Here is a 115,343-nt window from a genome sequence, read left to right as displayed (position 1 = left end):
GCAGACTCAGGTCAGCACCGTGCTCGGCTACTTCGACCGTTTTATGGCCGCGCTGCCGACGGTAAAAGACCTGGCCGAAGCGCCGGAAGACGAAGTGCTGCACCTGTGGACGGGCCTGGGCTACTACACCCGCGCGCGCAACCTGCAAAAAACCGCGCAGATAGTGATGACCGAACATGGCGGCGAATTCCCCCGCGATGTCGACCGGCTCACCGAACTTCCCGGCATCGGCCAGTCCACCGCCGGGGCCATCGCCAGCCTCAGCATGGGCCTGCGCGCACCGATACTCGACGGCAACGTCAAGCGCGTGCTGGCCCGCTACGTGGCCCAGGAAGGCTATCCGGGCGAGCCCAAGGTGGCCAGGCAGCTGTGGGACGTGGCCGAACGCTTTACCCCCCACACCCGGGTCAACCACTACACCCAGGCGATGATGGACCTGGGAGCCACCCTGTGCACCCGCAGCAAGCCCAGCTGCCTGCTCTGCCCGCTCAAAAGCGGCTGCCAGGCGCGCCTGCTCGGCCTGGAGATCCGCTACCCGATCGCCAAGCCGCGCAAGGCCCTGCCGCAGAAACGCACCCTGATGCCGATCCTGGCCAGCCACGCCGGCGAAGTGCTGCTCTACCGCCGCCCCTCCAGCGGCCTCTGGGGCGGCCTCTGGAGCCTGCCGGAGCTGGACGACCTGCACGGCCTCGAAACCCTGGCCAGCCGCCACGGCCTGCAACTGGGTGCACGCCAGGCGCAAGCCGAGCTGACCCACACCTTCAGCCACTTCCAGCTGGCCATCGAACCCTGGCTGATACGGGTCGAAGCCGCGCCCAGCGCCGTGGCCGAGGCCGACTGGCTCTGGTATAACCTCGCCACCCCGCCGCGCCTGGGCCTCGCCGCCCCAGTCAAGAAACTGCTCAAGCGCGCCGCCGATAGTCTGCTTACAGGAGAGCCCGCATGACCCGCACCGTAATGTGCCGCAAACACAAACAGGAACTCCCCGGCCTGGACCGCCCGCCCTACCCCGGGGCCAAAGGCGAGGACATCTACAACAACGTGTCCAGGCAGGCCTGGGAAGAATGGCAGAAACACCAGACCCTGCTGATCAACGAACGTCGCCTGAACATGATGAACGCCGAAGACCGCAAGTTCCTCCAGGCCGAGATGGACAAGTTCCTCTCCGGCGAGGAATACGCCCAGGCCGAAGGCTACGTGCCACCCAGCGAGTAACAGCAACACCTTCCCCTGAGCCCGGATGCAAGACGGGAAAGAGTCGCCCCAGAACTGCATCCGAACTCCCCTGCGCCACACTCACCTGTAGGAGCGGGCTTGCCCGCGATCAGCTCGCCCCACCAGCCCCAACCCCCAGCGAAGCCCCTGCCGAACCTAAGCGCCCGTAATAATTAAATATTTTTCAAACTCACGCTTGACACCTACCCCTCAAATCCGTCTAATAGCGCCCCGTTAGCCCGGGTAGCTCAGTCGGTAGAGCAGGGGATTGAAAATCCCCGTGTCGGCGGTTCGATTCCGTCCCCGGGCACCATTAATACCGAGAAACCCCAAGCGAAGATGATTCCTTGGGGTTTTTTATTGCCTGCGATTTCATGCCCGCCGGAACATTGCCGCCCCCATGCGTCGTCGCCCCGCACAGGCTCGTGCCAGAACAGCGCCCCTCCACGCAGCAGAAAATGTGCGATGAACAATACGCACCGCGAGCAATATTGCGTTCGCGCGACAGCCAACTGCAGCCAGGCGACACCCGTGACCCAAGCGGCCCCAGGCGGCCGGTAAACGGCTTGGCGGTCAGCGAAACGCTATGCTAGCTTGACGCCATGCCAGGGAGGCCAGACATCCGCCGGAGAGCCTGTCTCGGCTCTCGCGAGCTAGAGCAAAACAAGGCGAGAACGGCTGAGGAAGCGCAGTTTACGAGCTGTAAATGAGCATCCGAAGCCGTTTTCAACGCAGTTTGGCCGACGCGCAGCAGATCCGAGGCAGGTTCTGAGCGCATTCGAACAATAAGAGGACCCCAAATGGCCGAGGCCACGCCCGCGCTGGAAATTCGCGATCTGCATAAACGCTATGGCGACCTCGAGGTGCTCAAGGGCATCTCCCTGACTGCCCGCGACGGCGATGTCATCTCCATCCTCGGCTCATCCGGCTCCGGCAAGTCGACCTTTCTGCGCTGCATCAACCTGCTGGAAAACCCGCACAAGGGTCAGATCATCGTTGCCGGCGAAGAGCTCAAACTCAAGCCCGCGAAGAACGGCGACCTGGTCGCCGCCGACGGCAAGCAGATCAACCGCCTGCGCAGCGAAATCGGCTTCGTGTTCCAGAATTTCAATCTGTGGCCGCATATGAGCGTGCTCGACAACATCATCGAGGCCCCGCGTCGGGTGCTCGGCCTGAGCAAGGCCGAGGCCACCGAGCGGGCCGAGGCGCTGCTGGCCAAGGTCGGCATCGGCGACAAGCGCCACGTCTACCCCAACCAGCTTTCCGGCGGCCAGCAGCAGCGCGCGGCGATTGCCCGCACCCTGTGCATGGAGCCCAAGGTAATCCTGTTCGATGAGCCAACTTCGGCCCTCGACCCGGAAATGGTACAAGAAGTGCTTAATGTGATCCGCGCGCTCGCCGAAGAGGGCCGCACTATGCTGCTGGTAACCCACGAGATGGGCTTTGCCCGTCAGGTGTCCAGCGAAGTGGTGTTCCTGCATCAGGGCCTGGTTGAAGAACAGGGCCCACCGGCGCAGGTGTTCGACAACCCCAACTCGGCGCGCTGTAAACAATTCATGTCCAGCAATCACTAAACACGGAGCTACTACGCATGCAGAACTACAAGAAAATCCTGCTGGCCGCTGCCGCTACCCTGGCATTCGCCGGCAGCGCCATGGCTGCTGAAAAACTCAAGATGGGCACCGAAGGCGCTTACCCACCGTTCAACCTGATCGACGCCAGCGGCCAGGTCGGCGGCTTCGACGTGGAAATCGGCCAGGCCCTGTGCGCCAAGATGAAGGTCGATTGCGAAGTGGTCACCTCCGACTGGGACGGCATTATCCCGGCCCTCAACGCGAAGAAATTCGACTTCCTGATCGCCTCCATGTCGATCACCGAAGAGCGCCAGGCCGCGGTCGACTTCACCGACCCCTACTACACCAACAAGCTGCAGTTCATCGCCCCCAAGGGCTCGGACTTCAAGACCGACGAAGCCAGCCTCAAAGGCAAGGTGATCGGTGCCCAGCGCGCCACCATCGCCGGCACCTGGCTGGAAGACAACCTGGACAAGGTGGTCGACATCAAGCTCTACGACACCCAGGAAAACGCCTACCTCGACCTGTCCTCGGGCCGCCTCGATGGCGTGCTGGCCGACAGCTTCGTCAACTGGGAATGGCTCAAGAGCGATGCCGGCAAGGACTTCGAATTCAAGGGCGACCCGGTGTTCGACAACGACAAGATCGGCATTGCCGTGCGCAAGGGCGATGCCCTGCGCGAGCGCCTGAATGCCGCGCTGAAAGAAATCGTCGAAGACGGCACCTACAAGCAGATCAACGACAAGTACTTCCCCTTCAGCATCTACTAAGTAGCCGACCCTGTGCCGCCGTCACGGCGGCGCAGGGCTTCTGAGCGCCCCCATGAATTTCGATCTCTACGGATTCGGCCCGGCCTTGCTTGCTGGCACCTGGATGACCATCAAGCTGGCGCTTAGCGCACTCAGCCTGGGGTTGGTGCTCGGCCTGCTCGGCGCATTGGCCAAGACTTCGCCATACAAGCCACTGCAATGGCTTGGCGGCACCTACTCGACCATAGTGCGCGGCATTCCCGAGCTGCTCTGGGTGTTGCTGATCTATTTCGGCACCGTGCAGCTGATGCGCAACCTCGCCGACCTGCTCGGCATCGAAAGCCTGGAGTTGAGCGCGTTCGCCGCCGGCACCATCGCCCTGGGCATCTGCTTCGGCGCTTACGCCACCGAGGTGTTCCGCGGTGCCATCCTGGCCATCCCCAAGGGCCATCGCGAAGCCGGTCAGGCCCTGGGCCTGTCCAAGCCGCGAATCTTCTGGCGGCTGATCCTGCCACAGATGTGGCGCATCGCCCTGCCCGGCCTGGGCAACCTGTTTATGATCCTGATGAAGGACACCGCCCTGGTTTCGGTGATCGGCCTGGAAGAAATCATGCGCCGTTCGCAGATCGCGGTGACCTCGAGCAAAGAACCCTTTACCTTTTTCCTGGTGGCGGCCTTTATCTACCTGGGCCTCACCATACTTGCCATGATCGGCCTGCACTTCCTTGAGAAGCGCTCCAGCCGCGGCTTTATCAGGAGCGCGGGATGAACTGGGAAGTAATCATCAAGTGGCTGCCGCGCCTGTCTGAAGGTGCCCTGCTGACCCTGGAGCTGGTGGCCATCGCCGTCGTCGCCGGGCTGATCCTGGCCATCCCCATGGGCATCGCCCGCGCCTCCCGGCACTGGTACGTACGCGCCCTGCCCTACGGCTATATCTTCTTCTTCCGCGGCACACCGCTGCTGGTGCAGCTGTTCCTGGTCTACTACGGCCTGGCCCAGTTCGACGCCATCCGCCAGGGCCCGCTGTGGCCCTACCTGCGCTCACCCTACTGGTGCGCGATCCTGACCATGACCCTGCACACCGCGGCCTATATCGCCGAGATCCTCCGCGGCGCGATCCAGGCCGTGCCCCAGGGCGAGATCGAGGCGGCGCGGGCGCTGGGCATGTCCCGGGCGCAGACCATGTTCTATATCATCCTGCCGCGCGCCGCGCGCATCGGCCTGCCGGCCTACAGCAACGAAGTGATCCTGATGCTCAAGGCCAGCTCCCTGGCCAGCACCGTGACCCTGCTGGAACTGACCGGCATGGCCCGCACCATCATCGCCCGCACCTACCTGCCGGTGGAGATCTTCTTCGCCGCCGGCATGTTCTACCTGCTGATCGCCTTTATCCTGGTGCGCGGCTTCCGCGTGCTGGAGCGCTGGCTGCGGGTCGACGCCTGCCAGGGTCGCTAAGCCGGGGGCGGTTGCCGCCCCCGCGCAATCGACGCCACTATGCCCCATGAACGATCATCCCCTTAGCGGCCCCGCGCTGCTGCAACGCTTCCACGCCCTGGACAGCTTCCTTGTCGAGCACCAGGCCCTGTGGCGACCGCGGCCCTTTACCCACCACCCGGCCCTGCCCTGGGAAGCCAGCCACCCGCAACTGGCGGCCTGGCTCGGCGCGCGCAGCCTGGAGCAGGCCGAAGCCGCACACAACCAGCCCCATCTGCTCCCCGCCCCCGCGCCCTTTCCCCAGCTGGCCGCGCAGGCCCATGCCCTCAGCCAGCTTGGCGATCTGCCGCAGCAGCCCCAGGCTGCAGCCCCCGCACGCCTGAGCGTCGACGTACCCGGGCGCAAATGGCAGCAGATAGAGGCCTTCGCCAGCTGCCTGCAATTTGCCCAACCCGCCCAGCACTGGCTCGACTGGTGCGCCGGCAAAGGCCACCTGGGGCGTCGACTGCTCCATCGAGGCGGTTCGCTGAGCTGCCTGGAATACGACCCCGCGCTGGTCCACAGCGGCCAGCGCCTCAGCGACAAACTCGGCGTGGCGGCGCAGCATATCGAGCAGGACGTGCTGGCCGCCGATGCCCACCACCAACTCGCCGCCAGCCACACCCCGGTGGCCCTGCACGCCTGCGGCGATCTGCATATGCGCCTGCTGCAACTGGCCAGCCAGACCGGCTGCCGACAACTGGCGGTCGCGCCCTGCTGCTACAACCGCATCGCCGCGCCGAACTACCAGGCACTCTCGGCCAGCGCCAAGGCATCGTCCCTGCAACTGTCGCGGGACGACCTGGGCCTGCCGCTGAGCGAAACGGTCACCGCCGGGGCCCGGGTGCGTCGCCAGCGCGACCAGTCCATGGCCTGGCGCCTGGCCTTCGATCTGCTGCAACGCCAGCTTCGCGACAGCGACAGTTACCTGGCCACCCCGTCCCTGGCCAGCGCCTGGCTGCACAAGGACTTTGCCAGCTACTGCACCGACCTGGCCGCCCTCAAGCAATTGCCAACACCCGGAACGCAAGACTGGCCGCGCCTGGAGCAACAGGGCTGGCAACGCCTGGCCCGAGTGCGCAACCTGGAACTGCTACGCGGCCTGTTCCGCCGCCCCCTGGAACTCTGGCTGCTGCTGGATCGCGCCCTCTACCTGGAGGAACAGGGCTACACCGTACGGCTCGGCCACTTCTGCTCCAGCCAACTGACTCCGCGCAACCTGTTATTACTGGCCGAACGCCACTGACTTGCCCACAACATCTGTGGATAACTCTGTTGATAGATTCTGGGCAGATCCCTGAAAAGCCCACCCCTGGAACGCTCGGACGCGCTGTCTATTTTTTGCTCTAAAAATAAATTCAATAAAAACATACAGTTAAGCAATAACGTGAAACAGCGCACAAAACCCCACTGACCTCGCCGACCACCATTCGGATTTGTGCATAAAGATTTTCCTGCTGATAACGAAGACTGCACAGCACTCGCCGCAGACGGCTTTACTCGGCCGCGCGAATGGATATAATGGCGACCCTCAAATGCCGGTATAGCTCAGCTGGTAGAGCAACTGACTTGTAATCAGTAGGTCCCGGGTTCGACTCCTGGTGCCGGCACCATACACAACAACGACTTAGGCTCACCGCAAGGTGGGCCTTTTTCGTTTTTGCTCAACACTTCTTTCAGGCTACGTGCCCACTCAACACATTTCTTCGCGCGAGGCCAAAGCCTTGCCGCTAGCGCAAAGCCCGCCACGCACTTTCGCGGCCGTGCATTCCTCACTCAGAAGCTATTGCCGCTGCTGCAAGACGGGGTCGTATCCTGAGCATATCGTCCGGGTTCGTGCGTCTTGCCCGGCCGGGCTACAGCGTTTACGCGGCAGTGAAGGCTGCGCTCGAAGTGATGACCCGTTACATGGCCATAGAGCTTGGTTCGCGCCAGATCCGCGTGAATGCAATTGCCCCTGCTGCCATCGCGACCGACTTCAGCGGTGGCGTGGTGCGCGATAACCAGGATGTAAACGCTTATGTGGCACAGGGCATCGCGCTGGGTCGTGTCGGTCAGCCGGACGATATCGGCAGCGCGGTAGCCGCTATTCTGTCCGATGACATGGCCTGGACGAACGGGACGACATTTGACATCTCGGGCGGTCAGTTGCTCTGAGGCTTTGCAGGTCAGCACGCGGCCCTCTGACAGTATTTCGAGAGGCCGCTATGCCAGCCTTCCACCTGGCACTTATCCGCAATCCGCCTTGCTCATTCGCTCAACTCGCGGCGATTCAGTACCCACCACTCAGTAAAGATCTCGAACCAGGGACAGCGTGCCGAGTTCTGGACCCAGGCTATTCAACACCCGAGGCCTGCAACCCCATGGGCGTAGGCCCGACGGTACTGCATACATGGGTAGAGCAAGAGCTAATACGGGCGCGCCCAGCTTGTTTGGCCTGGTAGAGTTGCCGGTCTGCTTCTGCCACCAAGGCTGCAGAACTCGTTTCGTTATTCGGCACTGCAGTCGCGACCCCAAGCGAAACCGTCAGTATCTGCTCCACTGCAGAGTCGAGGTGCTCAATCTTGAGCGCCCGCACACAGACCTGCATTCGCTCAGCAATCTGTACGGCCTCAGCCAGCCCGGTATTAGGCAAAACACACGCAAACTCTTCACCGCCATAACGCGCGAGTAAATCGTATGGACGCTTGATCACGCCACTAAGAGCCTTGGCCACCGCCTGTAAACCCGTATCACCTCGCAGGTGCCCGTAGCGATCATTGAACCGCTTGAAGTGATCGACATCGATCATGATCAGCGACAACGCCGAGTGCTCTCGCAGGCTGCGCCGCCAGTTAAGCTCAAGTTCTTCATCGAACTTACGTCGGTTGGCCACGCCCGTCAGGCCATCCAGCAGAGCAAAGGAACGCAAGATGTCACTCTGCTGTTTAAGCGTCAGGTGGGTATTGACCCGCGCTTTGACAATGACTGGGTTGATCGGCTTGACGATGAAATCCACCGCACCCAGCTCAAGACCCAGCACCTCGTCCTGCTCGGCCCCCTGGGCTGTGACAAAGATGATGGGGATATCGCGGGTATCCGGGGCGGCTTTTAAACGGCGACACACCTCGTGACCGTCGAGCCCCTCCATATGCACATCAAGCAGTATCAGATCCGGCAATACCGATCGGCACACCTGCAATGCTTGCTCACCGCCCGTGGCCATGAAGACTTCGCACTCTTCCCGAAACAACTCATGGAGTGCCAGGATATTGACCCGCTGATCATCAACCAGAAGCAGTTTGGGTTTCTGGCACGAAATTTTTTGCCAAGCCTGCATCAATAATTCCTCAAACCGAATTCAGCAATTCACGCCCAGCCAGTAGCGATGCAGCAAAGTCTAGGGATTGCACCAACTGCAAAAGCTTGTCGAATTGTGGCCGCACCGTTTGTGGCGTCTGTGCCAACAATGCCTCGCCTTGTGCTATTGCCTGCATATTGCCTGCCTCTAGCAACTGCAGAATATCCAGCAAGGCCTCACGCCATTGCTCCATAGGCAGGCAGGCATGGCCTGCATCTGCAGCCGTAAACTCATTTTCTGGCAGCTCAAGCGCCGCTCTCAATCCCTGGTCACTGGCACTCAGCAACTCGTACAGCGCTTCAACAAAGCTACCATCGGCTAACAAATGCGCCTTGGCGGCCTCATCCTCTTGCAGCAATCGCTGCTCCAGCTCACCGGCCAGTTGTGACATGGCCCAAGCCCCCATGGTGCCGCTGCTGCCTTTTATGGCATGTAACACAGCAGCCGCACCGGCGGCATTACGCTGCTCGACTTGCTCCTGCAGGCGCACGAGTTGCTTCGTCTGCTCTGGCGCGAAGCTGCTCAATACGTAGCGAATCAACTCTTGATTACCGCCAAAACGCCGCTTGATCGCGCTGGAAGACTCCACCACGGAGTCGTGCGCGTCGGGCTGCCATTGCACCTCAGGCTCTGCGCTTGTATCCCCTGAATGGCGTCGTAATGTAGCGACCATTTTTTCCAGATCAATTGGCTTGCCGAGATGATCATCCATTCCCGCCGCCCTACATGCTTGCTCATCGGCACTGGACGCATTGGCTGTCATGGCAATGATCGTTAACCCCTGGCACCGTGCATCCGCACGAATCCGCCGGGTAGCTTCCAGTCCATCGATGTCCGGCATCTGAATATCCATCAACACCACATCTAAGTTTTCCGCGCACTCTGTGGCCAGCCGCACGCCTTCAAGCCCCCCCTCGGCAAGAATCACCTGAGCTCCCTCGCCTTGTAATAGCTCAAAGGCGACCTGGCGGTTGAGCATATTGTCCTCCACCAGCAGCAAGTGCATCCCGCTCAAGCGCTTTGGCTGCGCTGCGCGCATGCTGGCAACGGATGGGGTAGGAGTGCTCTCACCTGCGGAGACCCGCTGGATCGTATCGGCCAACTGCTGGGGCGTTATCGGTTTACTGAGGAAACCCGCAAAAGGCGCGTCACCTTCCTGCTGAGCATCAGACAATATCTCGCGCCCATACGCAGTGATCATGATGACCATAGGCGCAGACTGCCCCTTGCTCTGTTGTCGGATCAAGCGTGCTGCACTCAACCCGTCCATATCGGGCATACGCCAATCCATCAGAATGACGTCATAGGCTTTACCATCGTCCTGCATCTGCTGCACACGCGCGACAGCCTGCAGACCATCAGTGACAAGGTCCACCTGCCACCCCAATGCCTCCACCGTGCGCACCAGCAGATAACCGGCCACCTCGTTATCATCCGCCACCAGTAGGCGCATCGGTCGGTCGACACCTGGGCAGAGCGCCCGCAATGGCAGGGCTTGGGAAATGCCCAGCTCGATATCAAACCAGAAGCGGCTGCCTACGCCCACTTCACTGCTGACTTGCAGTTCTGCGCCCATCAAGTTGATCAGACGCCTGGAAATCACCAGGCCTAAGCCCGTCCCGCCGAAGCGTCGCGTCGTCGACGATTCCGCCTGGGTGAAACCATCGAAAATACGCGCCAGCTGATCCGCGCTGATACCAATCCCGGTGTCAGCGACTTCAATTCGAACACGCACCGCCTCGCCCAACCTCTGCAGCTCTTCTACCCGAACCACCACGTGGCCGTGCTGAGTGAATTTGAGCGCATTACCCGCCAGATTGATCAGCACCTGCTGCAAACGCAGACTATCGCCCAGCAGTGCACTGGGTAACTGCGGATCCAGATCGAACATCACCTCCACGTCACTGCGGCCCTGATTACCCGACAGGACAACCGCCAGATCACTCATCAGGGCTTCCACTTCAAACGTGTGTACATCCAGCTGCAACTTGCCGGCGTCTATCTTGGAGTAATCGAGAATATCGTTGAGCAGCCCCAGCAGTGATTTCGCCGCCGTTTCGGCCTTGTTCACATAGTCCAGCTGGCGAGTATTCAGCTCCGTGTTCTGCACCAGGTGCAGCATGCCGAGCACCGCATTCATCGGCGTGCGGATTTCATGGCTCATATTGGCCAGAAATGAAGACTTGGCTGCGCTGGCGGCATCGGCCTGCTCCTTGGCATCCAGCAAGCGTGACTCGAGTTCACGCTGCGCCGTGATATCACGATTGATGCCCGTAACGCGCAGCGCCACGCCCCTGGCATCCCGCTCGACCTGGGCTCCGGCCTGAACAATGCACACCTCGCCATCCGGTCGCACTACACGGAATATCGGGTCATATACGCCTACGCCCTCCACCGCCTGGCGCAGCTTGCTCTCGGCGGTAGCCACATCGTCCGGGTGAACGCGTGAATACCAGTGCTCGTAGTTCAAGCCCGTCTCGCGCAGACTCAGCGGCTGACCATAAAGCTCGAACATACGGTCGTTCCAGCTCAAGGCGTTGTCGGCCAGGGTCCAGGACCAGATACCCAGTTCGGCCACATCGGCAGCCATTAGCAACTGATCACGCGCCGAGGCAAACGCATACTCGGACGCCTTGCGGGCAGTCAGGTCCACGGCAATAGTGAGATAGCCGTTGATCGTCTCATGCTCATCGCGCATGGCCGTCACGGCGAGGGAAACGGGAACACGCGAGCCGTTCTTGCGCACATAGGTCCACTCGCGCGTCTCCGCACCGTCCCGTTCGGCCTTGTGCACAAATACCCGAAAGCCTTCAACCGGCTGGCCATACTCCGCACTCAACTCCCGTGAGCGCGCAGCCATCTCGTCATTCAGATGGAAACTGGTGGGTGTGCTTTTATCGATCAACTCAGCCGCCGCATAGCCCAGCATGCGCTCCGCGCCGGTGTTGAATACGCGAATGACGCCCTCCCGATCAGTGGCAATGATCGCCACCTCGGAGGCCGAACGCAGCACATTGCCCAGCAACAGATTGAGCTGACGGAGTTCGGATGTACGCTGGACAACCTGAGCTTCCAGGCTGCTGTTCAGCTCATGAATCTTGGTTTCGGCGGCCACTTGTTCGGAAATATCCCGAACGGTTTTCGAGGCCCCTACTACTTGACCAGCGGAGTTGCGAATCGGCGACACGGTGATGGAAACGGGAATCAGCTGACCGTTTTTATGTTGCCGCTGAGTGTTAAAGCTGGTTACGGACCGTCCATCTTTAATGCTGGCAAGAATTTCTTCTTCTTCCACCTCAAAACCCGCGGGCACCACTAACTCAGCAATGCGTTGCCCTATGGCCTCCTGAGCACTGAAACCCAACAGCTTTTCCGCGCCTTTATTCCAACTGCTCACCTTGCCATCAAGGTCTTTGCCGATGATTCCGTCGACCGAGCTTTCAACAATGGCCGCCAGTTTTGCCTGCTCGGCGATGATCTGCACTTTACGTGTGCGACTGATGCTCAGCACACCGACCAAGCTGGCCAACAGCACCGAGAGGAGTAGCCCTACTGCCAGCACCAGTAATGGGGACAGCAGGTGCAGTTGGCTGATGAACAACGGGTGTATCCCGAACTGCAATTGCCAGCGTCGGCCATAGACGTCACGTTCGATCGTGTGGGACAACACAATTTCCTGAGCGCGGTCATCATCAGATTTATAAAACACGACAGGCTGTGCGGGGTCAGTGACGTCAAGTAATTCAAGGCTGACCGACTGCTCGGACGGCCGTATCCCCTTGAGCACCTCTTCAATCAGCAGCGGTGCATAACTCCAGCCAAAGGCTCGCGCCTCGCGCGCCTCAACCGTGTCCGGAATCACCCCGCCACGGTACACCGGCATAAGAATCAGAAAAGACTGCAGTGGATTACCCGTGGCCTGCACAAGCGTAATAGGCCCTGTCAGCCTCACCTCGCCACTGCGCATGGCGGAAAGCGCCGCGTGCCGGCGATTAGCTTCGGAGGCAATGTCCAGACCAACTGCCACTTTATTGCGCTCGACCGGGTCGATGTACTGAATGACATAACGCTCGTCATCGTGCGGAGTCAGCTGACGGATGCTGAAGTCGGGCCAGCCGTCAGCCCGGGCCAGGGCTAAAAACCCAGCCTCATCTTGTCGGGCGACACGGCGAATAAAACCGAAACCACGGGCCCCTGGAAACTCTTCATCGACATTGCGAGTCCGGCTGTAGCGGTCAAAGTTCTCCCGTGTGATGGCATCCTCCGCCATGGTTTGAATCGAGCCACGGGCACCGCGCAAGCCGTACTGGTAGAGGCTCAGCCGGCTCACCACCGCATCCGCCGCTTGCTCTGCAGCGACAAGGGCAGTCTCATCAGCTTGCTGATGGTTATGTTGGGCAACCCCCAAGGCGACAGCCGTGCTGACGATCAAGCCGACTATCAGGCTAATAAAGGCCCACTGATTGGCGGCAACAACGGCGTACTTCTTTCTTATCGACATGACACCCCAATAACAATTTCAGAGCGATGAGCAGTGATATTCATCCGCAGCAAAACCCCACTGCGCAACAGTAGAGTCCCCAGCGGTAAAGCAACGAGCGTAATACGGGTTATATCTAAGCGGTTAGCGGACGCTGAATTTCCCTGAATCGAGCAGCGCACAGAACTGAATAAACGGCACTGGCCGAGAGTACAGATACCCCTGCATGACCTGGCAACCAAAGCTTTGCAAAGCTGCAGACTGCTCCTGGGTTTCCACGCCTTCGGCTACTAATTCAAGCCCGAGCGCCTGCGCCAATTTGACAATGGCCTCGATAATCGCCGCATCGCTCTTGTCGGCAAGCATGTCACGGACAAAGCTCTGGTCGATTTTCAACACGTCAACCGGGAAGCGCTTGAGATAGGTCAGGCTTGAGTAACCCGTACCAAAATCATCCAGGGCGATACGCACGCCCATGCCTCGCAAGGCCGACAACACCTGCTGAGTATTGGCTACATCCTTGGCCAGTACCCCTTCGGTTATTTCCAGCTCAAGGAACTCTGGCGCGAGTTTCGAGGCATGCAGGGTGTCCTGCACCATCTGTAGAAATGCTTCTTCGCGAAACTGCACCGCAGAAATATTCACACTGACCACAACCTGCATGCCCTGCGCGACCAGCATCTGGGCATCCTTACAGGCTTGTTCGAGCACGTACTTACCAATCGGAATAATCAGCCCGGTCTCTTCGGCCAGCGGAATGAACTCAGCCGGCGAGATAAGATTGCCCTCTTTATTGCGCCAGCGCACCAGCGCCTCCATACCCACCACCAGATCTTCGCTGGCTATGACCTTGGCCTGATAGAAGACTTCAAATACCCCCGTCTCCAGCGCGCTGCGCATATGTTGTTCGAGCATGTGCCGGCCGCGGGAGCTGTGTTCGATATCGGCAGAAAAGAAGCGATAACGGTTACGCCCATCCAGTTTGGCTTGGTACATGGCCGAGTCCGCATGGCGGTAAAGCGATTCAGTATCCTCACTGTCGTCAGGAAACAGGCTGATGCCGATACTCGCACTCAGGTCATGGCGATTGCCCTTAAGGATGAAGGGCGCACTGATTGTGCTTAGCAGCCTCGCGGCAAAATCCCCCACGACATCAAAGCCGCTGACCTCTGGCAGCAGAATGATGAACTCATCCCCCCCTTGCCGGCTGACCGTATCCAAAGCCCTCGATGCCTGCGCTAACCGCTCCGCGACCTCCTTGAGCAAGGCATCGCCAATTGAATGCCCAAGCGAATCATTAATGCCTTTGAAGTTGTCCAGATCGAGCAACAACATGGCCACGCGCGCTTCGCTGCGACGCGCCTTCTGCAAGGCTTGCTCGGTACGGTCCTGAAGCAGCGCGCGGTTTGGCAACCCCGTCAGCGCATCATGGTTGGCGAGTTTCTTCGCCTCGTTACGCAAGGCCAGATGGGCCTTGATGTGCGCCCTGGCCACCTGTGCGTTGAGCGGTTTATGAATAAAATCGATACCGCCATATTCGAGTGCACGCAGTTCGTTGTCGGTCTGCACATGCGAAGTGACAAAAATGACGGCGGCATCGCACAGTTTCGGGTCGGCCTTCAGCGCCTTGCAAACCGCAAAGCCACTCATGCCCGACATTTCGATATCCAGCAGCACGAGGTCCGGCTTGCACTGCCGGGCCATCATCAAAGCTGAAGGGCCATCGCTGGCCAGATACACATCGCCAAGATCACGTACGGTTTCGTGCAGCACGAGCGCATCCGTGGCTTGGTCTTCGACGATCAGAATGACCGACTCGACATTAATCCCTTTACTACGCATGTGCGGCTCCAGATCGTTCCCCTGCATTCCATAACCAGTCAGCCTAGAACAGTTTGCACGTGCACGTAGCCCTCTGCTCACTCACCGAAGCGGCGCAGCAAACCCCTACTGGCGCAATCCACAACGCCGAACGCCGCGCGGCCCCTTGCAGCGGACTTGCCCGCTTATTGCATAAGAGCCACGCTAGCATGTCCCGAGCCCGAGTATCACCATGTCCATGTCACAGCCTCACCCTCATCGTCCGCGCTGGCGCAGCCTGATTCTGCTGACCCTGCTGCTGGCCCCGCTGCTGTGGCCCCTGCAGCAGTTGGCCGAGCGCTATTACAGCGGCGTGCTGATCGAGCAGAACCGCCAGACCCTCGACCTCTATGTGGCCAACCTGCTCGGCACCCTGCGCCGCTACGAAGTGCTGCCGGCGATTCTCGGCGACCTGCCGGACCTGCGCCTGGCCCTGCAGCAACCGCAGGATGGCGGCCTGCAGGACAGCGCCAATCGCCTGCTGGAGCAGATGCGCGGGCAGACCGGAGCCGATGTGATCTACCTGATGACCCCCGCCGGCGATACCCTGGCCGCCTCCAACTGGGGCCAGGAAGACTCCTTCGTCGGCCGCAATTTCGCCTTCCGCCCCTATTTCCGTGAAGCCATGGCCGGCCGCCCGGGGCGCTTCTTCGGCCTGGGTACCACCTCGGGCAAGCGCGGCTACTTCTTCGCCGCCGCGGTGCAGGACGGCGCACAGCCGCTCGGCGTGCTGGTGGTCAAGGTCGATCTGGACTTCACCGAAACCCTGTGGGGCAACACGCCGGAACAGCTGCTGGTAACCGACGCCAACGGCGTGGTGATTCTCACCTCCAACAGCGCCTGGCGCTTTACCGCCAGCCGCCCGCTGGACGCCGCCGAGCGCGCCGCCATCGCCGCCAACCTGCCCTACCCGACCCAGTCCCCTCCCCCTCTGCAACTCGATGCGCAGAACTGGATCAGGCAGGACCGCGAGATGGCGGAAACCCACTGGACGGTGAGTATTCTGGCCCCACGCAGCCTGCTCGACCGCCCGGTGCGCACCGCCCTGGTCGCCGGGGGCGGCCTGCTGTTGCTGCTGCTGTTGCTGCTCGGCCTGCTGATGCAACGCCGCCGCCACTACCTCGAACGCATCGCTTTGGATGCCCGCGCCCGCCAGCAGCTGGAGCAACGGGTACTGGAACGCACCCATGATCTGGAACTGCTCAACAGCCGCCTCAAGCAGGAGGTGCTGGAACGTGAACAGGCCCAGCAGGAGCTGGTCCAGGCCCAGGACGAACTGGTTCAGGCCAGCAAGCTGTCGGCCCTGGGCACCATGAGCGCGAGCATCAGCCACGAGCTCAACCAGCCCCTGGCGGCGATTCGCAGCTATGCCGACAACGCCGGCGTACTGCTCGACCACCAGCGCAGCGAAGACGCCCGCGCCAATCTCAAGCTGATCAGCCAGCTGACCGAGCGTATGGCCTCGATCATTTCCCACCTGCGCGCCTTCGCCCGCCGCGACCGTCACGCCCCGGAAAGCGTGGCCCTGCAGCCGGCCATCGACGATGCCCTGGCGCTGCTGGCCAAGCGCCGACGGAGCATGGAAGTGGAGCTGATCCGCGACCTGCCGGACGCCACCCTGTGGGTCCAGGCCGGGGAAACCCGCCTGCGCCAGGTGCTCGGCAACCTGCTGGCCAATGCCCTCGATGCCTTGAGCGAAGTGCCCCAGCCGCGGCGCATCTGGCTGAGCGCCGAGCGCCATGCCGCGGGCATCGATCTGCACCTGCGCGACAACGGCCCCGGCTTTTCCGCCGATGCCCTGCAACGCGCCCGCGAGCCCTTCTTCACCACCAAGACCAGCGCCCAGGGCCTGGGGCTTGGCCTGGCCATTTGCGATACCCTGATGCGTGCCCTCGGCGGCGAACTGCTGTTCGCCAACCATGCCGAGGGCGGAGCCGTGCTGACCCTGCGTCTGCGCGCCGCCGCCCAGGGTTTCAACACCCAGTCGCCCGAGGACCTTGCGCTATGACCCGCCTAGACCCACGCACCCAGGTGCTGCTGATTGACGACGATCCGCACCTGCGCCAGGCCCTGAGCCAGACCCTCGACCTGGCCGGCCTGCAGGTCACCAGCCTGGGCGATGCCCGTGGCGTCGCCGGGGGCATCGAACGCGACTGGCCGGGGGTGGTGGTCAGCGATATCCGCATGCCCGGGATCGACGGCCTGCAACTGCTGCAACAGCTGCAGCAGCAGGACCCGGAGCTGCCGGTGCTGCTGATCACCGGCCACGGCGACGTGCCCCTGGCGGTGCAGGCGATGCGCGCCGGGGCCTATGACTTTCTCGAGAAACCCTTCGCCAGCGACGACCTGCTCGACAGCGTGCGCCGCGCCCTGGCCCTGCGCCGCCTGGTGCTGGACAACCGCAGCCTGCGTCTGGCCCTGACCGACCGCAACACCCTGTCCGCGCGCCTGGTCGGCCAGTCGCCGGCCATGCTGCGTCTGCGCGAGCAGATCGGGGCCCTGGCCGGGATCAACAGCGACGTGCTGATCCTCGGCGAGACCGGGGCCGGCAAGGAGGTGGTGGCGCGCGCCCTGCACGACCTGTCGAGCCGCCGCGACGGGCCCTTCGTCGCCATCAACGCCGGGGCCCTGGCCGAGTCGGTGGTGGAAAGCGAACTGTTCGGCCACGAGCCCGGGGCCTTTACCGGGGCGCAGAAGCGCCGCATCGGCAAGTTCGAATTCGCCAACGGCGGCACCCTGTTTCTCGACGAGATCGAGAGCATGAGCCTGGAGGTGCAGGTCAAGCTGCTGCGCCTGCTGCAGGAACGGGTGGTCGAACGCCTCGGCGGCAACCAGTTGATCCCCCTGGATATCCGCGTGATCGCCGCGACCAAGGAGGACCTGCGCCAGGCCGCCGACCAGGGCCGCTTCCGCGCCGACCTGTATTACCGCCTGAATGTCGCGCCGCTGCGCATCCCGCCACTGCGCGAGCGCGGCGAAGATGCCCTGCTGCTGTTCCAGCACTTCGCCGCCGCCGCCAGCAGCCGCCACGGCCTGCCCGAGCGCAACCTGCAGGCCGTGCAAAGCGCCGCCCTGCTGCGCCACCCCTGGCCGGGCAATGTGCGCGAACTGCAGAACGCCGCCGAACGCTTTGCCCTGGGCCTGGATCTGGACCTGGATGTCGAACTGCAGGCCCAGGGCGAATCGTCAGCCACGGCGGAGGAGCTGGCCGGCAACCTCAGCGCCCAGGTGGAAGCCTTCGAACGCAGCCTGATCTGCGCCGAATTGAACCGCTCGCACGGCTCCCTGCGCAGCCTGGCCGAGGCCCTCGGCGTGCCGCGCAAGACCCTGCACGACAAACTGCGCAAGCACGGCCTGAGCTTCGCCGAAACTGGCGGAAGCTCGCCAGAGCACAGCCGCTAGCTGGCGGCTTTCCGCCAGAAGCCCCGAATATCGCGCCGCCTGCGGGCGGCCGCACGCCCCAGCCCGTGCCGCCGCCATCCAGGCCAATATGGCCAAGGCCCGCCCCAGAGCCGCGCAGCGCACACCTGCACAAGCAATTTCGCCACGCCGACACAGGCTGGCATGGCGGTTGCTCTAGCCTCTTGCAGGCGATCCAACAAATACAAGTTCAGGCAATCGCTGCCAAGGCCCGTCATTTTTCGACAGGCCGCCTAGACTTGTTCTTGTTCGCTCGTTCTACAGCGTTGCGGCGCATCACGCGCCAACCAAAACAAAATAAGCAAAACAAGAGGAAGCATTCCATGTTCAAACTGACTGCCAAGGCGCTGGCTTGCGCCCTGTCGCTGAGCATCGCCGGCATGGCCCAGGCCGCCGACCCGATCGTGATCAAGTTCTCCCACGTTGTCGCCGACCACACCCCTAAAGGCCAGGGCGCAGTGCTGTTCAAGAAGCTCGCCGAAGAGCGTCTAGGCAACAAGGTCCGGGTCGAGGTCTACCCGAACTCCTCGCTGTTCGGCGACGGCAAGGAAATGGAAGCGCTGTTGCTCGGTGACGTGCAGCTGATCGCGCCGTCCCTGGCCAAGTTCGAGCAGTACACCAAGCAGATCCAGGTATTCGACCTGCCGTTCCTGTTCCAGGACATGGCCGCCGTCGACCGCTTCCAGCAGAGCCCTGAAGGTCAGTCCCTGCTGAAATCCATGGAAGACAAGAACATCACCGGCCTGGCCTACTGGCACAACGGCCTCAAGCAGCTGTCGGCCAACAAGGCCCTGCGCGAGCCGAAAGACGCCCGCGGCCTGAAGTTCCGCGTACAGGCGTCCGCCGTACTGGAAGAGCAGTTCAAGGCCGTCAAAGCCAACCCGCGCAAAATGAGCTTCGCCGAGGTTTACCAGGGCCTGCAGACCGGCGTTGTAAACGGTGCCGAGAACCCCTACTCGAACATCTACAGCCAGAAAATGCATGAAGTGCAGAAGTTCATCACCGAGTCCAACCACGGTGTCCTGGACTACATGCTGATCACCAACACCACGTTCTGGAACGGCCTGCCTGCCGATGTACGCAGCGAGCTGGACAAGATCGTCGTGGAAGTGACCGCCGAAGTGAACAAGCAGGCCGGTGCCCTCAACGAAGGCGACAAACAGCGCATCATCGACGCCAAGACCAGCGAAATCATCACCCTGACCCCAGAGCAGCGCGGCATGTGGCGCGATGCCATGAAGCCGGTGTGGAGCAAGTTCGAAGGCGAAATCGGTGCCGACCTGATCAAGGCGGCCGACGCCGCCAACCAGTAGGAGCGGTTGAGCGCGGCGATACCCATCAGCCCAACGCGATGGGTATCGTCGCCAGCGCCTCACCCCAGCCTACCCACTGCGGACGCAAGTCCGCAGTGACACCGCACCGTCCACTCCACACTGGAGACTCTATCGATGAACGCCTTGCGGCGCGTCTGGGACCACTTCGAGGAAGGCTTTATTGCCTTTCTGCTGGCCACCATGACGCTGGTGACCTTCGTCTACGTGATCCTCAACAACCTCTACACGCTGTTCTATAACCTGGCCGATCGCTGGGAAGGCGGCAGTGAGATGTTATTCGCCATTGGCGACAGCATTCTGGGCATGGCCCAGGCAATGACCTGGAGCATTGCCCTGACCAAGGCGCTCTTCGCCTGGTTGATCTTCTTCGGCCTGGCCTACGGCGTGCGCACTGCCGGGCATATCGGCGTCGACGCCCTGGTCAAACTGGCGAGCAAACCGGTGCAACGGATTATCGGCCTGATCGCCTGCCTGTGCTGCCTGGGTTACGCCGGTTTGATCAGCGTGGCCAGCTTCGACTGGATGAGTACCCTGTTCAGCGCCGGTATCGGGGCCGAAGACCTCGGCCACTACGGCATCATGCAATGGCATATCACCCTGATCGTGCCGTTCGGCTACGCCATGGTGTTTATCCGCTTCCTGGAAGTCTTCATTCGCATTCTGCGCAATCAGCAAACCGGCCTGGGCCTGGCCGATGAAGCGGCCGAAGCGATGAAACTGACCGAACACGAGGAGCACAAGCCATGACCATCCTGTTCCTCTTCGCCCTGCTGTTCCTGATGATGTTTATCGGCGTGCCGATTGCCGTTTCCCTCGGCCTGGCCGGCTCGGTGACCATCATGCTGTTCAGCCCGGACTCGGTCCGTTCGCTGGCGATCAAACTGTTCGAAACCAGCGAGCACTACACCTTGCTGGCGATCCCGTTCTTCCTCCTGTCCGGTGCCTTTATGACCACCGGCGGCGTGGCCCAGCGCCTGATCGACTTCGCCAACGCCTGCGTCGGCCATATCCGTGGCGGCCTGGCGATCTCGGCGGTGATGGCCTGCATGCTGTTTGCTGCGCTGTCCGGCTCCTCGCCAGCCACCGTGGCTGCGGTGGGCTCGATCGCCATCGCCGGCATGGTGCGCTCCGGTTATCCGCAGGCCTTCGGTGCCGGCATCGTCTGCAACGCCGGCACCCTGGGCATTCTGATTCCGCCATCGATCGTCATGGTGGTGTATGCCGCGGCGACCGAGCAATCGGTCGGCAAGCTGTTTATGGCCGGCGTGGTACCGGGCCTGCTGCTGGGCGTGGCGCTGATGGTGGCGATCTATATCGTCGCGCGGAAGATGAACCTGCCAGCCATGCCACGGGCCAGCCTGCGTCAGTTGCTGAGCACCGCGCGCAAGGCGATCTGGGGCCTGTTGCTGATGGTGATCATCCTCGGCGGCATCTACTCGGGCATGTTCACCCCCACCGAAGCGGCCGCGGTAGCGGCGGTGTATGCCGGTTTCGTCGCCCTGTTCGTGTACAAGGACATGACGCTGCGCGAGTGCCCCAAGGTGCTGCTGGAGTCCGGCAAGCTGACCATCATGCTGATGTTCATCATCGCCAACGCCATGCTCTTCGCCCACGTGCTGACCACCGAGCAGATCCCCCAGACCATCACCGCCATTGTGATCGAGATGGGTCTGCAGCCCTGGCAGTTCCTGCTGGTGGTGAATATCGTGCTGCTGGTGGCCGGTGCCTTTATGGAGCCCTCGGCGATCATCCTGATCCTCGCGCCGATCCTGTTCCCGATCGCCGTGCAGCTGGGCATCGACCCGATTCACCTGGGCATCATCATGGTGGTGAACATGGAGATCGGTCTGATCACGCCGCCGGTGGGACTCAACCTGTTCGTCACCTCGGCGGTCACCGGCATGCCGCTGACCTCGGTGATCAAGGCCGCCTGGCCGTGGCTGATGCTGCTGCTCAGCTTCCTGATGATCATCACCTATATCCCGGCCGTATCCATGGCCCTGCCGACCTGGCTCGGGATGAACTGATCCAACTCCGTGTGTAGCAACGCACACCCTCAGCCCGGCCTTAGCGCCGGGTTTTTTTTGCTTCAGCGCAATGCCCCACGCGCAGGGTGTACTCGCGCGGCAATACGCCGCCGCCCGGCAAACGGCGGACTGTTCGCTGCGCTCCTGAGTCCGCCCTACGCCACCTTGCCGTTGACCGCGATGGCCTTGGCCTGCTCGCGCAGGACAAACTTCTGCACCTTGCCGGTACTGGTTTTCGGCAGCGCGGTGAAGACCACGCAGCCCGGCACCTTGAAACGCGCCATGCGCTGCTGGCAGAAGGCGATCACCTCCTGCTCGGTCAGCTCGACGCCCGGCTTGGGGGTAACGAAGGCGCAGGGGGTTTCGCCCCATTTGTCGTGGGCCATGGCCACCACCGCCGCCTCGAGAATCTGCGGATGGCGATACAGCACATCTTCCACCTCGATCGAGGAGATGTTCTCGCCGCCGGAGATGATGATGTCCTTGCTGCGGTCCTTGATCTCCACATAACCGTCGGCATGCCACACCGCCAGGTCGCCGGAGTGGAACCAGCCGCCGGCGAAGGCCTCGCTGGTGGCCGTGGGGTTCTTCAGGTAACCCTTCATCACCACGTTGCCGCGCATCATGATCTCGCCGATGCTCTGGCCGTCCTTGGGTACCGGTTGCAGGGTATCCGGGTCGGCCACCATCAGGCCGTCGAGCAGCGGCGCACGCACGCCCTGGCGGGACTTGAGGCGGGCGCGCTGCTCGGGCGTTTCACTGTCCCACTCGCTCTTCCACTCGCACGCCACGCTGGGGCCATAGGTTTCGGTCAGGCCATAGACATGGGTCACGCGAAATTCCAGGGCCTCCATGGCTTCGATCACCGCCGCGGGCGGCGCGGCACCGGCGGTCAGCACCTTGACCGGTTGGGTCTTCAGCGCCTTCAACTCGTCGGCGGCGTTGGCCAGCATGTTCAGCACGATGGGCGCGCCGCAGAAGTGGTCGACGCCGTGCTCGGCAATCGCCGGGTAGATGGCTTCGGCGCGTACATGGCGCAGGCACACGTTGACCCCGACATAGGCGGCCAGGGCCCAGGGGAAGCACCAGCCGTTGCAGTGGAACATCGGCAGGGTCCAGAGGTACACCGGGAAGCGGCTCATGTCCCAGCACATGGCATTGGACAGGGCGTTGAGGTGCGCGCCGCGGTGGTGGTAGACCACGCCCTTGGGGTTGCCGGTGGTGCCGGAGGTGTAGTTGAGCGAGATGGCCTGCCATTCGTCGGCCGGCATCTGCCAGGCATAGTCGGCATCGCCTTCGGCGAGCAGGGTTTCGTAGTCGAACTGGCCGATCAGCTGACCGTCCTGATATTCCGGGTCGTCGATGCCGATGATCAGCGGGCGATTGGGCAGATGGCTGATGGCGCGCTGCACCAGTTCGCCGAACTCCTTGTCCACCAGCAGCACCTTGGCTTCGCCGTGCTGCAGGATAAAGGCGATGGCTTCGGCATCCAGGCGGGTGTTGATGGCATTCAGCACCGCGCCACACATGGGCACGCCGAAGTGCGCCTCGAACATCGCCGGGCCGTTGGGGGCGATCACCGCCACCGTATCGCCCAGGCCGATGCCGCGCTTGGCCAGGGCCGACGCCAGGCGAATGCAGCGGCTGTAGGTGTCGCCCCAGGTCTGCCGCAGGCTGCCGTTGACCAGTGCCAGGCGCTGTGGGTAGACGCTGGCGGCGCGCTCGAGAAAGCTCAAGGGGCTGAGCGCCTGGAAATTCGCCGCGTCACGCGGCATGCCGTACTCATAGGGATTGACGCTGTGCATTATTGTTCTCCGGCGAAAGGCTGGAGAAACCATAGCAGTCGTGCGGTTTTACCGAAGCCCTACCTTGGTCGAAACCGTGACTCACAGGTCAGAAATCACGTCAGCATAGGCACCCAAGGAACCATGCCGCGCGCTATTTGCGGCACCTTTCCTGCACAGACACCACCACGACAAGCCTTTATCGCGTTATCTGCGCTTGTCCGGCGACATCTTCAGAAGGAGTTTTCGAGTGACCTCACGTCTACCTGTGATCGTTGGTTTTGGTGGCTACAACGCGGCCGGGCGCAGCTCCTTTCACCATGGTTTCCGCCGCACCGTGATCGAATCGATGGACAGCGCCGCGCGCCAGCAGACCCTGGCCGGCCTGGCGGTGATGATGAAGCTGGTCCAGGTGGTCGACGGTGTCTATCGCGATGACCAGGGCAATGCCCTGAGCCCGGCCGAGATCGACCGCCGCTTCGCCGAGCAGATCCTCGTCTCGACCCTGGTGCGGCGCATCGAGAAACAGCACCTGGACGTGGATGCCGCGCACTGGCAGAAGACCATCGACATCAGCGCCACCGCCGGTCACCCGCTGAGCTTTATCACCCTGCGCAAGCACCTGCCCGACCCGCTGCCCAGCGACTGGACGGTGGACGAGCTGAACGCCAGCGAAGTGCTGGTGACCCTGCACGACAACTGCGAATTCAAGGTCGACAGCTACCGCGCCCTGCCGGTGAAGTCTGCCGGCCAGCTGCCCAGCGGCTTCGAGCCGAGCGAGCTGTACAACGCGCGTTTCCACCCGCGCGGCCTGGCCATGACCATAGTCGGCGTGACCGACGCCCTGCGCGCCACCGGCATCGACTGGCAGGCCATCATGCAGCGCGTGGCCCCGGATGAAGTGGCGGTATTCGCCAGCTGCATCATGAGCCAGCTCGACGAAAACGGCTTCGGCGGTCTGATGCAGTCGCGCCTCAAGGGCGGCCGGGTCACGGCCAAGCAGCTGGCCCTGGGCCTCAACACCATGCCGGCGGACTTTATCAACGCCTATGTGCTGGGCAGCGTCGGCAGCACCGGGGCCATCACCGGGGCCTGCGCCACCTTCCTCTACAACCTGCAGAAGGGCATCGAGCAGATCGCCTCGGGCAAGGCGCGGGTGGTCATAGTCGGCAGCAGCGAGGCACCGATCAACCAGGAGTGCATCGAGGGCTACGGGGCCATGGGGGCCCTGGCCACCGAAGACGGTTTGCGCCAGATCGAAGACAAGACCGACAGGGCCCAGGACGAGGTCGATTTCCGTCGCGCCAGCCGCCCATTCGGCGACAACTGCGGTTTTACCCTGGCCGAGGCCTGCCAGTTCGTGGTGCTGATGGACGACGCCCTGGCCCTGGAGCTGGGCGCGGATATCCATGGCGCGGTGCCGGATGTGTTTATCAATGCCGACGGCTTCAAGAAGTCCATTTCCGCCCCCGGCCCGGGCAACTACCTGACCGTGGCCAAGGCCGTGGCCAGCGCCGTGCAGCTGCTGGGGATCGATGCGGTGCGTGAGCGCAGTTTCGTCCACGCCCACGGTTCCAGCACCCCGGCCAACCGGGTGACCGAATCGGAAATCCTCGACCGCATCGCCAGCACCTTCGCCATAGAGCAGTGGCCGGTCACCGCGGTCAAGGCCTTTGTCGGCCACTCCCTGGCCACCGCCAGCGGCGACCAGGTGATCTCCGCCCTGGGCAGCTTCAAGTACGGCATCATCCCGGGGATCAAGACCATCGATGAAGTGGCGGACGATGTGCACCAGCAGCACCTCAGCTTCGCTACCGCCGACCGTACGCGCGCCCCGGAGCAGCTGGACCTGTGCTTTATCAACTCCAAGGGTTTTGGCGGCAACAACGCCAGCGCCCTGCTGCTGGCCCCCCATGTGGTCGAGAAGATGCTGCGCAAGCGCCATGGCGAAACGGCGTATGCCGCCTACCTGCAGCGCCGCGAGGCCACCCGCGCCGCCGCCCAGGCCTACGACGCCCAGGCGCTGCTGGGCGATCTGGGGATCATCTACAACTTCGGCAACGACCTGATCGACGACCAGCAGATCGAGATCAGCCGCGAGCAGATCAAGGTGCCGGGCTTCGCCCAGCCGCTGGTGTTCAAGAAGGACGAGCGCTACGGCGATATGCTCGAGTAAGCCAAGCCGGAGCTGCATCTGTAGGAGCGGGCTTGCCCGCGATCAGGCCTATCGCGGCCATGAGCCGTACAGATCGTGAGCGACGCAGGATGGGTTGAGCGCAGCGATACCCATCAACATGCTGCGATGGGTAACGCCGCTACGCGGCTAACCCATCCTACGGTTCTGCGCCGCTGGTTTAATCCAGCGCGCGGGCCAGCTGGATCAGCTCGGCGCGCCATTCGGCGGCGGCGGGCAGGGCCAGAAAGGATGGGTTGAGCAGGGATTCGCGTGCTTCATAGGTCAGCACCTCGCCCTTGAGATCGAGCACCTCGCCCCCCGCACCTTCCAGTACACCCTGGGCGGCGGCGGTGTCCCACTGCGAGGTCGGGGCCAGGCGCGGGTAGCAATCGGCATTGCCTTCGGCCAGCAGGCAGAATTTCAGCGAGCTGCCGACGCTGGCCAGTTGCAGGTCGCCGAAGCGCTCGCTCAAGCCTGCCAGCAAGGCCTCCTGGGCCGGGCTGGAGTGCCGCCGGCTGGCCACCAGGGTGAAGGCGTCTTCCGGGGCCAGGCGCACGCTGATCGCCGCGCTGACACCCGCCGCATCGGCGCGCCAAGCACCCAGGCCGGCACCGCCGTAGTAACAGCGGCCATTGGCCGGAATGCCGACCACGCCGAACACCACCCGCCCCTCTTCGATCAACGCCACGTTGACGGTGAACTCCTCGCTGCCGGCGATAAATTCCTTGGTGCCATCCAGCGGATCGACCAGCCACCAGCGGCTCCACCGGGCGCGCTCGCTCAGGGCGATGTCCGCGGCCTCCTCGGACAGCACCGGGATGCTCGGGTCGAGGGCGATCAGGCCGGCGTCGAGAATATGATGGGCGGCCATATCGGCGGCGGTTACCGGCGAGGCGTCGGCCTTTTCGTTCACTACAACGTCGTTGCGCCAGTGCGGCAGGATGGCGGCACCGGCCTGACGTACCAGTTCGATAACGGCGGGAATCAGCGGATGGCTCACAGGCTGAAGGCTCCACGCTGGATCAACAGGTCGCGGGCCAGGTAGAGCGCCGCCAGGGCGCGGCCTTCGCTGAACTGCGGATGCTGGATCAGGCTCGACAGCTCGCGCAGGTTGACCTTGTCGACGCGCATCGGCTCGGGTTCATCGCCCGGCAGGCGCTCCTCGAACAGGTCCCAGGCCAGCACCACCTGGATCTTCTGGCTCATATAGCCGGGGGACAGGCTCAGCTCGCTCAGGTGTTCCAGCTGCCGCGCACCGAAACCGGCTTCCTCCTTGAGTTCGCGGTTGGCCGCTACCAGGGCGTCCTCGCCCGGCTCGATCAGGCCTTTGGGCAGCGACAGTTGGTAGTCGTCGGTGCCGCCGCAGTATTCCTCCACCAGCAAGGCATGCTCGGCATCGGCCATGGCCACCACCATCACCGCACCATAGCCCACACCCTTGCCCACCAGCCGCTCGTAGGTGCGCTCCACGCCGTTGCTGAACCGCAACTGCAGTTCCTCGACACGGAACAGGCGACTGCTGGCGACTATCTCGCGAGCGAGTACGGTGGGCTTCTGACGCATGGGGCGGCTCCTTGGCGTGACCTGGCGGGTTATCATAACGCGGCTTTTCCGATTATCTGCGGCCGAGATTGCGCAATAACGACGATAACCGGACCAAGCGCGACAGCCTGCACAATCTGCCATCAAGAAGCCGCCATGCCCTCATTACCCTGGAACGCCATCGACACCGTCCTGCTGGATATGGACGGCACTCTGCTCGACCTGCATTTCGACAACCACTTCTGGCTGCAGCATCTGCCGCAGCGCTATGCCGAGCACCACGGTATCAGCCGGGCGCTGGCCGAGGCCGAACTGCTGCCGCTGTTCCGCGAACATGCCGGCACCCTCAACTGGTACTGCACGGATTTCTGGAGCCGCGAGCTGAAGCTGTCGATCCGCGACCTGAAACGCGAGGTGGCGCACCTGATCGCCCTGCGCCCGGATGCCGACAGCTTTATCCAGGCCCTGCGCGCAGCCGGCAAACAGGTGGTGCTGATCACCAATGCCCACCGCGACTCGCTGTCGCTGAAGCTGGAACGCATCGAGCTGGCGGCGCATTTCGACCGGCTGATCAGCTCCCACGACTATGGCTTCCCCAAGGAAGACCAGCAGTTCTGGCACGCCCTGCAGCTGGATTGCCCATTCACCCCGGCACGCAGCCTGTTTATCGACGACAGCCTGCCGATTCTGCGCAGCGCCGGACGCTTTGGCGTCGGCCACCTGCTCGCCGTACGCCAGCCGGACAGCCAGGCCGGGCCGAAGGACACCGAGGAGTTTGCGGCGGTGGAGGATTATCGGGAGCTGCTGCTGGGGCTGTAGGGTGGAAAACCGCGAGGGGTTTCCACCTGTAGCTGCCGACGGCCGTTCTGGCGGATGTAAAAAGCGACATCCGCCCTACGGAATACGCAACACCTGACCCGGATAGATCTTGTCCGGGTGGCTGAGCATCGGCTGGTTGGCTTCGAAGATCTTCGGGTAGGCATTGGCGTTGCCGTATTCGGCCTTGGCAATCGCGCTCAAGGTGTCGCCCTTCTGCACCGTGACAAAGCGCGCCGCCGCTGCCGGCGTGGTCACGCTGATCTGATCTTCCACTTCGGCTACACCGGCCACGTTGCCCAGGGCCAGGAGGATTTTCTCCTTCTCTTCCTGACTGGCCACTTCGCCGCGGGCGATGACCTTCTCACCCTCGACGCTGACCTGAATATTCGGGTTACCCAAGCCCACTTTGGCCACATGCGCCGTCAGCGACTCGGCGGCCTGGGCCTCCTGACCAACCAGCGATTCCCAGAGTTTGACCCCGGCTTCTTTAACAAAGGCGAACATGCTCATGCAAAACCCTCTTCATTCCATGATTAGACCCAGGCGGCAGTCGCCTGGTCCGGAGAGTCTAGACAGTCTTTGCCACGGCATAGTTTCCGCTCGCCCAATGACGCGCGACCAATTCTGCGAAAAAACGCACATTTACACCAAGAGCCAGGGAATTTTCCGCCGATTGCCGCTCTAAGCACTCACAAATCCTGTTCCTGTTGTCGAGGTTTGCCCATGCGCACTCTTGTTTCTGCATTGACCCTCAGCGTGCTGCTGAGCCCCCTGGCCCAGGCCGGCGATACCGGCAAGGTCGCCATCGGCAGCGGCCTCGGCGGAGCCCTGGGCAATGTCATCGGCCAGCAGGTCGGCGGCAGCACCGGGGCCGCCATTGGGGCCGGCCTGGGCGGTGCAGCCGGCGGCGTGGTCACCGCCCGCGACGGCCGCAAGACCGAAGCCGCCCTGGGTGGCGGCCTGGGTGCAGCCGGCGGTTCGGTGCTCGGCGGCCAGGTCGGCGGCAGCACCGGTTCGACCATCGGCGCGGGCCTGGGCGGTGCCGCCGGTGGCGCGCTGGCCAATGAGTACGCCGGCGGCAGTGAGCGCGATAGCCGCCATGTCGTCCACCACCACTATCACGACAAGAAGCACAAGAAATACAAAAAGCACAAACACAAGCACCACTGAGTGCCGATGCAGAAAAAGCCGCTAATCGCGGCTTTTTCTTTGTGGAACAGGGTATACCCCCAAAAACTCCGCCTACGCAGCCGGCTCCATCAGCAGCGCCGTCAGCGCCGCCCGCAGGTTCTCGGGAATGCTCACCGGGCGGTTGCTGCCGCGGTCGACGAAGACGTGCACAAAACGCCCGGCTGCGCAGGCCTGCTCATCGCCGGACTTGAACACCGCCAGTTCGTACTGCACGGAACTGTTGCCCAGCTTGCCGACCCGCAGGCCGATCTCGATGCGCTCGGGAAAGGCGATGGAGGCGAAATAGTCGCAGCTGGAGCTGACCACGAAACCCACCACCTCGCCGTTATGGATATCCAGACCGCCGACCTCGATCAGGTAGCTGTTCACCGCACTGTCGAAGAAGCTGTAGTAGGTCACGTTGTTGACGTGGCCGTAGATATCGTTGTCATGCCAGCGCGTGGTGATCGCCTGGAAAGCGCGGTAATCGCTGCGCAGGTGTTGGGGTTGGCTCATCAGGATTCCTTTAAATGGGCAGAGAAACACAAGCCCCCCATGCTTTTGTAGGAGCGGCTGGGCGGCACTCCGGCTTGCCCGCGAATTTGCGCAACACCTTGACCGCCAATCGCGGCCAAGGACGCTCCTACAAGTCGAGAACGCTTACAGACACAAAACGGCCTCAATAGGCCACCTGGTAGATGGCCAGGGCGTGGGCTTCGGTCATTTCCCGTGGATTATTCACCAGCAGGCGTTGCTGCAGCATGGCGTCGCGGGCCAGGGTTGGCAGCATGTCCTGCGGCACACCGGCATCGCGCAGGCACGTCGGCAGGCCGCTGCGCGCACTGAAATCGGCCATAGCGCCGATAAACTGCTCGGTCTGCTGCATGGCAGTGCCTGCGCGCAGCCGCTCGCCCAGCACCAGCGGTGCCAGCTCGGCATACAGCGGTGCGACCACGCTGGCATTGAAGCCCAGCACATGGGGCAGCACCAGGGCATTGCTCAACCCATGGGGAATATGCAGATGCCCGCCCAGGGGATAGGCCAGGGCATGCACCGCCGCCACCGGTGCGTTGGCAAAGGCCTGGCCGGCCAGGCAGGAGCCCAGCAGCATGGCCTGACGCGCCTCGCGGTTAGCGCCGTTGTGCACCACCTCATCCAGATTGGCGGCCAGCAGGCGCAACGCCTCGCGGGCCAGCAGGTCGGACAGCGGGTTCTTCTTCAGCGCGCTGGTGTAGGCCTCGATGGCATGCACCATGGCGTCGATACCGGTGGCGGCGGTGACCGCCGGCGGCAGGCCGAGGGTCAGCTCGGCATCCAGCAGGGCCAGATCCGGCAGCAGCAGCGGCGAGACCACGCCCATCTTGCTGGTTGCACCTGTGGTGATAATGGAAATCTGGGTGACTTCCGAACCGGTGCCGGCGGTGGTCGGCACCAGGATCAGCGGCAAACGCTGACCCCGGGCATTGCCGACGCCATAGACCTGCGCCAGCTCCTGGCCGCAGTCGGGGTGGGCCAGCAGCGCCACCAGTTTGGCCACATCCATCGAACTGCCGCCGCCAAAGCCGACAATCAGCTGCGCCTTGAGCGCTCGTGCCTGCGCCACCGCCGCCAGCAGGATGGCCTCGGGCGGGTCGGCCACCACCTGATCGAACACCTCGACCGTCAGCTGCGTGCGGGCAAAGCCCGGTAGCACCTCGGCCAGCAGGCCGAGCTGGCTGATGCCCGGATCGGTGACGATCAGCACCCGCTGCGCGCCGCGCTCGTGGCACAGGTCGGCCAGACGCCGGGACGCGCCTATCTCGCAGAGAATCTGCGCGGTGGTGGCAAAGCTAAAGGGCAGCATGGGGTGATCCTCTTTTGGTTCGGCACAGTTCGATGCACACGGCGGCATGGGTAGCGCTGCGCTTGACCCATCCTACGCAGATCAGAAGGCGAAACTCGCCTCATCCATGGCCATCAGGCATGCCGCGCCGCCGAGCAGGGCTTCGCGGTGGGCGCTGGCCCGCGGCAACACCCGGCGCAGATAGAAGTCGGCACACTGCAGCTTGGCCTGGTAGAACGCCGCCTCGCCCGTGCCCGCCTCCAGGGCATCCTGGGCCCGCACCGCGCCCTGCAACCAGAAGCCGGCCAGCAACACATAGGCCGAATACTGGAGGAAATCCACCGACACCGCGCCGATTTCCTGCACATCGCGCTGGCTGGCGGCAATCACCTCGCAGCTTAGCTCGTGCCATTCGCCCAGGCGCGCCTGCACGCTTTTGGCTAACGCCGCCAGCGCCGGCCGACCGGCCTGGGCGTCGCACAGCGCACTGAACTCGGCCTGCAACGCCGACAGCTCGGCCCCGCCGTCGCCGAGCACCTTGCGGCGGATATAGTCCAGCGCCTGGATGCCGTTGGTGCCTTCATAGAGCTGGGTGATACGGCTGTCGCGCATCAGCTGCTCGATGCCCCATTCGCGGATAAAACCGTGACCGCCATACACCTGCACCGCATGGCTGGCGACTTCCTGGCCCATATCGGTGAAGAAGGCTTTGACGATCGGGATCAGCAGCGCCGCGCGCTTGCCGGCGGCCTTGCGCGCTGCGGCGTCCGGGTGAGCGTGTTCGAGATCGAGCTGACGCGCGCAGTAGGCCGCGAGCATGCGACTGCCTTCGACCAGACTCTTCTGGGTCAACAGCATGCGCCGCACATCGGGATGATGGATGATCGCATCGGCCGCCTTGCCCGGTTCGGCCGGCCCGCTCAGGGCGCGCGACTGCAGGCGCTCGCGGGCGTAGCTCAAGGCCCCCTGGAAGGCCGCCTCGCCAATCCCCAGGCCCTGCAAACCGACCTGAAAACGCGCATCGTTCATCATGGTGAACATGCAGGCCAGGCCCTGATTGGCCTCGCCGATCAGCCAGCCGGTGGCACCGTCGAAGTTCATCACGCAGGTGGACGCGCCCTTGATGCCCATCTTGTGCTCGATGGCCCCGCAGGACAGCGCGTTACGCTCGCCGGGCGTGCCGTCGGCCGCGGCGACAAATTTCGGCACCAGCAGCAGGGAAATGCCTTTGACCCCGGCCGGCGCATCCGGCAGCCGAGCGAGCACCAGGTGCACGATGTTCTCGGAGAGGTCCTGCTCGCCGCCGCTGATAAAGATCTTGCTGCCGCTGACCTTGAAGCTGCCGTCCGCCTGCGGCTCGGCCTTGCTGCGCAACAGGGCCAGATCGGTGCCGGCCTGGGGCTCGGTCAGGCACATGGTGCCGGCCCATTGGCCGCTGACCAGTTTGTGCAGGTAGGTGTTTTTCAGCGTTTCGCTGCCGTGCTTGTACAGCGCCAGCACCGCGCCCTCGGTCAGCCCGGAGTACACCCGGAACGACAGCGAAGCGCTCATCAGCATCTCGTGGAAATTGCACGCGAGCATCTGCGGCAGCGCCTGGCCGCCGTACTCGCCGGGCCCGGTCATGCTCGCCCAGCCGTTATCAACGTATTGCTGATAGGCCTCGGCGAAACCATCCGGGGTGCTCACCCGGCCGTCGCGCAACTGGCAACCCTGCTCGTCGCTGTTGCGGTTGAGCGGTGCCACCACTTCGGCGGCGTAACGCGCGCCCTCTTCCAGCACGCCGTCGATCAGCTCGCGGTCGAGGCCGTTGCCGAGCAACTCGCAGTGGCTGCTGATATCGAACAGTTCGTGCAGGACAAAACGCATATCGCGCAACGGGGCCTGGTAGCTCATACCCGGCCCTCCTGCACATCGGACACCCGCACGTCGGACACCCGCACGTCGGCAAAGCGCTGACCGCTGGCCGCCAGTTTTTCGATCAGTGCCGCCGGTCGCCAGTGCTTGCCGAAATGCGCCTGCAGGTCCTGCAAGCGCTTGAGGATCGCCGCCGCGCCCTGGCTGTCGGCCCAGGTCATCGGCCCGCCCTTGTCGGCCGGGAAGCCATAACCGTTGAGGTAGACCAGATCGATATCCTGGCTATTGGCGGCGATGTTTTCCTCGAGGATCTTCGCACCCTCGTTGACCAGCGCCAGCAGGCAACGCTCGAGAATTTCCGAGGGGTCGATATCGCGACGAACAAAGCCCAGCTGCTCGGACACCCGCAGCACCAGGGCATCGACCTCGGGATCATGCTCGGCCTGGCGGCTGCCTTCGGCGTAGCGGTAATAGCCCATGCGCACCTTCTGGCCGAAACGGCCGAGGCCGCAGAGGCGATTGTCCACCTGCACCGCCGGATCGTCCTGGCCCTTGCCAGCCAGCTCGCGGGCGCGCCACTCCAGGTCGATGCCGACCACGTCGTACATACGGAACGGGCCCATGGCGAAGCCGAAGCCCTGCAACGCGGCATCCACCTGGTGCGGATAGGCACCCTCGAGCAGCAGCATGCGCGCCTCGCGCACATAGGTGTGGAGCATGCGGTTGCCGATAAAACCGTCGCAGTTGCCGGCCACCACGCTGACCTTGCCGATGCGCCGGCCCAGTTCCAGCGCTGCGTCCAGCACCGCCGGGGCGGTCTGCGCGCCGCGGACGATTTCCAGCAGTTTCATGATGTGCGCCGGGCTGAAGAAGTGCAGGCCCAGCACCTGTTCGGGGCGCGCGGTAACGGCGGCAATCGCGTCGATATCCAGCGCCGAAGTGTTGCTGGCGAGAATCGCTCCCGGTTTCAGGGTGGCGTCGAGCGCGCGGAAGATCTTCTGCTTGAGTTCGAGGTTCTCGTACACCGCCTCGATCACCAGATCGGCGTCGGCCAGCGCGGCGTAATCGCCCACCGGGGTGACGCAGGCCAGGCGAGCGGCCGACTGCTCGGCGCTGATCCGCTCCAGCTTGAGGTTGTGCGCATTGGTCTCGGCCACCACCGTCATGGCCTGCTCGAGCATCTGCGGGTTGTTGTCCAGCCACAGCACCCGAATCCCGGCGTTGGCCAGGCTCATGACGATACCGCGGCCCATGGTGCCGGCACCGATCACGGCGACCTGCTGAATGCTCAATGCCTTGCTCATGCCCAATCCTCTTGTTGCGGCGAAAGGAAACGCGTGCTGCTGAAATAAATTCGTCTGCCACCATAGGCAAGGCGTTACTATTTTTGAAATTTAGTCTTGTGATAAGTCGTATTCAGACAGTGAATATCTCAACCTTCGATCTCAACCTGCTGCGGATCTTCGATGCGCTGATGCGCGAACAGAATGTCTCCCGCGCGGCCGAACGCCTGGCCTTGAGCCAGCCGGCGGTCAGCAATGCCCTCAAGCGCCTGCGCGAACTGCTCGACGACCCGCTGCTGGTGCGGGTTGGCCGCAGCATGCAGCCCACCCCCCGGGCGCAGGCGCTGGAAACCCCGATCCGCGCCGCCCTGCAGCAGATCGAGCAAAGCCTGAGTGCCGGCGAGGTATTCGATCCGGCCAGCAGCCGCCAGCACTTCAGCATCGCGGTTACCGACTACGTCGAGCTGATCTGCATGCCGCGCCTGCTCAAGCAGCTCAGCCTGCAGGCACCCGGCATGCACATCGACATCCGCCACCTGAGCCCCAGCCTGCCCGCCGAGGCGCTGGACAAGGGCGAGCTGGACCTGGTGCTGGGGCGCTTCGAGGAAATCCCCGCGCGCTTCGCCCGCCAGCACTGGATGAGCGAAACCCTGCAACTGGCCCTGCGCCGCGACCATCCCCTGGCCAACGCGCCGATGGACCTGCCGACCTTTCTGCAGCTGCGCCACCTGTGGGTGCACGGCGGCCAGACCCGCGGCATGGTCGACCAGTGGCTGGGCGAACAGGGCCTGTGCCGGGAGATTCTCTACACCACGCCCAACTACCTGCAGGCCGCGCATATAGTCGCCAGCAGCGAGCTGGCCGCGGTGCTGCCGACCCAGCTGGCGCGCCACTTCGCCCGCCTGCTGCCGCTGCAACTGTTCGAGCTGCCCTTCGCCCTCGGCCCGTTTCACCTGGAAATCGTCAGCCTGGCCCAGCGCCAGCGCGACCCGGCGCTGCACTGGCTGATCGCGCAGATCGCGACCATCGGCCAGGGCTAAGGGCAGCCCGCCCGTCGCGGCTTGCGCCGGCGACTGCCTATGTCGCCGAGCGCGCTTCGACCTGCCGATCGGCCTGGCGACCCAGACGCCAGCCGAGCAGCCCCCAGAGCGCCGCGCACAGCGCACCGACCAGGGCCACCAGCCAGGCACCCTGGCCGAGGGCATCGAGCCCGGCCTTGGCCCAGCCGCTCAGGGCGTCGCCGCCGCGGTAGACCACGGTGTCGATAAAGTTCTTCGCCTTGTACTTGCTCTCGGCATCCAGCGGGGCGAACAACATTTCCCGTCCCGGGCGGACGAAGGCGTACTCGCCGATACGCCGCACGATCATCAGCGCCGCCAACACGGCGAAGGTCGGCAGCAGCGCCAGGCCGACAAAACCCAGACAGACCAGCGCCGGCACCGCCGCCAGCAGCACCCGCACGCCCAGGCGCTGCGCCACCCGGCCAGTGACGAACAGCTGCGCGGCCAGGGCCCCGGCCTGCACCACGAAGTCGATCGCGCCGAACACCCGCACCTGGCTGGCGCGCGCGGGGAACAGCTCGGCGACCAGGCGCGCCTGCTCGAAGTAGAGAAAGGTGCTGACCGCGGTCAGCAGCATGACGAAGGCGGCGATGCCCAGCAGATAGGGCGAGGCCAGCACCCGGGTCAGGCCGCTGAAGGGATTGCCCGGCACCGGCCGACGCGGGTTCTCGCTCGGCGCGGCACCTGGCCGCCCGGCCCCGTGCCGCGCGCGCCAGGCCATCAGATAATGCTTGAGCGTCATGGCCAGGCCCAGCAAGGCGGCGGCCAGCAGCAGCAACCCGGCCTCGCCCACCCGGCCGATCAGCCCGGCGCTCAGCAGCGGCCCGCTCAAGCCGCCGACACTGGCCCCGGCGGCGACAAAGGCAAACAGGCGACGCGCCTGGGCACTGTCGAACACGTCGGCCATCAGGCTCCAGGCCACGGAAATCACGAACAGGTTGTAGACCGAGATCCATACATAGAACACCCGCGCCAGCCAGACGCTGTCGCGCTGCACCCAGAACAGCAGGACGAAGGTCAGCAGGTTGAGGCAGAAAAAGCCGTACACCCAGTCGATAAAGTGGAGACGCGGCACCTTCGAGTTGAGCCAGGCCAGCAGAGGCACCGCCAGCAGCATGGCGACAAAGGTGGCGCTGAACAGCCATTGCAGGTTCTCCACGCCGCCACTGATGCCCATGGCCTCGCGGACCGGGCGCAGCATGAAATAGCCGGCGAACAGGCAGAAGAACAGGGCGAAGCCGGCCAGCACCGCGGCCAGCTCCTGCGCCTCGGCATTGATCGCCCGGGCCAGACGCCGCCTGAGCCAGGGCATCTCAGGCGAACAGCTCGATGATCCGTTGCCGCTGCGCCGCATTCGGCAGGCGGCCATGGCCGGCCAGCAGGTTGTCGGCCATATTGCGCGGCCTGGAGGTGGCCGGGATCACCGCGGTCACCGCCGGATGGGCGAGGATGTACTTGAGCAGCAGCTGCGCCCAGGAACCGGCGTCCAGCTCCACCGTGGCCCAGTCCGGTAGCGCCTTGCCGCGCACCCGCTGGAACAGTGCCGCGCGCTGGAACGGCCGGTTGATCAGCACGGCGATGCCCTGGTCGGCGCAATACGGCAACAGACGCTGCTCGGCATTGCGCTCGCCGACCGAGTAGTTGAACTGGACGAAGTCCACCGGCTCCTGGTGCAGCACCTCGAGCAGCCGCTCATGGGCCGACTCCAGGTAGTGGGTGACGCCGATATAGCGGACCCGCCCCTGCTCCTTGAGCTCGCGCAACAGGCCGAGCTGGGTGGCGGTGTCCTGCAGGTTGTGCACCTGGATCAGGTCGATGCGGTCGGTCTGCAGGGCCCTGAAGCTGGCCTCGATCTGCCGCGCCCCGGCCTCGCGGCCGCTGGCCGACACCTTGCTGGCGAGAAACAGGCGTTCGCGCAGGCCGCTTCTCGCCGCCAGCGCGCCGCACACCGCCTCGGCGCGGCCGTAACTGGGCGCGGTGTCGATCAGGCTGGCCCCACCATTGACCAGGGTGCGCAGGACCTCGAGCAGGGGTTCGAGACTAGCCTCGTCGAGGGCCACATCGTGGGTGCGCGACGTGCCCAGGCCGATCACCGGCAGCCATTCGCCGCTGGAGCCGATCCTGCGCCGCAGCAGGCTGTTCGCGGCCAGAGCGGAGAGCGGCAACCCGGGTAACAGGGCGGCCAGTGCCGCGATGGCGGCGCTACGCTGAACGAAGTGGCGGCGACTGTGCATGGCGATGTCCTCCTCGCAAGATAGGAAAAGGCGACTCTGTTGTTATAGGCACAGATGCCCGACAACCCAAGCCGATACAACAGCGACCCGCCAGGTGCCGCTTCGTTCCACCCCGCGCGGTGTCGCGCCTGACCACGGCACCGCGCGGCGCACTATCCGCTAACGCAACGAAAAAAGGCCCCGGCCGGTTGTTAGACAACCGGCCGGGGCCTCGGGAAATCGCGGGAGGGTTTAGAGCATGCTTTCGCTGATCAGCATGCCATGCCTGACCTGGCAGGTCCTCTGACCGAATTGCAGCTTGAGGGGGTTGCGCGCGGCGATGACCCAGCCCTGGCCGAGCAGATGTTCGATATGCGCACGCAACGCCGGCAGTTGGCGTTGCTCCTCATGGCCAGCATCCTTTCTGCTCGCTGATAGCACGGTAGAGTCCTTTCTTCCTGGGGTGGCAAAAAATGCGCGGCGCAGGCCATTACCTGATCATCCGTGATGCTAGGGACAGGATAGTGGCCTTGTGCCGCATAGGAAAGTGGCACGCCGCCCGGACGCTGTAGCCGATAGCCGTCAAAACGCTATGGCGTTTGGCTTACATCAGCCCTTAGGCCACCGACGGCCGCGGCCTGAGGGTTGTTCTGAGGCGAGCTGAACTCCAGATAACCATCCTCGATCTTGCCGTAACGCAGCAGGGCCAGGTCGAGCAGGTAGTTCTGGTAGAGCTTCCAGGGCGCGCGGTCGCCCTGCTTGGGGATCTTGTCGGCGGCACGCTGGATATAGCCGCTGGCCAGGTCGAGAAAGGGCGCTTCCTTGACCTGACGCCGGGCATCGCGCGGGGTGAACTGGCGCATGCCGATGGCGTCCATGTGCTTGATCAGGCGGCAGAAGTATTCGCTGGAAAGATCGGCCTTGAGGGTCCAGCTGGCATTGGTGTAGCCCAGCACCACCGCGGCATTGGGCAAATCGCGCAGCATGATGCCGCGATAGCCCATGCTCTTGGCCGCATCGAAGGGCACGCCATCCACCGCCACCTGCATGCCGCCGAACAGCTGCAGCTCCAGGCCGGTGGCACTGACGATCACGTCGGCCGGCAGTACCTGGCCGGACTTCAGGCGAATACCCTTGGCGGTAAAACCGTCGATAGGCTCGGTGACCACCGAGGCCTTGCCCGTGCGCAACACCTTGAACAGATCGCCGTTGGGCACCGCGCAGACTCTTTCGTCCCAGGGTTTGTAGCGCGGGCTGAAGTGGCGCATGTCGAAATTCGCCCCCAGCTGACGCCGGGCCAGACCGAGGAGAACCTTGCGCACCAGGCCCGGCAAGGCCTTGGACAGTTTGTAGAAACCCAGCTGGATAGCCACGTTGCGCGTACGCGCCAGGCGATAGACCCAGGTTTCCGGGAGAAACCGGCGCAGCGCATTGGAGATCGGATCCTCCTGCGGCAGGCTCACCACATAGGTCGGCGAGCGCTGCAGCATGGTCACATGCCTGGCCTTGTCGGCCAGCGCCGGCACCAGGGTCACCGCCGTCGCACCGCTGCCGATCACCACCACGTTCTTGTCGCTGTAGTCGAAGTTCTCCGGCCACAGCTGCGGGTGGATAAACGCGCCCTGGAACTGCTCACGCCCCTTGAACTCCGGGGTATAGCCGGCGTCGTAGCGGTAATAGCCGGTGCACATCAGCAACTGGTTGCAGCTCAGGCTGAGCGGCGCAGACTCATCGCCGCGCTGCACCTGCAGGGTCCAGCGCGCGCTGGCGCTGCACCAGTCGGCCTGGAGCACCCGGTGCCGGTAGCGGATCTTGCCGTCGATGGCGTTTTCCCGCGCCGCCTCCTGGATATAGCCGAGGATCGACGGGCCGTCGGCAATCGCCAGCGGATTGCTCCAGGGCTTGAAGTTATAGCCGAGGGTGAACATGTCCGAGTCGGAGCGAATGCCCGGATAGCGGAACAGGTCCCAGGTGCCGCCCATGGCCGCACGCCCCTCGAGGATGGCGAAATCCTTGTCCGGGCAATGCTTCATCAGATGATAGGCCGCACCGACGCCGGACAACCCGGCCCCGATGATCAAGACGTCCAGATGCTCGGCAGACATGGCGCTTCCTCAGGCTTTCTCTTACTGAATGTGGGCCGACACCTGCCGGCCAGTAGTACTCGCCAGATTCACCCCCGACAGCGCTTTTGTCATCCAACCTTTAGTGGTGTGAGCAGCCGCCGACTGACCACAGTTATGCCTGAAGAGTGACCTGAACGCCCAGAAGTACGCCCGGCGATCAGAAGCTGTTGCGCAGCACCACCTCATTGAACGGCAGCTTGCCAATACGCGGCTTCGGCTCGATGGTCTTCTTGCCGACCGCGACCATCAGGGCGATCACATGGTTGGCTGGCAGCTTGATCAGCTTGGCCACGGCATCGAAATCGAAGCCGTCCATCGGGCAGGAATCCAGGCCCTTGCCGCGCGCGGCCAGCATCAGGGTCTGCGCCATCAGGCCGCAGCTGCGCATGGTTTCGTCGCGCTGCACCTGGGGCTTGTCGCGGTAATAGGTGTCGATGGCACCGGCCATATAGGCCTGCACTTCTTCTGGCGCGCCTTCCCAGGCGCGGCCGACGTTCTCCTGCCAGCTGTCGAGCTGGGCGCAGACCACCACCAGCATCGAGGCATCGGTCACCTGCGCCTGACCCCAGGCCACTTCACGCAGTTGCTCACGCTGCGCCGGATCGCTGACCTCGACCAGACGCACATGCTGCAGGTTGAACGCCGACGGCGCGAGCAGCGCCAGTTGCAGCAGTTCGTCCTTCTCGGCATCGCTCAGGGTAAATGCCGGGTCATAACCTTTGACGGCGCGGCGACTGCGGATGGCTTCATCGATATGCATGGGGGGCCTTGTATGCAGGGTGGGAAAGGCCGCAATCCTAGGCACTTGTCCGCGCCAATGCCAAACGCCTTTGGCGATATAAACTATCGACGAAGCCGATTTATCGATAGCGCCTGATACCATTCTCGCCCCACCCGATTGATGACAGCCATGACCCCAACCGCTATCGCCACCCTGCACCAGCACCTGCTAGCCGCCCTGAGTGCCGCACCCAGTGAAACCCGCCGCCTGTTTCACGGCCGCGGTCGCTGCTGGCCGGGGCTGGAACAGGTCACCGTGGACTGGCTGCAGGGCGTGTTGCTGGTGGCGCTGTTCAAACCCGTCGGCGATGCCGAACTGCAGGCGCTGCACAGGATGCTGCTGGACCTCAGCCAGAGCACGGCCTGGCTGCAAAGTGGTGCGCACAGCCTGTTGCTGCAACAGCGCTACCTGCCCGAAAGCCCCACACAATGGCTGCTTGGCGAGCCCGTGGAGCACTGGGATATCTGCGAACACGGCCTGCGCTACCGGCTCGACCTGGGCAGAAAGCAGAACAGCGGGCTGTTTCTCGATATGCGCCTGGGCCGCCAATGGGTGCAGGCGCAGGCGGCGGGCAAACGCGTGCTCAATCTGTTCGCCTACACCTGCGGCTTCTCGGTGGCGGCGCTGGCCGGTGGTGCACGCCAGGTGGTCAATCTGGACATGGCCAGGGCCGCCCTCAACCGCGGCCGCGACAACCACCGTCTGAACCAGCACGACCTGAGCCAGGTGGTGTTTCTCGGCCACGACCTGTTCAAGTCCTGGGGCAAGGTGGCCAAGTACGGCCCTTTCGATCTGATCATCGTCGACCCGCCCTCCTTTCAGCGCGGCAGCTTCGTGCTGGGCAAGGATTACCCGAGAGTCCTGCGCCGTCTGCCCGAGCTGCTCACTACCCAGGGCAGGGTGCTGGCCTGCAGCAATGACCCGGAAATCGGCCCCGACTACCTGATCCAGGCCATGGCCGACGCGGCCCCCGAACTGCGCTTCGTCGAGCGCCTGGACAACCCGCCGGAATTCCCCGACAGCCAGCCGGACAGTGCCCTGAAGGCCCTGGTATTTCGCCGCCCCTGAGCCGCTGCAGCCGCTATTGCAACGTGCACCGCAGCGCCTAGGCATGCCTCGCCGTGTGGGCGGGCACAAGCAAACCATGGCGAATGTCCTACACGGATTGGCGTCGTTTCGCCCTGTTATCCCAGGCCCTGCGCACCTAATCTACCCACATCCACTGAGTCGCAAGGAAGCACTCGGGATCAAGGACGATCGACCATAGCCAGGCTGGCTGCCAACAGGAGGTTGGAATGGTCAGGTAAAAAACCCGCCTCGGCGGGTTTTTTGTTGTCTGCGCGCAACGCGCTCACAGACGCCAGTCGCAGCAGGCCCACGCGACAAGGCCGACCCAGTAAAGACAGCTGCCGCAGCAGGGCCTCTCGCAAGCCGGACAGACCGCGAGCGGCGGAGCCGATGACCGGCTATTTAACCGATTGCAGCTGCACTTCTTCGACCGCATCGACCCGCTCGGGTACCTGCACCCCGGTCAACTCGCTGATCAGCTGCCACTGCTCGTCCAGCTCGTGACTCACCGCTTCCATCCGGGTGATCATCTTCGCCCCGGCATTGCGCACATCCGGCTCGTGGCTACGCAGCAAGTCGAATGACAGCGACGTCAGCGAGGCCGTCAGGTGGGTGATGCTGCGCGTGGTCAGCATCAACAGTTCGGTCAGTTGCTGTTCTTTCAACGTCATGAGTGGCCATCCTTGCCAGGCGAAATTAGAGTTGTGGAGGTGCCGCAAACCAGGTGGCGGTGTAGCAGAACAGCAACAGCGATGCGGCGGCGATAACGAGTTTATTGGTCATTGGCGAGATCCTTTCGCGAGAACACCCCCCTCTACAGAAACGGGGAAGACAAGATTTAACCCAAGCCACCTGCCAGGGCAAGCCCCATGCAACCATGCCCAGGCCGGTCGCGGCAGGACTGCTGGGGGCGCGATAGAAAGCCTGCGCCCCGCAGCGAACGGGCTACAGTCAACTGACCTCACCCGCGCAGGAAAGTGCCTCTATGTTTCTACGTCCTCTCACCATCGGTCTGGCTGCGGCATTACTGCTCGGCGGCTGCGCCAGCAACACCACCCAACCGGCGCAGTACTCGGGATTTCTCGGCGATTACTCGCAGCTACAACCGGCGCAGTCGGCCAGCGGTGCGCCGGTGATGCGCTGGGTCTCGCCAGAGCTGGACCTGCAACGCTACCGTTCGGTCGTCGTCGAGAAGCCGCTGTTCCACCCCGCACCGCAACCCAGCGCCCAGGTCAGCCAGCAGACCCTGGACGCCATCGCCGTCTATCTGCAGCAGGCCATGCAGCGCGAGCTGGCCGGACGCCTGCGCATCGTCAACCAGCCGGATCAGGACAGTCTGGTGCTGCGCTCGGCAATCAGTGCGGTGAATCTCTCGGTGGAGGGCCTCAAGGTCTACGAAGTGATACCCATCGCCCTGGTGGCGGCGGCGGCCAGTACCGCAGCCGGCACCCGTGACCTGAATACCGAGATCTATATCGAACTGGAGGCCATAGACGGCCGCACCAGTCAGCCCATGGCACGGGTGGTGCGCAAGGGCCATGGCCTGCAACTGGAAAACGACAGCACCCAACTGCGCCTGGCGGATATCAAGCCGGTGCTGGACAGCTGGGCCAAGGATGCGCGCACCTTCAACCCCTGAGCCCGGGCGGGCTCAGGCAAACACGAAGTACTTGCGCACGGTCTCGACCACTTCCCAGGTGCCCTTCATCCCCGGCTCGACGATAAAGATATCGCCGGCCCTGAGGTGAATCGGCTCCTGGCCTTCGGGGGTGATGATGCAGTAGCCCTCCTGGAAGTGGCAGTACTCCCACTTCTCGTAGGCCACCTGCCATTTGCCCGGGGTGCAGATCCAGGTGCCCATGATCTTGCTGCCGTCTTCCGAGGTGTAGGCATTGAGGTTGACGGTGTGTGGCTCGCCGGCAAGCCGGGTCCACTTGCAGGCATCGAGCAGGGGCAGCGGCTGGGTGTCGCGCAGTACGGTAATAGGACCCATGGTGACTCCGAAAAATGAGTGGAATGGCCCGCGCAAGTCTAGGCCGCCAGCACCATGCTCAGGGGTCTGGACTCGACTTCCAACTGCCTGGAAGCGCCAGCGCCTTGCCTCTCAAATGGCCCGCATCACGGCACGCTGGGCGCGCGCACGTCGGGAGGTTGACAGGCCGTTGAAAAGCGTAGGCGAGGCAGCCGAGACAAGGCAAAAACAGGCGAGGAAGCGGAGTTTACGAGTTGTAAATGAGCATTCCGAGCCTGTTTTTAACGCCGTATCGGCAACGTAGGTAGTTTTTCAACGGACTGTTAAGCTGTGGCCATGAGTACAGCTCCCTATATCTCGCCGCTCGACCCCAGCCGCACGGATGCGTCTTCTGGCCTGCGCATCGGCGGTGACTGGACGCTGGCCCATTACGCCCGCCTGGAGACCGAGGTACTGGCCCTGCGCGACAGTCTCGGCGGCGATGCCGAGATCGATCTGCAGGCCTTGGGCGCGCTGGATACCACCGGCGCGGCGCTGCTGGTGGAGCTGCTCGGCAGCCAGCGTCTGACCGAGCTGGCCACCCAGGCACCGGGCCTGGCCGCCGAACGCCGCGCCCTGCTGCAGACCGTGGGCAACGCCATCGCCGAGGCGGGCCAGCTGCTGCCGGCCAAGCGGGTAGCCACCTGGCGCGAGATGCTCGGCCATATCGGCCAGGCGGTGGATGACCTCTATCGGCAATGCGTGGCGCTGCTGGGCTTTATCGGCCTGACCCTGAGCACCATGCTGAAAATCCTCCTGCGCCCCGGACGCTGGCGCATGACCTCGCTGGTCGCCCACCTGGAGCAGAGCGGGCTGAACGCCGTGCCCATCGTCGCCCTGCTGACCTTTCTGGTCGGTGCGGTGGTGGCCTTTCTCGGGGCGACCATCCTCGCCGACTTCGGCGCGAGCATTTACACCGTCGACCTGGTGGCCTTCTCCTTTCTGCGCGAGTTCGGCGTGCTGCTCACCGCCATCCTGATGGCCGGACGCACGGCCAGCGCCTTTACCGCGCAGATCGGCTCGATGAAGGCCAACGAGGAGATCGACGCGATCCGCACCCTGGGCCTCGACCCGCTGGAGCTGCTGGTATTGCCGCGGGTGTTCGCCATGCTGATCGCCCTGCCGATCCTGACCTTTATCGCCATGCTCAGCGGCATCCTCGGCGGCGCGATGGTCTGCGCCCTGAGCCTGGACATCTCGCCGACCATGTACCTGGCCATGCTGCAGGAGAATATCGCCCTCAAGCACTTTCTGGTGGGCATGGCCAAGGCCCCGATATTTGCCTTTCTGATCGCCGTGATCGGTTGCCTGGAGGGCTTCAAGGTCACCGGCAGCGCCCAGTCGGTGGGCGAGCGCACCACCTCCAGCGTGGTCCAGTCGATCTTCGTGGTGATCCTGCTGGATGCGGTGGCGGCGCTGTTCCTGATGGAGATGGGCTGGTGAGCGGCGAGGCGATCATCGAGGTGCGCGAACTGGTCAACCGCTTCGGCGCGCAGACCGTGCACCAGGACCTGAATCTGGACCTGTACCGTGGCGAAGTGCTGGGCGTGGTCGGCGGCTCGGGCACCGGCAAGTCGGTGCTGCTGCGCAGTATTCTCGGCCTGCGCCGGGCCAACTCCGGCAGCGTGCAGGTGTTCGGCGAGACGCTGCTGGAGCTGCCCCCGCAGCAGCGCTCGCAACTGGAGCGGCGCTTCGGCGTGCTTTACCAGCGCGGTGCGCTGTTTTCCTCGCTGACGGTGACGGAGAACATCGCCCTGCCGCTGATCGAACACGCCGGGCTCAAGCGTGCCGCCGCCGAGCGCCTGGCCCTGGTCAAACTGGCCCTGGTCGGCCTGCCACGGGAGGCCGGCGACAAGTATCCCAGCGAACTGTCCGGCGGCATGATCAAGCGCGCCGCCCTGGGGCGCGCCCTGGCCCTGGAGCCGGAGATCCTGTTTCTCGATGAACCCACCGCCGGCCTCGACCCGATCGGCGCGGCGGCCTTCGACCAGTTGATCCTGACCCTGCGCGACGCCCTGGGCCTCAGCGTATTTCTGGTCACCCACGATCTGGACACCCTCTACACCATCTGCGACCGGGTCGCGGTGCTGGCGGAAAAACGCGTGCTGGTGGCCGACCGCCTGGACGTGGTGGCCGCCACCGACAACTCTTGGATTCACGACTACTTCAACGGCCCGCGTGGACGCGCCGCCGCACAGGCCGCCACCCGCGAGCCAGGGAGCGTTTAAATGGAGCCCCGTGCCCATCATGTGTTGATTGGCCTGTTTACCGTGCTGATGGTCGCTGCCGCCCTGGGCTTCGCCCTGTGGCTGGGCAAATCCAACTCGGACAAGGAATTCAAGCACTACGAGGTGATCTTCAACGAAGCGGTCAGCGGCCTGTCCCAGGGCAGTGCGGTGCAGTACAGCGGGATCAAGGTCGGCGATGTGATCAGCCTGACCCTGGACGTCAACGACCCGCGCAAGGTCCATGCGCATATCCGCGTCAACGCCAACACGCCGATCAAGGAGGACACCCGCGCACGCCTGTCGATCACCGGGATTACCGGCGCGGCACTGATCCAGCTGCACAGCGGCACCCCGGACAGCCCGCTGCTCAGAGGCAAGGGCGGGCAGCTGGCGCAGATCATCGCCGACCGCTCGCCGCTCTCAAGACTGATGGCCAACGGCGAGGACCTGGTGATCAGCGTCACCCGCCTGCTCAACCGCGCCAACCAGCTGTTCTCCCGGGACAACGTGAAAAGCATCGGGCGCACCCTGGAACATATCGAACAGACCAGCGCCAGCGTCGCCGAACAGCGCGACGAACTGCGCCAGGCCCTGCAGCAGATGAGCCTGGCCAGCCGCGAGGCCGCCGAGCTGATGCGCAACGCCAACCAGCTGATCAACGGCCAGGGCCGTGCAGCGGTCGATAACGCCAACCGCCTGATGGCCTCCCTGGAACGCAGCAGCGTCACGATCGAGAGCCTGCTGAGCGACAACCGCGAGGCCCTCGATGGCAGCCTGCAGGGCCTCGGCGAACTCGGCCCGACCATTATCGAGCTGCGCGAAACCCTCAGCGCCCTGCGCTCCTTTTCCCGCCGCCTGGAGGAAGATCCGGCCGGTTACCTGCTGCGCAGCGACAGCATCAAGGAGTTTCAACCATGAGTCGCCTTCGCCCCCTCGCCGTTCTGCTGCTGGCCGGTCTGCTCGGTGCCTGCTCGATCCTGCCGAAGAGCCCGGTGCTGAGCATCTACCGCCTGCCGGCCAGCGCCCTGCCCGAACAGAGCGCCGGCCCGCGCAGCGACTGGGCCCTGCGGGTGAACACGCCCTACAGCAGCCAGTTGCTCGACAGCACACGCATCGCCGTGCTGCCGCCGGGGGATCAGCTCAACGTCTACCAGGGCGTGCGCTGGAGCGACCGCGCACCGCTGCTGCTGCGCGACCGGCTGATCGCCGGCTTTATCGACGACGGTCGGATCGCCGCCATCAGCAGCGATGCAAACCGCCTGCACGCCGATCTGGAGCTGGACAGCGACCTGCGCGTGTTCCACAGCGAATACCAGGACGGTCGCCCAGTGGCGCGAATCCTGCTGGAGGTCCGCCTGGTGCAGAGCGGCAGCCTGCGCATCCTCGCCAGCCGCCGCTTCGACATCAGCCAGACGGCCAGCGACAGCTCGGTGGCGGCGGTGGTCAACGCCTTCGGCCAGGCCGGCGACCAGCTGACCCGCGAGCTGCTGGACTGGACCCTGGCGCGCGGCCAGGCCTCCCGCGCACCATAACGCCACAGACTTGACCAAACCGCACAAGGAGCAGCGAGCATGGACATATTTATGCAGGCCGCCATCGACGAAGCCCGCCAGGGCCTGGCCGCAGGCGGCATCCCGATCGGCTCGGTACTGGTGCACAAGGGCCAGATTATCGGTCGCGGCCACAACCGCCGGGTGCAACAGGGCAGCGCCATCCGCCATGGCGAGATGGACGCCCTGGAAAACGCCGGCCGGCAAAGCGCACAGACCTACCGCGAGTCGGTGCTCTACACCACCCTCTCGCCCTGCGCCATGTGCAGCGGGGCGATCCTGCTGTACGGCATCCCCAGGGTGATCATCGGCGAGAACCAGAGCTTCCTCGGCGAAGAAGCGCTGCTGCGCGAACGCGGCGTGCAACTCGACGTGCTGCACAACGGCGAATGCCTGCACCTGATGCAGGGCTTTATCGCCGCCCAGCCGACGCTGTGGAACGAGGACATCGGCGAGTAGACCCAACCAGGGCCGCGTGACGGCAGCGCCTGGCGTCTACAGCGAGCCATGCACCTGGCGCGAGTCGCTCGGTGCCTGTTCGCGCTCGTGCAGGCCATAGTCGCGCACCACCTCGGCCACCCGCAGCCGGTAGTCGGCGAACACCCCGCCACGCCCGGCCGCCTGAGCCTGGCGGTGCACCTCCAGGGTGCGCCAGCGCTTGACCGCCGCCTCGTCCCGCCAGAAGGATAACGACAGCAGCTTGCCCGGCTGGGAGAGGCTGGCAAAGCGCTCCACCGAGATAAAACCATCCACCTGTTCGAGTTGCTCGCGTAGCGCCGCCGCCGTGTCCAGGTACTCCGACTCCCGCCCTGCCCGGGGCTGCACCTCGAAGATCACCGCGATCATGCTGCAACCCCCGCGCAACCAGGCTGGAGGCCCAGGGTGCCTTCGACGCCCTCGACGAAGGAACGCTCCTCACGCAGGATAAAACGCATCTGCTGGGCCATGGCGAAGTTGGCGCGCCCCTCGGGATCATTCTTGAGCCGTGCGCGATAGGCCTCGTAGGCGGCCAGGCTGGCAAAGCCGATCAAGCCCCAGGCCACATGGTTGCTCCCCTCATACGGCAGGAAGTAGCCAAGCAGCTGGCCGCCGCAGCGTGGGATGATGCGCCCCCAGTTCTCGGCATACGCCTGGAAGGCGGCGCGCTGAAACGGATCGATTTCATAGCGGATTACACACGTGATTTGCATGGGGTCACTCCTGTGGCTGGTGGAGAGACCTTAGCCAATTGCCGCTGCCCTATGGTTCGACTAGGATCGAACCATGATCGAAGGCCCCAACATCACCCGTATCGCCGCCCTGCTCGGCGACAACGCCCGTGCCGCGGTGCTGTCCGCGCTGATGGCCGATCGCGCGCTGACCGCCACCGAGCTGGCCGATATCGCCGGCGTGACCAAACAGACCATCAGCTCGCACCTGGGCAAATTGCTCGACGCCGGCCTGCTCAGCGTCGACCAGCAGGGTCGGCATCGCTACTTCCGCCTGGCTGGCCGGGAAATCGCGCAACTGCTCGAGTCGATGATGGGCCTCGCCTTGCACGCCGGGCCGCCGCTGCCGCGCACCGGCCCCCGTGACCTGGCCTTGCGCCGCGCACGGGTCTGCTACGACCACCTGGCCGGGGAGCTGGGGGTGCTGGCCTACGAGGGGCTGCTGCGCCGCGAGCTGCTGCAACAGCTGGAAGCCGGGCCAGCGCTGACCCACAGCGGGCGACAGTGGTTTCGCCAGATCGGTATCGACCCCGATGCCCTGGCGCTGCAACGTCGTTCATTCTGCCGGGCCTGCCTGGACTGGAGCGAACGCCGCCATCATCTGGCCGGCGCGCTCGGTGCCGCGCTGTTTGTGCGTATCCAGGAACTTGGCTGGGCCAGGTGCGTGGACGACTCGCGCGTGGTGGCGTTCACCACGGTCGGGGAGCGGTCATTCCGCGCCTGGTTCCAAGCGTCGCCTGGCGAGCCGCTCAGCCGCCCCGCAGAGACTGCAACCACTGCGCCGGATGCACTCGCGCGCTAGCCGCTGCCGCACTCACCCCGCGGCTCAGACCTGCACCCTGAGCCACTCGCGCACCTCGGCATAGGGATACTCCTCAAGGGCGGCGAAACCGTTGAGCTGGCGGGCCTTGAGCCTGGTAAACAACGGCACGCTGATGCCGCAGAGAAAGCGCGTCAGGCATTCGGCGCTGGGCTCGCCGCCTTTAAGCTCCTGATATTTGCGCATAAAGCCGTCGCACAGGCTGTGCCGATCCTTGTTCGCCAGCGCCGGCAAGGTCGGCGGCGCTGGCAGATGGGCGACGTGCCCCAGGCACACCGAGCAATGGCCGCACTGCTGCGGCGCGTTGGCATCGCCGAAATAGGCGGCCAGGCGCTGGCTCAGGCACTGCTCGCTGGCGAACAGGGCGAGCATGGCGTGAATCCGGCGGATCTCGCTGGCCTCCTGCTGGCTGAAATATCCATGCAGTTCGGCGCTCAGGGCGAGCGGATCAAACCCCGGGTCGAGCAGCGCATAGACCTCGGTCATCTGCTTGCTTTCCAGCTCGACCCAGCCCTTTTCCTGAAAGTAGTCCAGGGCCTTGATCACCCGACTGCGCTCGGCCTGGTGCTGCTGGTAGAGCAGGTCGAAATCCACCGTGCACCAGGTGCGGGCGCGCTGCGAGGTGGCGATCAACGCCTCGACGAACTGCCGCCGCTCGCCGTCGAACCTGGCGACCAGCGCCTCGGACTCCAGCAGGTACTTGAAGCGATATTCGGCGAAATAGGCGTAACGCGGAGCGATGATGCCGCGTAATTCCAGCTGCACCAGCAGGGTCTTGAGCGGTAGCTGGCGGATATTGCTCTGTTCGGAAAGCTGGTTAAGCATCAGCTCCCATTCGCCGTTCTCACTCTCACTCAGCAGCTTATCCAGCACACAGCGAATGCCCTCCAGCTCCGGCGTATCGCCGTAGACGAAGTTCTCCAGCAGGCTGAGGCTGTCGCGGTTGGCCAGCACCAGGCAGTCGGACGGCTGCCCGTCACGGCCGGCGCGGCCGATTTCCTGGCTGTAGTTCTCGATGGACTTGGGCAGATCGAAATGCACCACATTGCGGATATCCGCCTTGTCGATGCCCATGCCGAAGGCGATGGTGGCGACGATGCAGTTAATCCGCCCCGCCATAAACTGGCGCTGGATCGCCTCGCGTGCCTCATGGGCCATGCCGGCATGATAGGCGCTGGCGGCGATGCCGCGCTGGCTCAGGCGTTCGGCCACCTGTTCGGCAGTCTTCTGCTGGGTCACATAGACGATGCTCGGCTGCCCGGCCTTGGCTCCCAGCCACTCGATCAGGCGGCGCTGCTTGTCGGCCCCGCCGACCGGCTCCACCAGCAGGTTCAGATTGCTCCGGTAGAAGCCGGTGGTGACCACATCAGCGGCGGCGATGGCGAATTTCTTCTGCATATCGGCAATCACCGGCGGCGTGGCCGTGGCGGTCAGCAGCAGCACCTGGGGAATGCGGAACTGGCGCTGGTAGTCCGGCAGCTTGAGGTAATCGGGGCGGAAGTTGTGCCCCCACTCGGAGATGCAGTGGGCCTCGTCGATCACCAGCAGGGAGATCGGCACCTGGGCGATAAAGTTGCGAAAGCGCTCGTTCTTCAGGCGCTCCACCGAGATCATCAGAATCTTCAGCTCGCCGGATTTCGCCCGGGCCATTACCGCACTGGCATCCTCGCGGCTCTGCGCCGAATCGATACTGGCCGCGCTGATGCCACGGGCATGCAGAAAGGCCAGCTGGTCCTGCATCAGCGCCAGCAGCGGCGACACCACCAGGCACAGGTGCGGCAAGTGCAGGGCCGGCAGCTGATAGCACAGCGACTTGCCCGAACCGGTGGGAAAGATCGCCGCCGCCGAACGTCCGGCCAGCACGGCCTCGACCACCCGCTGCTGGCCGGGGCGCAATTGCTGAAAGCCGAACACCGCGGCGAGACTCTGCTGGTACATAAGGCATTCCTTGGTTTGTACAGGTTCTGAAGCCGCATTGTAGGCGGCACGGCAACCCCTGGGGGGCAGCGCCGGAAAATCGCAATTGACACGTGCACACATATGCACATAACTTACCAACCATGGACAACCCGATACCCCGCAAACAGCAAGCCGTCGAAGCCGCCATCGCCACCTTCGACAGCACCTTCTTCAAGGCCCTCTGCGAGCCCTCTCGGATCGGCGTGCTCAAACGCGTGATGCTGCTGGGCCGCGCCGATATCAGCGAGATCGCCGCCGACCTGCCCCAGGAGCGCTCGGTGGTTTCACGCCACCTGCAGACCCTGCTGGATGCCGGCATTCTGCGCACCGCCAAGGAGGGTCGCCAGGTTTTCTACGAGGTCGACGGTCCGGCTATTGTCAGCCGCCTGGAAGCCATACTGCAGCAATGCAAGGCCATCGCCCCCTACTGCTGTCCCGGCGCACCCGATTAACAGGCTGTTGAAAAACTACCTGCGTTAACGCGGTCACGACCGCATTTTTTCTGGCCCGCCAGCCCTGGCGGCCAACCGCTGAGCCGTCGCTACGCGACGTTAAGAATTGCTTTCGGCAATTTTTTTAAACCCAAATACGTGCATAGGTGCGCATATATGAATACTTCCAGACAACACACGGTGATCGTCATAGGGGCCGGCCAGGCCGGATTGGCCATGGGCTGGCACCTGCAGCGCCAGGGCGTGGATTTTCTGATCGTCGAAGCCGGCGAACGCCCGGGCGGCAACTGGCGGCATTACTACGACAGCCTCAGGCTGTTCTCCCCGGCGGCCTACTCCGCCCTGCCGGGCCTGCCCTTCCCCACCAGCCCCGGGCACTACCCGCGGCGCGATGAGGTGGTGGACTACCTGGAACAGTACGCCGCGCACTTCCAGCTGCCGATCCGCTACAACAGCCGAATCGAGGGGGTCAGCCGCCAGGGCGCGGGCTTCAAGTTGCACGGCGCGGATGGCCTGGACTACCGCTGCGAGGCCCTGGTGGTGGCCTCCGGGGCCTTCAACCAGCCCCATATACCGGACTGCGCCGGACTCGCGGACTTCACCGGCACCCTGCTGCACAGCAGCGCCTACCGCACGCCCGAGGCCTTCGCCGGCCAGCGCGTGGTGGTGGTCGGCGCGGCCAACTCGGCGGTGCAGATCGCCCACGAACTGGCCGCGGTGGCCGAGGTGACCCTGGCTACCCGGGAAAAGGTGCGCTTCTTCCCCCAGCGCCTGCTCGGCATCGACTTTCATGCCTGGCTGCACTGGAGCGGGCTGGAGCGCACCCGCTGGCTCAGTGACCAGAGCACCCCGGTGCTGGACGACGGCAGCTATAAACGCGCCCTGCTGGCGGGCCGCTACCGACAGCGCACGCTGTTCCAGCGGGTCGAGTCCGATGCCGTGATCTGGGCAGACGGCAGCCGCGAACCAATCGATACGCTGCTCTTCGCCACCGGTTTCAGGCCCAATCTGGCCTTCCTTGCCGGCTTGCCCGTACAGGATCGACAGGGCCAGGTGCTGCAGCGCAACGGCCGCGCCAGCCAGGTGCAGGGGCTGTTCTTCGTCGGCCTGCCGAGGCAGCGCAACTTCGCCTCGGCCACCCTGCGCGGGGTCGGCCCCGACGCCGCACACCTGCTGCCCGCCGTGCTCACCCACCTGCGACGGACGCAGAGGCACGCACTGCAGGGTCTGGCGTGAACGCCGCGCTGGATCTGCTCGCCCTGGGCAGCGCCTGGCTGGTGATGTTCAGCCTGGCGCTCAACGCCCCCGCGACACTGACGCGCTCCGGCGGCTGGCTCGTCGCCACGCTGCTGGGCTATCTGTTGCCGGGGCTGGGTCTGCTCGCGCTGGCCGGGCTGGGGCTCGCACCGCCACACCTGCTGGGCCTGGCCCTGTGCATTGCGGCCGGCTTCGGCACGTCGGGTGCCGCCCTGCATCGCCTGGCCGGCGGCGATGCGCAGCAGGCCGCGCGGCTGGTGATTGGCAGCAGCCTGCTGGCAGTGCCGCTGATGTTCTTGCTGGTGGCCGTCACCCTGGGATCGGCGGCGCAGATGCCCCTGCTGGGCAAGGTCCTCCTGCTTGGCTTGCTGGGCCAGGCCCTGCCCTATGTCCTTGGCCGGGGCCTGCTACGCTGGCGGCCAGATCTCGGCCGCCGGCTGGCAGCGCCACTGGAACGGGTGGCCGGGGTGGCGGTCATCGGCCTGATTGCCCTGATCGCTCAACAGACCCTGCCGCGCCTCGTCGTCCAGGTCGAACTGCTGGTGGCCGCCAGCCTACTGGTCGGCCTGTTACTGGCGGCCAGCCTGGGCCGACAGCGGGTGCATGAAGGCAATCCGCAACTGCTCCTGCTGGTGCGCAACCTCGGCGGTGCCATTCTGCTGACCCGGGTGCTGCCGGAACCGGGTGAGGTGCTGCTGGCCATCACCGCCTTCGGCGTGCCGATGTACGCCGCAGCCCTGCTTGGCCTGCTGTGCTACCGCCACGGGCTGCGGCAGCCCATCGAGGATTAACTTCCTAGCAGCACGCCGGCTATTACCAATCCGACTAACAGACCCCGAGACACTGGAGTACATTAAATTCATTGCTGGCGACATAAGGAGATGAGTATGCAGCCATGCGGTTTCAACGGCAGCTTGCCGGTTACCCACTAGATCGCTCACTAGGCCAGATGGCCGCGCAGCAAAGACCCCGGTCTACCCCGGAGTAGCTGCCGCGAACAGCGGGCCGATAGATGATCGGTTTGGTCGTACTCAAGTTCGCCGTGAGCTGTGCCAAACACTAGACCTAACGCCGCCATACAACTCGAAAGCGCCAGCGGCCGCCCGTGACATATCGACAACTATCTGGCAGTAGCCAGCCATGCTGAAGTCGACAGTCGCCAAGGCAGAGGCACTGGAAATCGCCTGAGTTGCCAACCCGTTAAGTCTGTGGCCCGAGCCAGCCACACAGGCAACACCCGAGGCCGTGCTGAGCGGCCACCCGAGCTGGATTGCAATGCAACGCGAAAAACGTGCCCGATCTGTTCGCAGATACGCACCCAAAGCCGCCTCAGGGCGGCTTTTCCGTTTCTTACTGCACCACAGAGCATCGTGGGAGGGGCTTTAGCCGCGACAGCTCCTTAGAAGCCCGTCGCTAACAGGCCGTTGAAAAACGTAGGCGAGGCAGGCAAGACAAGGCAAAAGCGGCCAAGGAAGCGGAGTGTACGAGCTGTACATGAGCATTCCGAGGCCGCTTTTAACGCAGTATTGCCAACGCAGGTAGTTTTTCAACAGCCTGCTAAAGCGCCTCCCACAGGTTAGCGCGGTGATTTCCATGCATAAAAAAACCGCCAATTAAGGCGGTTTTTTCAACGCGACGGTTACAGCTTAGAGTTGCGGGCCGGCATCCTTGATGGCAGCGCTGACGTCGAACTTCTGGAAGTTGTCGATAAACAGCTTGGCCAGGGTCTTGGCGGCTTCGTCGTAGGCGTTCTGGTCTGCCCAGGTGTTGCGCGGGTTGAGCAGGTTGGTTTCCACGCCCGGTACCGACTTCGGCACGCTCAGGTTGATGATCGGCAGCTGCTCGGTCTCGGTGCCGATCAGCGCGCCGCTCTGGATCGCCGCGATCACGCCACGGGTGGTGGGGATGTTGAAGCGCTTGCCGACGCCGTAGCCACCGCCGGTCCAGCCGGTGTTGACCAGGTAGACCTTGGAGTTGAAGCCGCGGATGCGCTTGATCAGCAGCTCGGCGTACTCGCCAGCCGGACGCGGGAAGAACGGTGCGCCGAAGCAGGTGGAGAAGGTCGACTTGATGCCGCTGCCGCTGCCCATCTCGGTGGAACCGACCAGGGCGGTGTAGCCGGAGAGGAAGTGGTAGGCCGCCTGCTCTTCGTTGAGGATCGACACCGGTGGCAGCACGCCGGTCAGGTCGCAGGTAAGGAAGATCACCGCGTTGGGCTCGCCGCCGAGGTTCTTCTCGCTACGCTTCTCGACGAACTCCAGCGGGTAGGCGGCGCGGCTGTTCTGGGTCAGGCTGTCATCGGTGTAATCCGGTACGCGCTCCTCGTTGAGGACGACGTTTTCCAGCACGGTACCGAACTGGATGGCTTTCCAGATCACCGGCTCGTTCTTCTCGGACAGGTCGATGCACTTGGCATAGCAACCGCCTTCGATGTTGAACACCACGCCTTCGCCCCAGCCGTGCTCGTCATCGCCGATCAGGTAGCGCGACTCGTCGGCCGACAGGGTGGTCTTGCCGGTGCCGGACAGGCCGAAGAACAGGGTCACGTCGCCCTCTTCGCCGATGTTGGCGGCGCAGTGCATGGGCAGCACGTCTTTTTCCGGGAGCAGGAAGTTCTGCACCGAGAACATCGCCTTCTTCATTTCACCGGCGTAGCGCATGCCGGCCAGGAGAACCTTCTTGGCGGCGAAGTTGATGATCACGCAGCCGTCGGAGTTGGTGCCATCACGCTCAGGGGAGCACTCGAAGTTGGCCACGTTGAGCACTTGCCACTCGTCCTTGCCGGCCGGGTTGTAGGCCGGCGGGTTGATGAACAGCTGGCGGCCGAACAGGTTCTGCCAGGCCGTGGCGGTGGTCATCTTGACCGCCAGGTAGTGTTCTTCGGCGGAGCCTACATGGACGTGGGAAACGAAGCGGTCCTGATCCTGGCTGAATGCCTCGACGCGATCCCACAGGGCATCGAACTTGTCGGCGGGGAACGGACGGTTGATCGGGCCCCAGGCGATTTTCGCCTCGGTGCTCGGCTCTTGCACGATAAAGCGATCCGCCGGCGAACGACCAGTGCGGTGGCCGGTACGTACGACCAGGGCACCGCTGGCGGCCAGCTCGCCCTCACCGCGGCGGATGGCTTCTTCGACCAGTTGTGCTGCGCTGATGTCGGTGTACACGGCGTTGTTGGCTTGCGTCATGGGGGTCCCCGTCGGCCAGGCGGCCGAGTCTTCCGAACGTTTTGTAGTAGAAATGACAGCACTACTACAGCGAAAAAAGTGCGCCGGATTATGCCAGAAAAACTCGACTGCGGGTGCAGCCTCCGATCAGATCAATTCGGCGCGGCTTGTGACAATTTGCCTCAGTGGCGGGTATCCGAAGGTGCCTCCGTGCTGCCGTCGATAAACAGCTGCAGCACATCGGCGGCATCGAAAAGGTAGCGTTCGTTGCAGAACTCGCAGTCGATTTCCACCGTACCGCCGTGCTCCTGCACCAGGGCTTCGGCGTCGGCCTGGCCCAGGCTGATCAAGGCCCTGGCCGAGCGCTCCCGGGAACAGCTGCAGCGGAACTGCAGGGCCCGCGGATCGAACAGGCGCAGCGGCTCTTCGTGATAGAGGCGGTGCAGCAGGGTCTGGTTATCCAGGCCGAGCAGCTCTTCAGCCTGCAGGGTGTTGGCCAGGGCGATAGCGTGCTGCCAGCTGGCTTCGCGCTCCTCCGGCTCCTTCAGGCGATCGGCCGGTAGCTGCTGCAGCAGCAGGCCGCGGGCGCGCTGGCCATCGGCGCAAAGCCAGAAGCGGGTGGGCAGCTGTTCGGAGGTTTCGAAGTAATTGGTCAGGCAATCGGCCAGGGTTGTGCCCTGCAGGTCGACGATACCCTGGTAGCGCTGCCCGGACTCGGGGTCGACGGTGATGGCCAGCACGCCATCGGGCATCAGCTCGCCCAGCGCGGCGGCGGCACCGACCTGCTCGGCGTGATAGCGGGCAATACCGCGCAGCTCGCCGGCGCTGGAGCACTCGACCATCAACAGCGGCACGGCACCGGATGATCGCGCCTGGAGTATCAGCAGGCCTTCGAATTTCAGGGTGCCAATCAACAGCGAGGCGGCCGCCAGCAGCTCGCCGAGCAGCTGGGCCACCGGCTGTGGGTAGCTATGTTTGGCCAGCACGTGGTGGTAGCTGTCGCTCAGACCGACCAACTCGCCACGGATATCGCTGTCGTCGAATAAGAAGCGTTGGGAAAAATCAGACATGCCAACTTCACTGAATGTGACTCGGCCCGCGATTTTAGGCGCAAATGCCCGCCCGACCAAGGGCCTCTTATCTATCGGCGCGGCCAACACAGGCTATCGCCGCCGACGCCGGTCACAGTTGCCGACAAAAGGCAGGGGGAAACTTTGCAATCCGGGAGTCGAGCCCCTAGCATGCCGGCCGCCATATGCCCCTTATAAATGACAAGGACGCCACTGCATGAGCCCCCCCTTTATCAACCCTCACTGGCGCAGCCGCCCGCTGCTCGCCTGCCATATCGTCGCCCTGCTCCTGCTGGCCAGCTGGCTGTGGGCACCCAGCCGCGCGCTGTGGGACCAGTTCGACCTGCAACTGTTCGCCCTGCTCAACCAGCCGGTGCACGCCGCCGGCCTCTGGGCCAAGACCTGGGCCATCGGCAGCATGCGCCCGGTGGACATGGGCGTAGGCCTGCTGATGCTGGCGGTCATGTTCAAGGCCGATCTGGTGTTCAGCGGGCCGCAGGTGCGCAAGGCGCTGTTCGCCTTTCTCGCGGCCCTGTTGGTCATGCTGCTGTTTCGCGTCGGCTTCGCCGAGCTGGTCAAGCTGATGGACTGGCAGCGCCCCAGCGCCTCCCTGGCAGTGGAAGGCGCGGCGCGCCTGACCGAACTGTTCCCGGACTGGGAAGAGCGCTGGGACATGAAGGACAGCGCGACCCGCAGTTTCCCCGGCGATCACGCCTCGGTCTTGCTGTTATGGGCGATGTTTATGAGTTTCTTCGCGCGCACCTGGCGCTTGCTGCTGGTCTGGACCATGGCCATGGTCTTTATGCTGCCGCGCCTGGTGGCGGGCGCGCACTGGGGCTCGGACGCCCTGGTTGGCGGCGTGTTCCTCAGCCTGTTGGGCCTGGCCTGGGCCTGTTTCACCCCATTCGCCTACCAGGCCAGCGAATGGCTGGAGAAAGTCACCCTGCCCCTGACCCGCCAGCTGGCCAGGCTGCCGCTACTGGGCCGCCTGAGCATCATCAGCGGGCGCTAGGAGCTTCGCGGCGGCAGGCCTTGAGCCAGCCGCCGCGCCTTGGCACAGACGCTAGTCCTGATTGCCGTGAAACTGCTGAAACTGCCGGCGCTGCTTCTTGCTCGGCCGACCATCGGTCTGCACGCCCAGGGCACCGGCCTTGCGCTGCGCGGCAGCCTGCTCGCGGCGCTCGATGCTGGCCGCCGTTTCGGCGTACAGCGCCTGGGCCTCGGGCGCGCCGCGACGCACCGCCGACAGCGCCTGCACCACCACGCTGCGCTCATCGAAGCCGATGCGGATCACATATTCGTCGCCCACCCGGGGTTCCTTCCCCGGCTTGCAGCGCTCGCCCCGGCAATGCACCTTGCCGCCCTCTATCGCCGCCTTGGCCAGGGCGCGGGTCTTGAAGAAACGCGCCGCCCACAGCCATTTGTCCAGGCGGATCTTGCCGTCGTCTTTATCGTTCATGGGACTTCCAGTCGCTTCGGTCACTTAGCGGACATTTTGCCTGATGCAGTTGTCACAAGGGCCAACTAGAATGCCGGGAAATTTTGTGGGCTGCCCCTTTGAAGACTTTTGACCAACTTGGCGTGATCGGCCTGCGCGAATGGATCAACCTGCCGGATCTGGGCATGATCGGCCTGCGCGCCAAGATCGATACCGGGGCCAGCACCTCCTGCCTGCATGCCAGCGATATCCAGCCGTTCGACCGCGATGGCGAGCCCTGGGTGCGCTTTACCGCCCACCTCGGCACCCTGGTGCAGCGCCGCCACCGCTGCGAGGCGCAACTGGTGTCGGTGAAGACCATCAAAAGCTCCAACGGCCACAGCCAGTCGCGCTATGTGATCCGCACCAGCGTGACCCTGGGCGAGCGCCAATGGCCGGTAGAATTCACCCTGACCTGCCGCAAGACCATGCGCTACCGAGTGCTGCTCGGCTCCAAGGCCCTGATCGCCGGCCAGTTGCTGGTCAACCCGGCGCTGACCTATGTACAGAACAAACCCACCCTCGCTGACCCTCCTGGTGCCCAATGAAGATCGCCGTGCTGTCGCGCAATCCGCGCCTGTATTCCACCCGCCGCCTGGTCGAGGCCGGCCAGCAGCGGGGTCACGAAGTGGTGGTGATCGACACCCTGCGCGCCTATATGAACATCGCCAGCCACAAGCCGCAGATCCACTACCGTGGCCAGCCCCTGGAGGGTTTCGACGCGGTGATCCCGCGCATCGGTGCCTCGGTGACCTTCTACGGCTGCGCGGTACTGCGGCAGTTCGAGATGATGGGGGTGTTCCCGCTCAACGAATCGGTGGCCATCGCCCGCTCGCGGGACAAGCTGCGCTCGCTGCAACTGCTCTCAAGGCGCGGCATCGGCCTGCCGGTGACCGGCTTCGCCCACTCCCCCGACGATATCCCCGACCTGATCCATATGGTCAACGGCGCACCGCTGGTGATCAAGGTGCTGGAAGGCACCCAGGGCATCGGCGTGGTGCTGTGTGAAACCGAGAAGGCCGCCGAGTCGGTGATCGAGGCCTTTATGGGCCTCAAGCAGGACATCATGGTCCAGGAATACATCAAGGAAGCCGGCGGCGCGGATATCCGCTGCTTCGTGGTCGGCGACAAGGTGATCGCCGCAATGAAGCGCCAGGCCAAACCCGGCGAGTTCCGCTCCAACCTGCACCGCGGCGGCTCGGCCAGCCTGATCAAGATCACCCCGGAAGAACGCATGACCGCGATCCGCGCCGCCAAGGTCATGGGCCTGTCGGTGGCCGGGGTGGATATCCTGCGTTCCAACCACGGCCCGCTGGTGATGGAGGTCAATTCCTCGCCGGGCCTGGAAGGCATCGAAACCACCACCGGCAAGGATGTCGCCAGCCTGGTGATCCAGTACCTGGAGAAGAATGGCGGCCCGCATCTGACCCGCACCAAGGGCAAGGGCTAGCAGGCAACGGCGAACGCCCCGGTCAGGGCTACACACACTCGAGTCGCGCCCCATCACCACTACCGATCCAGGCCCTTACAGCGGCCGCAGCAGCGCCGACCTGTCGCGCTCCGCCCCCGCCTGCTCGGCCATCCAGTCGAGAAACTCGGCCTCACGCAGCGGCCGACTGAAGTGATAACCCTGACCCAACGAGCAGCCATGCTCGCGTAGGCAAGTGAACTGCGCCTCGCTCTCGATGCCTTCGGCGACGCATTCCAGGCCGAGGTTGCGGGCAATCACCAGAATGGTCTGCACCAGCATCAGGCCGCTGCCGTCTTCGCCGTGGATGTCCCAGGTAAAGCTGCGGTCGATTTTCAGGCGATCCAGCGGCAGGCGCTTGAGGTAGGTCAGGGAGGAGTAACCGGTGCCGAAATCGTCGATGGCAAAGCGCACGCCGAGCCTTTTCAGCTCGGTCATATTGGCGATGCAGCGCTCGACGTCTTCGAGCAAGACCCCTTCGGTGATTTCCAGTTCCAGCGCCGTGGCCGGCACCCGGTGACGCTGCAGACAGTCGCGCACCCGTTCGACGCACTTGGTCTGGCGCAGCTCGCGGGGGCTCAGGTTGACCGCCAGGACCATCTGCGGCCAGCGCGGCAGCCAGCGCGCCAGAGCCATGCAGGCCTGCTCCAGAACCCAGTTGCCGAGTTCCTCGATCAGCCCGGTTTCCTCGGCCAGGGGGATAAAGTCGCCGGGCATGATCTCGCCGCGTTCGGGGTGCACCCAGCGCAATAGCACTTCGGCCCCGGCCACCCGCTCGGTCGCCAGCGCCAACTGCGGCTGGAACACCAGGTGCAACTGGTTACGCTGGATCGCCTGACGCAGCTCGCCCTGCAATAGCAGACGCTGGTCGATGGCGGCCTGCATTTCCGGGGCGAAGAAGTGCAGGCCATTGCGCCCGGCATGCTTGGCCCGGTACATGGCGGTGTCGGCCTGCTTGAGTACGTCGGCCGCCACCTGGGCTCCGAAGGGGTGCAGGGCGATGCCGATACTGGCGCTGATCGACAGCTCGTGGCCTTCGATCCAGCAGCTCCCGGCGAGGCTCTTGAGCAGCTTCTCCGCCGCCACCGCCGCCGCTTCGGCGGCCAGTTGCGGATTGCTGTCGAGCCCCTCGAGCAGCACCACGAACTCGTCGCCGCCCATCCGCGCCAGGGTATCTTCGGCCCGCAGGCTACCGGCCAGGCGGGCGGTGACCTCCTGCAACAGGCCGTCGCCGACCAGATGACCGAGGCTGTCGTTGACCGTCTTGAAATGATCCAGGTCGATAAACAGCAGCGCGCCCAGGGTGCTCTCGCGTGATTCGCGATCCATCGCATGCTGCAGCCGGTCGAGCAACAGCCGCCGATTGGGCAGCCCGGTCAACTCATCGCTGAAGGCCAGCCGCTCGATCTCGCGCTGATAGCGCTGACGCTCGGAAATATCGGTCACGCTGCCACGAATCAGCACCTGCTCACCGGGCATGCGCACCAGGCGCACCTCGCAGGGAATCTGCCGGCCGCCGCTGTCGCGGTGCAGCCAGTCGAATACCGGGGTCTCGCCGGCGATCGCCTGGCGCAGATAGTCACTGCCGATGTCCGCGGAAGCCTGGCCGTTGGCCTGCTTGGCCGGGCTCAGGTCGAGCACGCTCTTGCCCAGCAGCTCCTCCCGCGAGTAGCGCAGCAGGCGCAGGGCATTGTCGTTGCAATCGACCATGCCGCCATGCGGGGTGAACAGCATGATCGCCTCCGGGGCGTGCTCGACGATGGTCCGGTAACGCGCCTCGGCCTCGAAGCGGGCGCTGATATCCTCGACCAGCAACAGGAACATGCCGACCCGACCGCTGGCGTGGCGCACCGCGCGCAGGTTCAGGCGCGTGTGCACCAGCGAGCCGTCCGGACGGACGAAGCGCTTGTCCAGCTCATACCCCTCGCGCGTGCCGCCGAGCACCTCGGCCAGCAACACCTGCTCGGCTGCGAAATCGTCGGCCTGGGAGATGCTCGCCCATCTGCAGGCCAGCAATTGCTCGCGGGATCGATCGAGAATGCTGCACAGCTTGAGGTTGACCTCCTCCCACTCGAAACTCGGGCCGGTCAGGGCCATGCCGATCAGCGGTGCTTCGAAGAACAGGCGCAGGCGCTCGTCGCGCTCGCGCAATTGCTGTTCGGCGAGCTTGCGCGCGCTGACATCCTGCAGCGCCCCATACACCCGCACCAGGTCGGCACCGTCGCGCTCGGTGACGCCGCGGATGCGCACCCAGCGGCTCTTGCCCATGGCGGTGAGCAGGCGTACTTCGATATCGAACTGATCGAGGCCGTCGAACAGTTGCTGCAGGGTCTGCTCGGACAGCGCCCGGCCAGCGGCGTCCATATAGCTCAGGGCCTCATCCAGGCTGGGCGCGCCGGTCTTCGGGTCCAGCTCATAGATGCGGAAGCAGCCCTCGCTCCAGTCCATGTCCTGGGCCGGCAGGTTGAGCACCCAGCCGCCGAGGTTGGCGATATGTTCGGTCTGGCTGAACAGGTAGCTCTGCTTGAGCAGCTCCTCGCTCTGACTGCGTACCTGCCGGGCCATGTGTTCACGGGCGCTGACGTCATGCAGCAGGGCGACGAAATGGCTGATGCCCCGCTCATCGCGCATCGGCGCGAGAATGAACTCGCTCCAGAACTGCTCGCCGTCCTTGCGGTAGTTGCGCAGCACTACGTCGCAGGCCTGGCCCGCATGGACGGCCTGCTGCAGACGGCTGAGACCCTGCTGGCGGTGATCGCCACCGAGCAGGAAGCTCCAGTTGCGCCCCAGGCTTTCCTCGCGGCTGTAGCCGGTGATGCGCTCGAACGAGGGGTTGCAATAGATCAGCGGCAGCTCAGCCTGCCGCGCATCGGCAATGATCACCCCCAGCGAGCTGGCCTCCAGCGCCAGGTTGGCCAGGGCCAGCTGCTGCTGGGTGCGGGCGCTGCGCGCCAGAGACTGACGCAGATCGCTCAGGGCGCGCCCCACCATCAGGCTGGCCAACATAAACAGCAGCACGCCGAAGTGCAGCTCCAGGCGCTGCGGGTCGAGCCAGGCCGCGGTCTCGGTGAGGCCACGCAACAGCGGCAGGATCAGCACCATCAGCGCGCTCAGGGTCGCCCCGCAGATGGCCCCGACATAGCCCCAGACCAGGGCCAGGCTGAGCATCATCACACCAATCAGCGGCAGGTTCAGACTCAGAGGCAGCAGTTCCAGCAGCCAGGGCATGCCCAGCACCAGGGCCAGCAGCAAGGGCCAGGCGGGCCATTGGCGCAGGGCGGCGGGCACCGGCTCGCGGCGCTTGGCCAGGGGCGAGTTGAGCCAGCCGCGACGCTGCAACCAGGGCGTCAGGTAGGTCAGCAGCGGAACGGTCACGGCCAGGGTCATCAGGCTATCGGCCAGCCACAGGGTCAGGATCGCCGAGGGCAGGCTGGGCGTCGGCAGGTGGCCGCTGAGCCAGAGGTTGGCCTGTACGCCGATGGCCACCGGGACCAGTGCCAGCAGCACGCCGAACAACATAAAGCGCACCAGATGGCGCAGGAAGGGCAAGGCCGGATCGACCGGGCGCAGGCGGCACAGGCCCCAGGCCAGGGCCACGCCCAGGGTCTCCGGCACGGCATAGAGCGGGGCCCAGCGCCAGTCCAGGCCCCACAGCGGGATGCTCAGCAGGCTGTTCAGGTAGAGCAGCGGCAGCACCCGCGGCCCCCACCACAGGGTCATCGTCAGGCCTAGGGCAAAAGGCAGGTGCCAGAGTGCCGCCCCTGCGCTGAACTGGGTACTCAGGGATAGCCAGGTGGCCAGATGGAGCAATGGCAGCGGCAGCCACCAGGTCCATGTCGGTAGGCAATCGGGAGCTGCAGGCATGCTGACCTCATGTCATAACGCAGGTTGAGCATAGTTCAGCGCAGCACAGCGGTCGGATCGGTATATCCAGGCACTCATGGGTGCCGATGCCCCTGGCACTGCCCCCGGCTATACCGCGTCGCGCGGCAGCAGCAGGCCCAATGGTAAACAGACGCGGGCTTCCAGGCCACCTCCAGAGCGGTTGCGCAGCTCGACGCTGCCGCCATGCAGGGCGGCGATACGCCGCACGATGGCCAGGCCGAGGCCAGCACCCTGGCCGCCCCGGGCGCGATCGCCACGGATAAAGGGGTTGAAAATGCTGCCCAGCTCCGCCGGGTCGATACCGGCACCGCGGTCCAGCACGCTGAGCACCACATAAGGCGCACTGCAGTCGCCGGACACCGAGACGGCGACCTCGACCGCATTGCCGCCGTAGCGCAGGGCGTTCTCGATCAGATTGACCAGCAGGCGCTTGATCGACACCCGGCGCAACGGAAAGGCCGGCACCGGTTCCAGACACAGGCGCACCACTTCCTGCTTCTGGTTATAGGGGGCGACCACCTCGCGGATCAGCTCGAGCAGGTCGAGCTGCTCCACCGGTTCGTCGCGGCCGTCGCGGATAAAGGCGAGGAACTGGTCGAGGATGGCGTCCATGTCCTCGATATCGCGGACCATGTCCTCGGTCAGCTCGGAGTCGTTGTGGAGAAACTCCAGGGACAGGCGCAGGCGGGTCAGCGGCGTGCGCAGGTCATGGGACACCCCGGCCAGCATCAGCTCGCGCTCGCGGGCCGCCTGCTCGACGTCCTCGGCCATCTGGTTGAAGGCGCGATAGACCTCGGCCATCTCGCTCGGCGTGTCGCTGACCGGCAGGCGCACGCTGCGCCCCTTGCCGACCTGGCGGGCGGCGAACACCAGGCGCTTGAGCGGCGCACTGAGCTGACGGACGAAGATCCAGGCCGCCGCGGTGGACAGCAGGCCGATGGCCAGGAACCAGCCCAGCACGTTCCAGATCCGCTGACCACGCAGCGGATGCGGATACAGCGGCACCCGCAGCCACTGGTCGCCCAGGGTTGGCGCATGCACCCACAGGGCCGGCGGACTCTTGGCCCGCACCCGCACTTCGGTGTCCGGGCCCAGCTCGGTCTGCATCTGCCGCTGGAAAATCTCGCTGTAGGGCCAGTGCTGCTCGGTGCGCGGCACCTGCTCGCGGGGCACCGGCTTGAGCCCGGCCGCCTCGGCAATGGTGGCGCGGTCTTCCGGGTCTGCCGCCCAGTAGGCGCGCAGGGTCAGCGCCGCGCCGTGGCTGTACTGGCGGTCGACCAGCACATCCTCGTTCATCATCAGATAAACCAGGGTCAGGGCCTTGGAAAACAGCACCACCACCAGCACCAGCCAGAGGGTGCGGGAGAAGAAGCTTTGCGGGAACCACAGCGGGGTTTTCATCACGACTCGATGTAGGTTGGGTTGAGACGCGCAGCGACGAAGCCCAACACAAGGCTCACGAACAGGACGTTGGCATTCGCTGCGCTCAGCACCAACCTACGACTCATTTATTGCCATCCGGCACGAATACATAGCCCACGCCCCAGACCGTCTGGATATAGCGCGGCTTGGACGGGTCGGGCTCGATCAACCGACGCAGGCGCGAGATCTGCACGTCGATGGAGCGCTCCAGGGCGTCCCACTCGCGGCCACGGGCCAGGTTCATCAGCTTGTCGCGGGTCAGCGGCTCGCGAGCGTGCTGCACCAGGGCCTTGAGCACGGCGAACTCGCCGGTGGTGAGCATATGCACCTCGGCCCCCTTCTTCAGTTCGCGGGTGGCCAGGGACAGCTCGTAGTCGCCGAAGCTCACGCTCTCGTCCTCGCTGCCCGGCGCGCCCGGTACCAGTGGGGCCTGACGGCGCAGCACGGCCTTGATCCGCGCCAGCAGCTCGCGCGGGTTGAACGGCTTGGCCAGGTAATCGTCCGCGCCCAGCTCCAGGCCCTGAATGCGGCTGGCCTCATCGCCCTTGGCGGTGAGCATGATGATCGGTACCTGGTTGTTGCCTTCGCGCAGGCGGCGGCAGGCAGACAGGCCGTCTTCGCCGGGCAGCATGAGGTCGAGCACCACCAGGTTGAACAGCTCGCGGGCCAGCAGGCGGTCCATCTGCTCGACGTTTTCCACCGCACGCACGCGGTAGCCCTGCTCCTCGAAGAAGCGTTCGAGCAGGCGGCGCAGGCGGGCGTCGTCGTCGACGATGAGGATTTTTTCGCCTTCAACGGGAAGTGCAGTGCTGCTCATTCAGGGCTCCTTGACCAGGCATCCGCCGGGCGCGGGCGCGCTGGCAGTGTGCAATAGCCGGCATTATGGCTCAGGAGCCGCAGCCGACGTGCAGCCCATTGTTAGCAGATTTTTCCCCGACGGGTTCCCGGTGCACGGCCGGGCAGTGTTTATAATGCGCGGCCGCATCGACGTGGCAGTCGCCCAACGACAACCGCCGCCGCACCGGATAAGGGTGGGGCTGGCCACGCCGATTCAACTGATTTCCGCGCGCCATGCCGTAGGCATGGTCGCCTTGTGGGTAGCTTTTTCTATGCTCAGCATCAACAACCGCATCGCCGAAGAACTGGGCGTACGCCCGCAACAGGTCGCCGCCGCCGTGGCACTGCTCGATGAAGGCTCGACCGTGCCGTTTATCGCCCGCTACCGCAAAGAGGTCACCGGCAGCCTCGACGACACCCAGCTGCGCAACCTGGAAGAGCGCCTGCGCTACCTGCGCGAACTCGATGAGCGCCGCAGCAGCATCCTCGCCAGCATCGAGGAACAGGGCAAACTGACGCCCGAGCTCAAGCGCGAGATCGACCTGGCCGAGACCAAGACTCGCCTCGAAGACCTCTACCTGCCGTTCAAGCAGAAGCGCCGCACCAAGGGCCAGATCGCCCTGGAAGCCGGCCTCGGCGAGCTGGCCGACGCCCTGTTCAACGACCCGAACCTGACCCCGGAAAGCGAAGCCGAGCGCTTTATCGACGCCGAGAAAGGCTTTGCCGACATCAAAGCCGTGCTCGAAGGGGCCAAGTACATCCTGATGGAGCGCTTCGCCGAGGACGCCGACCTGCTGGCCGGCCTGCGCAGCTACCTCAAGGACAACGCCATCCTCAGCGCCCGCGTGGTCGCCGGCAAAGAGAATGAAGGGGCCAAGTTCCGCGATTACTTCGAGCACGACGAGAAGCTCAAGGGCGCGCCGTCGCACCGCGCCCTGGCGATCTTCCGTGGCCGCAATGAAGGCATCCTCAGCGCCAGCCTGAAGGTCGGCGATGAAGCCCCGGGCAGCATGCACCCCTGCGAAGGCATGATCGGCGAGCGTTTCGGCATCAGCGCCCGTGGCCGCGCCGCCGACAAGTGGCTGGGCGAAGTGGTGCGCTGGACCTGGAAGGTCAAGCTCTACACCCACCTGGAAACCGACCTGTTCGGCGAGCTGCGCGAGGCCGCGGAAAACGAGGCGATCAACGTCTTCGCGCGTAACCTGCACGACCTGCTGCTGGCCGCCCCCGCCGGCCCGCGCGCCACCCTGGCGCTGGACCCGGGCCTGCGCACCGGCTGCAAGGTGGCGGTGGTCGACGCCACCGGCAAGGTGCTGGAAACCTCTACCGTTTACCCCCATGCGCCGCGCAATGACTGGGACGGTACCCTGGCGATCCTGGCCAAGCTGTGCGCCAAACACGCGGTCGACCTGATCTCCATCGGCAACGGCACCGCCAGCCGCGAGACCGACAAACTGGCCTTGGAGCTGATCAAGAAACTGCCGGGCCTGAAGCTGACCAAGGTCATGGTGTCCGAGGCCGGTGCCTCGGTGTATTCGGCCTCGGAACTGGCGGCCAAGGAATTCCCGGATATGGACGTGTCGCTGCGCGGCGCGGTATCCATCGCCCGCCGCCTGCAGGACCCGCTGGCCGAGCTGGTGAAGATCGACCCGAAATCCATCGGCGTCGGCCAGTACCAGCACGACGTGTCCCAGCTCAAGCTGGCACGCTCGCTGGATGCGGTGGTCGAGGACTGCGTAAACGCCGTCGGCGTGGATGTGAACACCGCCTCCGCCGCGCTGCTGGCGCGCATCTCCGGGCTTAACACCACCCTGGCGCAGAATATCGTCGCCTTCCGCGACGCCAACGGCGCATTCAACAGCCGCGCCGAGCTGCTCAAGGTGCCGCGCCTGGGCGACAAGACCTTCGAACAGGCCGCCGGCTTTCTCCGCGTGATGAACGGCAGCAACCCGCTGGACGCCTCCGCCGTGCACCCGGAAACCTACCCGCTGGTGCAGCGCATCGCCTTGGACACCGGCCGCGATATCCGCTCGCTGATCGGCGATGCCGGCTTTCTCAAGCGCCTCGACCCCAAGCAGTTCACCGACGACAAGTTCGGCCTGGTGACCATCGGCGATATCCTCAGCGAGCTGGAAAAACCCGGCCGCGACCCGCGTCCGGAGTTCAAGACCGCCGAGTTCCAGGAAGGCGTGGAAACCCTCAAGGACCTCGAGCTGGGGATGATGCTCGAAGGTGTGGTGACCAACGTGACCAACTTCGGTGCCTTCGTCGATATCGGCGTGCATCAGGACGGCCTGGTGCATATCTCGGCGCTGTCGGAGAAGTTCATCAAGGACCCGCACGAGGCGGTCAAGGCCGGCGACGTGGTCAAGGTCAAGGTCATGGAAGTGGACATCCCGCGTAACCGCATCGCCCTGTCCATGCGCATGGGCGACACCCCCGGCGAGAAGGTCGACGGCCCCCGTGGCGGCCCACGCGGCAGCGGCAACCGCGGCGGCAATGCGCCGCGCAGCGAGCGCCACTCGTCCCAGGACAAACCGGCACCGGCCAGCGGCGGCATGGCGGCACTGTTCGCCAATGCCAAGCAGCTGAAAAAGTAACAAGCCCCGCAGGGTGCGCCGTGCGCACCGCCCTACAGATGCAACACCGATACCCATCGCCCCATGATGGGTATCGCATTGCTCAACCTGCGCGGCCCCACCCATCCTACGGCCTGCCGCGTCGCCCTGACGCAAAAGCACAGCGCCCAGCTATAACATTCTTCATCCGTGCCGGGTTATAAGACGGCACTGAGCGGCCACGCCGCAATTCTCGCCCCTTGTAGAGCACGCCTGTCGCCCCCATATTGGCGCAACCGATGCGTGAAGGAATGCAATCTTGAGCGACCTGTTACCCCGCCGCCTGGCCCAGCTTGGCGAGTGCGCCAACCTCTCCCTGCTTGCCCAGTGCCTGCACGGTATCGAGCGCGAGTGCCTGCGCGTCGATGGCGATGGCCAGCTGGCGCTGACCCCGCACCCGGCCGCTCTCGGCTCGGCGCTGACCCACACGCAGATCACCACCGACTATTCCGAATCGCTGCTGGAATTTATCACCCCGGCCGAGCCTGACCCGGCCACCACCCTGGCCGATCTGGAACTGATCCACCGCTTCGCCTACAGCAAGCTGGACGGCGAATACCTGTGGAGCCCGTCGATGCCCTGCGCCCTGCCGGACGAAGAGACGATCCCGATCGCCCACTACGGCAACTCGCATATCGGCGAACTCAAGTACGTCTACCGCAAGGGCCTGGCGCTGCGCTACGGCAAGACCATGCAGTGCATCGCCGGTATCCACTACAACTTCTCCCTGCCCGAAGCGCTGTGGCAGCTGCAGCAGCAGGCCGAAGGCGATACGCGCAGCGCCCGGGATTATCAGTCGGCGCGCTATATCGCCCTGATCCGCAACTTCCGCCGCTACAGCTGGCTGCTGATGTACCTGTTCGGGGCCTCGCCGGCGCTGCACAAGGGCTTTATGCGCGGCAGCCCGCACCAGTTGCAGGAGCTGGACGGCGAAACCCTCTACCTGCCCTACGCCACCAGCCTGCGCATGAGCGACCTGGGCTACCAGAGCAACGCCCAGGCCGGCCTGACGCCCTGCTACAACGACCTGGCCAGCTACACCGACAGCCTGCGCCAGGCCGTCGGCACGCCCTACCCGCCCTATGTGGAAATCGGCGCGAAGAAGGATGGCCAGTGGCTGCAGCTGAACACCAACATCCTGCAGATCGAGAACGAGTACTACTCCAATATCCGCCCCAAGCGCGTGACCTACAGCGGCGAGCGGCCGATCCAGGCGCTGATGGCCCGCGGCGTGCAGTACGTCGAAGTGCGCTGCCTGGACATCAACCCCTTCCTGCCACTGGGCATCGACCTGAGCGAATCGCGCTTCCTCGATGCCTTCCTGCTGTTCTGCGCCCTGCAGGACAGCCCGCTGCTGGAAAGCGGCGAATGCCATGCCTGCACCGACAACTTTCTGAGCGTGGTCAAGGAAGGCCGGCGGCCGGGCCTGCAGCTGCAGCGCCATGGCCAGACGGTGGTGTTGCAGGCCTGGGCCAGCGAGCTGCTGGAGCAGATCCTGCCGCTGGCCGAGCTGCTCGACCAGAGCCAGGGCGACAGCCAGCACGTAGCGGCCCTGCAGGCGCAACAGGCCAAGGTCGAAGACGTCAGCCTGACGCCCTCCGCCCAGGTACTGGCGCAGTTGCAACAGGGGCTCAGCTTTACCGAATTCGCCCTGCACCAGAGCAAGCTGCACGCCGAATACTTCCGCAGCCAGCCCCTGACTGCCGAACAGCAGGCCGCATTCGAGGCCAGCGCGACGCAATCGCTGCACGACCAGGAGGATCTGGAAGCCCACGAGGAAGGCGACTTCGACAGCTTTGCCGCGGCCTATCAGGCCAGCATCCTGGCAATGGCCAACTGAGCCGCGAGAGCGCCGGCCCGACAGCGGCCGGCATTTCGTCAACTGCTTCACAAAACCAGTGAGCGGCGCAAAAACCAGGATCTACGGCTCAACGCGCGCGGACTTATCCGGCTAGCATTAGGCTTGAATATCTAACGCGAGTTTGTGCCATGGCGTCCGCCGCCTCGACCACGGAAGATCAGCACTGGAGCCTGGAAAGCCTCAACAAGGCTTATCAGCAGGGCTACATGGCCGGTCTGACCGGACAACCCAACACGCCCCAGGGCCAGGGTGCCGAAGTGCTCACGGCAGCCTGGGAAGCCGGCTGGGATGATGGCAACGAGCAGTTCGAACAGCACAAACGCCGCAGCGCCTGACCCTCCTCGCTATTGACTCGCCCTGAACGCCGATATCGAGCGGGATCAGGGCCTGCCGCCCCAACCCCAGCAAACCCATCGTTAGCCACGCGGCAATGGCGGAGTACGCGGCGGGACCACCCGCTTGCTCCCGGTCGACTCATAGGCCGCAGCCAGGCGCAGCAGCGCCGAATCGTCGTAGGCGCGACCGGCGAAGGTCAGCCCCACCGGCATGCCGATATCCGCCATCAGCCCCATCGGTACGGTGACCGTGGGCACGCCCAGGTGGCGGATGGCGAGATTGCCGTTGGCGACCCAGACCCCGTTGCTCCAGGCGATATCCGCAGACGCAGGATTCACATCGGCATCGGCCGGGCCCACGTCGGCGACGGTGGGGAACAGCACCGCGTCGAGCCCCAGCCCATCCATCCAGTCTTCCAGGTCGAGCTTGCGGGTCTGTTCCAGGCCGCGCAGACCATCGGGCAACGTAGCGATCTGATCCCAGGGCGTGATGCCGCGCTCGGCCATGCGCACATACTCGTCCATGCCGGCGGCCAGGTCGTCTTCGCGGTTGGGCAGGGTGCCCGGGTCATGGGGAAAAATCAGCGGGCCGTCGACGTCGACTAGGCGGTTCAGCTTGGGATCGCCGTTGGCCTGGAGGAAATCATCGAAGCCCCAGGCCGACAGCGCCCAGAGTTCGTCGTGGAGGAACTCTCTGGACACCAGGCCGCGAGTGAACACCGTCGGCGCGCCGGGGCGATCGCCCTCGCAATTGGAGACCAGGGGGAAATCGACTTCGATCACTTCGGCACCCGCGGCTTCCAGTGTCTGCCGCGCCTGCTCCCACAGTTCGATCACCGCGGGACGGGTGTGGATGCGCTGCCCAGTCGGGCCGCCGATACCCGGCTTTGCACTGGTGCCGGCCGCTTCATCCTGGTTGATAAACATGCGTGGCACGCCGAAACGCTTGCCGGCCAGGGCATCGCGCTGCGCGGCCAGCGCCGGATAGGAGGCGGGACGCACCGCGGCCACGCTGGGGATCGGCACCCAGGGCTGCAAGCGCCACAGGTCGCCGCGCTTGTCGGCGTCTTCGGCCACCACCACATCGAGCACTTCGAGCAGGTCGGCCATGGTTCTGGCAAAGGGCACCACCACGTCCATGGTCGGCGTCAGCGGCCAGTTGCCGCGCACCGAGATCACCCCGCGCGACGGCGTGTAGGCACACAGGCCATTGTTCGAAGCCGGCCCGCGGCCGCTCGACCAGGTTTCCTCGGCCAGGCCGAACGCCGCGAAGCTGGCGGCGGTGGCCGTACCGGCACCGTTGGATGAGCCCGAGGCGAAGGGCGCGGTGAGGTAGGCGGCGTTGTACGGGCTTTCGGCGCGGCCATAGACGCCGCGCTGCATGCCGCCGTTGGCCATGGGCGGCATATTGGTCTTGCCCAGGCAGATCGCCCCAGCGGCGCGCAGGCGCTCGACGGTAAAGGCGTCGCGGTAGGCGAGCAGATCCTTGAAGGCCGGGCTGCCGGAGGCGGCGGTCAGGCCCTTGACCAGATAACTGTCCTTGGCCGTATAGGGGATGCCATCCAGCGGGCCGAGGCTCTCGCCGCGGGCGCGGCGGGCATCGGCAGCCTGGGCCTCCTTGAGCGCATCGGGGTTGCGCACCACCAGCGCGTTGAGGGCAGTGGGCGTATCGGGGCCATCGTAAGCCTCGATCCTGGCGAGATAGGCCTGAACCAGCTCGACCGCCGTGGTTCGCCCGGACTCGAGCGCGGCGCGCAGTTCGGCAATGGAAACCTCAGTTACTTCGATCATGGTGTCGCCCCTGGCTGCTGATGGGTTGTGCCATAAATGTCGCCATCACACCGCACCTTAGGCTCGGGGACATCACTGATGGCAAAACGGCTCTTCTACCGCACCTCGCTGCACTGCATACATGACAAGGTGAAGGGTAGCTATTACGGATTTTTATTCGATACTAATCGATTAAAAATCCAAAATGAAGGCTAAATACGCTTTAAAAGCCGATTTTTATCGGATATAAATAGGCCATCCACTGCCATGTCATGACACACCATGGCAGCGCAACAGCGCTCTGCTAGGGTCAGATGACCACCCGAACTTCGAGTAAAGCAGACACCGTAGGATGGGTCGGGCCGCTGCGCCCAACCTATCCTACGACCTGCGCGTAACCCGGATAAAAGCCGGGAATTTTCTGTCACAACATCCCGGACCGCATCCGGCTACAGGTGAACCATGACCACACTGACCACGACTCCACGCGCCGATGGCTTCCGTATGCCGGCCGAGTGGGAACCCCATAGCCAGACCTGGATGGTCTGGCCCGAGCGCCCGGACAACTGGCGCCTGGGCGGCAAGCCGGCGCAGGCGGCCTTTAGCGCCGTGGCCATGGCAATTGCCGAGTTCGAGCCGGTCACCGTCTGCGCCTCGGCCGGGCAGTACGAGAACGCCCGCCAGCGTCTGGCCCACGACAATATCCGCGTGCTGGAAATCAGCACCGACGACGCCTGGGTGCGCGATACCGGGCCGACCTTTGTCACCAACGGCAGTGGCGAGGTGCGCGGCGTCGACTGGGTCTTCAACGCCTGGGGCGGGCTCGATGGCGGCCTGTATGCCAACTGGGTGCGCGACGACCAGGTGGCGCGCAAGATCCTCGAGATCGAACGCTGCGCCCGCTACCGCACCGAAGGCTTCGTGCTGGAAGGCGGCTCCATCCATGTGGACGGCGAAGGGACCCTGATCACCACCGAGGAATGCCTGCTCAACCGCAACCGCAACCCGCACCTGGGCCGCTCCGAGATCGAGCAGATGCTCCATGCGCACCTGGCCATCGACAGCGTGATCTGGCTGCCGGATGGCCTGTTCAACGACGAAACCGACGGCCACGTCGACAACTTCTGCTGCTACGTGCGCCCCGGCGAAGTGCTGCTGGCCTGGACCGACGATCCGCAGAACCCCAACTACCCGCGCTGCCAGGCCGCCATGGGCGTGCTGGAGCAGGTGCGCGATGCCAAGGGTCGCCAGTTGATCGTGCACAAGATGCCGATTCCCGGCCCCCTCTATGCCAGCGATGAAGAGTGCGCCGGGGTCGACCTGGTGGCCGGTAGCCAGGAGCGCGATCCATCGATCCGCCTGGCCGGCTCCTACGTCAACTTCCTGATCGTCAACGGCGGCATTATTGCGCCGAGCTTCGACGATCCGCAGGACGAAGCCGCCCGCGCCATTCTCCAGCGCCTGTTCCCCGAACACCGCGTGGTCATGGTGCCAGGCCGCGAGATACTCCTGGGCGGCGGCAATATCCACTGCATCACCCAGCAGCAGCCTGCCGCGCAGTACGCCTGAGCGTGACGGCCGGCGAGGGCCTGCCACCCTCGCCGGCGCGTGACGCAGCCAGCAGCCCTCTGCCGGTGTTACCCTGGCGACCATGAATTCGAGCAAACCCAGCCCCGATCAGCCCGCCGAGCCCCATAGCCGCACCGAAGGCGAAGCCATCCTGCAGGCGCTCAAGGCCGGCAAGAACAAGCGCGCGCGCAAACTGCTGGGGCGCATGCACCCGGCCAAGATCGCCGCCATGCTGGAGATGCTCGACACGCGCCAACGGCAGAGCCTCTGGCAGCAGATCGAGTCGGGCCTGGAAGGCCGCATCCTGCCCCACCTCAACCATGAACTGATTGCCCAGTTGGCCGGTGACGCCAGCGACCCCTTGCCGCCGCGAGCGGAGGCTGAGCGCGCCGGGGCCAACGTCAACCACCTGGAAGCCGTGCGCCAGGCCCTCGCCCTGGGCAAGCTCAAGCGGGTCGGCAAACTCCTCCAGCGCATGCACCCGGCCAAGGTCGCCGGCCTGCTGGAGGCCCTGCCCCCCGTCGAACGGCGCGCCGCCTGGAGCATGCTCGAGACCGAGCGCAGCGGCAAAGTGCTGACCTACCTGCACGACGAAATCCGCGGCGCACTGGCGCTGGAACTGGACCTGGAAGACCTGATCGCCTCGGCCGAACAGCTGGAGCTGGATGACCGCGTCGACCTGATCCAGACCCTGCCCGGCGAACTCGGCAGCAAACTGCTGCATGCCAGCAACGCGGCGCAGCGTCAGCAGCTGGAGTCGATGCTGCGCTACCCCGAGGACTCGGCCGGCGGCCTGATGAACGCCGACCCGATCCTGATCCGCGCCGACGTCAAGGCCAGCACCGTGCTGCGCTACCTGCGCCTGCTGGAAAAACTGCCGCCGCAGACCGATATGCTGATGGTGGTGGACCGAAAGGGCCATTATCAGGGCGCGCTGCGCCTGAGCAGCCTGGTCACCGCCGACCTCGATCAGCGCGTGGTCGAGCTGATGCACAGCGATATCGCCGGAATTGCCGTCACGACCAGCAGCCGCGAGGTCGCCCGGCTGTTCGAGGATCTCGACCTGCTGTCCGCCCCGGTGGTCGACGCGCACAACAAGCTGCTCGGACGCATCACCGTCGACGACGTGGTCGACCTGATACGCGAGGACTCAGAGCGGGCGCTGATGCAGATGGCCGGCCTCGACGACGAAGCCGACATCTTCGCCCCGGTGCTGGTCAGTTCGCGGCGCCGCGCGGTCTGGCTGGGCATCAACCTGATCACCGCCTTTAGCGCGGCCTGGGTCATCGGCCTGTTCCAGGCCACCCTGGAGCAGCTGGTGGCCCTCGCCGTGCTGATGCCGATCGTGGCCAGCATGGGCGGTATCGCCGGCAGCCAGACCCTGACCCTGGTGATCCGCGGCCTGGCCCTGGGTCAGGTGCAGAAGGGCAATATCCGTATCCTGCTCAACCGCGAACTGGGCATCTCCATCCTCAACGGCCTGCTCTGGTCGGTGGTGATCGCCCTGCTCGCCGTCTTGTGGTTCGGCGACTGGGGCATAGGCGCGGTGCTCGGCGTCGCCATCCTGGTCAACCTGCTGTGCGCGGCGCTGGCCGGCTGGGGCATCCCGCTGCTGCTCCAACGCATGGGCATCGACCCGGCGCTGGCCGGCAGCGTGATTCTCACCACGGTGACCGATGTGGTCGGCTTCTTCGCCTTCCTCGGCCTGGCCACCCTGTTGCTGCTTTAGGTTTTACGCTTACAGGTGCTGATACCCAGCAGCGGATAGGCCGGACAGAAGCGAAACAGGCCGGTCGCCAGCGGCACGACGCCGATCCAGCCCCACAGGCCGATCGCGCCACTGAGGCTCAGGCCAATCAGAATCAGGCCGACGGCGATGCGCAGGCTGCGGTCGATGGTGCCAACGTTTGCTTTCATGGTGACCTCCTCGGTCATGCTGCGCGCCGGTTCTCCAGCGCGCTGAACAACAACATCCCGGCCAGCATGGCCAGAACGAACAACAGCACCTGCCAGTGCCCGCTGAGCAGAATCGCCAGCGCCGGGCCCGGGCAGATACCGGCAATACCCCAACCGACGCCGAACAACAGACTGCCGCCGATCAGCCGACGATCCAGGTTGCGCTTGTCCGGCAGCTGCATGGGCGCGTCCAGTAGCGTCAGGCGTTGCCGGCGCGCCCAGCGAAAGGGCAGCACGGCCACAGCGATGGCCCCCAGCATGACCAGCGCCAGGGACGGATCCCAGGCCCCGGCCAGGTCGAGAAAGCCCAGCACCTTGGCCGGGTTGGCCATGCCGGCCAGCAGCAGGCCGAGGCCGAAGATCAGCCCGGCCAGTAATGCAGTCAGTTTGCGCATGATCAGCCCCCCAACAGATGACGCAGGACAAACACCGTGGCGAAACCGGCGGCCATAAAGGCCAGGGTCGCCGCCAGCGAACGCGGCGACAGCCGGGAAATGCCGCACACCCCGTGGCCGCTGGTACAACCCGCGCCATAACGGGTGCCGACGCCCACCAGCAGGCCGGCCAGGCCCAGGCTCAGCCAGCCACCGTGGAACTCGATTGGCGGCAGGGCGGCAAACAGCCCCCAGAGCAGGGGCGCGAGCAGCAGGCCGAGGAGAAACAGGGCCTTCTCGCCACGCCCCTCGCCGCCTTCCACGACCGCGCCGAGCAGGCCGCTGATACCGGCGATACGCCCGTTGAGGACCACGAACAGCGCCGCCGCCAGGCCGATCAGGGCCCCGCCGCCCAGGGCGCTCCAGGGCGTAAAGTTGAGCCAATCGATGGTCATTGCGACTCTCCTGCACAGAACAGTTGATAGAGGGTGTTGATCACCGCCAGGGCCGCCGGGCTGCAGATCCGGTAATGGATCTGCTTGCCCTCGCGGCGGGTCTGCACCAGGCCCTCGCGGCGCAGCACCGCCAGTTGCTGGGACAGGGTCGGCTGCTGGATACCCAGCAGGCTCTCCAGCTCGCTGACATTGCGCTCGCCCTGGGACAGCTGACAGAGCAGCAGCAGACGGTCGGGATTGCCCAGGGCTTTGAGCAGCTGCCCCGCCGCATCGGCGTTGGCGCGCAGTTGCTGGATATCGAGGGGGGTGTCGGGGGCATTCATCTGGCGGCACTCAATTAAGATAAAAACAATTTATTCTTTTATATATTGAGTTGCAAGCCCACCCTCTCCACACCCGCCTGAGGGGCAGACAATAAAAAACCCGGAACAGGGTCCGGGTTTCTTCTGTTGCCTGGGCCGAGCTGGATGCAACAGCTCGGCCGGCAGCGCCGCAATCAGAGCAGCGGCAGGGTGTAGCTGACGATCAGACGGTTTTCATCAACGTCACGACCGAAGTTGTTGCGCACAGTGGCGTTGCGCCAGCGCACACCCAGGTTCTTCAGCGAACCTTCCTGGAACACGTACATCAGCTCGGTATTGCGCTCGCGCTCCTTGCCTTCGGAGACATTGCTGCCACGGTCGATGTTATCGCCGCTGAGGAAGCGAGTCATAAAGGTCAGACCCGGCACGCCAACAGACGCGAAGTCGAAGTCATAACGTGCCTGATAGGACTTCTCGTCCTTGGCCGCGAAGTTACCGATCTGCACGTAGTTGACCAGGAACGGGTCCGTACCACCGATATAAGCGAAGCCGGTGTCACCGCTCATTTTCTGGTAACCCAGGCCAAACTTGTGGCCACCCAGCGCATAAGTGACCATCGCACCGAAGGCCTTGTTGTCGACATTGCTAACGCCGTCATCGGTGGAGCGTGCATAACGCACGTCAGTCTTCAGGCTCTGTTTGTCGCCCAGCGGCAACACATGCACCAGGTTGAAGGAGTGCTGTTTGTACATATCCTCCAGGTTGGAATAGTAGTAACCGGCCGTCAGGTCCTTGCTGAGCTTGTAGCTGCCGCCGGCAAAGACGAACTCGTTGGACTGATTGGCGGCGTTACCGCCCTTGAAGCTGATACCGCTGAGGGCATAGGTGCTCAGCGTCATGTCTTGATAGTCTTGCGAGTTGCGGTTGTTGACCTCGTCGAGGTAACCGGCATCCAGGGTCAGACCTTCGATCTCCTGGGAGACCAGATGGCCGCCGCGGAAAACCTGTGGCAGCAAACGACCGTCGCTGGAAGCAACGGCCTGGTTCTTGAACTGCATCTGGCCAACGCGCAGGGTGCTGCTGGAAACCTTGGCCTTGGCGGCTACCGCCAGACCCGAGTAGTTGTCCTGGGAGCCACCGGAACGATCCGGAACGAGCAGATCACTGCCCGCCGTACCGTCGCCGGAGTCCAGCTTGAAGCCGAACATACCAATGGCATCGGCACCGAAACCCACCGTCCCCTCGGTGAAGCCGGAGTTTGCACGCAGGATAAAACCTTGTGCCCACTCTTCACGCTTGTTCTGCCCTGCGTCTTCACGGAAATCACGGTTGAAGTAGAAATTGCGTGCCTCAAGGGTGGCAGTGCTGTCACCAATAAAGTCGGCGTGGGCGACTTGGCTCAGGGACAAGCCCAGGGTGCTGGCGGCGACGGCCAGGGCCAGGGAGGTCTTTCTCATTGTGATAGCTCCAGTTGTGTGTGGGTGGCTCATCGGCACGGCACAGGGCTTCAGCAGGTGAAGGGGCAGGCACGCACCGAATTCGGGGGCTTATTGCGCCCCGCTCCACTGCAGCGGCGCACAGACGCGCTAGCTGGCGGGCAGCGGGGCAATAAGCGAAATCAGGCGTGCATGCGCAGACAGGGGGCGCAACTCGAGGTCTGGCGACAGGGCATCGGGCAGGTAGGGATCATGGCGCGGCTCTCGGTCTTTTTATTGTTGGCCGTGAATGGACACAGCCGTTATATGCACAGCCCTACGCAGATACTGTGCCAGTCCGCTTAGGGCGGCAGCCGGCCGCTCTAGCTCAGGCCTCGAGTGCGATCCATGAAGGATATGGGGGGATGGTCGAGGGCACACGACAGGCGGTTTTTCGCCGAACGGCGATTGGCAACAGGCGGTTTTTCGCCATAACGCCCCCCCTTCCCGCGACCGTTCGAAACAGCCCGTTCAGTCGATCACGATCTGGTTCTTGCCCTGGCGCTTGGCCCGGTACATGGCGGCATCGGCACGGGTGTAGAGGGCATCCAGGTTCAGGTCCTCGGCGCGCAGGTTGGTCAGGCCCTGGCTGAGGGTGACGCCGAACGAGGTGCCCTCGTGGCTGAAGCGCAGACGCCGCACCTCGCGCTGCAGGCGTTCGGCAATCTGGACCGCCAGGGCCGGCTCGCAGCGGGGAAAGAGCGCGGCGAACTCTTCGCCACCGATACGCCCGAACAGGTCACCGCGCCGCAGGGTGGTAACGCCGCTGTACGCCAGGCGCTGCAGGACCTGGTCGCCCATCTGGTGGCCGTAGTGGTCGTTGATCTGCTTGAAATCGTCCAGGTCGATCAGCAGAAAGGCCAGAGGACTGCCATATTCGCGAGCCTGCTCGAACTCGCGCTGGGCGCAGTCGAAGAAATGCCGACGATTGCTGCTCTGGGTCAGCACATCGGTGGTGGCCAGGCGGTGCAGTTCGCCTTCCAGCTGCTTCTTCTCGGTGATGTCCTCGGCGATGCCGACAATGATCTGCGCCTTGCCGGCGGCGCTCTGGCGGCTGACGAAGCACTTGTCGCTGAGCCAGCGCAACTGGCCGTCGCTGCGGATAATGCGGTACTCGCGGGCCTCGACCGCGCCGGTCTGCAGCACCTGGGCCAGGCTCTCGGCGGCATAGTCCAGGTCGTCCGGATAGATGCTGTTGCGCCACTCGTCATAGCTGGCCAGCAGCAGGGCGGCAGAGCGGCCGAAGATGCGTTCATAGGCGGGGCTGACATAGATGACCCGCTGGGCTTCCCAGTCGAAGGCCCAGAGCACGGCATTGACGCTGCCCAGCAGGGTACTGAACAGCTGCTCGCGCTCCTGCAACCGCGCGACTTCGCCGCGGGTGTGCAATAGCGCCAGGGTCAACTCCTCATGCTCGAGTTGCAGTCTGCTCACTTCATCCATAACCGCCGCCGGTTTGCACAGTGCTTAAGCGATACCACGAGCATATGCCAGAAACAAAAAACCCGCCTGGAGTGGCGGGTTGTTTGCGTCAGGCCCCTATCAGGCGCTGACGGTCGGCCGCAACGAATAGGTTTTCAGCTGTTCGGCGAATTCGCGCAACGACTGGATGCCGCTGGCCTCGGCCTCATGCACCCACTGCTTGATGGCTTCGAGCATGTCGTGACCATTGGCGCTGGTCTTGACCCAGATCTGCTGCAGGGCCAGGCGCTTCTCGTAGATCACCTTGAGCGCCTGACTCTGCTCCAGCACGCGCTGGATGCGCAGCTGATGCCCTTCGTCGAGCAGGCTCGGCTCACGGGCCAGCAGGCGCTTGGCGCGGTGGAAATGATGGCGCACCGAGGCGTCGGCCTTGGCCAGTTCCTGCTTGACCAGGGGGCCGATCACCAGCTTGCGGTACTGCGCCATGATCTGGAACCTGTTGTTGAGAATCGCCATGGCGGTGTCCATGTCGAGGCTGCGCTTGCCTTCCACCCGGTGGGCAATCGGCGCGACGCGCTGCACCCTGGCCAGCCCCAGCAGGCTGAACAGCCGGATCCAGGCCCAGCCCATGTCGAACTCCCACTTGCGCACCGACAGCTTGGCCGAGTTCGGGTAGGTGTGGTGGTTGTTATGCAGCTCTTCACCGCCGATCAGAATGCCCCAGGGCAGCAGATTGGTCGCCGCGTCGCGGCACTCGAAGTTGCGGTAACCCACCGCATGGCCCAGGCCGTTGATCACGCCGGCGGCCCACACCGGGATCCACATCATCTGGACCGCCCAGATGGTGATGCCCGCCGCGCCGAACAGGGCCAGGTCGATCAGCGCCATCAGGCTGATACCGGCCATGGGGAAACGCGAATAGAGGTTACGCTCGATCCAGTCTTCCGGGCAGTTCTTGCCGTAGATGCGCAGGGTTTCCGGGTTTTTCGCCTCTTCGGCGTACAGCTCGGCACCGGTGCGCAGAACGGTGCCCAGGCCCTTGATCACCGGGCTGTGCGGGTCGTCCACGGTCTCGCATTTGGCGTGATGCTTGCGGTGGATGGCGGTCCACTCGCGGGTATTCTGCGCCGTGGTCAACCACAGCCAGAAGCGGAAGAAATGCTTGAGTGCAGGATGCAGTTCCAGGGCACGGTGGGCCGAGTAACGGTGCAAGTAGACGGTGACGCTGACGATGGTCACATGCGTCATCAGCAGGGTGACCGCGATCAGTTGCCAGATCGACAGGTCGAGAAAACCGTTGTACCACATGGAGTCGAGTGCCTCGTATAGAGAAGGACGCAGCCTGTCCTGAAACAGACTACAGGCATTATCCCTGACCGGGATCAGAAAACCAGTTGGTCTTTTGGATAAGAATGCCGGCCCCGCGTTAGCGCCTATACTGCCCAGCAGATCAAAAGGACTGACTACCCCCTATGAACTCTCCCCGCAGCGCCCGGCACCTGACCCTCGCCTACATTTTGGCGGCCGGCCTGTGGGTAGCATTCAGCGACATTCTGCTCGCCGCTCTCGACCTCTCGCGCGAACAGTTGGAGTCCGTGCAGCTGGCCAAGGGTCTGCTCTTCGTCCTGCTCAGCGGTGCCCTGCTGTACTGGGTGTTGCGCACCTATCAACGGCAACAGCAGCGCGCCCACCGCGCCCTGAGCGCCAGCGAAAAACGCCTGAGCCGCGCCCTTAGCGCGGCCAGGGATGGCATGTGGGACTGGGACCTGCGTACCCGCGCGGTGTTCTTCTCCACCGAGTACACCGCCCTGCTCGGTCTGCAACCGGGCGGCCTGGGCAACGACAAGGAAAACTGGCTGCAACGCCTGCACCCCGACGACCGCGCGCATTTCCAGCGCAGCCTGGAGCAGCGCCTGAGCAGCGCCAGCCCGGCCCCCTATGAAGTCAGCTACCGTCTGCGCCACAGGGATGGCACCTACCGCTGGATCCAGTCCCGCGGCCGACTGCTGCTGGACGACCAGGGTCGCCCGGAGCGCATGATCGGCACTGCCAGCGACATCACCCAGCGGCGCAATGACGAAGACAGCCTGCGCCAGGCCGCCGCGGTGTTCGACGCCACCCAGGAAGGGGTACTGGTCACCGATGCCAGGCAACGCATCGTGCACTGCAACCCGGCCTTTACCCGCATCACCGGCTACAGCCAGGCGGAGATCCTCGGCCAGCAGCCCAGCCTGCTGAAGTCCGGGCGGCACGACCAGGCCTTCTACAACAGCCTCTGGCATGCCCTGCAGAGCCGCGGCGGCTGGAGCGGTGAAATATGGAACCGGCGCAAGAACGGCGAGATCTATCCGCAGTGGCAGAATATCCGGGTCATTCGCGACGAAGAGGGCGAGATCAGCCACTATGTCGCGGTGTTCTCCGATATCACCGCGCTCAAGCGCTCCCAGCGCGAGCTGGACTACCTGGCCCATCACGACCCCCTGAGCAACCTGCCCAACCGCCTGCTGTTCACCGAACGGGTCGAGACCGCGCTGGAGCGCGGGCAACGCGACAAGCGCTGCGGCACTGTGCTGCTGATCGACCTCGACCACTTCAAGCACATCAATGAAAGCCTCGGCCACGCGATCGGCGACCTGTTGCTCAAGGAGGTCGGCGAACGCCTGCGCCAGCAGTTGCGGGGCAGCATGACCCTGGCGCGCCTCGGCGGCGACGAGTTCGGCCTGCTCTGCGAAGACTGCGCCACGGCCGAACAGGCGGCCGGCCTGGCCCAGCAGATGCTGGGCTGCCTGAACCAGCCGTTCGTGGTCAACGGCCAGGAGCTGTTTATCGGGGCCAGCATCGGCATCAGCCTGTTTCCCGGCGATGCCGACAATGTCGCCCAGGTGCTGCGCAACGTCGACTCCGCGCTGTTCAAGGCCAAGAGCAGCGGCCGCGAGGGCTATGCCTTCTACGCCCAGGAGCTGACCGAATACGCGCGCCAGCGGGTCGAACTGGTCAGCGCCCTGCGCCACGCCCTGGAGCACGACGAATTGCGCGTGTATTACCAGCCGCTGATGTGCCTGCGCAGCCGACAGATGATCGGGGTCGAAGCCCTGGTGCGCTGGCAGCACCCGCAACGCGGCCTGGTTCCGCCGGGGGAATTTATTCCGATCGCCGAGGAAAGCGGGCTGATCGGGGCCATCGACGCCTGGGTGCTGGACCAGGCCTGCCGGCAGATGGTCGCCTGGCAGGCGGCCGACTATGCCCTGCGTTTTGTCGCGGTGAATGTGTCCAGCCGCCTGTTCAGCCGCGGCGAACTGGATAGCCGGGTGGCCCAGGTACTGGCCGACACCGGCCTCGACCCGGCCTTCCTCGAACTGGAAGTCACCGAAAGCGCGGTGATGGACAACCCCGACGCGGCCCTGGCCCTGCTCAATCGCCTGCGCGCCCTGGGCGTGCGCCTGGCCATCGACGACTTCGGTACCGGCTACAGCTCCCTGGCCCGCCTCAAGCGTCTGCCGGTGCACAAGCTGAAACTCGATCAGAGCTTCGTCATGGGCCTGCCCCGCGACCAGGACGACGTGGCCATCACCCGTGCGGTCATCGCCCTGGGCCACAGCCTGGGGCTCAAGGTACTGGCCGAGGGCATCGAACAGCTGGAGCAGGCGGAGCTGCTCGAACAACTCGACTGCGACCATGCCCAGGGCTACTATTTCGGCCGCCCGCAACCGGCCGAGGCCCTGGCTGCGCAGCTGCCGCAGGCGCAGGGCGTAGAGACTTTCCAGGAATAGATCATGCGCGTGATGATTCTCGAAGACGATGTATGGATCGCCGACCTGCTCAAGCAGATCGTCCTGAGCCTGCGCCCCGGCACCCAGGTGGTTTGCCACGCCAGCTTGGACAACGCCATGAGCGACTGGCAGAGCCTGGCCGCCGACCTGCTGGTCTGTGACTGGAACCTGCCCGACGGTCCCGGCACCGTGTTGCTCGAACGGGTGCGCCAGGACGACCCGCAGGTCCCCCTGGTGATGATTACCGGCCGCGCCGACCGCGACAGCGTGCTGGCGGTGCGCGCGCTGCGGATCAACGCCTTTATCAGCAAGCCGTTTCAGGTGCCCAAGGTGCTCGAATGCCTGGACCGTCTGCTGCCGGCCTTCAGCGACACCCCCGCCGTCGCCGCCAGCAGCGCCGGCAGTTTTATCGAGTTTCTCGACAGTCAGGCCGACACTGCGCTGGACCTGCCCCTGCAGGCGGGCATGCAGAGCAAACTCGAAGCGCTCAGCCACCAGCAGCCCAGCGTGCGTCAGCTGCAGCAGGCCTGGCAGCATGACCCGACCCTCACCGGCCGCCTGCTGGCCGCCGCCAACAGCCGCCAGTACAACACCGCCGCCACCGCCTGCCTGAGCCTGGGCGAGGCCCTGCAGATCCTCGGGCCGACCACCAGCCTGAATATCGGCATAGGCCTGAGCCTGAACCCCGCCAGCCAGCTGGACGATGCCGAACTGCGCCTGCAGGCCGAGGCGCAGATGCAGCAGATCGACAACCTGCACCCGCGCGTGTCCGAACTGGCCGTGGCCTGCCGCCTCGATCCCGCGCCGCTGCACAGCGCCGCCCTGCTCTACCGCATGGGCGAGCTGTGCCTGCTGCAACAGGCGCAGCTCTGGCGCAACGCCGGCCACAGCCTGCCCCTGGAAGAGTTGAGCCAAGCTCTGGACAAGGCCAGCAGCGTGCTGGCCAACCGCCTGAAAGCCCACTGGCGCCTGCCCACGCCGCTGCGCGACCTGATCGGGGCCTGCTATGCGCTGCCCACCATCAATACCCGCCGCGAGGCCATCGTCATGCACCTGGCGGCCAGCGAACAGGCCGCCGTACCCGATGCCGACAAACTCGCCCGCCTGCGCCGCCTCGCCGGCCTGCCCTGAATCCCATCGACAATCACCGTCAGCCTTAGAGGGCGTCAATGGCTAGCAACAGCTCTGCTGCAATTCGCTGGATTGTCGGTTTCGGTAGCCTGGCCCTGGCGCTGTTGTTCTTCACCCTCGGCGCGCGCGCCCTGCAGGAGCGTGAAGCGCTCTGGCAACTGCAACTGGCCAGCCAGAGCGAGCTGCAGCAGCGGGCGCTGCACAGCACCCGGCAGCGCCGGGCCGCCCAGGCGCAGTTGCTCGGCGAAACCCTGGCGGCGGACGCCTGGGTCGTCGAACTGGTGCGCCAGGCCCACGCCCTGGAGCCTGCCGACCCGGCTATGGTTAGCATCCGCAACCAGCTGTATACCCGCCTGGTACCACGCTGGCGCAACCTGCAGGCGAGCCATCCCTTTCGCCTGCTGGTACACCTGGCACCCGCCGGCGAAGTCCTCCTGCGCGTACACGCCCCCACGCGGCATGGCGACAACCTGAGCGCCCGCCAGCCCATACTGCGTGACGCCCTGCGCAGCGGCACCAGCCGGGCCGGTCTGGATCTCAGTCCGCAGCGCCTGGGCATGCGCGCGGTCACCCCATTACGGGTCGACGGCCTCGACGGCCCGCTCACCGTGGGGGCCGTCGAAGTGGTGTACGAGGTGCTCGGCGACTTGCGGCAGCTGGACCGGGAACTGGAGGCGGGCGTCGCCCTGCTGCTGGAAACGCCCACCGGGGTACGCGATGGCGAGACCTTGCGCGGCCTGGCGACGGAGCCGGGCGGCTGGCAGCTGATCGACTACTCCAGACCCCAGGTTCAGGCCTGGCAGGCTGCCGGGCTGCTGTCGCCCTCCGTCGCCGGCTATAGCCGACAGTTGCTGGAGGACCAGGGTCGTAGCTACCTGCTCAACCAGATCGACCTGCCGGGCTACCCGCACGACGCCAACGACCCGGCCGCGCCCCGGGCCATTGCCCTGGTGTGGCGCGATATCAGCGAACTGGCCGCCGTCCATCGACGCGACCAGCGCCAGCTGGTCGGCAAATGGCTGCTGGCCTGGCTGGGATCGGCGGCGCTGCTGCTGTTGCTGCTGCAGGCGACCAAGCGCAGCAGCCAGCTCCTGCTCAGCCGCCACCGCGACGAGCTGCAGGCCAAGCATCGGCAGAGCGAACAGGCGCGGCAACTGCTGGCGGTGATCGCCGAGGCCCAGGCGGCCTATATCAACGCGCAGAATCAACGCGAAGCCTTCGACGCCCTGCTCAAGCGCATCCTCGCCCTCGGCGACAGCCAGTTCGGTTTTATCGGCGAGATCCGCCACGATGACCAGGCCGCGCCCTACCTGCGCGCCTATGCCGCCAGCCACCAGGCCTGGGATTATGCCCGCGCCCTGCGCAGCGCGGACCAGCCCGTGCCCGACCTCGACGAATTGCTCGAACAGGCGCTGCACAGCAGCGGCCCGCTGCTGTGCAATATGCCGGAAGCAGATCCACAGCAGGCCGGCCCGGCGCTGCGGGCCTTTGCCGGCCTGCCCATCCATGCCAACGGTCAACGGGTCGGCATGCTCGGCCTGGCCAACCGGCCCGGCGGCTACGACCAGGCCTTTGTCGAATTTCTGCAACCGCTGCTGGCCACCCTCGGCCAGTTGATCGAGGCCCTGCGCCGCGATATCCAGCGCGAACAGGCCCAGCACAGCCTGCAACGCCAGCAGGCCGCCCTGCGCGCACTCAACGAGATCGCCGCGCTGCCAACCCTGAGCAGCCAGCAGCAGCTGCGCCAGGCCCTGCAACTGGGTGCCGACTTCTACGCCGTGCCCCTGGCGATCATCAGCCAGATCGACGGCGAGGATTACCGGGTCATGGCCCAGGTCTCGCCGCCGGGCGGCCTGGAAGATGGCCAGCGTTTCGCCCTCGGCGACACCTACTGCAGCATCGCCCTGCGCGGCGACGACGTGCTGGCCATCGAACAGATGGGCAGGTCGGCCCATGCCAGCCACCCTTGCTACCCCCTGTTCGCCCTGGAAACCTATATCGGCATCGCCATCAGCGTGGCCGGGCAACGCTTCGGCACCCTGGCGTTCTGCGCCCACGACGCGCGGCCGAGCCCCTTCGACGAGGCCGATCGCGAGTTTCTGCGCCTGTTCGGCCGCTGGGTCGGGGCCACCCTGGAGCGCCAGCAACAGGAACAGGCGCGCCAGGTCCTGCTCGAACGCCTCGACGACGCCCAACGCATCGCCCGCCTCGGCCACTGGGAAGCCAACCTGCAAAGCGGCGAGCTGTACTGGTCGGCCACCATCTACAGCATCTTCGGCTACGACCCGCAGCACTACCGGCCCAGCGTGGAGAACTTCAGACGTACGCTGCACCCCGAGGATGTCGCCCTGGTCGACGCCAGCGAACAGCGCGTGGCGGCGGGCGGTGCGCACGACGTGGTGCACCGCATCATCCGCCCCGATGGCGAGGTGCGCTGGGTCCATGAACGGGCGCACCTGCGGCCCGACGAGCAGGGCCGCATGCTGCGCCTGGTCGGCACCGTGCAGGATGTCACCGAACAGGCCAGCGCCGAGGCGGCGATGAAGGCCCAGAGCGAACGCCTGGCGAGCATTATCGAAGGCACCCATATCGGCACCTGGGAATGGGACGTGCAAAGCGGGGCCATGGTCTTCAACGAGCGCTGGGCGCAGATCATCGGCTACCGCCTGGATGAACTGACCGCAAGCGACTTCCAGCACTGGCAGCAGCTGATCCACCCCGATGACCTGGCGCTGTCCAACGAACGGCTGCAGGCGCATTTCCGCGGCGAAACGCCCTACTACGACTGCCAGTACCGTATCCGCCACAAGCACGGCCACTGGGTCTGGGTCCAGGACCGTGGCCGGGTCGAGCGCCGCGGCGAGGCCGGCCAGCCATTGCTGATGTACGGCACCCATGCCGATATCAGCCAGACCAGGCAGCGCGAGGAAGAAATCCGCCAGGCCCGCGCCTTTCTCCAGGCGATACTCGACTCGGCCACCGGGGTGAGCATTATCGCCACCGACACCGCCGGCCAGATCAGCCTGTTCAATAGCGGGGCCGAGCGCCTGCTCGGTTATAGCGCCGCGGAGGTGGTCGGGCGCAGCAGCCCGGCGACCTTCCACCTGGCCAGCGAAATCGAGGCGCGCGGCGTCGCCCTGAGCCAGCACAGCGGCACGCCCATCGCCGGCTTCGAGGTCTTTGTCCACAATGCCCGCAGCGGCGAGCCGGAAACCCGCCAGTGGACCTATGTGTGCAAGGATGGCAGCCAGCGGCGGGTCAACCTGACGGTCAGCGCCATCTTCGAGAGCGACCGCAGCATCAGCGGATTTCTCGGCATCGCCAGCGACATCACCGAACTGCAGCAGGCCACCCGCGCCCTGCAGAAGAGCGAAAGCCGCTTTCGCGGCCTGGCGGCCACCCTGCCGGGCGCGGTCTATCGCTGCGACAACGATGCCGACTGGACCATGCGCTATATGAGCGACGAGGTCCTCAACCTGACCGGCTATCCGGCCAGCGACTTTATCGACAACCGCCGGCGCAGCTTTGCCAGCGTGATTCACCCGGACGACCTGCCCATCACCTACCAGGCCGAGCAGGCCATTGCTCGCCAGCAGAGCTTCGAGCTGACCTATCGCCTGCAGCATGCGCACGGCCACAGCGTCTGGGTGCGGGAAAAGGGCCGAGCCGAATACGCCGCCGACGGCAGGCCGCTGTGGATTTCCGGGTTTATCTGGGACATCAGCGACCGCAAGGCCGTCGAGGATGCCCTCAGCCTCAGCCAGCAACGCTTCAGCAGCGCCTTCAGTACCGCGCCCCAGGGCATGGCCCTGGTGTCCCCGCAAGGGCAGTGGCTGGAGGTCAACGACGAACTGTGCCGGATGCTCGGCTACAGCCGCGACGAGCTGTTGCAACTCGACTTCCAGAGCCTCACCCACCCCGACGACCTGCAAAACGACCTGCACAGCCTGGAGGAACTGCTGGCCGGGCGGATCAGCGCCTACCAGCTGGAAAAACGCTACCTGGACCGCCAGGGCCGCGCCCTCTGGGTGCTGCTGAGTGTCGCCCTGGTACGCGACAGCCAGGCTCAGCCGGTGCATTTCGTCGTGCAGATCCAGGACTTCAGCGAGCGGGTCGAGGCCGAACGGGCGATTCGCGAGCGCGAGGACTACCTGCGCACCCTGCTCGACAACGTCCTCGACGCCATCGTCACCATCGACCAGCAAGGCACGATCGAAACCTTCAACCACGCCGCCGAACGGATTTTCGGTTACCGCCTGGCCGAGGTCAGCGGGCGCAACGTCAAGCTGCTGATGCCCGAGCCGGAGCGCTCGGCCCACGATGGCTACCTGGCCCGCTACCGCCAGACCAATGAGACCCATCTGATCGGAACGGTGCGCGAGCTCGATGGCCGGCGCCGCAACGGCGAGCTGTTCGCCATTGAACTCGCCGTCTCGCAGATCAGTCACCAGGGCCAGCGCCGCTTTATCGCGGTGATCCGCGATATCAGCGAGCGCAAGCGCATCGAACAGATGAAGAACGAATTCATCTCCACCGTCAGCCACGAACTGCGCACCCCGCTCACCGCCATCGCCGGCTCCCTCGGGCTGATCAACGGCGGCGTACTGGGCGAAGTGCCGGCGACCATGCAGCAGATGTTGCGCATCGCCCAGGACAACAGCCAGCGCCTCAGCGAGCTGATCAACGACCTGCTCGACATGGACAAGCTGGTCGCCGGCAAGATGAGCTTCGAGCTGCTCGAACAACCCCTGCAACCCCTGCTGGAACAGGCCGTGGCGCAGAACCAGCCCTACGCCAGCCAGTATCAGGTGCAGCTGCAGCTAGGCGAAGCGGACGCCACCGACTGGGTCCGGGTCGACGGCCAACGCCTGGCCCAGGTGCTGGCCAACCTGCTGTCGAATGCCGCCAAGTTTTCCCCCGCCGGCCAGAGTGTGGAAATCGCCGTACAACGCCGCGGTGACTGCCTGCGCGTGAGCGTCTGCGACCACGGCCCCGGCATCGCCGAGGCCTTCAAGGCGCAGATCTTCGGCAAGTTCTCCCAGGCCGACGCCAGCGACACCCGACGCAAGGGCGGCACCGGCCTGGGCCTGGCCATCAGCAAGCAACTGATCGAGCACATGGACGGGCAGATCGGCTTCGACTCGGTGCCCGGCCAGGGCGCGACCTTCTGGTTCGAACTGCCCCGGGTGCCGCCGCAATGAGCGCAGGTCACAACAGCCCGCGCGGGCACTCGCGACGGCGCAACCTGCTCAACTGGGCCATCAGCCTGGGCTTGCTGCTGCTCCTCGGCCTGGGGGTCGAACTCTTGCTGCTGCAGTACAACCTGCGCCAGGAACAAGCCGATCAACAGCGCCTCGGTGCCCATGCCGGGGAGATACGCGCGGTGCTGCTGGCCGAACTCAATGCCACCCTGCACCTGGCCACCGGACTGGCGTCCTATATTCCGGCTAAACACGGGCAGATCGACCCGCAGGAACTGCAACCCTGGCTCGAAGGCCTGTTCCGCCAGGGCCGGCATATTCGCAATATCGGCCTGGCACCGGACAACCGCATCAGCTTTATCTACCCGCGGCTCGGCAACGAGGCGGCTCTCGGCCTCTATTACCCCGATCAACCCAAGCAGTGGCCCATGGTGCAACGCATCATCGACAGCCGCCGGCCCCTGCTCGATGGCCCGCTGCCCCTGGTACAGGGGGGCAGCGGGCTGATCTACCGCATCCCGGTGTATCTCGACGAGACGCGTTACTGGGGCCTGATCAGCACCGTGATCGACTATGACCGCCTGTACGCCGAAGTCGCCGAAGTCGCCCTGCAGCGCGGCATCGCCATCAACCTGCGGCCGGCCGACCCGGCGGCCGACGCGGCGCAGTCAACGGCGGCGCGCGACAGCACCCTGGTGCGCCTGCCGGTGCCCCTGGCCGGAGCCAACTGGCAGCTCGAGGCCCGCGACCTCCACCCGTCCCGCCCCTTGCCCGCCTGGCTGCGCCTGCTCGGCTGGAGCCTGGCGAGCGGCTGCGCGGCGCTGATCGGCCTGGCCCTGCACACCCAGCACCGCCAGGCCGTGTTGCTGCTGGCGCTCAACCAGAGCCAGCGGCAGTTCCTCCAGGCGTTCGACATGACGCCCCAGGGGCTCGCCCTGCTCGATGCCCAGGGCCGCCTGCTGGCCAGCAACCAGGCGCTCTGCCAACTGCTGCAGCGCCATGCGGACAGCCTGCTGCAGCAACCCCTGGAGCAGTTCTGCGCGCAGTCGCAACAGCCGCAGCTGCAGGCGCAGCTGCTGGCAACCGTGCCGGGGCAGAACCGCAGCTGGACCCAGACCCTGCTCGACGCCAGCGGCCAGGCCATCGATGTGCAGCTCAGCGCCGCCGTACTCGGCAGCGCCCTGGACGCCACGCCAATGCGCATCCTGCATATTCAGGACATCCGCGAGAGCAAGCGCCTGGAACGCCTGCAGCGTGAATTCACCTCGAGCGTCAGCCACGAACTGCGCACCCCGCTCACCGCCATCAGCGGGGCCCTGGGTCTGATCAATGGCGGCGCGGTGGGCGAAGTGCCGGCGGCCATGCAGCAGATGCTGCGCATCGCCCAGGACAACAGCCTGCGCCTGCAAGAGCTGATCAACGACCTGCTCGACATGGACAAACTACTGGCCGGCAAGATGCGCTTCGAGCTTCGCACACAGCCTCTCTGGCCCTTGCTGGAAAAGGCCGTCGCGCATAACCAGCCCTACGCCGCGCAGCACCAGGTACGGCTGCAACTACTCGGCGCGCCCTGCGGGATTCAGGTTCAGGTTGACGAGCAGCGCCTGGCCCAGGTGTTGGCCAACCTGCTATCGAATGCCGCCAAGTTTTCCCCCGCCGGGGCCTCGGTAACGGTGGCTGCCCAGCAGCGGGACGGGAAGGCGCAGATCAGCGTAAGCGATCAAGGGCCGGGCATCGCGGAAGAATTCAGGCCGCGCCTGTTCAGCAAGTTCTCCCAGGCCGACGCCACCGACACCCGACGCAAAGGCGGCACCGGTCTGGGCCTGGCCATCAGCAAGGCATTGATCGAACGCATGCACGGCCAGATCGGCGTCGACTCAAGCCCGGGCCAGGGCAGCACATTCTGGGTCGAATTACCTGTGATATAAGGTCAAACAGCATGAGCAGACTGCCGCTGCTGCGCCAATTGCTGAGCCACACCCGGATGTTGCCGCTCCTGGTCCTGCTATGCAGCCTGACGGCCACCCTGGCGGCCTGGCATGGCCTGCGGCAAACCCAGCAAAGAGCTGCCGAGCAGCATTTTCAGCAACTGAGCCATGAGGTGCTGGAGGCCATCGAAAAGCGCATGGAAAACCACCGGCAGATCCTTCTGGGTGGCGCAGGCCTGATCGATGCCAGCCAAGAGGTCAGCCGAGACGAATGGCGGCGCTATGTAGACGGCATGCGCCCCATGCTCGATATTGCCCAACAGAACAGCCTGCGCCTGAGTCGCTTGATCAACGACCTGCTGGACATGGACAAACTGGCGGCCGGCAAGCTGGCCTCTGCGCAGCATCGGGTCGAGCTGAAACTCGATAGAGCGCTACCGCTGCGCATACGCGCCGACGCCTTGCGTTTGCAGCAGGTACTGGCCAATTTCCTCTCCAGCGCCATCAAGTTCTCCGCCCCGGCAGCCCGATCCGCCTGCACAGCACCCGGCATCACGGGTGCGTGCGGATCGACGTCAGCGATCAAGGCCCGGGGATCGCCGAACCATTTCGCGCCCATATCTTCGAGAAGTTTTCCCAGGCTGACAGTGGCTACCAGCGCCAGAAAGGCGGGACCGGCCAGGGCCTGGCGATCAGTAAAGAGCATCGAGCACATGGGCGGGCAGATTGGCTTCGACTCTGCCGAGGGCTGCGGCAGCACCTTCTGGTTCGAACTGCCGCTACTCGACGACGACCCAGCCGATCTGCAGCCCGAACGCCAGCAGCCTGCCATTTTGGTCGCGGAAAGCGACCCGGAGAGCTCGCATCTGCTGCAATCGCTGCTGCAGCGTGCAGGTTATCGCGTGCTACTGGCCGGCAGCCTCGCACAAGCCCGTGCACTGCTGCTCAGCGAGCGCATCGCGGCAATAACCCTCGACCCGCACCTACCCGACGGTGACGGCCTGCAACGGATCCAGGAGTTGCACGATGATCCGGCGCGCCATCAACTGCCGGTCCTGGTGATTGCCACCAGCTGCCATCAGGGGCGGCTCAGCCTGGCCGACTTTATTCCCGCCAACGACCTTGCCCAGGCTCGCGAACTCCTCGAAAAAGGTGGGCTAGACTTGATTCTGCTGGGCCTGAGCCTGCCTGATGGCAACGGCCTGGAGTTGCTCGAGGATATCCAGCGCTTGCATCCCAGCCTGCCGGTAGTGGTACTGTCCTCCTCGGAACTGTCCAGCAAGCAGCTCAGCCTGGTGGCAGCGACACTAGCCAAATCACGTACCGACACACAGCACTTTCTGAATGTTCTAGCTCGCTTGCTGCCTGCCAAGGAGAATCACCATGCCTGAACTCAAGCGCATCCTGCATGTCGAGGATGACCCCTCGATCCAGGCAGTGGCCCGCGTCGCGCTGGAAGCCGTAGGCGGGTTTCAAGTACTGAGCTGCTGCAGCGGCCAGGATGCCCTCGATCAGGTCCAGGGCTTCGCCCCCGACTTTATCCTGCTGGATGTGATGATGCCGGGGATGGATGGGCCGCAGACCCTGGACAAAATCCGCCAGTTGGTGGACATCGGGCAGATCCCGGTGGTGTTTATGACCGCCAAGGTCCAGCCCAGCGAAATCGAGCACTACCGCAGCCTGGGAGCCCGCGATGTGATCGTCAAACCTTTCGATCCCATGCAGTTGTCGACACAGATCCGCGCCATCTGGGACAGGGTCAATGGATAAACGCCAACAGCAACTGCAACAGCTGCAGGCCCACCTGCAGCAGCTCGGCGAGCAATTCGCCCAACGCCTGCAACAGGAACTGCCCGAACTGGCCGACAAGGCAAGGCAACTGCAGCAGGCCGACGATGCCGAGGGTCAGCAGCACCTCCTCGGCAGCCTGCGCGACCAGTTGCACAAGCTGGCCGGCAGCGCCGGCACCTTCGGCTTCGACGAGCTGGGCCAACGCGCCCGCGAGTTGGAGCTGCAAACCCAGCAGTGGCTGAGCAGCCTGCAGTTGCAGCGGCAGGGCCTACAGGCCTTTGTCCAGGAACTGCAGCAACTGGCCAGCGCCCCTCCGCAGCCGACCACAGCCAACCCGACGGCCCCGGTCAGCAACGCACTGAGCAAGGGGCCGCGCAATGAAAGCGCCTACCGCATCTATATCCTCGAAGACCAGGCCAAGGTCGGCGAAACCATCCGCCTGACCCTCAATACCTTCGGCTATGAGGCCCGGCACTTTCTCACGCCAGCGGAACTGGATACGGCCCTGGCCGAGCGCCAGCCCGACGCCCTGATCGTCGACGTCAACCTGGGCAGCAGCCAGCAGAGTGGCCTGGACTACGCCGCGGCCCTGCAAAAGCGCCTGGAGGAGCCCCTGCCGCTGCTGGTGATCACCACCCAGAATGACTTTCACACCCAGCTGCAGGCCGCGCAGATCGGTGCCATGGGCTTTTTCAGCAAGCCGGTGGACGTGGCCAAACTGGAAAGCCGCCTGGAGCGTTGCTTTGCCCAACAGAACGGCGAACCCTACCGGGTGCTGATCGTTGACGACGACCATGACCTGTCCAGCCGCTACAGCCTGGTGCTGCGTGGTGCCGACATGCTGGTGGAGGTGGTCAACGACCCGCAGCAGCTGTTCGAAGCCATGACCCGCTTCAACCCTGAAGTGCTGCTGCTGGACGTCAACATGCCTGGCTGTTCCGGCCCGGAACTGGCGCAGATGGTGCGTTTCAACGATGACTGGCTGCGCGTACCGATTATCTACCTCTCGGCGGAAACCGATATCGCCCGACAGATGAGCGCCCTGATCAAGGCCGGCGACGACTTCATCACCAAACCGATCTCCGACAACAGCCTGATCACCACGGTATTCGCCCGCGCCCAGCGCGCCCGCCTGCTGAGTAATGCGCTGTCGCGCGACAGCCTGACCGGTCTGCTCAAGCACGCCGACATCAAGGAGCAGGTGGCCATCGAACAGGAACGCGCCCTGCGCAGCGGCAAGGCCGCCAGCGTGGTCATGCTCGATATCGACCACTTCAAGCAGGTCAACGACAGCCATGGCCATGCGGTCGGCGACAGCGTCATCCGCGCCCTGGCCAACCTCTTGCGCCAGCGCCTGCGGCGCATCGACAGCCTCGGCCGCTACGGCGGCGAGGAATTCCTCGCGGTGCTGCCAGACTGCAGCGGCGAGCAGGCCGTGCGCATCGTCGATGAAATCCGCCAGCAGTTCTCCGCCATCCGCTTCGCCGGCGAACACGACGAGTTCAGCGTGACCCTCAGCGCCGGCATCGCCTGCGCCCAGGGGCAAAGCCCGGACCAACTGATGGAGCAGGCCGACCGCGCCCTGTACCTGGCCAAACACAGCGGCCGCAATCAGGTGCGCCTGGCCGAATAACGGCTGCAGCGCGGCCAGGTTCGGCGGCCCATGGCCCGGACGGCATCCGGATCAGCCCAATAGCCGCAACCCCAGCCCAGCCAGGGCGCAGCCCCCTATCACCTCGATCACCCCGCGTTTGAAGCGCAGCAGCGCCAGCGCCGCGGCCAGCGCCAGCAGCGCCGAGGGCCAGTCGAAGTGGCCGGCAAAACCCTCGGGCCAGAGCACGTGGTAGCCGAAGAACAGCGCCAGGTTGAGGATCACCCCGACCACCGCCGCGGTGATGGCGGTCAGCGGCGCGGTGAACCTCAGCTCGCCATGAGTCGACTCCACCAGCGGACCGCCGGCGAGGATAAACAGGAAGGACGGCAGAAAGGTGAACCAGGTGACCAGCGCCGCTGCCACTGCGCCGCTGACAAAGCCCGAATCGCCAGCGAATATCGGCTGCAGATAAGCCCCGATAAAGGCGACGAAGGCCACCACCATGATCAGCGGCCCCGGCGTGGTTTCGCCCAGGGCCAGGCCGTCGATCATCTGTGTCGGGGTCAGCCAGCCATAGTGGCCGATGGCCCCCTGGTAGACATAGGGCAGCACCGCATAGGCCCCGCCGAAGGTCAGCAACGCCGCCTTGGTGAAGAACCAGGCCATCTGCGTCAGGGTGCCGCCCCAGCCGTACAGCGCGGTCAACAGGCCCATGGGCAGCAACCACAGCAGCGCGCCGATCAGCAGCAGCCAGACCAGCCGGCCGGCACGAAAGCGCGCATGTTCGGGCGTCGGCGTGTCGTCGTCGAGCAGCGCCGGGCCGAAGGACTTATCGGCCGGCGCATGGCCGCCGCCCAGGCTGAATTGCTCCGGCAGCAGCCGCCCGCCGAGATACCCCAGCAGCGCTGCGGCGAGGACGATCAGCGGAAAGGGCAGATTGAGGGCAAAAATGGCGACAAAGGAGGCCCCGGCAATGCCCCACAGCCAGTTGTTCTTCAAGGCCCGCGAGCCGATGCGCCAGGCCGCCTGCATGACGATGGCGGTCACCGCCGGCTTGATCCCGTAGAAGATGCCCGCCACCAGAGGCACATCGCCGAAGGCGATATACACCCAGGACAGGCCGATCAGGATGAACAGCGACGGCAGCACGAACAGCACCCCGGCGATCACCCCGCCCCAGGTGCGGTGCATCAGCCAGCCGATATAGGTGGCCAGTTGCTGCGCTTCCGGCCCCGGCAGCAGCATGCAGTAATTCAGGGCATGCAGAAAACGCCGCTCGGACAGCCAGCGGCGCTTCTCCACCAGCTCCTGGTGCATGATGGCGATCTGTCCGGCCGGGCCGCCGAAGCTGATCAGGCCGAGCTTGAGCCAGAAGCAGAAGGCTTCGAACAGACTGACCGCTGGCGGGACTTTATCGGCGGATTGCGGGTCGGACATGGCTCGGGCTCATCGAGAGGGGAACGGCGCTGACACTATAGCGCCATGCGTATGACACGGGCGCTGAAGCCGGCGCGCCGATTTGCGTATATCCTTGATCCAGAGCCCGGTTCCATTTCCTCAACCTGCCCGTGAAGCCTTCCGTGAATATCCGTCACTCGTTAGCAAACCTGCTGCTGATCTGCAGCTGCGTTGTAGTTGCATCGAACAGCCTTGCCGCCGACAAACCCCAGGAGCTCGCCGCCGGCAGCGCCCTGGTGGTCGATCTGCAGACCAACCAAGTGCTCTATGAGCGCAATGCCGACGCCGTGGTCCCCATCGCCTCGGTCACCAAGCTGATGACCGCCATGGTCACCCTCGACGCCAAGCTGCCGCTGGAGCAGATGCTGCCGATCATGATTCGCGACAACCCGGACATGCGCGGGGTGTTCTCCCGCGTGCGGGTGGGCAGCGAGCTGAGCCGCCGCGACATGTTGCTGCTGGCGCTGATGGCCTCGGAAAACCGCGCCGCGGCGAGCCTGGCGCACCACTACCCGGGCGGCCACGCGGCCTTTATCGCGGCCATGAACGCCAAGGCCAAGGCCCTGGGCATGCACCACTCGCGCTTTGCCGAACCGACCGGGCTGTCGGAGCACAACGTCTCCAGCGCCCGCGATCTGGTGCTGCTGCTCAAGGCGGCGCAACAGTACCCGCTGATCGGCCAGTTCAGCACCACCTCGGAAAAAACCCAGGCGTTTCGCAAACCCACCTACAGCCTGGGTTTTCGCAACACCAACAACCTGGTGCGCAAGCCCGGCTGGAGCGTGCAGCTGAGCAAGACCGGCTACACCGGCGAGGCCGGCCGCTGCCTGGTGATGAATACGGTCATGAAGCAGCGCCCGGTGGCGTTCGTGGTGCTCGATGCCTTCGGCAAGTACACCCATATGGCCGACGCCAACCGTATCAAGCGCTGGCTGGAGACCGGCAAGGTCACCGCCGTGCCGGCCGCGGCCATCAGCTACCGCGAGCAGAAACTGGCGCAGCGCCGACAGGCCGCGCAATAACCGCCGGGTCTCAGAGCTTGAGACCCAACAATGGCTGACGCAGACCGAATACCAGGAAACGCGCCAGCTCGTTCAGCGGCAGGGCTTTGCTGATCAGGTAGCCCTGCACCTGATCGCAGCCGAACTGGCGCAACAGCGACAGCTGCTCGGCGTTTTCCACGCCCTCGCCGACCACCTGCAGATTGAGGTTGTGCGCCAGGTTGATCATCGCCCGCACCAGCTGACGGTTTTCCGCGCGCTCGCCCATGCCGCCGACAAAGCTCTTGTCGATCTTCAGCAGGGTGATCGGCAGGTTGTTGAGGTGCACGAACGACGAGAAGCCGGTGCCGAAGTCGTCCAGGGAAAAGCGCACGCCCAGACGCGCGAGGGCCAGCATGGTCTGCTGCACCTGGTCGCTGCGGCGCATCACCGCGGTCTCGGTCAGCTCGAACTCCAGCCACTGCGCATCGACCCCGCGCTCGTCGATCAGGCGACGCAGGGTCGGCAACAGCTGGCTGTCCTGAAACTGGCGGAATGACAGGTTGATCGCCATATGCAGCGCCGGCAGGCCGCGCCCGCGCAGCCACTGCATGTCGCGCAGGGCGCGGGAAATCACCCAGTAGCCGAGCGGCACGATCAACCCGCTTTCCTCGGCCAGGGGCACGAATTCGTTGGGATAGAGCAGGCCATGTTCACTGTGCCGCCAGCGCACCAGCGCCTCCAGGCCGACGATCCGCCCACTCTCCAGGCACAGCCTCGGCTGGTAGTGCAGCTCCAGTTCGTCGCGGCGCAGGGCGCGGCGCAACTCGCTTTCCTGGTCCGCCCGATTGCGCGCGCTGCGGTTGATCCGCTCGTCATAGAAATGGAAGGTGCAACCCTGCTGGCTCTTGGCCTGCTGCATGGCGATATGCGCATGCCACATCAGCGGGTCGGCGGCACTGCCCGCCCGGGCGTGGGCCAGGCCCAGGCTGCAACCGATCAGCAGACTCTCGCCATCCACCCAGTAGGGTTCGGCCAGGGCCTCGGTGACCCGCGCGGCCAGGCGCTCGGCGCGCTGCGGATCGCGCCGGGTGTCCAGCAGCAAGGCGAACTCGTCGCCGCCCAAGCGCGCCAGCTGGTCGCCACCCTGCAGCTCGGCCTTGATCCGCGCCACCACTTGCAGAATCAGGCTGTCGCCGCCCTGGTAGCCGAGGGCGTCGTTGGCATGCCGGAAGTTGTCCAGGTCCAGGTGGCCGAGCGTCACCCCGCGCCCCTCGCACTCGGCCAGGCGCGCCGCCAGCAGGGTCTGGAAACCCTGGCGGTTGGCAATCCCGGTCAGCGCGTCCTGCTCGGCCAGGCGCTGCAGGGCGTCCTGCAGCTGCTGGCGCTCGCCGGCATAGCGCAGACAACGGCGCAACCCGTCAGGTGTCAGGTGGCCCCGCACCAGCCAGTCGCAGACGCCGGTCGGGGCTTCGGCCGGCTCGGCATCGAGCAGCAGGATCAGCGGCAATGGGCTGCCATCCGCCGCCGGCAGGCACGCCGGTGTACTCAGCAGAAAGGCCTGCCGCGGGTCCTCGAACAGGCTGCTGGCCGCCGCCCAGGACGGCGCGCTGATCACCGATACGCCCAGCCCCAGCTGCGCCAGACAGGCGTCCAGCTGGGCGGCCCAGCCGGCGTCATCCGCCAGCAACAGCAAGCGCAACGGTTCTGACGGTGCGGACAAGCAACCTCCCCGGGATCAAATGGTAAATGCCAGGCCCCAAGAGCCGGCGCGAGCCACTGCGGCGCGGTGAAATTGACGGCGCAAGCCTAGGGGCTGTTGCCGGTTCGGCGCAAGCCGCATGGGCGCGCAGGCGCGGCCATGATGGCAGCGCAACAGCGCCAGCGCAGCGGTCAAATTAACCAGGAGCCCAGTCTGCCGGCCAGCACCTTCGGTGCATCCTGTGAGCGGCATCATAAGTAGGGCGAGATATCGGCCGGGGCCGTGGGGAAAAACAGGCGGGAATTGCTAATGCAGCGCCGCCACGCGCGCCGGGGCCTGGGTCTGGCGCTGGGCAAGAAAGCCCTCTAGCTCGCGCAATGGCAGCGCCTTGCTGATCAGATAGCCTTGCACCTGGTCGCAGCCGAACTGCTGCAACAGCTCGAGGTCTTCTTCGCTCTCCACCCCCTCGGCCACCACTTCCAGACCCAGGTTGCGCGCCAGGTTGATCATGGCGTTGACCAGCCGACACTGCTCGGGGCGCAGGTGCATGCCGCTGACGAAACTCTTGTCCAGCTTGAGCAGGGCGATCGGCAGGCTGGCCAGGTGCACGAAGGAAGAAAAACCCGTGCCGAAGTCATCCAGGGAGAAGCGCACCCCCAGCTCGCCCAGGGTCTGCATGGTATCGAGCACGTAGTCGCTGCGCTGCATCACCGCGGTTTCCGTGAGTTCGAACTCCAGCCAGCGAGCATCCACCCCGGAGCCGGCAATCAGGCGCTGCACCGTGGGCAGCAGCTGGCTGTCCTGAAACTGGCTGAACGACAGATTGATCGCCATATGCAGGCTCAGGCCGCGCTCGCTCAGCCAGCGGGCATCATGCAGGGCACGGGCGATGACCCAGTAGCCGAGCGGCACAATCAGGCCGCTCTGCTCGGCCAGGGGAATAAAGTCCTGGGGGTAGAGCAGCCCCCGCTGGGGATGACGCCAGCGCACCAGCCCCTCGAGCCCGACCACCTCGCCGCTGGTCAGGTCCAGACGCGGCTGGTAGAACAGTTCGAGTTCGTCGCGGCGCAGGGCGCGGCGCAACTCGGCCTCGATGTCGGCCAGGCTGCGGATGTCGCTGGACATGCGCTCGTCGTAGAGGTGGTGGCTGCAGCCCTGGCGGCTCTTGGCCTGCTGCATGGCAATGTGGGCATGCCACAGCAGCGGATCGGCATCCTCGCCGGCGCGGCTATACGCCAGGCCCAGGCTGCAACCCAGCGACAGGCTCTCGCCCTGCAACCAGTAGGGCTCGCCCAGCGACTCCATCAGCGCCTGCACCACGGCATCGACCCGCGTCGGCGCTTCGCTGATATCCAGCAGCAAGGCGAACTCGTCGCCGCCGATACGGCCCAGCACATCGCGCGCGCCGAGCACCTGCTGCAGGCGCTGCACCACCTGCTGGATCAGCTCGTCGCCGGCCCGATGGCCGAGGCTGTCATTGGCATGGTTGAAATTGTCCAGATCCAGATAACCGAGCAGCAGGCCACGGCCACGATTGGCCTGCAGGCGTTTGTGCAACAGCGCCTGGAAGCCCTGGCGGTTGGGGATACCGGTCAGCGGGTCCTGCTTGGCCAGGCGCTGCAAGGTCAGCAATTGCTGGCTGTAATGCAGGCAGCGGCGCAAGACCTCGCCATTCAGGCTGTCGCGCGCCAGCCAGTCGCAGATATCGGCGGGCAACTGGCTCGGCGCGCTGTCGAGCAGCAGGATAGGCGGCAGCGGGCATTGGCTGGCAGTGGGCAGGCATTCCGGGGTGGCGAACACCAGATCGGGCAAGCGGCCCTGGTAAAGACTCTGCGCATCACTCCAGCTGCTGGCGGCAAACAGCCAGACAGGTTCGTCCTGTTCGGCTAACAGCCTGTCCAGCAACGCCACCCAGTGAGGCTCGGTCGTTAGGATCAGCAGTCGCGAGAAATCAGTTTGGCAGGACACACGGCCTCCAGCACTCGCCATCTAATAAACTACTTTAAGTTATAGACGCACTTACCTAATACCTTGCAATAATTTTTTTGTACAGCCTGTTTTATCGAGCACTCGTCGGTGACCGCTCAGCAGCCCTGCGCAACCCTGATAGAATCGCCAGCCTTTTACTCAGTGCCTGTCCTCATGTCCCGACTCAATCCCCGGCAACAAGAAGCCTGTGACTACGTCGGCGGCCCGCTTTTGGTGCTCGCCGGTGCCGGCTCCGGCAAGACCAGCGTGATTACTCGCAAGATCGCCCACCTGGTGCAGAACTGCGGCATCCAGGCCCGCCATATCGTCGCCATGACCTTTACCAACAAGGCCGCCCGCGAGATGAAGGAGCGCGTCGGCACCCTGCTCAAGGGCCCGGAAGCGCGCGGCTTGACGGTATCGACCTTCCACAACCTGGGCATGAACATCATCCGCAAGGAGTACGCGCGCCTGGGCTACAAGCCGGGCTTCTCGATCTTCGACGAGGGCGATATCAAGGCGCTGCTGTCGGACATCATGCAGAAGGAATACGCGGGCGACGACGGCATCGACGAGATCAAGAACTACATCGGTTCCTGGAAGAACGACCTGATCCTGCCTGATCAGGCCCTGGCCGAATCGCGCAATCCCAAGGAGCAGACCGCCGCCATCGTCTACCTGCACTACCAGCGCACGCTCAAGGCCTATAACGCGGTGGACTTCGACGACCTGATCCTGATGCCGGTCAAACTGTTCCAGGACAATCCCGACATTTTGGAAAAGTGGCAGAACCGCATCCGCTACCTGCTGGTCGACGAATACCAGGACACCAACGCCAGCCAGTACCTCCTGGTGAAGCTGCTGGTGGGCATGCGCAACCAGTTCACCGTGGTCGGCGATGACGACCAGTCGATCTACGCCTGGCGTGGCGCGCGCCCGGAAAACCTGATGCTGCTGAAGGAGGATTACCCCTCGCTGAAGGTGGTGATGCTGGAGCAGAACTACCGCTCCACCAGCCGCATCCTCAAGTGCGCCAACATCCTCATCGCCAACAACCCGCATGCCTTCGAGAAGCAGCTGTGGAGCGAGATGGGCATGGGCGACGAGATCCGGGTGATCCGCTGCAAGAACGAAGACGCCGAGTGTGAGCGGGTGGCCCTGGAAATCCTCACCGAACACCTGCGCACCCAGCGCCCCTACAGCGACTACGCCATCCTCTATCGCGGCAACTACCAGGCCAAGCTGATGGAGCTGAAGCTGCAGCACCACCAGATTCCCTACCGCCTGAGCGGCGGCACCAGCTTCTTCGCCCGCCAGGAAGTGAAGGACCTGATGAGCTACTTCCGCCTGCTGGTCAACCCGGACGACGACAACGCCTTCCTGCGGGTGATCAACGTGCCGCGCCGCGAGATCGGCTCCACGACCCTGGAAAAGCTCGGCAACTACGCCACCGCACGCAAGATCAGCATGTACGCCGCTGCCGGCGAGATGGGCCTGGGCGAACACCTGGACGCGCGCTTCACCGAACGCCTGGGGCGCTTTACCAAGTGGATGGATCGGGTGCGCCAGGAGTGCGCGCAGAACGACCCGATCGCGGCCATTCGCAGCATGGTCATGGACATTGACTACGAGAACTGGCTACGGCAGAACGCCTCCAGCGACAAGGTCGCCGACGCGCGCATGGGCAACGTCTGGTTCCTCGTCGAGGCGCTGAAGAACACCCTGGAGCGCGACGAAGACGGCGAGATGACCATCGAGGACGCCATCGGCAAGCTGGTGCTGCGCGACATGCTCGAGCGTCAGCAGGAAGAGGAAGAAGGTGCCGAAGGCGTGCAGATGATGACCCTGCACGCCTCCAAGGGTTTGGAATACCCTTCCGTGTATATCCTCGGCGTGGAGGAGGAAATCCTTCCCCACCGCTCCAGCATCGAGGCCGATACGGTCGAGGAAGAGCGCCGCCTGGCCTACGTCGGCATCACCCGCGCCAAGCGCAATCTGACCATGACCTTCGCCGCCAAGCGCAAGCAGTACGGCGAGATCATCGACTGCTCGCCGAGCCGTTTTCTCGACGAGCTGCCGCCCGAGGATCTGGTCTGGGAAGGCCAGGAGGATGCACCTCCCGAGGTCAAGGCCGCCACCGGCAACTCGGCCCTGGCCAATATGCGCGCCATGCTGAAAAAATAGCCGGGAGCTATTTTTAACGTCGCTTGCGACGGCCCGCAGGGTGGTCGCCAAGGATGGCAGGCCATAAAAAATGATAAGGAATCATTTTTAACAACGCACAGCGTTGTGCCCGAAGTGTGGTCGCCAAGGATAGCAGGCCATAAAAAATAGCCTGGAGCTATTTTTAACGTCGCGCAGCGACGGCCCGTAGGGTGGCCGCCAGGGATGGCAGGCCATAAAAAACAGACTTGTTCAGTAGCCCGACGCAGAGCGGGCAGCACATCACTTAATGAGGGTAACCGCGTGGAAGCGCTAAAACAGAAGATTCGCGAGGAAGGCACCGTGCTCTCGGAGCAGGTATTGAAGGTCGATGCCTTTCTCAATCACCAGATCGACCCCAAGCTGATGCAGCAGATCGGTCACGAGTTCGCCCAGCGCTTCGCCGGCCAGGGCATCAGCAAGATCGTCACCATCGAGGCCTCGGGCATCGCACCGGCGGTGATGGCCGGCCTGGAGCTGGGCGTGCCGGTGATCTTCGCGCGCAAGTACCAGTCGCTGACGCTCAAGGACGACCTGTATACCTCCACGGTGTTTTCCTTCACCAAGCAGACCGAAAGCACCCTGGCCATCTCGGCCAAGCACCTGGGCGCACACGACCACGTGCTGCTGATCGACGACTTCCTCGCCAACGGCCACGCCGCCCGTGCCCTGATCGACCTGATCGGCCAGGCTGGCGCGAGCATCGCCGGGATTGGCGTGGTGATCGAGAAATCCTTTCAGCGCGGCCGCGCCGAGCTGGATGCCCAGGGCTACCGGGTCGAGTCTTTGGCGCGCATCGACTCGCTCAAGGATGGCCAGGTCAGTTTTATCGACTGAGCGTCCCTGACCACGAGCAGTGGTCCGCAGCGAGTTCTTATGCCCCACAAAAAAGCCGCCTGAGCAGGCGGCTTTTTAACAGCGGTGTCTGGCGTATTACAGGCCGGACATCTTCTGGATCGCTTCACGCAGCTCGTCATCCGAGCAATCGGCGCAGGTGCCTTTCGGCGGCATCGCATTGAGGCCGGAGATGGCATTAGCCAGCAAGCCGTCTAAGCCATTGCTGGCACGGGCCTTCCAGGCGGCGGTATCGCCGATCATCGGCGCGCCGAGGATACCCGGGGTATGGCAGGCACCGCAGTGCTTGGCCACGATGTCATCGGCAGTACGTGCGGCACCGCCAGCGGCAACCGCCACGGCACCGACGCCCTTGCATTCTTCGCCCATCACGCAGACTTCACCGACCGGCTTCAGGCGCTCGGCAATGGCTTCATCGGTCGTGGCCTGAGCAGTCACTGCCCACAGGGCCAATACGGTAGCAGGCGCTACCAGGATCTTTTTAATCAGGTTCACGGTACACCCTCATCGTGGCTAGTCACGCCCGCGGCCACGGTTTCGCGAGCGGGCGTCAGTATAACGGCAAGCGCAACAGGCTGAAACAACCCAGATTGTCGCAGGGTTATTAATGTTTCAGCGGGCAAGGACTTAGAAATTCGCCGGGGTCGTCGCACTGATCAACCGCGCCGGCTGCTCATAAGGGTTGCGGAAGCGGTGCGGCTTGCTGCTCTCGAAGTAGTAGCTGTCGCCCGGTTCGAGGATAAACACCTCATCACCGACGGTCAGCTCCAGCTTGCCTTCGACCAGCATGCCGGCCTCTTCGCCTTCGTGGGCATACATCTCGTCGCCGGTATCGGAACCCACGGGATAGGTTTCATCGAGGAAGGAGATGGCCCGACTCGGGTGTGCCTTGCCCACCAGCTTCATGGTGATGGCACCACTGCAGATATCGGTGAGTTCGGCGGCGCGATAGACCACCTGGGCCTGGTTGTCCGGCTCCACATCCAGGGAGAAGAACTCGACCAGCGACATGGGGATGCCCGCCAGTACCTTTTTCAACGAACTGATCGAGGGGCTTACGCTGTTCTTCTCGATCATCGAAATGGTGCTGTTGGTCACGCCTGCCCGCTTGGCGAGTTCACGCTGAGACAGGCCTTTGAGTTTGCGAATGGATTGCAGTCGAACACCGACGTCCAATGCTGGAGTCCCCCTTGGGATAGATACGGAAAAGTCGCCGTATCATGGCATAGCGTTCGGAATTTACAACACTCGCGTTCAAACTCGTCTACAGCACTGGGTTTAAGCCCCGAGATAGAGCAGCGGCACCCGCCGCAGGTTGCAGAAAATCTGGTAGGGAATGCTGTCGGCGGCGATGGCCACGTCGCTGGCCAGCACCTGCTTGCCCCAGAGTTCGACCCGGCTGCCCAGGCCGGCCCGGGGCAGCTCGGTCAGATCGACCGTGAGCATGTCCATCGACACCCGGCCGATCAGGCGAGTCAGTTGGCCATCCACGGCCACCGGGGTGCCGGTCGGCGCGTGGCGCGGGTAACCGTCGGCATAGCCCATGGCGACCACGCCGACCCGGGTCGGACGCTCGCTGACAAAGCGTGCACCATAACCAACAGGTTCGCCGGCCGGCAGTTCGCGCACGCTGATGATCTTCGATTCCAGAGTCATCACCGGCTGCAGACGCGCCGCCACGGCCTGGGCCTGCTCGAACGGGCTTGCGCCGTAGAGCATGATGCCGGGGCGCACCCAGTCACTCGGTACGCTCGGCCAGCCGAGCACGGCCGGCGAGTTGCGCAGGCTGACCTCGGCGACAATGCCCTGGCGCGCCTGCTGAAACACCGCCAGCTGCTCTGCACTGCGCGGGCAATCCAGCTCATCGGCGCGGGCGAAGTGGCTCATCAGCACGATCTTCGCCACCTTGCCGCTGGCCAGCAGGCGCTGATAGGCCGCCTGATAATCGGCCGGGTGCAAACCGACGCGATGCATACCGCTGTCCATCTTCAGCCAAACCGTCAACGGTCGGCGCACAGCGCTGCGCTCGATGGCCTCTAACTGCCACAGCGAATGCACCACGCACCACAGCTCGTGCTGCTCGATCAGTGCCAGTTCGTCGGCCTCGAAAAAACCCTCCAGCAACAGGATCGGCCCACGGATACCGGCCTCGCGCAGCTGCAGGGCCTCCTCGATACAGGCCACGGCAAAACCATCGGCCTGCTCCTGCAGGGCCTGGGCGCAGCGCACCGCACCATGGCCGTAGGCGTCCGCCTTGATCACCGCCAGAGCGCGCGCGCCGGTCACTTCACGGGCCAGCTGGTAGTTGTGACGCAAGGCTTGCAGATCGATCAGGGCACGGGCAGGACGCATGGTGTTCTCGAATGGTCAGGCAGTGTGAGGTCAGCAGGTCATCCCCCACTCAGTGCGCAGGGAGCGCCGTTATCAGCTCAGGCAATCGACAAACTGCAGACTTAAAAAAGCCCGGTGTGATGCCGGGCAAGTACTTATCGCAAACAGGGCCGTGGCGACTTAAATAGCCGCCACCACCATCATTTCCACCAGCACCTCGGGCTTGTACATCTTCGCCTCGACGCAGGCGCGGGCAGCAGCGGCCCCCTCGGCGACCCAGGCGTCGTACTCGGCGTTGAGGCCGTCGTAGTGGGCGTGCATATCCTTGAGGTAGATGGTCACCGAGAGAATCTTGCTCTTGTCGCTGCCGGCCTCGGCCAGCATGCGGTCGATATTAGCCAGGGTCTCGCGGGTCTGCTGGCGGATATCGCCGCTGTAGTCGTCGGCCAGCTGGCCGGCGAGGTAGACGGTGCCGTTGTGGATCACCACTTCGCTGTAGCGTTTTTCCACATGCAGGCGCTGGATGGACATAGTTGAACTCTCCTTGGAAACGGGGGGCGCGCAGCCTATCAGGTGCGCAGCGGCTGCGGCGCGGCCTGAACCTCGGGACGCTTGCGCGACGAGTAGCGCGAGATGTCCAGGCCATCGGCGCTGATCTGCGGACGCTTGTTGGCCATCAGGTCGGCGAGCAGGCGGCCGGAGCCGCAGGCCATGGTCCAGCCCAGGGTGCCGTGACCGGTGTTGAGGAACAGGTTACGCAAACCGGTGGCACCGACGATCGGCGTGCCATCCGGGGTGGCCGGGCGCAGGCCGGTCCAGAATTCGGCCTGGGCCAGGTCGCCGCCTTGCGGATAGAGATCGGCGGTGATCATTTCCAGGGTGGCGCGGCGCTTCGGGTTGAGACTCAGGTCGAAACCGGCGATCTCGGCCATGCCGCCCACACGAATGCGGTTGTCGAAGCGAGTGATCGCCACCTTGTAAGTTTCGTCGAGGATGGTCGAAGTCGGTGCCATCTCGGCGTTGCTGATCGGCACGGTCAGCGAGTAGCCCTTGAGCGGATACACCGGTGCCTTGATCCCGAGCGGCTTGAGCAACTGCGGGCTATAGCTGCCCAGGGCCAGCACGTAGCGGTCGGCGGTTTCCAGCTTGCCATCGATCCACACACCATTGACCCGATCGCCCACCGCGTCGATACGCTGGATGTTCTGGCCGAAACGGAACTCGACGCCGAGGGCCTTGGCCATCTCGGCCAGCTTGCTGGTGAACACCTGGCAGTCGCCGGTCTGGTCGTTGGGCAGGCGCAGTGCGCCGGCCAGCTTGTGCTTGACCCCGGCCAGGGCCGGCTCGACGCGGGCGATGGCATCACGGTCGAGCAGCTCGAAGGGCACGCCGGAAGCCTGCAGCACGGCGATGTCCTTGGCCGCGTTGTCCAACTGGGCCTGGGTGCGGAACAGCTGGGTGGTACCCAGGCTGCGGCCCTCGTAGGCGATGCCGGTTTCGGCGCGCAGCTCGTCGAGGCAGTCGCGGCTGTACTCGGACAGGCGCACCATGCGCTCCTTGTTCACCGCGTAACGGCTGGAGGTGCAGTTGCGTAGCATCTGCGCCATCCACAGGTACTGGTCGATATCGCCGGTGGCCTTGATCGCCAGCGGCGCGTGCTTCTGCAGCAACCACTTGATGGCTTTCAGCGGGATGCCCGGAGCGGCCCAGGGCGAGGCATAGCCGGGGGAGACCTGGCCGGCGTTGGCGAAACTGGTTTCCATGGCCGGACCGTCCTGACGGTCGACCACCACCACCTCGAACCCCTGGCGCGCCAGGTAATACGCACTGACCGTACCAATTACACCGCTACCCAGAACCAGAACCCGCATAACCTTCTCCTCGACGCGACCCAGCGCGACGGACAGTGCCCGAACCACAATTGGGCGCAGTATAAGAAGAGACGAGCAGTGCTATTCACTATATAAATAGCTATATTTGGCGAGAATTCTTGGCAAAAACGCCTTCAGCAGAGGGGGATCCACCATGCGAACCCAACATCAGAGCCGCCGCGAGCTGGACAAGATCGACCGCAATATCCTCCGACTCCTCCAGGAAGACGGGCGTATCAGCTTTACCGAGCTGGGCGAGCGGGTCGGCCTGTCCACCACCCCCTGCACCGAGCGGGTACGCCGCCTGGAGCGCGAGGGCATCATCATGGGCTACCACGCCCGGCTCAACCCGCAACAGCTCAAGGCCAGCCTGCTGGTGTTCGTCGAAATCAGCCTGGACTACAAGTCCGGTGACACCTTCGAGGAGTTCCGCCGCGCCGTGCTCAAGCTGCCCCACGTGCTGGAGTGCCACCTGGTGTCCGGCGACTTCGACTATCTGGTCAAGGCGCGGATCAACGAGATGGCCAGCTACCGCAAGCTGCTCGGCGATATCCTGCTCAAGCTGCCCCATGTGCGCGAGTCGAAGAGCTATATCGTGATGGAAGAGGTCAAGGAGTCGCTCAGCCTGCCGGTGCCAGAGTAATCCGTTGGTTGGGTTGAGGCGCGTAGCGCCGAAGCCCAACGAGATAATGCGGATCGTCCGGCGGAGCGTGGCACGTTCTAAACCAGACGCTGACGGGTGCTGGCGATCAGTTGGTGCACCTGCTTTTCCACCGCCGCCTCGATCGGCTGCTCCGGGCCTTGTCCGCGCGGGCACGGCAGGCTCGGGGTGGTGCCGAACAGGCGGCAGATCAGCGGGCGCTGGTCATACACCTGGCAGCCCTGGGGGCCCAGGTGCACGCAGTTGAACTCGGCCAGGGCGGCGTCGTGTTCGGCATCGCTCTTGACCGGCAGCCGCGCCAGCTCCTCGGACGAGGCGGTAACCGGGCCGCAGCAGTCATGACAACCCGGCACGCAGGCGAACGCGGGGATCTGCAAACGCAGCTGGTCGATCTTGCGGCCGGTGCAACTCATGGGGGCGGTCCTGGGGGCGTGATGCCTATGGTAACTGCACAGGCTGCGCGAGCGCGCCGGGGCCAGCGGCTTTACCGACGAAAAACGCGTTATTTGGCAATTGCCCCTTGGCGTATGGCGAAGCGGACGCTTATGCTTCGTAAAATTTTCCAAACACAATAATCAGGATTCCACACATGAACGCCCGCGTTCACCAGCCGGTTCACAACAGCCAGCACGCCGCTTCCTACTACGCCGCCAGCGCCAACCGCCGACTGGTCTACCCGCCTCTGCAAGGCGAACTGCGCGCCGATGTGTGCATTGTCGGTGGCGGTTTCAGCGGCCTTAACACGGCGATCGAACTGGCGCAGAAGGGGCTCTCGGTGATCCTCCTGGAGGCTCACAAGATCGGCTGGGGGGCCAGCGGGCGCAACGGCGGGCAGCTGATCCGCGGGGTCGGCCACGGCGTCGAGCAGTTCGAGACGCAGATAGGTGCCGAGGGTGTGCGCCAGCTGAAGCTGATGGGCCTGGAGGCGGTGGAAATCGTCCGCCGCCGGGTCGAGCAGTTCGGTATCGACTGCGACCTGACCTGGGGTTACTGCGACTTGGCCAACAAGCCCGGTCACCTGGAAGGCTTCGCCGAGGAGATGGCCGAGCTCAAGCAGCTGGGCTATCGCCACGAAATGCGCCTGCTGCAAGCCGAACAGATGGATGAGGTGGTGGGCTCCAAGCGCTATGTCGGCGGCATGATCGATATGGGCTCCGGCCACCTGCACCCGCTCAACCTGGCCCTCGGCGAAGCCGCCGCGGCGCAGAGCCTGGGCGTACAGCTGTTCGAGGACTCGGCGGTCAGCCGCATCGACTACGGCCCCGAGGTCAGGGTGCACACCGCCCAGGGCGTGGTCCGCGCCGCCAGCCTGGTGCTCGGCTGCAACGCCTACCTCAACGGTCTGAACAGCAATCTGGGCGGCAAGGTGCTACCGGCCGGCAGTTACGTGATCGCCACCGAGCCGCTGTCCGAGGCCGAAGCGCGGGCGATCATTCCGCAGAATATGGCCCTGTGCGACCAGCGCGTGGCCCTGGACTATTACCGCCTGTCCGCCGACCGTCGCCTGCTGTTCGGCGGTGCCTGCCATTACTCCGGGCGCGATCCGGCGGACATTGCCGGCTATATGCGGCCGAAGATGCTGGCGGTGTTCCCGCACCTGCACGACGCGCGCATCGACTACCAGTGGGGCGGCATGATCGGCATCGGGGCCAACCGCCTGCCGCAGATCGGCCGGCTCAAGGAACAGGCCAACGTCTACTACGCCCAGGCCTACTCGGGCCACGGGGTCAACGCCACCCACCTGGCTGGCAAGCTGCTCGCCGAGGCCATCGCCGGCCAGGCCAGCAGCGGCTTCGACCTGTTCGCCAAGGTGCCGCACATGACCTTCCCCGGCGGCAAGCACCTGCGCTCGCCGCTGCTGGCCCTGGGCATGGCCTGGCACCGGCTGAAAGAGCTGCTTTAAACAGGCCCGGCGCACCCGGCCCATCCGGATTGCCTAGCTCGCCTGCGGCATGGCGGCGGCGGGGCGACGACCCACCTGATCTGCGGTTTTCTCAGCTGCGAGGTGCCGGACAATCCGCTGGTGCAGACCCTGCCCGCCGCGCTCAAGCTGCGGGTCGGCAACAGCCCGGGCGGGGTCTGGATCGAGCAGGCCTTTCGCCTCGCCGCTGAAGAAAGCGCCAGCCAGCGCCAGGGAGCCGGCACGGTGCTGAACAAGCTGGCCGAGCTGCTGTTTATCGAAGCGGTGCGCCGCTACCTGGCGGAATTGCCCAGCGGTCACCAGGGCTGGCTGGCCGGGCTGCGCGACCCGCAGGAGGGCAAGGCGCTGGCGCTGTTGCACAAGCACCCGGGCGAACACTGGACCACCGAGGCCCTGGCGCGCACGGTGGGGCTGTCGCGTTCGGCCTTCGCCGAGCACTTCAGGACCCTGATCGGCCAGCCGCCGATGCGCTACCTGGCGCACTGGCGGCTGCAACTGGCCGCCGTGCAACTGCGCGAGGGCCGCAGCCTGGCGCAGATCGCCTACGATATCGGCTACGGCTCGGAGGCCGCACTCAACCGCGCCTTCCGCCAGCACTACGGCCAGCCGCCCGGTATCTGGCGCAGGGAACATGCCACGGCCTGAACCGCCAGCAGGCCATGGAAAAGCCACCTGCGTTGCCGGTGTCTCACCTACGTTTTTCAACAACCCGTTACAGCGTCCAGAACGGTCGCCGGGCCTCATGCTCGGCTTCGGCGCGGCTCAGGCCGATATCGGCCAGCTGCCCGGGATTCAGATGCAGCAGCGCCCGCCGGGTCTGCAGACGCCGCCAGAACGCCGGCCAGTCGCGGCCGAAATAACGGGGTTCACGCCCGGCAACCTGCAGCCGCGCGTCGCCCTGCCCCACCTTGAATACACCCCCGCTGAAACCGTTCATCGTCCTCTCCTGCCGCCAGCGTCCGTGAGCGTGCAGAATGGCCCGAAGAGAAAAAGCATGACAGATCCAAAAATACCTTATTAACTCCATACAGATTTGGCCAATCGGCCACTGAATTGTCGTTTTATGGCGTATCTGTATCGTTTGCGCAGGCATAAATAACCACGCAGGGAGGCTGTATGACCCTCTATGTAAACCTCGCCGAACTGCTCGGCAGCCGCATCGAACAAGGTCTGTACCGCCCCGGCGATCGCCTGCCCTCGGTGCGCGCGCTGAGCCTGGAACACGGCGTCAGCCTGAGCACGGTGCAACAGGCCTATCGCCACCTGGAAGACCAGGGCCTGGCCACGCCACGGCCGAAGTCCGGCTACTTCGTCCCCCTAGGCCGGGAAAAGCCGGCGCTGCCAAGGGTCAGCCGCACGGCCCAGCGCCCCGTGGATGTATCGCAGTGGGATCAGGTGCTGGAGCTGATCAGCCGGCCGCCCGGGCAAGAGGGGCTGCTGCAACTTGGCCGCGGCAGGCCGGATATCGACAGCCCGACGCTCAAGCCGCTGCTGCGCTCGCTGTCACGCCTGAGCCGCCGCCAGGACGCCAGCAGCCTGACCTACGGCTGCATTTACGGCCACCTGGGCATGCGTGAACAGATCTCGCGGCTGATGCTCGACTCCGGCTGCAGCCTGTCGCCCCAGGAGATCATCGTCACCACCGGCTGCCACGAGGCGCTGTCGGCGGCGATCCGCGCAATCTGCGAGCCCGGCGATATCGTCGCGGTGGACTCGCCGAGCTTTCACGGCGTAATGCAGGCGCTGAAAGGCTTTGGCATGAAGGCCCTGGAACTGCCCACCGACCCGATCAGCGGGATCAGCCTGGAGGCCCTTGAGCTGGCCCTGGAGCAATGGCCGATCAAGGCCATCCAGCTGACCCCGACCTGCAACAACCCGCAGGGCTATATCATGCCCGACGCCAACAAGCGCGCCCTGCTGGCCCTGGCCCAGCGCTATGACGTGGCCATTATCGAGGACGACGTCTACGGCGACCTGGCCTACAGCTACCCGCGCCCCCGCAGCATCAAATCCTACGACGAGGATGGCCGCGTGCTGCTCTGCAGCTCCTTCTCCAAGACCCTGGCACCCGGCCTGCGCATCGGCTGGATCGCCCCGGGGCGCTATCTGGACCGCGTCCTGCACATGAAATACATGGGCACCGGCAGCACCGCCCAGCTGCCGCAGCTGGCCATCACCGAATACCTGGAAGCCGGCCACTACGAGCCGCATCTGCGGCGCATGCGCGCGCAGTATCAGCGCGGACGCGACCTGATGATCGACTGGGTCAGCCGCTATTTCCCTGCCGGCACGCGGGTCAGCCGGCCCCAGGGCAGTTTTATGCTGTGGATCGAACTGCCGGCAGGTTTCGACAGCCAGCGCCTGAACCGCGAACTGCTGCCACACGCCATCCAGATCGCCCCGGGCAGCATCTTTTCCGCCGCCGGCAAATACCGCAATTGCCTGCGTATCAACTACGCCAGCAAGCCCTGCGCCAGCCTGGAAGAGGCCATCCGCCAAACCGGGGCCTGCGCCGCCGAGTTACTGGCAGAACAGCAACTCGCACAGACAGCGGCCGAAGCCATGCTCACGTCCTGGCGCTAGCCACCTCGTGGAATGCGCCCCGCTGAAACGCCAGCCAGACGAAGACTGCTGCCCCCAGGGTCATCAGAATCGGCAGGGCATGGCCGCTGACCCACTGGCTGGCGGCACCGGTGGACAACGGCCCGAGCAGACAACCCGCGCCCCAGAGCAGGGCGATATGGGCATTGGCGCGGACCAGGGCATCGTCCCGATAGCGCTGGCCGACCAAAATCAGCGACAGGGTGTAGAGCCCGCCGGCACTGGCCCCGAACAGCACCAGCACGGGCCAGATCAGCGGCGTGTGCAGCAGCACGGGAATGCTCAGACTGGACCCCAGCAACACCACCCCGCAGCAGCGAAACAGGGTCTGCCGCGGCACTCGGTCGGCCAGCCAGCCGATGGGCAGCTGCAGAGCGGCATCGCCCACCACCACGGTGCTGACCATAATCAGCGCCAGCTGCTGGGCGAAGCCTTCGCGCAGCAGGTAGACCGGCAACAGGGTCAGGACCATGGCCTCGAAGGCGGCAAACAGCACCACCGCCCAGGCAATCGCCGGCGAGGTTCGGCAGAACGCCAGCACACCGCGCCCGGAAGCACTCTGCGCATCGACCTTGGGCGCACCATCATGGCCCAGCAACAGCAGACAGCCGGCCACCAGCAGGCCCGCGGAAAACCAGAAGCCGTGGTCGCTCTCGGTGCCTATCAGGGTCAGCAGCAGCGGCCCGCATAGCTGGCTGAGGGCGAAACCGGTGCCATACAGGGCCACCAGGCGGCCGCGCAGGCGGTCCTCGACCAACTGGTTGATCCAGCTTTCGCCGAGCACGAACACCACAGTCAAGGAGATACCGATCAGCAGGCGCAGCAGCAGCCACAGTGGATAGCTCGGCATCACGCCGAGCAGCCCCACCGACACCGCACTGGCCAGCAGGCACAGGCGCAAGGTCTGCGGCGTGCCGAACCAGCCGGCCAGGTGCCCGGTCAGGCGCGCCCCCAGCAGTACTCCCACCGCCGGCATTGCCGCCATCACGCCGATGGCAAAGGGGCCATAACCCCAGGCCTCGAGGCGAAAGGACACCAGCGGCAGGGTCACGCCCAGCGACAGCCCGACTATCACCACCGCCGCGCTGACGGCGAAATAGGTCGCCCACTTCATCTGTTCAACTCCATTCCTGGGTGCCTCACGCACCGTTCGCAAAGCCCGGCGCGTCAATGCAAGGCGGCCGGGTTCCTTGGGGGGAACCCGGCCGCGGGTCTGGCTCTATGAGCCGATCCCCCAGGGGATCGACCTGACGGACTGC

The 115,343-nt window shown here is 64.7% G+C and carries 94 protein-coding genes, 2 tRNA genes and 3 pseudogenes (1 of these 99 only partly in view); 53 read left to right on the top strand and 46 right to left on the bottom strand.

The annotated features are described in order from the left end of the window. From mutY to AACY13_RS01180, 10 genes and pseudogenes are all read left to right on the top strand, one after another. A protein-coding gene (mutY, locus tag AACY13_RS01225) for an A/G-specific adenine glycosylase (protein ID WP_339458581.1) crosses the window boundary here: on the top strand, positions 1 to 946 show its 3' portion. 122 nt of this gene lie to the left of the window's left edge; only the last 946 of its 1,068 coding nucleotides appear in the window; its start codon lies beyond the left edge, outside the window; its stop codon occupies positions 944 to 946. After that, positions 943 to 1,215 (top strand): oxidative damage protection protein, encoded by a 273-nt coding sequence (locus AACY13_RS01220; RefSeq protein WP_339458579.1) that lies wholly within the window; start codon positions 943 to 945, stop codon positions 1,213 to 1,215. Before mutY ends, AACY13_RS01220 begins: the two co-directional genes overlap by 4 nt. A 237-nt stretch (positions 1,216 to 1,452) precedes the next feature. Beyond that, positions 1,453 to 1,528: transfer RNA gene (locus tag AACY13_RS01215), tRNA-Phe, on the top strand. Between the two features lie 487 nt (positions 1,529 to 2,015). Next, positions 2,016 to 2,789: an ABC transporter ATP-binding protein gene (locus tag AACY13_RS01210; protein WP_339458577.1), complete on the top strand. Its 774-nt coding sequence runs from the start codon at positions 2,016 to 2,018 to the stop codon at positions 2,787 to 2,789. Positions 2,790 to 2,806: 17 nt separating this feature from the next. Then, a complete protein-coding gene (locus AACY13_RS01205; protein WP_339458575.1) occupies positions 2,807 to 3,559 on the top strand; it encodes an ABC transporter substrate-binding protein in 753 nt (250 codons plus the stop codon). Between the two features lie 52 nt (positions 3,560 to 3,611). Beyond that, the gene (locus tag AACY13_RS01200) at positions 3,612 to 4,307 is read left to right on the top strand and encodes an ABC transporter permease (RefSeq protein WP_339458572.1); all 696 of its coding nucleotides are present in this window, start codon (positions 3,612 to 3,614) and stop codon (positions 4,305 to 4,307) included. Further along, on the top strand, positions 4,304 to 4,993 hold the full coding sequence (locus tag AACY13_RS01195; protein WP_339458569.1) for an ABC transporter permease: 690 nt from the start codon (positions 4,304 to 4,306) through the stop codon (positions 4,991 to 4,993). The genes AACY13_RS01200 and AACY13_RS01195 overlap by 4 nt, the downstream gene beginning before the upstream one ends. 46 nt (positions 4,994 to 5,039) lie before the next feature. Further along, the gene (locus AACY13_RS01190; RefSeq protein WP_339458567.1) at positions 5,040 to 6,257 is read left to right on the top strand and encodes a methyltransferase; all 1,218 of its coding nucleotides are present in this window, start codon (positions 5,040 to 5,042) and stop codon (positions 6,255 to 6,257) included. Between the two features lie 291 nt (positions 6,258 to 6,548). Continuing rightward, positions 6,549 to 6,624, top strand: a tRNA-Thr gene (locus AACY13_RS01185). Between the two features lie 131 nt (positions 6,625 to 6,755). Beyond that, positions 6,756 to 7,168, top strand: a pseudogene (locus tag AACY13_RS01180) (SDR family NAD(P)-dependent oxidoreductase); the annotation flags it as partial. Positions 7,169 to 7,346: 178 nt separating this feature from the next. Here AACY13_RS01180 and AACY13_RS01175 read toward each other — a convergent pair. The 3 genes from AACY13_RS01175 to AACY13_RS01165 all read right to left on the bottom strand — a co-directional run bounded on the left by AACY13_RS01175 (position 7,347) and on the right by AACY13_RS01165 (position 14,673). Then, positions 7,347 to 8,330, bottom strand: coding sequence for a diguanylate cyclase domain-containing protein (locus tag AACY13_RS01175; protein ID WP_339458565.1), 984 nt, complete (start codon positions 8,328 to 8,330; stop codon positions 7,347 to 7,349). A gap of 10 nt (positions 8,331 to 8,340) precedes the next feature. Continuing rightward, complete coding sequence (locus tag AACY13_RS01170) at positions 8,341 to 12,852, bottom strand: PAS domain-containing hybrid sensor histidine kinase/response regulator (protein WP_339458562.1); 4,512 nt, start codon at positions 12,850 to 12,852, stop codon at positions 8,341 to 8,343. Positions 12,853 to 12,975: 123 nt separating this feature from the next. Next, positions 12,976 to 14,673, bottom strand: coding sequence for a GGDEF/EAL domain-containing response regulator (locus AACY13_RS01165; RefSeq protein WP_339458560.1), 1,698 nt, complete (start codon positions 14,671 to 14,673; stop codon positions 12,976 to 12,978). Between the two features lie 211 nt (positions 14,674 to 14,884). Between AACY13_RS01165 and AACY13_RS01160 the strand changes: the two genes are divergently transcribed. The 5 genes from AACY13_RS01160 to dctM all read left to right on the top strand — a co-directional run bounded on the left by AACY13_RS01160 (position 14,885) and on the right by dctM (position 21,472). Continuing rightward, positions 14,885 to 16,699, top strand: coding sequence for a sensor histidine kinase (locus AACY13_RS01160; protein ID WP_339458558.1), 1,815 nt, complete (start codon positions 14,885 to 14,887; stop codon positions 16,697 to 16,699). After that, the gene (locus AACY13_RS01155) at positions 16,696 to 18,093 is read left to right on the top strand and encodes a sigma-54-dependent transcriptional regulator (RefSeq protein ID WP_339458557.1); all 1,398 of its coding nucleotides are present in this window, start codon (positions 16,696 to 16,698) and stop codon (positions 18,091 to 18,093) included. The genes AACY13_RS01160 and AACY13_RS01155 overlap by 4 nt, the downstream gene beginning before the upstream one ends. Positions 18,094 to 18,434: 341 nt before the next feature. Continuing rightward, the gene (gene dctP, locus AACY13_RS01150) at positions 18,435 to 19,424 is read left to right on the top strand and encodes a C4-dicarboxylate TRAP substrate-binding protein DctP (protein ID WP_339458554.1); all 990 of its coding nucleotides are present in this window, start codon (positions 18,435 to 18,437) and stop codon (positions 19,422 to 19,424) included. A 135-nt stretch (positions 19,425 to 19,559) separates the two neighbouring features. Continuing rightward, positions 19,560 to 20,192: a TRAP transporter small permease gene (locus AACY13_RS01145; RefSeq protein WP_339458551.1), complete on the top strand. Its 633-nt coding sequence runs from the start codon at positions 19,560 to 19,562 to the stop codon at positions 20,190 to 20,192. Then, positions 20,189 to 21,472 (top strand): C4-dicarboxylate TRAP transporter large permease protein DctM, encoded by a 1,284-nt coding sequence (gene dctM / locus AACY13_RS01140; protein ID WP_339458549.1) that lies wholly within the window; start codon positions 20,189 to 20,191, stop codon positions 21,470 to 21,472. The genes AACY13_RS01145 and dctM overlap by 4 nt, the downstream gene beginning before the upstream one ends. Positions 21,473 to 21,627: 155 nt before the next feature. Here dctM and AACY13_RS01135 read toward each other — a convergent pair whose 3' ends face one another. Next, positions 21,628 to 23,277 carry an acyl-CoA synthetase gene (locus AACY13_RS01135; RefSeq protein WP_339458547.1) on the bottom strand — a complete coding sequence of 550 codons (1,650 nt, stop codon included), beginning with the start codon at positions 23,275 to 23,277 and terminating at the stop codon, positions 21,628 to 21,630. Between the two features lie 229 nt (positions 23,278 to 23,506). On the opposite strand from AACY13_RS01135, the gene AACY13_RS01130 reads away from it, so the two are divergent. Next, entirely contained in the window at positions 23,507 to 25,432 is a 1,926-nt protein-coding gene (locus AACY13_RS01130; RefSeq protein ID WP_339458546.1) for a beta-ketoacyl synthase, read from the top strand. 178 nt (positions 25,433 to 25,610) lie between these two features. Here AACY13_RS01130 and cysQ read toward each other — a convergent pair whose 3' ends face one another. Together cysQ and nudE are read right to left on the bottom strand one after the other, a co-directional pair. Further along, entirely contained in the window at positions 25,611 to 26,432 is an 822-nt protein-coding gene (gene cysQ, locus AACY13_RS01125) for a 3'(2'),5'-bisphosphate nucleotidase CysQ (protein WP_339458545.1), read from the bottom strand. Next, the gene (nudE, locus tag AACY13_RS01120; protein ID WP_339458542.1) at positions 26,429 to 26,995 is read right to left on the bottom strand and encodes an ADP compounds hydrolase NudE; all 567 of its coding nucleotides are present in this window, start codon (positions 26,993 to 26,995) and stop codon (positions 26,429 to 26,431) included. Before nudE ends, cysQ begins: the two co-directional genes overlap by 4 nt. A gap of 135 nt (positions 26,996 to 27,130) precedes the next feature. On the opposite strand from nudE, the gene yrfG reads away from it, so the two are divergent. Beyond that, a complete protein-coding gene (yrfG, locus tag AACY13_RS01115) occupies positions 27,131 to 27,793 on the top strand; it encodes a GMP/IMP nucleotidase (RefSeq protein WP_339458541.1) in 663 nt (220 codons plus the stop codon). Positions 27,794 to 27,868: 75 nt separating this feature from the next. Here the strand turns inward: yrfG and lysM are convergent, their stop codons facing one another. Continuing rightward, positions 27,869 to 28,303 (bottom strand): peptidoglycan-binding protein LysM, encoded by a 435-nt coding sequence (gene lysM, locus AACY13_RS01110; RefSeq protein ID WP_339458538.1) that lies wholly within the window; start codon positions 28,301 to 28,303, stop codon positions 27,869 to 27,871. 213 nt (positions 28,304 to 28,516) lie between these two features. Here lysM and AACY13_RS01105 point away from each other — a divergent pair, with 213 nt between their 5' ends. Next, positions 28,517 to 28,963 carry a glycine zipper domain-containing protein gene (locus AACY13_RS01105; RefSeq protein ID WP_339458537.1) on the top strand — a complete coding sequence of 149 codons (447 nt, stop codon included), beginning with the start codon at positions 28,517 to 28,519 and terminating at the stop codon, positions 28,961 to 28,963. A gap of 72 nt (positions 28,964 to 29,035) precedes the next feature. On the opposite strand, the gene AACY13_RS01100 is transcribed toward AACY13_RS01105, so the two are convergent. From AACY13_RS01100 to AACY13_RS01085, 4 genes are all read right to left on the bottom strand, one after another. Beyond that, entirely contained in the window at positions 29,036 to 29,479 is a 444-nt protein-coding gene (locus AACY13_RS01100; RefSeq protein ID WP_339458536.1) for an acyl-CoA thioesterase, read from the bottom strand. A 163-nt stretch (positions 29,480 to 29,642) separates the two neighbouring features. After that, positions 29,643 to 30,806, bottom strand: coding sequence for an iron-containing alcohol dehydrogenase (locus AACY13_RS01095; protein WP_339458534.1), 1,164 nt, complete (start codon positions 30,804 to 30,806; stop codon positions 29,643 to 29,645). Between the two features lie 81 nt (positions 30,807 to 30,887). Beyond that, entirely contained in the window at positions 30,888 to 32,678 is a 1,791-nt protein-coding gene (locus AACY13_RS01090; RefSeq protein WP_339458532.1) for an acyl-CoA dehydrogenase C-terminal domain-containing protein, read from the bottom strand. Then, on the bottom strand, positions 32,675 to 33,943 hold the full coding sequence (locus tag AACY13_RS01085) for a 3-hydroxyacyl-CoA dehydrogenase (RefSeq protein ID WP_339458530.1): 1,269 nt from the start codon (positions 33,941 to 33,943) through the stop codon (positions 32,675 to 32,677). The genes AACY13_RS01090 and AACY13_RS01085 overlap by 4 nt, the downstream gene beginning before the upstream one ends. 119 nt (positions 33,944 to 34,062) lie before the next feature. Here AACY13_RS01085 and AACY13_RS01080 point away from each other — a divergent pair, with 119 nt between their 5' ends. Further along, positions 34,063 to 34,962, top strand: a complete 900-nt coding sequence (locus tag AACY13_RS01080; protein WP_339458528.1) for a LysR family transcriptional regulator — start codon at positions 34,063 to 34,065, stop codon at positions 34,960 to 34,962. A gap of 37 nt (positions 34,963 to 34,999) precedes the next feature. Here the strand turns inward: AACY13_RS01080 and AACY13_RS01075 are convergent, their stop codons facing one another. From AACY13_RS01075 to AACY13_RS01055, 5 genes are all read right to left on the bottom strand, one after another. Continuing rightward, positions 35,000 to 36,295, bottom strand: coding sequence for an NTP/NDP exchange transporter (locus AACY13_RS01075; protein WP_339458525.1), 1,296 nt, complete (start codon positions 36,293 to 36,295; stop codon positions 35,000 to 35,002). A 1-nt stretch (position 36,296) separates the two neighbouring features. Beyond that, on the bottom strand, positions 36,297 to 37,217 hold the full coding sequence (locus tag AACY13_RS01070) for an aldo/keto reductase (RefSeq protein WP_339458522.1): 921 nt from the start codon (positions 37,215 to 37,217) through the stop codon (positions 36,297 to 36,299). A gap of 231 nt (positions 37,218 to 37,448) precedes the next feature. Continuing rightward, positions 37,449 to 37,637, bottom strand: coding sequence for a hypothetical protein (locus tag AACY13_RS01065; protein ID WP_339458519.1), 189 nt, complete (start codon positions 37,635 to 37,637; stop codon positions 37,449 to 37,451). A 149-nt stretch (positions 37,638 to 37,786) separates the two neighbouring features. Next, positions 37,787 to 39,301, bottom strand: coding sequence for a flavin-containing monooxygenase (locus tag AACY13_RS01060; RefSeq protein WP_339458518.1), 1,515 nt, complete (start codon positions 39,299 to 39,301; stop codon positions 37,787 to 37,789). A gap of 178 nt (positions 39,302 to 39,479) precedes the next feature. Beyond that, a complete protein-coding gene (locus AACY13_RS01055) occupies positions 39,480 to 40,082 on the bottom strand; it encodes a nitroreductase family protein (RefSeq protein WP_339458516.1) in 603 nt (200 codons plus the stop codon). Positions 40,083 to 40,232: 150 nt separating this feature from the next. Here AACY13_RS01055 and AACY13_RS01050 point away from each other — a divergent pair, with 150 nt between their 5' ends. Then, the gene (locus AACY13_RS01050; protein ID WP_339458514.1) at positions 40,233 to 41,171 is read left to right on the top strand and encodes a class I SAM-dependent methyltransferase; all 939 of its coding nucleotides are present in this window, start codon (positions 40,233 to 40,235) and stop codon (positions 41,169 to 41,171) included. 398 nt (positions 41,172 to 41,569) lie between these two features. Here the strand turns inward: AACY13_RS01050 and AACY13_RS01045 are convergent, their stop codons facing one another. After that, positions 41,570 to 41,842: a hypothetical protein gene (locus AACY13_RS01045; RefSeq protein WP_339458512.1), complete on the bottom strand. Its 273-nt coding sequence runs from the start codon at positions 41,840 to 41,842 to the stop codon at positions 41,570 to 41,572. 314 nt (positions 41,843 to 42,156) lie between these two features. On the opposite strand from AACY13_RS01045, the gene AACY13_RS01040 reads away from it, so the two are divergent. Further along, a complete protein-coding gene (locus tag AACY13_RS01040) occupies positions 42,157 to 42,810 on the top strand; it encodes a DUF3313 domain-containing protein (protein WP_339458510.1) in 654 nt (217 codons plus the stop codon). 12 nt (positions 42,811 to 42,822) lie between these two features. Here AACY13_RS01040 and AACY13_RS01035 read toward each other — a convergent pair whose 3' ends face one another. Beyond that, positions 42,823 to 43,164: a cupin domain-containing protein gene (locus AACY13_RS01035; RefSeq protein ID WP_339458509.1), complete on the bottom strand. Its 342-nt coding sequence runs from the start codon at positions 43,162 to 43,164 to the stop codon at positions 42,823 to 42,825. Between the two features lie 315 nt (positions 43,165 to 43,479). Here AACY13_RS01035 and AACY13_RS01030 point away from each other — a divergent pair, with 315 nt between their 5' ends. From AACY13_RS01030 to AACY13_RS01010, 5 genes are read left to right on the top strand one after another with little or no spacing between them, the layout of a single operon-like run. Next, on the top strand, positions 43,480 to 44,625 hold the full coding sequence (locus AACY13_RS01030) for an MlaE family ABC transporter permease (protein WP_339458506.1): 1,146 nt from the start codon (positions 43,480 to 43,482) through the stop codon (positions 44,623 to 44,625). Continuing rightward, a complete protein-coding gene (locus tag AACY13_RS01025) occupies positions 44,622 to 45,410 on the top strand; it encodes an ABC transporter ATP-binding protein (RefSeq protein WP_339458504.1) in 789 nt (262 codons plus the stop codon). Before AACY13_RS01030 ends, AACY13_RS01025 begins: the two co-directional genes overlap by 4 nt. Continuing rightward, positions 45,411 to 46,328: an MlaD family protein gene (locus AACY13_RS01020; protein ID WP_339458501.1), complete on the top strand. Its 918-nt coding sequence runs from the start codon at positions 45,411 to 45,413 to the stop codon at positions 46,326 to 46,328. It abuts the gene before it with no gap. Then, positions 46,325 to 46,942, top strand: a complete 618-nt coding sequence (locus AACY13_RS01015; protein WP_339458499.1) for an ABC-type transport auxiliary lipoprotein family protein — start codon at positions 46,325 to 46,327, stop codon at positions 46,940 to 46,942. The genes AACY13_RS01020 and AACY13_RS01015 overlap by 4 nt, the downstream gene beginning before the upstream one ends. Before the next feature lie 39 nt (positions 46,943 to 46,981). Continuing rightward, positions 46,982 to 47,419 carry a nucleoside deaminase gene (locus AACY13_RS01010; protein ID WP_339458497.1) on the top strand — a complete coding sequence of 146 codons (438 nt, stop codon included), beginning with the start codon at positions 46,982 to 46,984 and terminating at the stop codon, positions 47,417 to 47,419. A gap of 36 nt (positions 47,420 to 47,455) precedes the next feature. On the opposite strand, the gene AACY13_RS01005 is transcribed toward AACY13_RS01010, so the two are convergent. Continuing rightward, positions 47,456 to 47,806, bottom strand: coding sequence for an antibiotic biosynthesis monooxygenase family protein (locus AACY13_RS01005; protein WP_339458495.1), 351 nt, complete (start codon positions 47,804 to 47,806; stop codon positions 47,456 to 47,458). After that, on the bottom strand, positions 47,803 to 48,150 hold the full coding sequence (locus AACY13_RS01000; RefSeq protein ID WP_339458492.1) for an NIPSNAP family protein: 348 nt from the start codon (positions 48,148 to 48,150) through the stop codon (positions 47,803 to 47,805). Before AACY13_RS01000 ends, AACY13_RS01005 begins: the two co-directional genes overlap by 4 nt. A 73-nt stretch (positions 48,151 to 48,223) precedes the next feature. Here AACY13_RS01000 and AACY13_RS00995 point away from each other — a divergent pair, with 73 nt between their 5' ends. Continuing rightward, the gene (locus tag AACY13_RS00995; protein ID WP_339458489.1) at positions 48,224 to 48,970 is read left to right on the top strand and encodes an ArsR/SmtB family transcription factor; all 747 of its coding nucleotides are present in this window, start codon (positions 48,224 to 48,226) and stop codon (positions 48,968 to 48,970) included. A gap of 24 nt (positions 48,971 to 48,994) precedes the next feature. Here AACY13_RS00995 and AACY13_RS00990 read toward each other — a convergent pair whose 3' ends face one another. Beyond that, positions 48,995 to 50,926 (bottom strand): RecQ family ATP-dependent DNA helicase, encoded by a 1,932-nt coding sequence (locus tag AACY13_RS00990; protein WP_339458486.1) that lies wholly within the window; start codon positions 50,924 to 50,926, stop codon positions 48,995 to 48,997. Positions 50,927 to 51,048: 122 nt separating this feature from the next. Between AACY13_RS00990 and AACY13_RS00985 the strand changes: the two genes are divergently transcribed. The 3 genes from AACY13_RS00985 to AACY13_RS00975 all read left to right on the top strand — a co-directional run bounded on the left by AACY13_RS00985 (position 51,049) and on the right by AACY13_RS00975 (position 53,447). Then, complete coding sequence (locus AACY13_RS00985) at positions 51,049 to 51,399, top strand: ArsR/SmtB family transcription factor (RefSeq protein WP_339458484.1); 351 nt, start codon at positions 51,049 to 51,051, stop codon at positions 51,397 to 51,399. A gap of 156 nt (positions 51,400 to 51,555) precedes the next feature. Continuing rightward, complete coding sequence (locus AACY13_RS00980; RefSeq protein WP_339458481.1) at positions 51,556 to 52,635, top strand: flavin-containing monooxygenase; 1,080 nt, start codon at positions 51,556 to 51,558, stop codon at positions 52,633 to 52,635. Further along, positions 52,632 to 53,447, top strand: coding sequence for a hypothetical protein (locus tag AACY13_RS00975; protein WP_339458479.1), 816 nt, complete (start codon positions 52,632 to 52,634; stop codon positions 53,445 to 53,447). The genes AACY13_RS00980 and AACY13_RS00975 overlap by 4 nt, the downstream gene beginning before the upstream one ends. A gap of 855 nt (positions 53,448 to 54,302) precedes the next feature. Here the strand turns inward: AACY13_RS00975 and AACY13_RS00970 are convergent. Continuing rightward, a complete protein-coding gene (locus AACY13_RS00970) occupies positions 54,303 to 55,844 on the bottom strand; it encodes a phosphoenolpyruvate carboxykinase (protein WP_339458477.1) in 1,542 nt (513 codons plus the stop codon). A gap of 161 nt (positions 55,845 to 56,005) precedes the next feature. Beyond that, entirely contained in the window at positions 56,006 to 56,893 is an 888-nt protein-coding gene (hslO, locus tag AACY13_RS00965; protein ID WP_339458474.1) for an Hsp33 family molecular chaperone HslO, read from the bottom strand. 217 nt (positions 56,894 to 57,110) lie between these two features. Between hslO and AACY13_RS00960 the strand changes: the two genes are divergently transcribed. Beyond that, positions 57,111 to 57,905: a phosphatase PAP2 family protein gene (locus AACY13_RS00960; protein ID WP_339458472.1), complete on the top strand. Its 795-nt coding sequence runs from the start codon at positions 57,111 to 57,113 to the stop codon at positions 57,903 to 57,905. A 51-nt stretch (positions 57,906 to 57,956) separates the two neighbouring features. On the opposite strand, the gene AACY13_RS00955 is transcribed toward AACY13_RS00960, so the two are convergent. Continuing rightward, on the bottom strand, positions 57,957 to 58,352 hold the full coding sequence (locus AACY13_RS00955) for an RNA-binding S4 domain-containing protein (protein ID WP_339458470.1): 396 nt from the start codon (positions 58,350 to 58,352) through the stop codon (positions 57,957 to 57,959). Positions 58,353 to 58,450: 98 nt separating this feature from the next. On the opposite strand from AACY13_RS00955, the gene rimB reads away from it, so the two are divergent. After that, positions 58,451 to 58,918 (top strand): retropepsin-like aspartic endopeptidase RimB, encoded by a 468-nt coding sequence (gene rimB / locus AACY13_RS00950; protein ID WP_445262511.1) that lies wholly within the window; start codon positions 58,451 to 58,453, stop codon positions 58,916 to 58,918. Continuing rightward, positions 58,915 to 59,820: a 30S ribosomal protein S6--L-glutamate ligase gene (gene rimK, locus AACY13_RS00945; protein ID WP_339458467.1), complete on the top strand. Its 906-nt coding sequence runs from the start codon at positions 58,915 to 58,917 to the stop codon at positions 59,818 to 59,820. Before rimB ends, rimK begins: the two co-directional genes overlap by 4 nt. Positions 59,821 to 59,895: 75 nt before the next feature. On the opposite strand, the gene AACY13_RS00940 is transcribed toward rimK, so the two are convergent. The 3 genes from AACY13_RS00940 to ompR all read right to left on the bottom strand — a co-directional run bounded on the left by AACY13_RS00940 (position 59,896) and on the right by ompR (position 65,962). Further along, a complete protein-coding gene (locus AACY13_RS00940) occupies positions 59,896 to 63,702 on the bottom strand; it encodes a bifunctional diguanylate cyclase/phosphodiesterase (RefSeq protein ID WP_339458465.1) in 3,807 nt (1,268 codons plus the stop codon). A gap of 108 nt (positions 63,703 to 63,810) precedes the next feature. Beyond that, positions 63,811 to 65,124 (bottom strand): ATP-binding protein, encoded by a 1,314-nt coding sequence (locus tag AACY13_RS00935; protein ID WP_339458463.1) that lies wholly within the window; start codon positions 65,122 to 65,124, stop codon positions 63,811 to 63,813. A 103-nt stretch (positions 65,125 to 65,227) separates the two neighbouring features. Then, complete coding sequence (ompR, locus tag AACY13_RS00930; protein ID WP_339458460.1) at positions 65,228 to 65,962, bottom strand: osmolarity response regulator transcription factor OmpR; 735 nt, start codon at positions 65,960 to 65,962, stop codon at positions 65,228 to 65,230. Positions 65,963 to 66,254: 292 nt separating this feature from the next. On the opposite strand from ompR, the gene AACY13_RS00925 reads away from it, so the two are divergent. From AACY13_RS00925 to rmf, 3 genes are all read left to right on the top strand, one after another. Next, positions 66,255 to 68,582, top strand: coding sequence for a Tex family protein (locus tag AACY13_RS00925; protein WP_339458458.1), 2,328 nt, complete (start codon positions 66,255 to 66,257; stop codon positions 68,580 to 68,582). 277 nt (positions 68,583 to 68,859) lie between these two features. Next, positions 68,860 to 70,440 (top strand): glutamate--cysteine ligase, encoded by a 1,581-nt coding sequence (gene gshA / locus AACY13_RS00920; RefSeq protein ID WP_339458456.1) that lies wholly within the window; start codon positions 68,860 to 68,862, stop codon positions 70,438 to 70,440. A 149-nt stretch (positions 70,441 to 70,589) separates the two neighbouring features. Next, a complete protein-coding gene (gene rmf, locus AACY13_RS00915; RefSeq protein ID WP_339458454.1) occupies positions 70,590 to 70,796 on the top strand; it encodes a ribosome modulation factor in 207 nt (68 codons plus the stop codon). Between the two features lie 81 nt (positions 70,797 to 70,877). Here rmf and AACY13_RS00910 read toward each other — a convergent pair whose 3' ends face one another. Beyond that, positions 70,878 to 72,587 carry an amidase gene (locus AACY13_RS00910; RefSeq protein ID WP_339458451.1) on the bottom strand — a complete coding sequence of 570 codons (1,710 nt, stop codon included), beginning with the start codon at positions 72,585 to 72,587 and terminating at the stop codon, positions 70,878 to 70,880. Positions 72,588 to 73,028: 441 nt separating this feature from the next. Between AACY13_RS00910 and aguA the strand changes: the two genes are divergently transcribed. Both aguA and mgtE read left to right on the top strand, forming a co-directional pair. Next, the gene (gene aguA / locus AACY13_RS00905) at positions 73,029 to 74,135 is read left to right on the top strand and encodes an agmatine deiminase (protein ID WP_339458448.1); all 1,107 of its coding nucleotides are present in this window, start codon (positions 73,029 to 73,031) and stop codon (positions 74,133 to 74,135) included. Positions 74,136 to 74,217: 82 nt separating this feature from the next. After that, positions 74,218 to 75,864: a magnesium transporter gene (gene mgtE, locus AACY13_RS00900; RefSeq protein ID WP_339458446.1), complete on the top strand. Its 1,647-nt coding sequence runs from the start codon at positions 74,218 to 74,220 to the stop codon at positions 75,862 to 75,864. On the opposite strand, the gene AACY13_RS00895 is transcribed toward mgtE, so the two are convergent. The 7 genes from AACY13_RS00895 to desA all read right to left on the bottom strand — a co-directional run bounded on the left by AACY13_RS00895 (position 75,861) and on the right by desA (position 81,427). Beyond that, positions 75,861 to 76,052: a YgaP family membrane protein gene (locus AACY13_RS00895; RefSeq protein WP_339458445.1), complete on the bottom strand. Its 192-nt coding sequence runs from the start codon at positions 76,050 to 76,052 to the stop codon at positions 75,861 to 75,863. The genes mgtE and AACY13_RS00895 overlap by 4 nt on opposite strands. Positions 76,053 to 76,066: 14 nt before the next feature. Next, positions 76,067 to 76,486: a DUF6691 family protein gene (locus AACY13_RS00890; RefSeq protein WP_339458443.1), complete on the bottom strand. Its 420-nt coding sequence runs from the start codon at positions 76,484 to 76,486 to the stop codon at positions 76,067 to 76,069. A gap of 2 nt (positions 76,487 to 76,488) precedes the next feature. Then, on the bottom strand, positions 76,489 to 76,920 hold the full coding sequence (locus AACY13_RS00885; protein WP_339458441.1) for a YeeE/YedE family protein: 432 nt from the start codon (positions 76,918 to 76,920) through the stop codon (positions 76,489 to 76,491). Further along, positions 76,917 to 77,243 carry an ArsR/SmtB family transcription factor gene (locus tag AACY13_RS00880; RefSeq protein WP_339458439.1) on the bottom strand — a complete coding sequence of 109 codons (327 nt, stop codon included), beginning with the start codon at positions 77,241 to 77,243 and terminating at the stop codon, positions 76,917 to 76,919. The genes AACY13_RS00885 and AACY13_RS00880 overlap by 4 nt, the downstream gene beginning before the upstream one ends. A gap of 173 nt (positions 77,244 to 77,416) precedes the next feature. Then, complete coding sequence (locus tag AACY13_RS00875) at positions 77,417 to 78,679, bottom strand: OprD family porin (protein ID WP_339458437.1); 1,263 nt, start codon at positions 78,677 to 78,679, stop codon at positions 77,417 to 77,419. Positions 78,680 to 79,168: 489 nt separating this feature from the next. Beyond that, positions 79,169 to 80,140 (bottom strand): GGDEF domain-containing protein, encoded by a 972-nt coding sequence (locus AACY13_RS00870; RefSeq protein ID WP_339458435.1) that lies wholly within the window; start codon positions 80,138 to 80,140, stop codon positions 79,169 to 79,171. Between the two features lie 99 nt (positions 80,141 to 80,239). Beyond that, positions 80,240 to 81,427, bottom strand: a complete 1,188-nt coding sequence (gene desA / locus AACY13_RS00865; RefSeq protein WP_339458433.1) for a delta-9 fatty acid desaturase DesA — start codon at positions 81,425 to 81,427, stop codon at positions 80,240 to 80,242. 164 nt (positions 81,428 to 81,591) lie between these two features. Here desA and dibA point away from each other — a divergent pair, with 164 nt between their 5' ends. The 8 genes and pseudogenes from dibA to AACY13_RS00825 all read left to right on the top strand — a co-directional run bounded on the left by dibA (position 81,592) and on the right by AACY13_RS00825 (position 95,573). Beyond that, positions 81,592 to 83,889, top strand: coding sequence for a phosphodiesterase DibA (gene dibA / locus AACY13_RS00860; RefSeq protein ID WP_339458431.1), 2,298 nt, complete (start codon positions 81,592 to 81,594; stop codon positions 83,887 to 83,889). Positions 83,890 to 83,892: 3 nt separating this feature from the next. Then, on the top strand, positions 83,893 to 85,020 hold the full coding sequence (locus tag AACY13_RS00855; RefSeq protein ID WP_339458430.1) for a response regulator: 1,128 nt from the start codon (positions 83,893 to 83,895) through the stop codon (positions 85,018 to 85,020). A 38-nt stretch (positions 85,021 to 85,058) separates the two neighbouring features. Then, entirely contained in the window at positions 85,059 to 90,221 is a 5,163-nt protein-coding gene (locus tag AACY13_RS00850; protein WP_339458428.1) for a PAS domain S-box protein, read from the top strand. After that, entirely contained in the window at positions 90,218 to 92,149 is a 1,932-nt protein-coding gene (locus tag AACY13_RS00845) for an ATP-binding protein (protein ID WP_339458426.1), read from the top strand. The genes AACY13_RS00850 and AACY13_RS00845 overlap by 4 nt, the downstream gene beginning before the upstream one ends. A gap of 562 nt (positions 92,150 to 92,711) precedes the next feature. Further along, a pseudogene (locus AACY13_RS00840) lies at positions 92,712 to 92,807 on the top strand (hypothetical protein); the annotation flags it as partial. Between the two features lie 55 nt (positions 92,808 to 92,862). Further along, positions 92,863 to 93,540 carry a response regulator gene (locus tag AACY13_RS00835; RefSeq protein WP_339459972.1) on the top strand — a complete coding sequence of 226 codons (678 nt, stop codon included), beginning with the start codon at positions 92,863 to 92,865 and terminating at the stop codon, positions 93,538 to 93,540. Next, entirely contained in the window at positions 93,533 to 93,919 is a 387-nt protein-coding gene (locus AACY13_RS00830) for a response regulator (protein ID WP_339458425.1), read from the top strand. The genes AACY13_RS00835 and AACY13_RS00830 overlap by 8 nt, the downstream gene beginning before the upstream one ends. Beyond that, positions 93,912 to 95,573: a diguanylate cyclase gene (locus tag AACY13_RS00825; RefSeq protein ID WP_339458422.1), complete on the top strand. Its 1,662-nt coding sequence runs from the start codon at positions 93,912 to 93,914 to the stop codon at positions 95,571 to 95,573. Before AACY13_RS00830 ends, AACY13_RS00825 begins: the two co-directional genes overlap by 8 nt. A gap of 51 nt (positions 95,574 to 95,624) precedes the next feature. Here AACY13_RS00825 and chrA read toward each other — a convergent pair whose 3' ends face one another. Beyond that, entirely contained in the window at positions 95,625 to 96,971 is a 1,347-nt protein-coding gene (gene chrA, locus AACY13_RS00820; RefSeq protein WP_339458421.1) for a chromate efflux transporter, read from the bottom strand. A gap of 143 nt (positions 96,972 to 97,114) precedes the next feature. Between chrA and pbpG the strand changes: the two genes are divergently transcribed. Further along, the gene (gene pbpG, locus AACY13_RS00815; RefSeq protein WP_339458419.1) at positions 97,115 to 98,014 is read left to right on the top strand and encodes a D-alanyl-D-alanine endopeptidase; all 900 of its coding nucleotides are present in this window, start codon (positions 97,115 to 97,117) and stop codon (positions 98,012 to 98,014) included. Between the two features lie 10 nt (positions 98,015 to 98,024). Here pbpG and AACY13_RS00810 read toward each other — a convergent pair whose 3' ends face one another. Together AACY13_RS00810 and AACY13_RS00805 are read right to left on the bottom strand one after the other, a co-directional pair. Continuing rightward, positions 98,025 to 99,695, bottom strand: a complete 1,671-nt coding sequence (locus tag AACY13_RS00810; RefSeq protein WP_339458417.1) for a putative bifunctional diguanylate cyclase/phosphodiesterase — start codon at positions 99,693 to 99,695, stop codon at positions 98,025 to 98,027. 285 nt (positions 99,696 to 99,980) lie between these two features. Continuing rightward, positions 99,981 to 101,642, bottom strand: a complete 1,662-nt coding sequence (locus AACY13_RS00805; RefSeq protein WP_445262510.1) for a putative bifunctional diguanylate cyclase/phosphodiesterase — start codon at positions 101,640 to 101,642, stop codon at positions 99,981 to 99,983. Between the two features lie 174 nt (positions 101,643 to 101,816). Here AACY13_RS00805 and rep point away from each other — a divergent pair, with 174 nt between their 5' ends. Together rep and AACY13_RS00795 are read left to right on the top strand one after the other, a co-directional pair. Then, complete coding sequence (gene rep, locus AACY13_RS00800) at positions 101,817 to 103,826, top strand: DNA helicase Rep (RefSeq protein WP_339458415.1); 2,010 nt, start codon at positions 101,817 to 101,819, stop codon at positions 103,824 to 103,826. Positions 103,827 to 104,108: 282 nt separating this feature from the next. After that, complete coding sequence (locus AACY13_RS00795; protein ID WP_339458414.1) at positions 104,109 to 104,681, top strand: xanthine phosphoribosyltransferase; 573 nt, start codon at positions 104,109 to 104,111, stop codon at positions 104,679 to 104,681. Between the two features lie 96 nt (positions 104,682 to 104,777). Here AACY13_RS00795 and AACY13_RS00790 read toward each other — a convergent pair whose 3' ends face one another. The 5 genes from AACY13_RS00790 to dadA form a co-directional block, all read right to left on the bottom strand. Beyond that, positions 104,778 to 105,194 carry a c-type cytochrome gene (locus AACY13_RS00790; RefSeq protein ID WP_339458413.1) on the bottom strand — a complete coding sequence of 139 codons (417 nt, stop codon included), beginning with the start codon at positions 105,192 to 105,194 and terminating at the stop codon, positions 104,778 to 104,780. Between the two features lie 132 nt (positions 105,195 to 105,326). Next, positions 105,327 to 105,875, bottom strand: coding sequence for a cupin domain-containing protein (locus AACY13_RS00785; RefSeq protein WP_339458412.1), 549 nt, complete (start codon positions 105,873 to 105,875; stop codon positions 105,327 to 105,329). A 102-nt stretch (positions 105,876 to 105,977) separates the two neighbouring features. Beyond that, on the bottom strand, positions 105,978 to 107,051 hold the full coding sequence (alr, locus tag AACY13_RS00780) for an alanine racemase (RefSeq protein WP_339458410.1): 1,074 nt from the start codon (positions 107,049 to 107,051) through the stop codon (positions 105,978 to 105,980). A 159-nt stretch (positions 107,052 to 107,210) separates the two neighbouring features. Then, positions 107,211 to 107,561, bottom strand: coding sequence for a RidA family protein (locus tag AACY13_RS00775; RefSeq protein WP_339458408.1), 351 nt, complete (start codon positions 107,559 to 107,561; stop codon positions 107,211 to 107,213). Between the two features lie 38 nt (positions 107,562 to 107,599). Beyond that, on the bottom strand, positions 107,600 to 108,901 hold the full coding sequence (dadA, locus tag AACY13_RS00770) for a D-amino acid dehydrogenase (protein WP_339458407.1): 1,302 nt from the start codon (positions 108,899 to 108,901) through the stop codon (positions 107,600 to 107,602). A 154-nt stretch (positions 108,902 to 109,055) separates the two neighbouring features. Here dadA and dadR point away from each other — a divergent pair, with 154 nt between their 5' ends. Beyond that, complete coding sequence (gene dadR / locus AACY13_RS00765) at positions 109,056 to 109,544, top strand: transcriptional regulator DadR (protein WP_339458406.1); 489 nt, start codon at positions 109,056 to 109,058, stop codon at positions 109,542 to 109,544. Positions 109,545 to 109,621: 77 nt separating this feature from the next. On the opposite strand, the gene AACY13_RS00760 is transcribed toward dadR, so the two are convergent. Beyond that, on the bottom strand, positions 109,622 to 109,975 hold the full coding sequence (locus AACY13_RS00760; RefSeq protein ID WP_339458404.1) for a YkgJ family cysteine cluster protein: 354 nt from the start codon (positions 109,973 to 109,975) through the stop codon (positions 109,622 to 109,624). A 176-nt stretch (positions 109,976 to 110,151) separates the two neighbouring features. On the opposite strand from AACY13_RS00760, the gene AACY13_RS00755 reads away from it, so the two are divergent. Continuing rightward, on the top strand, positions 110,152 to 111,465 hold the full coding sequence (locus tag AACY13_RS00755) for an NAD(P)/FAD-dependent oxidoreductase (protein WP_339458402.1): 1,314 nt from the start codon (positions 110,152 to 110,154) through the stop codon (positions 111,463 to 111,465). Between the two features lie 42 nt (positions 111,466 to 111,507). Beyond that, positions 111,508 to 112,128, top strand: a complete 621-nt coding sequence (locus AACY13_RS00750) for an AraC family transcriptional regulator (RefSeq protein ID WP_339459970.1) — start codon at positions 111,508 to 111,510, stop codon at positions 112,126 to 112,128. A gap of 67 nt (positions 112,129 to 112,195) precedes the next feature. Here AACY13_RS00750 and AACY13_RS00745 read toward each other — a convergent pair whose 3' ends face one another. Then, complete coding sequence (locus AACY13_RS00745; protein WP_339458401.1) at positions 112,196 to 112,420, bottom strand: DUF1127 domain-containing protein; 225 nt, start codon at positions 112,418 to 112,420, stop codon at positions 112,196 to 112,198. A gap of 179 nt (positions 112,421 to 112,599) precedes the next feature. On the opposite strand from AACY13_RS00745, the gene AACY13_RS00740 reads away from it, so the two are divergent. After that, the gene (locus AACY13_RS00740; protein ID WP_339458399.1) at positions 112,600 to 114,066 is read left to right on the top strand and encodes an aminotransferase-like domain-containing protein; all 1,467 of its coding nucleotides are present in this window, start codon (positions 112,600 to 112,602) and stop codon (positions 114,064 to 114,066) included. On the opposite strand, the pseudogene AACY13_RS00735 reads toward AACY13_RS00740, so the two are convergent. Next, positions 114,050 to 115,279, bottom strand: a pseudogene (locus AACY13_RS00735) (MFS transporter); the annotation flags it as partial. The gene AACY13_RS00740 and the pseudogene AACY13_RS00735 overlap by 17 nt on opposite strands. Positions 115,280 to 115,343 lie beyond the last annotated feature (64 nt).

Origin of the sequence: Pseudomonas sp. EA_105y_Pfl2_R69 (assembly GCF_963970915.1) — a bacterium.
Lineage (GTDB): Bacteria > Pseudomonadota > Gammaproteobacteria > Pseudomonadales > Pseudomonadaceae > Aquipseudomonas.
The sequence above is the reverse complement of the archived record's forward strand: the minus strand, read 5'-3'. Positions and strand labels throughout refer to the sequence as shown.

What these genes read in the sequence shown, in the direction of transcription:
- AACY13_RS00935 (WP_339458463.1), bottom strand. Translation starts at nt 65,124, where the DNA reads ATGAAAACCCCGCTGTGGTTCCCGCAAAGCTTCTTCTCCCGCACCCTC.
- AACY13_RS00990 (WP_339458486.1), bottom strand. Translation starts at nt 50,926, where the DNA reads ATGTACCAGCAGAGTCTCGCCGCGGTGTTCGGCTTTCAGCAATTGCGC.
- AACY13_RS01045 (WP_339458512.1), bottom strand. Translation starts at nt 41,842, where the DNA reads ATGACGTTGAAAGAACAGCAACTGACCGAACTGTTGATGCTGACCACG.
- AACY13_RS00775 (WP_339458408.1), bottom strand. Translation starts at nt 107,561, where the DNA reads ATGTCCATCCAGCGCCTGCATGTGGAAAAACGCTACAGCGAAGTGGTG.
- dadR (WP_339458406.1), top strand. Translation starts at nt 109,056, where the DNA reads ATGCGAACCCAACATCAGAGCCGCCGCGAGCTGGACAAGATCGACCGC.
- AACY13_RS00745 (WP_339458401.1), bottom strand. Translation starts at nt 112,420, where the DNA reads ATGAACGGTTTCAGCGGGGGTGTATTCAAGGTGGGGCAGGGCGACGCG.
- nudE (WP_339458542.1), bottom strand. Translation starts at nt 26,995, where the DNA reads ATGCGTCAGAAGCCCACCGTACTCGCTCGCGAGATAGTCGCCAGCAGT.
- AACY13_RS01005 (WP_339458495.1), bottom strand. Translation starts at nt 47,806, where the DNA reads ATGATCGCGGTGATCTTCGAGGTGCAGCCCCGGGCAGGGCGGGAGTCG.
- AACY13_RS00960 (WP_339458472.1), top strand. Translation starts at nt 57,111, where the DNA reads ATGAGCCCCCCCTTTATCAACCCTCACTGGCGCAGCCGCCCGCTGCTC.
- AACY13_RS00985 (WP_339458484.1), top strand. Translation starts at nt 51,049, where the DNA reads ATGGACAACCCGATACCCCGCAAACAGCAAGCCGTCGAAGCCGCCATC.
- yrfG (WP_339458541.1), top strand. Translation starts at nt 27,131, where the DNA reads ATGCCCTCATTACCCTGGAACGCCATCGACACCGTCCTGCTGGATATG.
- AACY13_RS01105 (WP_339458537.1), top strand. Translation starts at nt 28,517, where the DNA reads ATGCGCACTCTTGTTTCTGCATTGACCCTCAGCGTGCTGCTGAGCCCC.
- aguA (WP_339458448.1), top strand. Translation starts at nt 73,029, where the DNA reads ATGACCACACTGACCACGACTCCACGCGCCGATGGCTTCCGTATGCCG.
- AACY13_RS01195 (WP_339458569.1), top strand. Translation starts at nt 4,304, where the DNA reads ATGAACTGGGAAGTAATCATCAAGTGGCTGCCGCGCCTGTCTGAAGGT.
- AACY13_RS01095 (WP_339458534.1), bottom strand. Translation starts at nt 30,806, where the DNA reads ATGCTGCCCTTTAGCTTTGCCACCACCGCGCAGATTCTCTGCGAGATA.
- ompR (WP_339458460.1), bottom strand. Translation starts at nt 65,962, where the DNA reads ATGAGCAGCACTGCACTTCCCGTTGAAGGCGAAAAAATCCTCATCGTC.
- AACY13_RS00955 (WP_339458470.1), bottom strand. Translation starts at nt 58,352, where the DNA reads ATGAACGATAAAGACGACGGCAAGATCCGCCTGGACAAATGGCTGTGG.
- AACY13_RS00895 (WP_339458445.1), bottom strand. Translation starts at nt 76,052, where the DNA reads ATGAAAGCAAACGTTGGCACCATCGACCGCAGCCTGCGCATCGCCGTC.
- AACY13_RS01135 (WP_339458547.1), bottom strand. Translation starts at nt 23,277, where the DNA reads ATGCACAGCGTCAATCCCTATGAGTACGGCATGCCGCGTGACGCGGCG.
- AACY13_RS01035 (WP_339458509.1), bottom strand. Translation starts at nt 43,164, where the DNA reads ATGGGTCCTATTACCGTACTGCGCGACACCCAGCCGCTGCCCCTGCTC.
- AACY13_RS00910 (WP_339458451.1), bottom strand. Translation starts at nt 72,587, where the DNA reads ATGATCGAAGTAACTGAGGTTTCCATTGCCGAACTGCGCGCCGCGCTC.
- dadA (WP_339458407.1), bottom strand. Translation starts at nt 108,901, where the DNA reads ATGCGGGTTCTGGTTCTGGGTAGCGGTGTAATTGGTACGGTCAGTGCG.
- hslO (WP_339458474.1), bottom strand. Translation starts at nt 56,893, where the DNA reads ATGTCTGATTTTTCCCAACGCTTCTTATTCGACGACAGCGATATCCGT.
- AACY13_RS01030 (WP_339458506.1), top strand. Translation starts at nt 43,480, where the DNA reads ATGAGTACAGCTCCCTATATCTCGCCGCTCGACCCCAGCCGCACGGAT.
- AACY13_RS01100 (WP_339458536.1), bottom strand. Translation starts at nt 29,479, where the DNA reads ATGAGCCAACCCCAACACCTGCGCAGCGATTACCGCGCTTTCCAGGCG.
- AACY13_RS00830 (WP_339458425.1), top strand. Translation starts at nt 93,533, where the DNA reads ATGCCTGAACTCAAGCGCATCCTGCATGTCGAGGATGACCCCTCGATC.
- AACY13_RS01000 (WP_339458492.1), bottom strand. Translation starts at nt 48,150, where the DNA reads ATGCAAATCACGTGTGTAATCCGCTATGAAATCGATCCGTTTCAGCGC.
- AACY13_RS00845 (WP_339458426.1), top strand. Translation starts at nt 90,218, where the DNA reads ATGAGCGCAGGTCACAACAGCCCGCGCGGGCACTCGCGACGGCGCAAC.
- AACY13_RS00995 (WP_339458489.1), top strand. Translation starts at nt 48,224, where the DNA reads ATGATCGAAGGCCCCAACATCACCCGTATCGCCGCCCTGCTCGGCGAC.
- AACY13_RS00755 (WP_339458402.1), top strand. Translation starts at nt 110,152, where the DNA reads ATGAACGCCCGCGTTCACCAGCCGGTTCACAACAGCCAGCACGCCGCT.
- mgtE (WP_339458446.1), top strand. Translation starts at nt 74,218, where the DNA reads ATGAATTCGAGCAAACCCAGCCCCGATCAGCCCGCCGAGCCCCATAGC.
- AACY13_RS01175 (WP_339458565.1), bottom strand. Translation starts at nt 8,330, where the DNA reads ATGCAGGCTTGGCAAAAAATTTCGTGCCAGAAACCCAAACTGCTTCTG.
- AACY13_RS00875 (WP_339458437.1), bottom strand. Translation starts at nt 78,679, where the DNA reads ATGAGAAAGACCTCCCTGGCCCTGGCCGTCGCCGCCAGCACCCTGGGC.
- dibA (WP_339458431.1), top strand. Translation starts at nt 81,592, where the DNA reads ATGAACTCTCCCCGCAGCGCCCGGCACCTGACCCTCGCCTACATTTTG.
- AACY13_RS00880 (WP_339458439.1), bottom strand. Translation starts at nt 77,243, where the DNA reads ATGAATGCCCCCGACACCCCCCTCGATATCCAGCAACTGCGCGCCAAC.
- AACY13_RS01075 (WP_339458525.1), bottom strand. Translation starts at nt 36,295, where the DNA reads ATGCCCTGGCTCAGGCGGCGTCTGGCCCGGGCGATCAATGCCGAGGCG.
- AACY13_RS01210 (WP_339458577.1), top strand. Translation starts at nt 2,016, where the DNA reads ATGGCCGAGGCCACGCCCGCGCTGGAAATTCGCGATCTGCATAAACGC.
- AACY13_RS01055 (WP_339458516.1), bottom strand. Translation starts at nt 40,082, where the DNA reads ATGCATATCGATGAAGCCATCCGCAGTCGCCGCGCCGTCAAAGGTTAT.
- AACY13_RS00970 (WP_339458477.1), bottom strand. Translation starts at nt 55,844, where the DNA reads ATGACGCAAGCCAACAACGCCGTGTACACCGACATCAGCGCAGCACAA.
- AACY13_RS00925 (WP_339458458.1), top strand. Translation starts at nt 66,255, where the DNA reads ATGCTCAGCATCAACAACCGCATCGCCGAAGAACTGGGCGTACGCCCG.
- AACY13_RS01205 (WP_339458575.1), top strand. Translation starts at nt 2,807, where the DNA reads ATGCAGAACTACAAGAAAATCCTGCTGGCCGCTGCCGCTACCCTGGCA.
- AACY13_RS00870 (WP_339458435.1), bottom strand. Translation starts at nt 80,140, where the DNA reads ATGGATGAAGTGAGCAGACTGCAACTCGAGCATGAGGAGTTGACCCTG.
- dctP (WP_339458554.1), top strand. Translation starts at nt 18,435, where the DNA reads ATGTTCAAACTGACTGCCAAGGCGCTGGCTTGCGCCCTGTCGCTGAGC.
- alr (WP_339458410.1), bottom strand. Translation starts at nt 107,051, where the DNA reads ATGCGTCCTGCCCGTGCCCTGATCGATCTGCAAGCCTTGCGTCACAAC.
- AACY13_RS01020 (WP_339458501.1), top strand. Translation starts at nt 45,411, where the DNA reads ATGGAGCCCCGTGCCCATCATGTGTTGATTGGCCTGTTTACCGTGCTG.
- AACY13_RS00940 (WP_339458465.1), bottom strand. Translation starts at nt 63,702, where the DNA reads ATGCCTGCAGCTCCCGATTGCCTACCGACATGGACCTGGTGGCTGCCG.
- lysM (WP_339458538.1), bottom strand. Translation starts at nt 28,303, where the DNA reads ATGAGCATGTTCGCCTTTGTTAAAGAAGCCGGGGTCAAACTCTGGGAA.
- AACY13_RS00825 (WP_339458422.1), top strand. Translation starts at nt 93,912, where the DNA reads ATGGATAAACGCCAACAGCAACTGCAACAGCTGCAGGCCCACCTGCAG.
- AACY13_RS01170 (WP_339458562.1), bottom strand. Translation starts at nt 12,852, where the DNA reads ATGTCGATAAGAAAGAAGTACGCCGTTGTTGCCGCCAATCAGTGGGCC.
- rimK (WP_339458467.1), top strand. Translation starts at nt 58,915, where the DNA reads ATGAAGATCGCCGTGCTGTCGCGCAATCCGCGCCTGTATTCCACCCGC.
- AACY13_RS00740 (WP_339458399.1), top strand. Translation starts at nt 112,600, where the DNA reads ATGACCCTCTATGTAAACCTCGCCGAACTGCTCGGCAGCCGCATCGAA.
- AACY13_RS01200 (WP_339458572.1), top strand. Translation starts at nt 3,612, where the DNA reads ATGAATTTCGATCTCTACGGATTCGGCCCGGCCTTGCTTGCTGGCACC.
- dctM (WP_339458549.1), top strand. Translation starts at nt 20,189, where the DNA reads ATGACCATCCTGTTCCTCTTCGCCCTGCTGTTCCTGATGATGTTTATC.
- rep (WP_339458415.1), top strand. Translation starts at nt 101,817, where the DNA reads ATGTCCCGACTCAATCCCCGGCAACAAGAAGCCTGTGACTACGTCGGC.
- AACY13_RS00835 (WP_339459972.1), top strand. Translation starts at nt 92,863, where the DNA reads ATGGGCGGGCAGATTGGCTTCGACTCTGCCGAGGGCTGCGGCAGCACC.
- AACY13_RS01155 (WP_339458557.1), top strand. Translation starts at nt 16,696, where the DNA reads ATGACCCGCCTAGACCCACGCACCCAGGTGCTGCTGATTGACGACGAT.
- AACY13_RS01165 (WP_339458560.1), bottom strand. Translation starts at nt 14,673, where the DNA reads ATGCGTAGTAAAGGGATTAATGTCGAGTCGGTCATTCTGATCGTCGAA.
- AACY13_RS00850 (WP_339458428.1), top strand. Translation starts at nt 85,059, where the DNA reads ATGGCTAGCAACAGCTCTGCTGCAATTCGCTGGATTGTCGGTTTCGGT.
- AACY13_RS01070 (WP_339458522.1), bottom strand. Translation starts at nt 37,217, where the DNA reads ATGCACAGTCGCCGCCACTTCGTTCAGCGTAGCGCCGCCATCGCGGCA.
- AACY13_RS01220 (WP_339458579.1), top strand. Translation starts at nt 943, where the DNA reads ATGACCCGCACCGTAATGTGCCGCAAACACAAACAGGAACTCCCCGGC.
- AACY13_RS00885 (WP_339458441.1), bottom strand. Translation starts at nt 76,920, where the DNA reads ATGACCATCGATTGGCTCAACTTTACGCCCTGGAGCGCCCTGGGCGGC.
- AACY13_RS00890 (WP_339458443.1), bottom strand. Translation starts at nt 76,486, where the DNA reads ATGCGCAAACTGACTGCATTACTGGCCGGGCTGATCTTCGGCCTCGGC.
- AACY13_RS01015 (WP_339458499.1), top strand. Translation starts at nt 46,325, where the DNA reads ATGAGTCGCCTTCGCCCCCTCGCCGTTCTGCTGCTGGCCGGTCTGCTC.
- AACY13_RS00855 (WP_339458430.1), top strand. Translation starts at nt 83,893, where the DNA reads ATGCGCGTGATGATTCTCGAAGACGATGTATGGATCGCCGACCTGCTC.
- AACY13_RS01090 (WP_339458532.1), bottom strand. Translation starts at nt 32,678, where the DNA reads ATGAGCTACCAGGCCCCGTTGCGCGATATGCGTTTTGTCCTGCACGAA.
- AACY13_RS01085 (WP_339458530.1), bottom strand. Translation starts at nt 33,943, where the DNA reads ATGAGCAAGGCATTGAGCATTCAGCAGGTCGCCGTGATCGGTGCCGGC.
- AACY13_RS01190 (WP_339458567.1), top strand. Translation starts at nt 5,040, where the DNA reads ATGAACGATCATCCCCTTAGCGGCCCCGCGCTGCTGCAACGCTTCCAC.
- AACY13_RS01010 (WP_339458497.1), top strand. Translation starts at nt 46,982, where the DNA reads ATGGACATATTTATGCAGGCCGCCATCGACGAAGCCCGCCAGGGCCTG.
- AACY13_RS00760 (WP_339458404.1), bottom strand. Translation starts at nt 109,975, where the DNA reads ATGAGTTGCACCGGCCGCAAGATCGACCAGCTGCGTTTGCAGATCCCC.
- AACY13_RS01060 (WP_339458518.1), bottom strand. Translation starts at nt 39,301, where the DNA reads ATGTCTGCCGAGCATCTGGACGTCTTGATCATCGGGGCCGGGTTGTCC.
- AACY13_RS01050 (WP_339458514.1), top strand. Translation starts at nt 40,233, where the DNA reads ATGACCCCAACCGCTATCGCCACCCTGCACCAGCACCTGCTAGCCGCC.
- AACY13_RS01040 (WP_339458510.1), top strand. Translation starts at nt 42,157, where the DNA reads ATGTTTCTACGTCCTCTCACCATCGGTCTGGCTGCGGCATTACTGCTC.
- desA (WP_339458433.1), bottom strand. Translation starts at nt 81,427, where the DNA reads ATGTGGTACAACGGTTTTCTCGACCTGTCGATCTGGCAACTGATCGCG.
- rmf (WP_339458454.1), top strand. Translation starts at nt 70,590, where the DNA reads ATGGCGTCCGCCGCCTCGACCACGGAAGATCAGCACTGGAGCCTGGAA.
- AACY13_RS01160 (WP_339458558.1), top strand. Translation starts at nt 14,885, where the DNA reads ATGTCCATGTCACAGCCTCACCCTCATCGTCCGCGCTGGCGCAGCCTG.
- AACY13_RS01145 (WP_339458551.1), top strand. Translation starts at nt 19,560, where the DNA reads ATGAACGCCTTGCGGCGCGTCTGGGACCACTTCGAGGAAGGCTTTATT.
- chrA (WP_339458421.1), bottom strand. Translation starts at nt 96,971, where the DNA reads ATGTCCGACCCGCAATCCGCCGATAAAGTCCCGCCAGCGGTCAGTCTG.
- AACY13_RS00980 (WP_339458481.1), top strand. Translation starts at nt 51,556, where the DNA reads ATGAATACTTCCAGACAACACACGGTGATCGTCATAGGGGCCGGCCAG.